The organism is Clostridium sp. AF32-12BH (genome assembly GCF_003477935.1).
Taxonomy (GTDB): Bacteria; Bacillota; Clostridia; order Lachnospirales; family Lachnospiraceae; genus Brotaphodocola.
In genome coordinates this window covers 115,343-225,562 of the sequence record NZ_QUEH01000006.1, presented here as the reverse complement: position 1 = coordinate 225,562, position 110,220 = coordinate 115,343, and the positions used below count along the sequence as shown (strand labels likewise).

The 110,220-nt window shown below is 44.6% G+C and carries 96 protein-coding genes; 19 read left to right on the top strand and 77 right to left on the bottom strand.

Translation table 11 applies throughout. The features are described from left to right. Nucleotides 1-88: 88 nt before the first annotated feature. Both DWZ40_RS07975 and DWZ40_RS07970 read right to left on the bottom strand, forming a co-directional pair. Entirely contained in the window at nt 89-1,012 is a 924-nt protein-coding gene (locus DWZ40_RS07975) for an alpha/beta hydrolase (protein ID WP_118531642.1), read from the bottom strand. 26 nt (nt 1,013-1,038) lie between these two features. Further along, nucleotides 1,039-2,382 carry an SLC13 family permease gene (locus DWZ40_RS07970; protein ID WP_118542437.1) on the bottom strand — a complete coding sequence of 448 codons (1,344 nt, stop codon included), beginning with the start codon at nt 2,380-2,382 and terminating at the stop codon, nt 1,039-1,041. Between the two features lie 195 nt (nt 2,383-2,577). On the opposite strand from DWZ40_RS07970, the gene DWZ40_RS07965 reads away from it, so the two are divergent. Together DWZ40_RS07965 and DWZ40_RS07960 are read left to right on the top strand one after the other, a co-directional pair. Then, a complete protein-coding gene (locus tag DWZ40_RS07965; RefSeq protein WP_118542435.1) occupies nt 2,578-3,561 on the top strand; it encodes a LysR family transcriptional regulator in 984 nt (327 codons plus the stop codon). Beyond that, nucleotides 3,558-4,457, top strand: coding sequence for a LysR family transcriptional regulator (locus tag DWZ40_RS07960; protein ID WP_118542433.1), 900 nt, complete (start codon nt 3,558-3,560; stop codon nt 4,455-4,457). Before DWZ40_RS07965 ends, DWZ40_RS07960 begins: the two co-directional genes overlap by 4 nt. 12 nt (nt 4,458-4,469) lie before the next feature. Here DWZ40_RS07960 and DWZ40_RS07955 read toward each other — a convergent pair whose 3' ends face one another. Further along, complete coding sequence (locus tag DWZ40_RS07955; RefSeq protein ID WP_118542431.1) at nt 4,470-5,771, bottom strand: hypothetical protein; 1,302 nt, start codon at nt 5,769-5,771, stop codon at nt 4,470-4,472. A gap of 168 nt (nt 5,772-5,939) precedes the next feature. Between DWZ40_RS07955 and DWZ40_RS07950 the strand changes: the two genes are divergently transcribed. Further along, on the top strand, nt 5,940-6,839 hold the full coding sequence (locus DWZ40_RS07950; protein WP_118542429.1) for a LysR family transcriptional regulator: 900 nt from the start codon (nt 5,940-5,942) through the stop codon (nt 6,837-6,839). Nucleotides 6,840-6,886: 47 nt separating this feature from the next. On the opposite strand, the gene DWZ40_RS07945 is transcribed toward DWZ40_RS07950, so the two are convergent. From DWZ40_RS07945 to DWZ40_RS19255, 7 genes are all read right to left on the bottom strand, one after another. Then, on the bottom strand, nt 6,887-8,182 hold the full coding sequence (locus DWZ40_RS07945; RefSeq protein WP_347560062.1) for a lactate racemase domain-containing protein: 1,296 nt from the start codon (nt 8,180-8,182) through the stop codon (nt 6,887-6,889). 62 nt (nt 8,183-8,244) lie between these two features. Continuing rightward, nucleotides 8,245-9,309 (bottom strand): tripartite tricarboxylate transporter substrate-binding protein, encoded by a 1,065-nt coding sequence (locus DWZ40_RS07940; RefSeq protein ID WP_118542425.1) that lies wholly within the window; start codon nt 9,307-9,309, stop codon nt 8,245-8,247. A gap of 125 nt (nt 9,310-9,434) precedes the next feature. After that, the gene (locus DWZ40_RS07935; RefSeq protein WP_118542423.1) at nt 9,435-10,940 is read right to left on the bottom strand and encodes a tripartite tricarboxylate transporter permease; all 1,506 of its coding nucleotides are present in this window, start codon (nt 10,938-10,940) and stop codon (nt 9,435-9,437) included. A 15-nt stretch (nt 10,941-10,955) separates the two neighbouring features. Further along, nucleotides 10,956-11,453, bottom strand: coding sequence for a tripartite tricarboxylate transporter TctB family protein (locus DWZ40_RS07930; protein ID WP_118542421.1), 498 nt, complete (start codon nt 11,451-11,453; stop codon nt 10,956-10,958). A 124-nt stretch (nt 11,454-11,577) separates the two neighbouring features. After that, entirely contained in the window at nt 11,578-12,924 is a 1,347-nt protein-coding gene (locus DWZ40_RS07925; protein WP_118542419.1) for an enolase C-terminal domain-like protein, read from the bottom strand. 526 nt (nt 12,925-13,450) lie between these two features. After that, nucleotides 13,451-14,767 (bottom strand): lactate racemase domain-containing protein, encoded by a 1,317-nt coding sequence (locus DWZ40_RS07920; protein ID WP_118542417.1) that lies wholly within the window; start codon nt 14,765-14,767, stop codon nt 13,451-13,453. Nucleotides 14,768-14,786: 19 nt separating this feature from the next. Next, on the bottom strand, nt 14,787-14,999 hold the full coding sequence (locus tag DWZ40_RS19255; protein WP_207664496.1) for a hypothetical protein: 213 nt from the start codon (nt 14,997-14,999) through the stop codon (nt 14,787-14,789). Between the two features lie 107 nt (nt 15,000-15,106). On the opposite strand from DWZ40_RS19255, the gene DWZ40_RS07915 reads away from it, so the two are divergent. Together DWZ40_RS07915 and DWZ40_RS07910 are read left to right on the top strand one after the other, a co-directional pair. Next, the gene (locus DWZ40_RS07915; protein ID WP_118542415.1) at nt 15,107-16,036 is read left to right on the top strand and encodes a LysR family transcriptional regulator; all 930 of its coding nucleotides are present in this window, start codon (nt 15,107-15,109) and stop codon (nt 16,034-16,036) included. A gap of 87 nt (nt 16,037-16,123) precedes the next feature. Next, nucleotides 16,124-17,065, top strand: a complete 942-nt coding sequence (locus DWZ40_RS07910) for a LysR family transcriptional regulator (RefSeq protein WP_118542413.1) — start codon at nt 16,124-16,126, stop codon at nt 17,063-17,065. A gap of 100 nt (nt 17,066-17,165) precedes the next feature. On the opposite strand, the gene DWZ40_RS07905 is transcribed toward DWZ40_RS07910, so the two are convergent. From DWZ40_RS07905 to DWZ40_RS07895, 3 genes are read right to left on the bottom strand one after another with little or no spacing between them, the layout of a single operon-like run. After that, the gene (locus DWZ40_RS07905; RefSeq protein ID WP_118542411.1) at nt 17,166-17,528 is read right to left on the bottom strand and encodes a DUF1667 domain-containing protein; all 363 of its coding nucleotides are present in this window, start codon (nt 17,526-17,528) and stop codon (nt 17,166-17,168) included. Continuing rightward, the gene (locus DWZ40_RS07900) at nt 17,522-18,757 is read right to left on the bottom strand and encodes an FAD-dependent oxidoreductase (RefSeq protein ID WP_118542409.1); all 1,236 of its coding nucleotides are present in this window, start codon (nt 18,755-18,757) and stop codon (nt 17,522-17,524) included. Before DWZ40_RS07900 ends, DWZ40_RS07905 begins: the two co-directional genes overlap by 7 nt. After that, nucleotides 18,754-20,217 (bottom strand): NAD(P)/FAD-dependent oxidoreductase, encoded by a 1,464-nt coding sequence (locus tag DWZ40_RS07895; RefSeq protein WP_118542407.1) that lies wholly within the window; start codon nt 20,215-20,217, stop codon nt 18,754-18,756. Before DWZ40_RS07895 ends, DWZ40_RS07900 begins: the two co-directional genes overlap by 4 nt. A gap of 286 nt (nt 20,218-20,503) precedes the next feature. On the opposite strand from DWZ40_RS07895, the gene DWZ40_RS07890 reads away from it, so the two are divergent. Then, nucleotides 20,504-21,409 (top strand): LysR family transcriptional regulator, encoded by a 906-nt coding sequence (locus DWZ40_RS07890; protein WP_118542405.1) that lies wholly within the window; start codon nt 20,504-20,506, stop codon nt 21,407-21,409. Nucleotides 21,410-21,527: 118 nt separating this feature from the next. On the opposite strand, the gene DWZ40_RS07885 is transcribed toward DWZ40_RS07890, so the two are convergent. After that, nucleotides 21,528-22,868, bottom strand: coding sequence for an enolase C-terminal domain-like protein (locus tag DWZ40_RS07885; protein ID WP_118542403.1), 1,341 nt, complete (start codon nt 22,866-22,868; stop codon nt 21,528-21,530). A gap of 268 nt (nt 22,869-23,136) precedes the next feature. Here DWZ40_RS07885 and DWZ40_RS07880 point away from each other — a divergent pair, with 268 nt between their 5' ends. Both DWZ40_RS07880 and DWZ40_RS07875 read left to right on the top strand, forming a co-directional pair. Further along, nucleotides 23,137-24,057, top strand: a complete 921-nt coding sequence (locus DWZ40_RS07880; RefSeq protein WP_118542461.1) for a LysR family transcriptional regulator — start codon at nt 23,137-23,139, stop codon at nt 24,055-24,057. 297 nt (nt 24,058-24,354) lie between these two features. Further along, nucleotides 24,355-25,737, top strand: coding sequence for a gluconate:H+ symporter (locus tag DWZ40_RS07875; protein ID WP_118542401.1), 1,383 nt, complete (start codon nt 24,355-24,357; stop codon nt 25,735-25,737). A gap of 85 nt (nt 25,738-25,822) precedes the next feature. Here the strand turns inward: DWZ40_RS07875 and DWZ40_RS07870 are convergent, their stop codons facing one another. From DWZ40_RS07870 to DWZ40_RS07850, 5 genes are all read right to left on the bottom strand, one after another. Further along, a complete protein-coding gene (locus DWZ40_RS07870) occupies nt 25,823-27,193 on the bottom strand; it encodes an SAF domain-containing protein (protein WP_118542399.1) in 1,371 nt (456 codons plus the stop codon). A gap of 107 nt (nt 27,194-27,300) precedes the next feature. After that, entirely contained in the window at nt 27,301-28,290 is a 990-nt protein-coding gene (locus DWZ40_RS07865; RefSeq protein WP_118542397.1) for a zinc-binding dehydrogenase, read from the bottom strand. A 144-nt stretch (nt 28,291-28,434) separates the two neighbouring features. After that, entirely contained in the window at nt 28,435-29,760 is a 1,326-nt protein-coding gene (locus tag DWZ40_RS07860; protein ID WP_118542395.1) for a GntP family permease, read from the bottom strand. Nucleotides 29,761-29,821: 61 nt separating this feature from the next. Beyond that, on the bottom strand, nt 29,822-30,049 hold the full coding sequence (locus DWZ40_RS19780; RefSeq protein WP_118542393.1) for a hypothetical protein: 228 nt from the start codon (nt 30,047-30,049) through the stop codon (nt 29,822-29,824). Continuing rightward, on the bottom strand, nt 30,039-31,994 hold the full coding sequence (locus DWZ40_RS07850; protein WP_118542391.1) for a sigma 54-interacting transcriptional regulator: 1,956 nt from the start codon (nt 31,992-31,994) through the stop codon (nt 30,039-30,041). The genes DWZ40_RS19780 and DWZ40_RS07850 overlap by 11 nt, the downstream gene beginning before the upstream one ends. 365 nt (nt 31,995-32,359) lie before the next feature. On the opposite strand from DWZ40_RS07850, the gene otnK reads away from it, so the two are divergent. Continuing rightward, nucleotides 32,360-33,601, top strand: coding sequence for a 3-oxo-tetronate kinase (otnK, locus tag DWZ40_RS07845; RefSeq protein ID WP_243035268.1), 1,242 nt, complete (start codon nt 32,360-32,362; stop codon nt 33,599-33,601). A gap of 18 nt (nt 33,602-33,619) precedes the next feature. After that, nucleotides 33,620-34,216, top strand: a complete 597-nt coding sequence (locus DWZ40_RS20020) for a class II aldolase/adducin family protein (RefSeq protein WP_243035266.1) — start codon at nt 33,620-33,622, stop codon at nt 34,214-34,216. Between the two features lie 164 nt (nt 34,217-34,380). Here the strand turns inward: DWZ40_RS20020 and nagA are convergent, their stop codons facing one another. Then, nucleotides 34,381-35,643 (bottom strand): N-acetylglucosamine-6-phosphate deacetylase, encoded by a 1,263-nt coding sequence (gene nagA / locus DWZ40_RS07840; RefSeq protein WP_118542389.1) that lies wholly within the window; start codon nt 35,641-35,643, stop codon nt 34,381-34,383. Nucleotides 35,644-35,865: 222 nt separating this feature from the next. Here nagA and nagB point away from each other — a divergent pair, with 222 nt between their 5' ends. Next, complete coding sequence (gene nagB, locus DWZ40_RS07835; RefSeq protein ID WP_118542387.1) at nt 35,866-36,591, top strand: glucosamine-6-phosphate deaminase; 726 nt, start codon at nt 35,866-35,868, stop codon at nt 36,589-36,591. 81 nt (nt 36,592-36,672) lie between these two features. On the opposite strand, the gene DWZ40_RS07830 is transcribed toward nagB, so the two are convergent. From DWZ40_RS07830 to DWZ40_RS07820, 3 genes are read right to left on the bottom strand one after another with little or no spacing between them, the layout of a single operon-like run. Next, on the bottom strand, nt 36,673-37,575 hold the full coding sequence (locus tag DWZ40_RS07830; RefSeq protein WP_118542385.1) for an alpha/beta hydrolase fold domain-containing protein: 903 nt from the start codon (nt 37,573-37,575) through the stop codon (nt 36,673-36,675). A gap of 1 nt (nt 37,576) precedes the next feature. Beyond that, nucleotides 37,577-38,476 carry an alpha/beta hydrolase gene (locus tag DWZ40_RS07825; protein WP_118531613.1) on the bottom strand — a complete coding sequence of 300 codons (900 nt, stop codon included), beginning with the start codon at nt 38,474-38,476 and terminating at the stop codon, nt 37,577-37,579. Between the two features lie 14 nt (nt 38,477-38,490). Next, nucleotides 38,491-39,786 carry an SLC13 family permease gene (locus tag DWZ40_RS07820; protein WP_182430536.1) on the bottom strand — a complete coding sequence of 432 codons (1,296 nt, stop codon included), beginning with the start codon at nt 39,784-39,786 and terminating at the stop codon, nt 38,491-38,493. A gap of 261 nt (nt 39,787-40,047) precedes the next feature. Here DWZ40_RS07820 and DWZ40_RS07815 point away from each other — a divergent pair, with 261 nt between their 5' ends. Together DWZ40_RS07815 and DWZ40_RS07810 are read left to right on the top strand one after the other, a co-directional pair. Then, the gene (locus DWZ40_RS07815; protein ID WP_182431664.1) at nt 40,048-41,037 is read left to right on the top strand and encodes a LysR family transcriptional regulator; all 990 of its coding nucleotides are present in this window, start codon (nt 40,048-40,050) and stop codon (nt 41,035-41,037) included. After that, on the top strand, nt 41,034-41,930 hold the full coding sequence (locus DWZ40_RS07810) for a LysR family transcriptional regulator (protein WP_118542379.1): 897 nt from the start codon (nt 41,034-41,036) through the stop codon (nt 41,928-41,930). Before DWZ40_RS07815 ends, DWZ40_RS07810 begins: the two co-directional genes overlap by 4 nt. Nucleotides 41,931-42,010: 80 nt before the next feature. Here DWZ40_RS07810 and pflA read toward each other — a convergent pair whose 3' ends face one another. From pflA to DWZ40_RS07780, 6 genes are all read right to left on the bottom strand, one after another. Continuing rightward, complete coding sequence (gene pflA, locus DWZ40_RS07805; RefSeq protein ID WP_118542377.1) at nt 42,011-42,757, bottom strand: pyruvate formate-lyase-activating protein; 747 nt, start codon at nt 42,755-42,757, stop codon at nt 42,011-42,013. A gap of 255 nt (nt 42,758-43,012) precedes the next feature. Next, nucleotides 43,013-45,265: a formate C-acetyltransferase gene (gene pflB / locus DWZ40_RS07800; protein WP_118542375.1), complete on the bottom strand. Its 2,253-nt coding sequence runs from the start codon at nt 45,263-45,265 to the stop codon at nt 43,013-43,015. Nucleotides 45,266-45,742: 477 nt separating this feature from the next. Next, nucleotides 45,743-48,430, bottom strand: a complete 2,688-nt coding sequence (locus DWZ40_RS07795) for a cation-translocating P-type ATPase (protein WP_118542373.1) — start codon at nt 48,428-48,430, stop codon at nt 45,743-45,745. A 101-nt stretch (nt 48,431-48,531) separates the two neighbouring features. Then, a complete protein-coding gene (locus DWZ40_RS07790) occupies nt 48,532-49,431 on the bottom strand; it encodes a hypothetical protein (protein WP_118542371.1) in 900 nt (299 codons plus the stop codon). Between the two features lie 11 nt (nt 49,432-49,442). After that, the gene (locus DWZ40_RS07785; protein ID WP_147354155.1) at nt 49,443-49,685 is read right to left on the bottom strand and encodes a hypothetical protein; all 243 of its coding nucleotides are present in this window, start codon (nt 49,683-49,685) and stop codon (nt 49,443-49,445) included. A gap of 357 nt (nt 49,686-50,042) precedes the next feature. Then, on the bottom strand, nt 50,043-50,594 hold the full coding sequence (locus tag DWZ40_RS07780; RefSeq protein WP_347560060.1) for an HD domain-containing protein: 552 nt from the start codon (nt 50,592-50,594) through the stop codon (nt 50,043-50,045). A 310-nt stretch (nt 50,595-50,904) separates the two neighbouring features. Between DWZ40_RS07780 and DWZ40_RS07775 the strand changes: the two genes are divergently transcribed. Then, nucleotides 50,905-51,660, top strand: a complete 756-nt coding sequence (locus tag DWZ40_RS07775) for a hypothetical protein (RefSeq protein WP_118542367.1) — start codon at nt 50,905-50,907, stop codon at nt 51,658-51,660. Nucleotides 51,661-51,743: 83 nt separating this feature from the next. Here DWZ40_RS07775 and malQ read toward each other — a convergent pair whose 3' ends face one another. Together malQ and DWZ40_RS07765 are read right to left on the bottom strand one after the other, a co-directional pair. After that, nucleotides 51,744-53,273, bottom strand: a complete 1,530-nt coding sequence (malQ, locus tag DWZ40_RS07770) for a 4-alpha-glucanotransferase (RefSeq protein WP_118542365.1) — start codon at nt 53,271-53,273, stop codon at nt 51,744-51,746. 24 nt (nt 53,274-53,297) lie between these two features. After that, nucleotides 53,298-54,623, bottom strand: a complete 1,326-nt coding sequence (locus DWZ40_RS07765) for an MATE family efflux transporter (RefSeq protein ID WP_347560059.1) — start codon at nt 54,621-54,623, stop codon at nt 53,298-53,300. A 270-nt stretch (nt 54,624-54,893) separates the two neighbouring features. Here DWZ40_RS07765 and DWZ40_RS07760 point away from each other — a divergent pair, with 270 nt between their 5' ends. Both DWZ40_RS07760 and DWZ40_RS07755 read left to right on the top strand, forming a co-directional pair. After that, nucleotides 54,894-55,112 (top strand): hypothetical protein, encoded by a 219-nt coding sequence (locus tag DWZ40_RS07760; RefSeq protein ID WP_243035265.1) that lies wholly within the window; start codon nt 54,894-54,896, stop codon nt 55,110-55,112. Between the two features lie 107 nt (nt 55,113-55,219). Beyond that, the gene (locus tag DWZ40_RS07755) at nt 55,220-55,735 is read left to right on the top strand and encodes a VanZ family protein (RefSeq protein WP_182431663.1); all 516 of its coding nucleotides are present in this window, start codon (nt 55,220-55,222) and stop codon (nt 55,733-55,735) included. On the opposite strand, the gene DWZ40_RS07750 is transcribed toward DWZ40_RS07755, so the two are convergent. From DWZ40_RS07750 to DWZ40_RS07725, 6 genes are all read right to left on the bottom strand, one after another. Continuing rightward, on the bottom strand, nt 55,698-56,501 hold the full coding sequence (locus DWZ40_RS07750) for an NUDIX hydrolase (RefSeq protein ID WP_182431662.1): 804 nt from the start codon (nt 56,499-56,501) through the stop codon (nt 55,698-55,700). The genes DWZ40_RS07755 and DWZ40_RS07750 overlap by 38 nt on opposite strands. Before the next feature lie 139 nt (nt 56,502-56,640). After that, the gene (locus DWZ40_RS07745) at nt 56,641-57,180 is read right to left on the bottom strand and encodes an NUDIX hydrolase (RefSeq protein ID WP_243035263.1); all 540 of its coding nucleotides are present in this window, start codon (nt 57,178-57,180) and stop codon (nt 56,641-56,643) included. A gap of 353 nt (nt 57,181-57,533) precedes the next feature. Beyond that, a complete protein-coding gene (locus DWZ40_RS07740) occupies nt 57,534-57,947 on the bottom strand; it encodes a TIR domain-containing protein (protein ID WP_118542357.1) in 414 nt (137 codons plus the stop codon). Between the two features lie 259 nt (nt 57,948-58,206). Continuing rightward, on the bottom strand, nt 58,207-58,896 hold the full coding sequence (locus DWZ40_RS07735; RefSeq protein ID WP_118542355.1) for a LytTR family DNA-binding domain-containing protein: 690 nt from the start codon (nt 58,894-58,896) through the stop codon (nt 58,207-58,209). Between the two features lie 328 nt (nt 58,897-59,224). Next, nucleotides 59,225-60,139, bottom strand: a complete 915-nt coding sequence (locus tag DWZ40_RS07730; protein ID WP_118542353.1) for a hypothetical protein — start codon at nt 60,137-60,139, stop codon at nt 59,225-59,227. A 101-nt stretch (nt 60,140-60,240) separates the two neighbouring features. After that, entirely contained in the window at nt 60,241-61,473 is a 1,233-nt protein-coding gene (locus DWZ40_RS07725; protein WP_118542351.1) for a serine/threonine-protein kinase, read from the bottom strand. 123 nt (nt 61,474-61,596) lie between these two features. Here DWZ40_RS07725 and DWZ40_RS07720 point away from each other — a divergent pair, with 123 nt between their 5' ends. Further along, nucleotides 61,597-62,046 carry a hypothetical protein gene (locus DWZ40_RS07720; RefSeq protein ID WP_118542349.1) on the top strand — a complete coding sequence of 150 codons (450 nt, stop codon included), beginning with the start codon at nt 61,597-61,599 and terminating at the stop codon, nt 62,044-62,046. 17 nt (nt 62,047-62,063) lie between these two features. Here the strand turns inward: DWZ40_RS07720 and DWZ40_RS07715 are convergent, their stop codons facing one another. Continuing rightward, nucleotides 62,064-62,771 carry a hypothetical protein gene (locus DWZ40_RS07715; RefSeq protein WP_147354154.1) on the bottom strand — a complete coding sequence of 236 codons (708 nt, stop codon included), beginning with the start codon at nt 62,769-62,771 and terminating at the stop codon, nt 62,064-62,066. Between the two features lie 81 nt (nt 62,772-62,852). Continuing rightward, nucleotides 62,853-65,051 carry a P-loop NTPase fold protein gene (locus tag DWZ40_RS07710; RefSeq protein WP_147354153.1) on the bottom strand — a complete coding sequence of 733 codons (2,199 nt, stop codon included), beginning with the start codon at nt 65,049-65,051 and terminating at the stop codon, nt 62,853-62,855. A 557-nt stretch (nt 65,052-65,608) separates the two neighbouring features. On the opposite strand from DWZ40_RS07710, the gene DWZ40_RS07705 reads away from it, so the two are divergent. Further along, nucleotides 65,609-66,202, top strand: coding sequence for a YHYH domain-containing protein (locus tag DWZ40_RS07705; RefSeq protein ID WP_118542343.1), 594 nt, complete (start codon nt 65,609-65,611; stop codon nt 66,200-66,202). Between the two features lie 344 nt (nt 66,203-66,546). On the opposite strand, the gene DWZ40_RS07700 is transcribed toward DWZ40_RS07705, so the two are convergent. From DWZ40_RS07700 to glmS, 3 genes are all read right to left on the bottom strand, one after another. Then, nucleotides 66,547-68,022, bottom strand: a complete 1,476-nt coding sequence (locus DWZ40_RS07700; RefSeq protein WP_118542341.1) for a restriction endonuclease — start codon at nt 68,020-68,022, stop codon at nt 66,547-66,549. A 356-nt stretch (nt 68,023-68,378) separates the two neighbouring features. Next, nucleotides 68,379-68,528: a hypothetical protein gene (locus tag DWZ40_RS19435; protein ID WP_182431660.1), complete on the bottom strand. Its 150-nt coding sequence runs from the start codon at nt 68,526-68,528 to the stop codon at nt 68,379-68,381. Between the two features lie 9 nt (nt 68,529-68,537). Next, nucleotides 68,538-70,376 carry a glutamine--fructose-6-phosphate transaminase (isomerizing) gene (gene glmS, locus DWZ40_RS07695; RefSeq protein ID WP_118542339.1) on the bottom strand — a complete coding sequence of 613 codons (1,839 nt, stop codon included), beginning with the start codon at nt 70,374-70,376 and terminating at the stop codon, nt 68,538-68,540. A 520-nt stretch (nt 70,377-70,896) separates the two neighbouring features. Here glmS and DWZ40_RS07690 point away from each other — a divergent pair. Beyond that, complete coding sequence (locus DWZ40_RS07690; RefSeq protein WP_118542337.1) at nt 70,897-72,114, top strand: glycosyltransferase family 4 protein; 1,218 nt, start codon at nt 70,897-70,899, stop codon at nt 72,112-72,114. 138 nt (nt 72,115-72,252) lie between these two features. Here the strand turns inward: DWZ40_RS07690 and DWZ40_RS07685 are convergent, their stop codons facing one another. The 35 genes from DWZ40_RS07685 to DWZ40_RS07505 form a co-directional block, all read right to left on the bottom strand. Then, the gene (locus tag DWZ40_RS07685) at nt 72,253-73,671 is read right to left on the bottom strand and encodes a hypothetical protein (RefSeq protein WP_118542335.1); all 1,419 of its coding nucleotides are present in this window, start codon (nt 73,669-73,671) and stop codon (nt 72,253-72,255) included. Nucleotides 73,672-73,682: 11 nt separating this feature from the next. Next, on the bottom strand, nt 73,683-75,101 hold the full coding sequence (locus DWZ40_RS07680) for a sugar transferase (protein WP_118542333.1): 1,419 nt from the start codon (nt 75,099-75,101) through the stop codon (nt 73,683-73,685). A 117-nt stretch (nt 75,102-75,218) separates the two neighbouring features. Further along, a complete protein-coding gene (locus DWZ40_RS07675) occupies nt 75,219-76,229 on the bottom strand; it encodes a glycosyltransferase family 2 protein (protein WP_118542331.1) in 1,011 nt (336 codons plus the stop codon). A 64-nt stretch (nt 76,230-76,293) separates the two neighbouring features. Further along, nucleotides 76,294-79,449, bottom strand: coding sequence for a metallophosphoesterase (locus DWZ40_RS07670; RefSeq protein ID WP_118542329.1), 3,156 nt, complete (start codon nt 79,447-79,449; stop codon nt 76,294-76,296). A 242-nt stretch (nt 79,450-79,691) separates the two neighbouring features. Next, nucleotides 79,692-81,146, bottom strand: a complete 1,455-nt coding sequence (locus DWZ40_RS07665) for a flippase (RefSeq protein ID WP_118542327.1) — start codon at nt 81,144-81,146, stop codon at nt 79,692-79,694. Further along, nucleotides 81,143-82,117, bottom strand: a complete 975-nt coding sequence (locus tag DWZ40_RS07660; RefSeq protein WP_118542325.1) for a hypothetical protein — start codon at nt 82,115-82,117, stop codon at nt 81,143-81,145. Before DWZ40_RS07660 ends, DWZ40_RS07665 begins: the two co-directional genes overlap by 4 nt. 4 nt (nt 82,118-82,121) lie before the next feature. Next, nucleotides 82,122-83,393 carry a hypothetical protein gene (locus tag DWZ40_RS07655; protein WP_118542323.1) on the bottom strand — a complete coding sequence of 424 codons (1,272 nt, stop codon included), beginning with the start codon at nt 83,391-83,393 and terminating at the stop codon, nt 82,122-82,124. 337 nt (nt 83,394-83,730) lie between these two features. Continuing rightward, a complete protein-coding gene (locus tag DWZ40_RS20445) occupies nt 83,731-84,009 on the bottom strand; it encodes a hypothetical protein (RefSeq protein WP_118542319.1) in 279 nt (92 codons plus the stop codon). A gap of 248 nt (nt 84,010-84,257) precedes the next feature. Then, a complete protein-coding gene (locus DWZ40_RS07640; protein WP_118542317.1) occupies nt 84,258-85,160 on the bottom strand; it encodes a sugar phosphate nucleotidyltransferase in 903 nt (300 codons plus the stop codon). A gap of 189 nt (nt 85,161-85,349) precedes the next feature. Beyond that, a complete protein-coding gene (locus DWZ40_RS07635; protein WP_118542315.1) occupies nt 85,350-86,432 on the bottom strand; it encodes an NAD(P)-dependent oxidoreductase in 1,083 nt (360 codons plus the stop codon). Continuing rightward, nucleotides 86,432-88,165, bottom strand: coding sequence for a thiamine pyrophosphate-binding protein (locus DWZ40_RS07630; RefSeq protein ID WP_118542313.1), 1,734 nt, complete (start codon nt 88,163-88,165; stop codon nt 86,432-86,434). The genes DWZ40_RS07635 and DWZ40_RS07630 overlap by 1 nt, the downstream gene beginning before the upstream one ends. Nucleotides 88,166-88,169: 4 nt before the next feature. Further along, nucleotides 88,170-88,667 carry an RpiB/LacA/LacB family sugar-phosphate isomerase gene (locus DWZ40_RS07625; protein WP_118542311.1) on the bottom strand — a complete coding sequence of 166 codons (498 nt, stop codon included), beginning with the start codon at nt 88,665-88,667 and terminating at the stop codon, nt 88,170-88,172. Between the two features lie 3 nt (nt 88,668-88,670). After that, nucleotides 88,671-89,390: an IspD/TarI family cytidylyltransferase gene (locus DWZ40_RS07620; RefSeq protein WP_118542309.1), complete on the bottom strand. Its 720-nt coding sequence runs from the start codon at nt 89,388-89,390 to the stop codon at nt 88,671-88,673. A gap of 54 nt (nt 89,391-89,444) precedes the next feature. Continuing rightward, nucleotides 89,445-90,299, bottom strand: a complete 855-nt coding sequence (locus DWZ40_RS07615; RefSeq protein ID WP_118542307.1) for a LicD family protein — start codon at nt 90,297-90,299, stop codon at nt 89,445-89,447. Between the two features lie 245 nt (nt 90,300-90,544). Next, nucleotides 90,545-91,945, bottom strand: a complete 1,401-nt coding sequence (locus tag DWZ40_RS07610) for an oligosaccharide flippase family protein (RefSeq protein WP_118542305.1) — start codon at nt 91,943-91,945, stop codon at nt 90,545-90,547. Beyond that, complete coding sequence (locus tag DWZ40_RS07605) at nt 91,932-93,155, bottom strand: hypothetical protein (RefSeq protein ID WP_118542303.1); 1,224 nt, start codon at nt 93,153-93,155, stop codon at nt 91,932-91,934. Before DWZ40_RS07605 ends, DWZ40_RS07610 begins: the two co-directional genes overlap by 14 nt. Next, nucleotides 93,152-94,075: a capsular polysaccharide synthesis protein gene (locus DWZ40_RS07600; protein WP_118542301.1), complete on the bottom strand. Its 924-nt coding sequence runs from the start codon at nt 94,073-94,075 to the stop codon at nt 93,152-93,154. The genes DWZ40_RS07605 and DWZ40_RS07600 overlap by 4 nt, the downstream gene beginning before the upstream one ends. Then, on the bottom strand, nt 94,068-94,199 hold the full coding sequence (locus DWZ40_RS07595) for a hypothetical protein (protein ID WP_207664494.1): 132 nt from the start codon (nt 94,197-94,199) through the stop codon (nt 94,068-94,070). Before DWZ40_RS07595 ends, DWZ40_RS07600 begins: the two co-directional genes overlap by 8 nt. Beyond that, nucleotides 94,177-94,488, bottom strand: a complete 312-nt coding sequence (locus DWZ40_RS07590; RefSeq protein ID WP_118542297.1) for a hypothetical protein — start codon at nt 94,486-94,488, stop codon at nt 94,177-94,179. The genes DWZ40_RS07595 and DWZ40_RS07590 overlap by 23 nt, the downstream gene beginning before the upstream one ends. Next, nucleotides 94,488-95,549: a glycosyltransferase family 4 protein gene (locus tag DWZ40_RS07585; protein WP_118542295.1), complete on the bottom strand. Its 1,062-nt coding sequence runs from the start codon at nt 95,547-95,549 to the stop codon at nt 94,488-94,490. Before DWZ40_RS07585 ends, DWZ40_RS07590 begins: the two co-directional genes overlap by 1 nt. 47 nt (nt 95,550-95,596) lie before the next feature. Next, a complete protein-coding gene (locus tag DWZ40_RS07580; RefSeq protein WP_243035261.1) occupies nt 95,597-96,775 on the bottom strand; it encodes a Na+/H+ antiporter NhaC family protein in 1,179 nt (392 codons plus the stop codon). Nucleotides 96,776-96,792: 17 nt separating this feature from the next. After that, nucleotides 96,793-97,074, bottom strand: coding sequence for a hypothetical protein (locus DWZ40_RS20010; protein ID WP_243035260.1), 282 nt, complete (start codon nt 97,072-97,074; stop codon nt 96,793-96,795). 63 nt (nt 97,075-97,137) lie between these two features. Continuing rightward, complete coding sequence (locus DWZ40_RS07575; RefSeq protein ID WP_118542293.1) at nt 97,138-98,037, bottom strand: ATP-grasp fold amidoligase family protein; 900 nt, start codon at nt 98,035-98,037, stop codon at nt 97,138-97,140. Between the two features lies 1 nt (nt 98,038). After that, on the bottom strand, nt 98,039-98,530 hold the full coding sequence (gene pssE, locus DWZ40_RS07570; protein WP_118542291.1) for a PssE/Cps14G family polysaccharide biosynthesis glycosyltransferase: 492 nt from the start codon (nt 98,528-98,530) through the stop codon (nt 98,039-98,041). After that, on the bottom strand, nt 98,531-99,004 hold the full coding sequence (gene pssD, locus DWZ40_RS07565) for a PssD/Cps14F family polysaccharide biosynthesis glycosyltransferase (RefSeq protein ID WP_118542453.1): 474 nt from the start codon (nt 99,002-99,004) through the stop codon (nt 98,531-98,533). Nucleotides 99,005-99,024: 20 nt separating this feature from the next. Further along, nucleotides 99,025-100,272: a nucleotide sugar dehydrogenase gene (locus DWZ40_RS07560; protein ID WP_118542289.1), complete on the bottom strand. Its 1,248-nt coding sequence runs from the start codon at nt 100,270-100,272 to the stop codon at nt 99,025-99,027. Between the two features lie 620 nt (nt 100,273-100,892). Next, on the bottom strand, nt 100,893-101,534 hold the full coding sequence (locus DWZ40_RS07550; RefSeq protein ID WP_147354152.1) for a hypothetical protein: 642 nt from the start codon (nt 101,532-101,534) through the stop codon (nt 100,893-100,895). Nucleotides 101,535-101,773: 239 nt separating this feature from the next. Continuing rightward, complete coding sequence (locus DWZ40_RS07540; RefSeq protein ID WP_118542283.1) at nt 101,774-102,865, bottom strand: glycosyltransferase family 4 protein; 1,092 nt, start codon at nt 102,863-102,865, stop codon at nt 101,774-101,776. After that, nucleotides 102,859-103,947 (bottom strand): glycosyltransferase, encoded by a 1,089-nt coding sequence (locus tag DWZ40_RS07535; protein WP_118542281.1) that lies wholly within the window; start codon nt 103,945-103,947, stop codon nt 102,859-102,861. Before DWZ40_RS07535 ends, DWZ40_RS07540 begins: the two co-directional genes overlap by 7 nt. Continuing rightward, nucleotides 103,913-105,280, bottom strand: coding sequence for an exopolysaccharide biosynthesis polyprenyl glycosylphosphotransferase (locus DWZ40_RS07530; protein WP_118542279.1), 1,368 nt, complete (start codon nt 105,278-105,280; stop codon nt 103,913-103,915). The genes DWZ40_RS07535 and DWZ40_RS07530 overlap by 35 nt, the downstream gene beginning before the upstream one ends. A gap of 176 nt (nt 105,281-105,456) precedes the next feature. After that, complete coding sequence (locus tag DWZ40_RS07525; protein WP_118542277.1) at nt 105,457-105,669, bottom strand: DUF3892 domain-containing protein; 213 nt, start codon at nt 105,667-105,669, stop codon at nt 105,457-105,459. A gap of 295 nt (nt 105,670-105,964) precedes the next feature. Continuing rightward, nucleotides 105,965-107,110 carry a hypothetical protein gene (locus DWZ40_RS07520; RefSeq protein WP_147354151.1) on the bottom strand — a complete coding sequence of 382 codons (1,146 nt, stop codon included), beginning with the start codon at nt 107,108-107,110 and terminating at the stop codon, nt 105,965-105,967. Nucleotides 107,111-107,418: 308 nt separating this feature from the next. Continuing rightward, entirely contained in the window at nt 107,419-107,958 is a 540-nt protein-coding gene (locus DWZ40_RS07515) for a hypothetical protein (RefSeq protein ID WP_147354150.1), read from the bottom strand. Then, nucleotides 107,948-108,937, bottom strand: a complete 990-nt coding sequence (locus DWZ40_RS07510) for a hypothetical protein (protein ID WP_118542271.1) — start codon at nt 108,935-108,937, stop codon at nt 107,948-107,950. Before DWZ40_RS07510 ends, DWZ40_RS07515 begins: the two co-directional genes overlap by 11 nt. Nucleotides 108,938-108,953: 16 nt before the next feature. Next, nucleotides 108,954-110,129: a hypothetical protein gene (locus DWZ40_RS07505; protein ID WP_118542269.1), complete on the bottom strand. Its 1,176-nt coding sequence runs from the start codon at nt 110,127-110,129 to the stop codon at nt 108,954-108,956. Nucleotides 110,130-110,220: the final 91 nt, after the last annotated feature.

The following is a 110,220-nucleotide window of genomic DNA, read 5'->3' as shown; positions in this document are numbered from 1 at the left end:
GCTGCCGCCCAGCAAAAAATATTTGCTAGTGCGACAGCCCCATTTTATAAGTTTCTGGTATAACGTGTGGGGTTGTTAATTAACGAACTTACTTTAAATACTTATCAAAGAATGCAATCTGCAATTCCTTCGTGGCATCCTGGAAAAACTCTCTCGTTCCATGACCTGCGCCCGGAATCACATAGTAATCCACTTTATCTTCCATACCGGCAGCCACAATCTTCTGATAAAGCGTCTCACTGCTGATCTCTACCGGAACAAGTGGGTCATTATCACCATGAAGGATCTGAATCGGGCACATATCCTGATTTACCATATTGACCGGACTTGCTTTCGCACCGCGCTCCTTCATCGTTGCCGGATCTCCTCCCAACAGACATCCTCCATGGGTTTCCTCAACACTGTGCCAGCGTGCAGACGGATTTGAAAACTGCTTTTCTTCATTTTCCATCAACGCCTTGATATCAACCGGTCCGAACATATCACAGCATGCCTGAACCTTAGAGGAATAGCCGCTCCATTCCTCACTGTCAAAACCATCCTGATTCATAGCTGCTGCTGCTGACAAATGTGCACCTGCCGAACGGCCAAAGATACCGATCTTCTCCGGATTGATCTCGAACTCCGCTGCATGAGCACGCAGAAAACGGATTGCCGTTTTCACATCGATCAGCTGATCCGGATAATGCCCCTGAGCACTGCTGCGGTAATAGATCGAAGCAACCACATATCCGGCATTTGCAAATTCTGTCATCTCCCCCAGCATCATATTCTTGTCTGTGCCTTTCCAGCCGCCGCCCGGTACCCATACCAGTGCCGGCTTCGGACTGTGATCCTCCTTCGGATCATCTTCCCCCATTGCAGCACGCATCTCACTGTTTCCATTCTGGAGCAGAACCGAAAGCTTCAGCTCCAGCGGATCCCCGTTTAAATCTTTTACCGTGGAATACACTACATTATCGACCAGAGTCAGTGTTTTTTTCTTTGTCCCCGGATTAAATATTGTTTTCATGACTTTTATCTCCTTATTTCCCTCTCTTAACCGTAAATCGGGAAGAAAATATTAATGCCGATGATCAGTGCGATCAAGGTAAGAATCAGAAGCGGTAAGGTAAACTTAAGCGTCTTCAGCGGATTCTGATTACCGATACCAAATGCCATCATCGTGCCGGAGCAGCCGGTCGGCATTACAAATGCCAGCCATGCAGATACACAGCAGCAAAGCACGACTGCTTTCACATTCATGCCGCCTGCCAGCGCGGTAGAAGCTGCGATCGGACTCATCAGCGCCATGGTACCCATGTTAGACATAAAGTTTGTCATCAGTGCACATGCCACACAGAAGACAATACTTACAAACAATCCGCTCGGATGTCCACCCAGGATATTTAAAACCGTCTGTCCGATCAGTTCACCGACACCGGTCTTGGAAAGTGCGGTTGAAACTACACTCATTCCTGCCACCATCCATACCATATCACAGGTAAGGGTCTTCATCACTTCCGGAATCTCCAGAACCTTAAACACGATCAGAACCAGAAGGCCTGCTGCCGGAATCACGTTGGTAATATCACTTCCAAGCTGCTTGGTAAACATAAAGCCCAGCATGATTGCTGCAAATACACCAAAAATAAAATATTCATCTTTTCTGGAGATCGGCGCTGCATCCTTAACATCCTTCACCTGGGACTTATCAATCGTTCCGTTCGGAATCAGCTTATAGAAGATCAGGCAATAAATGACGCCCACGATCAGCGGAAGGATTCCAGCCTTGCAGAAATCAGCAATTCCCAGATAATCCTCCGGACCAACAAGTCCCTGATAGTAAGAAGTGATCGTGCCTGGCATCGTAGCACCCATGCCGATCGGGAATTTGGAAGTTGCCAGACAGTTTACCGTTGCAACTAAAAACAGCAGTCTGGACGGGGAATACTCACTGTCATCATCAAAGGTCTGGATAAACAGAAGCATAACGGAAATACATGCGACCTGTCCCATCAGCTGAGACAAAAGAATTGTCATGCCACATAAACCAAGAACCAGCATAGCTCCGCTTTTTCCCTGAAGCTTGCCCATCACACCTCTGAGACGGTGGATCAGGCTTGTCTTGCCAAGGGCAGTCGCAACTACGATCATTGGTGCGATCATCAATGTAGTACTGCTGGAAAGGCCGGAAAAGGCCGTCTTTAAATCTAACACTCCGGTAAATACAAAAAGGACACAGCAGATCATTCCTGTGACACCATATGGAAGCACATGGGTCAGGAGCATTACTACCATAAATACCAGGATGCATAATGCCATTATCATCTGTACATTCATCTCAATTTCTCCCTCATTACATTTTTTGATAAAAAAGTCTGGACTTTCGGTACTGTTCATGATAATCGGCCTACCAGTACACACCTGAAGCTTTTCTATCTTTCTTGTTTATGGTGAAATTGTATCATTTTGCCATAGAATGTACAATCCATGTTTCGCTATATATACTATTACAAAAAACTATATATCATTGATATTCTTCAACAGATATATTATACTCATTCTATAGGATATCCATAAAAGGAGGATTCTCCAGTGCAGATCAAAAATATGTCTTACATCATAGCGCTAGCAGAAGCCGGCACCCTTTCCGCTGCCGGAAAACAGCTTGGCATCTCTCAGCCAACTCTAAGTGTTTTTCTGTCTAATCTTGAACAGGAACTGGGCATCGACCTTTTCCTTCGCGATAAAAAAAAGCTGATCCCGACTCCGGCAGGGCGGATTTATCTGGAAGCAGCCAGACGCATTCTTGCCACACAGGAGCAGACGCTTCAGTCCATCCGTCAGCTCACGACTGCTCCGCCCATAGAGATTCGTATCGGTGTCACCCCACTGCGAGGTTCTGAGGTGGCCTCCAAGATCTTCGCCCGTTTCTCTGCCAGGTACCCGAATATCCGTCTGCGGCTTCAGGAGGGCTACATGCAGGAACTGCGCAATATGGTACAAAATGGAATGGCTTCCTGCTCTCTCGGCACCTGCTTTGACACGGAATCGGCAGATTTTGACTATATCACCCTCTTTCGGGAAGAGGTCATTGTCGCTGTCCCGGCCTTCCATCCGCTGGCGCACCGCCCCAAAAACACCTCCATGGAATTTCCGCAGGTTTCACCAGAGGAGCTGTCCGACTCTCCCTTTATCCTTATGAGTCCGGGCAGTAGCATCCGGACCATCTCGGACTATATATTCCATCAGGCCGGTTTTTCTCCTACCGTGGTATTTGAAAGCGGTAACAACCTTGTCATACGCAACATGGTCCGAAATGGCTCCGGCATTGGTTTTCAACCACGTTCTACCGCACTCATGGATGATCCGGATATCGCCTACCTCTCCCTTGCCCCGCGTTACTATCTGAATCTGTGCGTAGTGACAAAAAAAGGAACAGTATTATCAGAAAGTGAACGGTATTTTATCTACCTGATGATACAAAATGACTTTCATGTTCCCTACTATACTCCGGATTTTAACGAAGCCGCACGGAATATCTGGGATGAATTTCACACAGAAGGAGGTTCCTTATGACCTTTCAGACACTGGATTATATCATTGCGATTGCCGAAGAGAAATCCATCTCAAAGGCTGCAGACCGTCTGCTCCTCTCTCAGCCTGCGCTGAGCCGACAGTTGAAACGGGTCGAAGAAAGCCTCGACACAAAGCTCTTTGCACGTGAACAAAACGAAATGCACCTGACTGATGCCGGAAAAATATATGTAAACGGTGCTCGCTCCATCCAGAACATTTATGAGCGCGCACTGAATGATATCCGAAAGCTCTCCCAGTCCGGCAGACATCAGATCACCTTTATCTACAATAACATTCTGCTGCCAGATTTTTCCACAAAGATTCTGCCGGATTTCCGCAAGCTGCACCCGGATATTGTACTCAGCACCATCAACGGAAACGCATCTGCTGCAAAGGATTATCTCTCCAACGGCATGGCCGATCTTGCTGTCGTTGCGACTGGGGAAGCCGGTCACAGTATGCTGGAATTTCTTCCTCTGCGCGAAGAAGAGCTGATGCTTGCCATTCCGGAAAACCATTCGGTTATTCCTGATTTTGAACAACATGGTGCTGATTTATCCATGCTTTCCGGAGAATCCTTTATCCTGAACCAGCACAACAGCTTCTTTCACAGCCTTGAACAAAACATTCTGGCCGGGCTTTCTTTTCTGCCGGACATTCTGTGCGAGATCAGTGATATCAACGCATCCGGAAACATGGTTGCAAACGGAAAAGGCATTGCCTTTCTCCCGCGTTCTGCGGGTGGGCAGCTCCATGGCTGCAGGCTCTTTTCTCTCAAGCCACAGGTTACCTTTCAAATTGCCATTGCTTATCCCAAAAGCAATGCTTTAACAAGGCCGGTACGTGATCTGATCCTGCTGCTTTTAAAAAGTGCAGAGACATCTCAGGCATTCTAATGCCCACTTCTTTTAAGCCCGGCGTGGAAGACGAACCAGAGTACCGTCTGCAGTAAACTCTATTGGATGGAATTCCCCCACCTGTTCCATATATGGATACTGTTCCCGGTTGTTCTTCCACTCCTCATAGAGAGACCGTGAAATCATGATACGACTGATATCCAGCGTATTCTGGATCCAGATCAGCTTTACACAGTTATAATCGATACCGGTACAGCAGTGAATTGCCGTCTGAATCGCCGTGTAGTCATTGTCTGTAACCAATGGCATTTTACAAGAGCCAAGAACCCGGGATGTCAGGTTATTCGGATAAGTTGCCATAAAATCAATATGCTCGGCATACCGCTTGGTGATGATATCCGCCAGGCCCATGCCGCATGCATTGCCATGGGTTTCTTCCGTGAGATCCAGGACACAGATCGTCTGCTGGTGCTTGTCATGGGGGATTCCATCATGTGTGTAGCGGGATATAATCATCGTATCCATTCCTGCTCCACTGATATTCTTGCCCATTTCTTCAACCAGAAGGACATCATACTTTGTAAAATAAATCTGTGGAAAATTCTCATAGGCAATCTTCAGAAGTTCCACCTCACGCTCCAGAATATGTTCCGTAGTCATGGCTTCGACCAGGGCCGTTTCGTCATATGCATTCTCCACCGTTCCAATACCGCCAATGATATTTCCATGTTCAAACAGATAGCACGCAACTTCCTGAACGGTCTTTGACATATTTTCAATGCCAAGCCTGTGATAAGCAGCGGCTCCTTTTTGCTTTCCAAGTCCTACAGCCGCCATTTTGCATACACCACTTTCCACCTTTCCGCTAAACGAAGGGTGCGGTTTAATTCGGTTGATCAGGATGACTCCATCGGCCTGATGCGCATAATGATCTTCGTAAACCGGAATCTGGGAGACCTCCGTAACACCAATCAGATCTGTCTCCATACTGGAACATATCGGACATCCACAGTAGCTTTCTGTAATGCCAAGAGAAGCCAGGATTTCCGTCTGCCCCTCTGCTACAGCTCCACCATGGCTTCCCATGGCCGGTATGATAAATGGGTTACCGCCTTTTGCCTTTACATAAGCAGCTGCCTCTTTTAGAATTAAAGCAATATTGGCAATGCCACGGCTTCCTCCCGTCAAAGCAATACTGTCTCCTGGCCTGATCTGCGCGCCTACTCCGGAGATGTCCAGCTGTTTATGAACTTCTCCAGCAATATCCTTTAATACCGGCCGTGGGTAACTCTGTTTCATTTCAATCATTTCCGGAAGACGAACATCTGCAACTAAATCTGCTAATTTACTCATAATAACCCTCCTGCTGATTCCAGATGAAATGTGAAAGATACTTGAATTTATAAAGATTCTCATCTATACTTTTAAAAGAAGTATATAAGATACACAGGAAAAAGTCTAATTGCCAAATTTGATGGAATTGATTACTTTTTCCTATTAACACCAAAGAAGGAGATTTTTTTGGACACCAAACAGATTGAGTATATTCTCGCAATTGCCAGGGAAAAAAATATGACCAGGGCTGCCCAGACACTCTATATTTCACAGCCGACCCTTAGCCAGGCACTGGCAAAACTGGAGCAGGAGATTGGACAGCCATTATTTCAGCGTGAACATTCAGAAATGCTACCAACCCAGGCCGGACTAGATTATATCTATACCGCAAAACAGGTGTTAGAATTAAAGCACAGGCTTTATCAAAAAATACAGATAAACTCCGGCCAGCGGCACTTGGAAATCGGTGTTTCCTCCCATTGGGCTGCTTCCATGATCACCCGCGTGATTGTAGATATGAAACATCAGAACATCCCTTATTTTTCTCTCCATATCATAGACGAAAGTCCGATCAATCTGTTAAAAAAGGTATGGGACAAACAGCTGGATATATCTATCATCACAACACAGCATCCAGGACAATATCCGAATTCAGAGATTCTATATCGAGAAGAGATTCTTCTGGCCGTTCCAGACTGCATACTACAGGAAACAGCTATAGGCCAGGAGATAAACTCAAAAAACGTCTGTGCCTTTCTGCAAAGCAAAGTTCTTCCGTTTGTCCTGGCCGATCACGGAACTGCATTGAGAACATCTGTGGATGAATTTCTTCTTTCCATAGAAGTTATCCCGGACATTGTATGCGAAATCCGGGATATGGCTGATGCCCTTCAGATGACAGCTGAAGGGCTTGGTCTCACCTTTACCCCAGAATCTCGAATGGATCTCATTCTTCCTGTGCAGTACATTTCTCTGATGCCAAAGCTGTACCGTTATCAGACCGCTGTAACACAGGGGAACACCGGATACCAAGATACGGTATGCCAGGAATTTCTCAGATATTTAAAAGATGCCATTCAGGCATAAGAAAAAGAGCTGCAGCAGCAGCTCTTTTTCTTATGCCTTATGATCACCTAAAAAATCTGTCCCAGATCTCTTAAATTTCCATCTTCGTCAAAATCCATTTCCTGCGGCTCACTCTCGATGGTGAAATCTGGATTGTTCTTCACTTCGTCGTAGTATGCCTCCGATAAGAGAATGTGCTCTACCTTCAGGCTGTTCGCGATCCGGACAATGCGGATCTTGTCGTGGTCGACATCGGTGCAGGTACGCACACAGACCTGAATGGCTTCCTTATCGTTTTTCATGACAAGCGGAATACGCGCATTCTCGATCACGGTGGAAGTGATCAGATTCGGATACGTCAGTTCAAAATCCATCTTGTCGAAGAAGCGGCGGGTTGTGGCATGCGCCATTCCAATGCCGACTCCGGAATGATGGCTCTCTTTGCTCAGATCCAGAACTGCAACGCGCTGGGACTTTAAGCCACCGGAAGCATACGGGGTAACAAAGGTTCCGGTGATGTTCGGATCCATGCCGCTGCCGCTGAAGTTTTTGCCGATCACGTCGCATACCAGGACATCACACTCCGGTACGCAGATCCTCGGCAGCAGGGATTTGGAAATTTCCTGCAGCTTCGGCTCTTCTTCCTCGATCTCGTCGTGGTTTAAGGCAACGATCCGCTCGGTTTCATCGTAAGCGTTTTCCAGAACTGCAACTGCAAATAAGATATTTGCATGTTTTAAGATTGCGCGGCCAAACATTGGCACATATTTTGCCATATATTTGAAGCCGGCTGCATGGCAGACCGATGCTCCTGCCTGTTTTCCAAGACCTATGGTCATCATCTTCATGATACCGCTCTCATAAGGTCCTCGAAAACACGTATGAGGTTTTATCCTGCAATTGATGATAATTCCGTCTGCTTCTGCGGAATCACGGCCAATGAGAACGTCCATCCCCTCTTCGTTGACACCAATCTTTACCACTTCCATGCTGGTCTTGATCGGACAGCCCATGGTTTCCTCGGTCACACCGAACTGACGAAGAACTTCTCTCTGACCTTCACTGGTGGCGCCGCCGTGGCTGCCCATTGCAGCCACGATAAACGGCTCGGCACCTTTGCTTTTTACAAAATCAACGATTGCTTTTGTGATCACCACGACATTCGCGATCTGGCGACTGCCAACAGTGATCGCAATACGCATTCCAGGCTGGATCTGAGAGGCAAACTTTTCCTCAGAAAGCATCGTCTCAATCCGATTTGGAATCGTCTCCGGTTCTACCCTGTGTGTCGAAAAATTCTGTTTCACACGGAACATACGCGGTAATTTAACATCCTTCATCAGATTCGAAACAACACTCTCCATTTTCATTTCCTCCATTTCCAGCCTGAATGCCTGATTTTGTATTAAATTTTACTTAAAATCAATTACTTTAAGGTATCTGCGATAGCCTTGATTGCGTTGTAGGTCTCGGTATCATTCTTAAACGCATCCTCATGATTTAAGTAGTACGGAATAACATCCATGTCAGTCAGAGCCTTACTTACAGTCTCATCATCCAGAAGATCTTTGCACAGATCATCAAAGTAGGTGATTACTTCGTCCGGAGTCTCCTTCGGGAAGTAGAAAGAGTAGTCAGTATCCGGGAATGCCAGGTCAATACCCTGATCAGCGAAGGTCTTAACGCCTGCATTCTCAAGCATATCGTATTTCTGATCGGTCGGAGCGCCTAAGCATACAAACTGACCAGCAGTTACATAGTCTTTATTCAACATCCAAGTACCCGGCATTAAGTCAACCTGACCAGACAGCATAGCTGCGATCTTATCGGAAGCAGAACCTGCATCTACCAGGTCAAGGTCAATGTCTGCTGCTTTCTCAAATGCAAGCAGCTCGTAGTAGGTGTAAGCACCAACCTCGGTACAAGCCTTTAACTGACCCGGGTTAGCTTTTGCTGCTGCGATGAACTCGTCCAGATCTTTGTATTTATCAGCATTTACATAGAACTGCTGTGCCGGGTTCTTAGCGAAGTTCGGTCCCAGCTTGAATGCCTCGAAATTGTAGTCGGTAATACCAGCGATGTTAGCAACGCTCAGCAGGCAGTGTCCGTATAATACGGTCTGACCATCTGCTGCAGAGTTCATAACCTGGTTAGCAGCTACAGAACCTGATGCACCACTTGCGTTTACAACAACGAAATCAACGCCGGTTTTCTCTTTTGCATACTGAGCGAAAATACGAGCGGTAAGATCGGTATCTCCGCCTGCACCAGCCGGGATCACGATGGATACAGTACCGTTCGGCTCCCAGGTAGAACCACTCTCTGCTGCTGCCTCAGTGCTCTCGCCCTCAGCTTTGCTCTCTGCTGCAGCCTCGGTCTTCTCCTCAGCTGCCGGAGCTGCAGTGGTCTCTGCCGGTTTGCTTCCGCCGCATGCTGCAAGGCTCATTGCCATGGTTCCAGCTACAACTGCTACAAAAATTTTTTTCTTCATACTTTCTCCTTCTTTCCGGGCATTTTGGCTGCCCTGTTTTTTCCCTTATATATATCCCCGCCCGCTGCGGACGGGGCATATATCATATTAATATAGAAGCAAAATATTGTAAAGTTCAGATCTCTTTATGCTGTCTGTTTCTTTTCTTTGTAAGCCTTTAACTCCTTGGTTACGGTCCATACCAGAACACCGATAGCGATGAAGAAGAATACATCGAAGATCGGTCTTGCGAAGAATGCACTGAAGGACTTGTACTGCATGATACCACGTCTTAAGTAGGTCTCCAGCATCTCACCGATCAGGAAGCACAGTACGAACGGAGTCGTCGGCAGGCTGAACTTGTGATAAATATAACCTACCAGACCAAAGATCAGGATAGACTGTACATCAAAGATACGGTTGTTGGTTGCATATGCACCGACACAACACAGAACCAGGATCAGCGGAAGCAGGATGTGCTTCGGAACCTTCAGTACCTGTACGAAGCCCTTGATACAGGTCCACTCAACAACGAGCATGATCAGGGTACAAACGATACATGCTGCGAAAATTCCGTATACAACGTCTGCGTTCTTCACGAACAGCAGCGGACCAGCAGACAGACCGTGGATCAGGAAGCCACCTAACATCATAGCGGTAACGCCATCACCCGGGATACCAAGTACCAGAAGCGGGATCATTGCACCACCGATGGTTGCGTTGTTTGCAGACTCAGTTGCTACGATACCTTCCGGATTACCTTTACCAAACTCCTCCGGATGCTTGGACATGTTCTTTGCAGTTACGTAAGAAAGCATACCGGAAGTAGAACCGCCGATACCTGGCAGGATACCGATACCGGTACCGATCAGTGCGGAACGAAGGAAGTTCGGCAGCCAGGAAACAAACTCTTTCATGGAGAAACCAAAGCCTTTTACTTTCTTGATCGGAATGGTGTCCATCTTGCCGCCCTTCATGCTCTCAGCGGTACACAGGATATCTGCGATCGCGAAGATACCGATCAGGGTAGGAAGGGTATCAAAACCTGCCATCAGGTTTGTGTTTCCAAAGGTGAAACGCGGAGTACCATCGATCGGAGCCATACCAACTAAGGTAAACATCAGACCGAACATACCTGCAAGCAGACCGCGGATCATGTTACCGGAAGAAAGGATTGCTACCATCGTCAGTGCGAAGAAGCAGATACCAAAGTTCTCAGCCGGAGTAAATTTCAGTGCAACGTCTGCAAGGAGCGGTGCACAGAAAGTCAGGATGAGGAAAGAGAAGATGGAACCCATTGCGGAGAATACGATACCAACTCCCAGAGCTTTCATTGCCTCACCATTTTTTGCCATCGGGTGTCCATCGAAACAGGTTGCGATGGAAGATGCGGTACCAGGCATGTTCAGCAGGATTGCGGAGATCAGACCACCGGAAATACCGCCGATATAAACTGCTACCAGGGTGTTCATACCCAGGGAAGGGGTCATGCTGAAAGTTAACGGCAGCATCAGTGCTACTGCCATGGAAGCAGACAGTCCCGGGATGGAACCAAATACAATACCAATTGCTACGCCAGCGATCATCAGAAGGATGGACGCCGGATTTAAAATACTAGCGAATGCACTACCTAAAAGTCCTAATGCCTGCATATTCTTACGTCCTCCTTATAAACTGATGGTAAAGATACCAGCCGGCAGTACGATCTTGAATCCGTAACGGAACAGGAAGAATACTACCAGAGTAAAGATTACATCGATCACAACCAGACGGATGATGTGCTTTGCATCACGCTCATCGTCCGGAGACAGTACCAACATCTGCAGAAGTAAGAACACCAGGGTGGAAAGAATAAATCCAACCGGCTGCAGAACCATGACATACACCAGAACCAGAATGATACTGGAAATTACGCGCTTGTAATCGCATTCCGGAATCTCTGCGTTTTCCAGCTCTTTTGCATGCATCTTGAAGTTTTTAATGTTTAAAAATGTGAGGATTGCTGCCAGGATAAATGTGATTGCTCCAATTACCATTGGCATAAAATCCGGTCCGATATCCATAACCTGGGATTTCGGAAGCATCTGTGCCATAATCATAAGTGCAGCGGATAATACCATGAAAAATACACCTACGACAATGTCCCCATACTTTTTGAAGAACATACCTTCATCTCCTTTTCTTTTTGTTTATAGCCTACCGCCAAACCCTTTCGGGATTGAGCCAAATCTGTGGTCGACACCGCCTTCATGAGACCGTGTCGGCAATTCAATCCCGAATTCGGGATTTTTACCGTACCAGTGCCGGTTTCTTGGAATCGAACTTCCAGTTCGGGATCAAATACTGCATAGCCATAGCGTCGTCACGGTCGTGAGTCGGCAGGGAATTGTACAGCTTGTTTGCTTCCATAACGCGATCCATATTGATGGTAACACCAAGACCCGGTTTCTTCGGAACCTGCAGATATCCGTCAACAATCTGCGGAGTATCGTTTAAGAGGTTCTGACCATCCTGCCAGATCCAGTGGGTATCCAGTGCAGTCGGGTTGCCCGGTGCTGCTGCTGCTACATGAGCAAATGCAGTCAGGGTGATATCGAAGTGGTTGTTGGAGTGGCTGCCCCAGGTTAAGCCCCAGTCATTTAAGATCTGAGCCATGCGGACGCTTCCTCCGAATCCCCAGAAGTGCGGATCTGCAAGAACGATATCAACGGATTTCAGTGCTGCTGCATGATAGAACTGTCTCCAGTCGGTTGCGATCATGTTGGTAGCTACCGGAAGGTTTACCTTGTTCTTGAACTCAGCCATGATCTCACGGCTGCTGAATCCGGACTCCGGACCACAAGGATCCTCGATGTATGTAAGAACACCTTCCATCGGTTTGCACAGTTCAATTGCCTCAGCAAGACTCCATGCGCCGTTCGGGTCGATGTTGATACGTCCGTTCGGGAATGCTTTCTTCAGTGCGCGGATTGCTTCCATCTCCTCAGAGCCCTTCAGTACGCCGCCCTTTAACTTGAAGTTGCGGAAACCATACTTCTCATGAAGAACCTGAGCCTGCTCTACGATACGGTCCGGTGTCAGCATTTCCTGACGGCGAAGCTTAAACCACGGATCGGAGCTGTCGCTCTCATCCAGGTAATTTAACTCTTTCGCCTTGTTCTTGTCGCTTACGTAGAACAGATAGCCAAGGGTTTCAACCTGATCTCTCTGCTTGCCGTCGCCTAACAGCTCGCACATCGGCAGGTCTAAGTACTGGCCAAGTAAATCAAGCAGTGCACACTCGATTGCCCACTCTGCTTTTACAACGAATTTCAGCTTGCTGATATCCAGGCTCTGGATACCTTCGCCGTCATCCTCTTTTGCTCTCTTGGAAGCTTTGTGGATGCTGTCGAGGATCGCGCGGTACTTGCCGACCGGCTGTCCAACGACTAACGGGATGCAGCTCTTTAACGCGTCACAGGTGTAGTCACCACCGTGGATCTCACCGATACCGGTGTGACCTGCGCTATCCTTTAAGATTACCAGGTTTCTGGTAAAGTACGGTGCGTGCGCGCCGCTTAAGGTCATGAGCATGCTGTCATATCCGGCTACCGGAATCACCTGCATCTCTGTTACTGTAGGGGTACCTTTATTCATATTTCTTCCTCCTCTTGCCGGTGCTTAACACTTTTGTATCGCTCGAATATCAGTTTCACGCAGTTTCTTAACATTCCAAACGTAAAAAAATGTGCATCCGGACAAATCATCTTTGTTCAATCGTTATACCATATATGATAAAATGTCTCGAGGATTCTGTCCAATATTTATAAATGATTGCTACAATTATTTTTCCTAATAGCAGCTCGTAAAATAACTTATAGAAACGCACAAATGAGATTGTATCTCATTTAGTACTGTAAGTAAAATTAATAATTCTTTGAATATCCTTACATATTTTAAGTATTGAGTACGAGGTTTGCTCATCAAGTCACGAACTTTTTGCCAGATTTTTCACAGGCTCATTGCCCTTATTATATTCGAATTTCGTTGGATTTTCAATAGAAATGACGCAAAAGGGCATATAAAAAAATGTAAAATCATTTTCTTACATGCCCTTTTGAATAAGAGATTTCCTTATTATTACCTTATATTTTTATTTTTCCATTCAAACGATTTCTGATTTTTACGCCTGTTTTTTAACCGGGGTGGTTACATTTCCTTTTTCATCGAATTCCAAGGTCATTGGCTCATCCAAAGCTTCCACACCCGGATATTTTCCGTTCTTTACATCTTCATAGTAGGATTCCGAAAGCATGATCTCGCCGATGTGGAGACTGTTCGGAATGCGGACCATTCTTACATGCTCCCGGTCGATCTTGTTACAGGTCCGGATGCAGATCTGCATAGCCTCTTTATCGTTTGCGACAATGCATGGGATTCGCGCCGATGCCAGAACTGTGCTGGTAATGCAGTTCGGGTACATTTTTTCCACATCCATCTCATCGAAGATCTTGCGGGTGATGGCGGAAGCCAGTCCGCAGCCCAGTGCATTTCCGTGGGATTCCTCACTCAGATTCAGGAAACAGGTCCGCTGCACCTTGATGCCGCCGGTTGCATACGGTGTGGAGAAGGTTCCCGTGATATTCGGGTCCACGCCCGTACCACTATAGTTCTTGCCGACCTCGTCTACAACCAGTACATCCGTCTCATTCACCAGAAGCTTCGGCATGTTGCCAAACGCAAATTTCAAAAGTTCCGGTTCCCGGGTCAGGATATCCTTTGCGAGGATTGCCTCGATCTTACAGGTTTCATCATAAGCATTCTCAATACACGGGATCGCAAACAGGATCTTCGCCTTTTCCAGAACCACTTTTGCCATAGTCGGAATGTTCTTCGCGATCACATCCATGCCGTCAGAGTGCACCAGGGACGCACCTTTCTGCTTGCCCAGACCAACTGTCATCATCTTGCATGGGCCGCTCTCGTAAGGACCGCGGAATGCATTGTGCGGTTTTAAACGGCAGGAAAGGATGATGCCGTCTGCCTCATAAGCATTCTTATCCAGATAAACGGTCTTTCCGCGCTCGGAAACGCCAAGCTCTACTACTTCCATGGAAGACTTGATCGGACATCCCATCGTCTCTGGCGTGATGTTATAACCGGCGAGAATCTCCAGCTGTCCTTCTGCGGTTGCACCACCGTGGCTGCCCATAGCCGGAACGATGAATGGGTGTGCACCTTTTGATTTAACAAAATCAACCACCGCTTTGGTGATGATATCCACATTGCGGATTCCACGGCTTCCTGCCGTGATCGCAATCTCCATTCCCGGTTTGATGAGTGATGCAAACTGCTCCTGTCCCATCTGCTCGTTGATCACCGCCGGGATATTCTCCGGACGGATCACCTCACGCGGGAATGTCTGCTTTGCGTGGAACATTTTCGGGATCGGAATGTCCCGCAGTAATTCTGATACTTTTCCGCCTTCTACAATATTCATGGCTGCCTCCTGAATGTTTTTATTGCTGTTGCCTGCCTTTGTTTCTGCTGTCTGCTTTTGTTTCTGTTACCTGCTTCTGTTTCCTGCTTCTGTTTCCTGCTTCTGTCTCTGTTTCCTGCTGTTTTGTTTTTTGCAATTTCTTCCTTAAAATAATAGTAGCAAGTTTCCATGCAAAAGTAAATTTAAACTTTTTTGTGTTTTCTTTAGTTTTTCTAAATGTTATACTAAACACAGGATACACAACGCAGAGCATGACAGACACACGGAAAATGTCCCGGTTCTGCACAGCACAAACCATACAATCCAACTATTTTCACGAACCAGGAGAACCTATTATTTATGAATTTAAAAGAAATCGAATACATCGTCACAATTGCAGACGAACAGAAACTGTCCCGCGCTGCACAGAAACTCTTCGTCACACCCTCGGCGCTCACCCAGCAGGTCAGCAATCTGGAACAGCAGATCGGACTTCCGCTCTTTTACCGTTCCCGAAGTGGCTGGACACCGACCGAAGCCGGGCTTGTCTATCTGCAGTCCGCACGCGAGATTCTGCAGATCCGGCGCGAGACTGACCGCAAACTCCAGGACCTCGCCGATGCACGCAAAGGTTCCCTCACTATCGGAGTCACCTCCGAGCACGGAACTTCCACCTTCACCCATATTTATCCGGACTTTCACAAGCGCTATCCGGAAGTGACCATCAATATCTACGAAAGTAATGTCCGAAGCCAGCAGCAAATGCTTGCTTCCGGCGAACTGGATCTTGGCATTTTAACGTTATCCGAACAGCAGCAGACTGAAGATATCTATATCCCGCTGGCAAAAGAAGAGCTTCTTTTCGCCATTCCGGACATCCACCCGGCATGCAGCACTGCCACGCATTCCGATCGCAGCCGCTATCCCGAGCTGGATCCGGTCCATGTCCGCCATGAACCGTTTGCCATGATGTACAAGCAATCCACCATGTACGAAGTCATCAGCCGGACGTTCCAGGAATATGACTTTCACCCGGATACCCTCTTTTATGCCCAGCGTTCTGCCACTGCCCTGGAAATGGTCTCCGCCGGCATCTGCTGCAGCGTTGTTCCCGCTTTTTTTGCGATCGGTGCCCACCCAACGCATTTCGAACATGTGGCATTTTTTTCCTTTCCTTCCCATCCTTCCCTGACCATCAATGCAAGCTATAAAAAAGGAAGCTACCTCACCGATGCAGCACAATATTTTATAAAACTTGCCCGGGAATACTGGGGGCGCCTGCCTCTGTAGAATTTACTTTTTTTCGCATTTTTGCTATAATGATACAATACTTACGATTACTGACCGATTTACTCACGCACTTACGGAGGTACTCTTTTGGACGTAAAATATCTTAACTATATTCTGGCGATCGCCAACCGGCACAACATGACCAAGGCAGCAGAGGACTTATTCGTCTCCCAGTCTTCCTTAAGCCAGTATCTTTCCAGACTGGAGCAGGAACTCGGCACACCTCTCTTTGTCCGCTCGAAGGGCGAACTAAGCCTGACCCCCGCTGGAGTCCTATATGTAGAAGCTGCAAAAAAAGTAGTCAAGATCCAGAAAGAACTCTACCAGAACATTGCCGCCTTAAATCACAAAGGCCGCATCCGGGTCGGCGTCACCTCGAACTGGGGACTGCGCATGCTGGCTGAGATCATCCCGCTGTTTAGGGAACAGTACCCGGGGATCATCATAGAGATCACGGAAACCAATCTGCCAAGCTTCAAAAAGTTCCTGGCAGAGGGCACTCTGGATGTCGGACTTGCCGCTGACGTAAGCACAGTCCCATTTGGCAGCCTGGTACAGATACTCCGGGAAGAAGAAGTTTTTCTTGCCGTCTCCATGTTCCACCCTTACGCACTGTCACATCCGTCCGGCTCTCCCATCACTGCAGAAGAAGTAAAGGCAAACTTTGCAAACGACAGTCTCTTGTTATCCAAAAAAGGCTCTTCCCTGCGGATGCTCGGAGAACAGTTCTTTGAATCCTGCGGTTTTGAGCCCGTTGCCGTGTGCGAGACCAACAATATTTCCGCCACCCGGAGCATGGTTGCCCAGAATGCCGGCATCGCATTCATCTCCGAGTCATGCTCTGTCAACCGCAACAACATCGCCTACTACCCGCTCTCACCGGCCATAAAACGCTTAAACCTTGTCGTGCGCCAGAAAGACTGGGTGCTCAACGAGCCGGAGCAAGCTTTTATGGATCTCATCCTCAACTATTTCAAAAATAATACGGAACAGCCGTATCTTGCGGAGAAATATTCGATTTCACTATAAACAATATTGCACGATAACGAACGAGGGGCGAAAGTTCCCGCAGCCGCCATGCATGGCGGCTGTGGAAACTTTCGCCCCTTTGACTTACTGTGCGATCTTGTTATTTCTCCGCTTCCACAGTCCTGGTCACGATCACATTGCTGCCCAGTCCCAGCACATTCTCGATGACAACCTCGCCCTCATGAACCGGCGCAGTGCGTTTTACCTTGCGGATCTCGTTCATGACATCGAAGATCTTTGCTTTCGGGATCGGTGCGCTTAATCGGACACTGGCAAGCGGCATCTCTCCGCCCTCTACCAGAATGGAGGTTGCGATGTTTCGCATCGGGTTTACCAGCTCCTGCTCGACATATTCATGACCGCGCTTGCACTTGTTTCCGGTAATGGTATAGGGTGCTTCATTTCCCTCCGCAGTGATCTCGCAGCCCTGCGGACACATAATACAGGTAAAGGTTCTTAACATACCACTCTCACCTCCAGGTTATCCTTTTCGTTCAGCTCTTCCGGTTTCAACGCGATCTGGATCATCTCAGCCGGAAGTGCCTTCGGGAACTTCTTCTGTTTGACCAGATGGTCACCCTGCCACAGCTCTACGGTACAGGTTCTCACCGGTTTTCTCATACGGAAGGACACGGTCACATTGCCGGTTCCGCTGAAACGGGCCGGGGTTAACTGACCTACCATGTTATCTCCGGTGATCGCAAGTCCGCACTCCGGAAGAGAACCCTCTTTGATGTAGCGGGCTGCTCCGTCTGCCAGCTCCTCTGCCTCCATGGAAACGAAATCTACCAGGTCATGCACATGGAGCACGTTTCCTGCTGCAAACACACCAGGAACGGTGGTCTGGAAGTTCTCGTCAACGGATGCGCCTTTGGTGCCCAGGTCTTCTTTCGCGCCAGCCATCCAGGTCAGCTCGTTCTCTGGGATCAGTCCGACAGAAAGGATCAGGGTATCGCACGGATACTCCTTATCGGTTCCCGGAATCGGCTGCAGCTTGTCATCTACTTCGGAGATCACAACGCTCTCCAGACGGTCCACACCGCGGATCTCGGTTACGGAGTGGCTTAAGTGCAGCGGAATGTTGTAGTCGTTTAAGCACTGCTCAATGTTTCTCGGAAGTCCGCTCGCATAAGGCTGGATCTCAAATACGCCAAGTACCTTCGCTCCCTCCAGGGTCATACGTCTCGCCATGATCATGCCGATATCGCCAGATCCGAGGATCACGACATTTTTACCCGGCATGCGGTTCTTTAAGTTGATGTAAGCCTGTGCCACACCTGCTGTATACACGCCAGCCGGACGGGTACCCGGTGTGCTGATGGCGCCGCGGGTGCGCTCTCTGCAGCCCATAGCCAGGATCACAGCTTTCGCCTGGATCTCCAAAAGTCCCTCCGGAGATGCCGCGAACACCTGCTTGTCCGGTGTCAGCTCCAGGACTGTGGTATCTGTCATGTACGGAATGCCCAGCTCTTTCACCTGCTTTGCAAAGCGGGAAGCATATTCCGGTCCGCTCAAGGTCTCGCCGAAACGGGTCAGACCAAAACCATCGTGGATACACTGGCGCAGGATTCCGCCCAGTCCCTTTTCCCGCTCTAAGATCAAAATATCATGAATACCCTTTTTCCAAAGCTCCAGGGCTGCCGCAAGGCCAGCCGGGCCGCCGCCGATAATTACTACATCTACATTTCTCATTTTACGTCCCTGACCTTTCCTGTGAAAATATAAGAATCACGTTTGGAATAGCGTACCTCTTCCGGCGCAAGATGCTTCTCCTGCTCGATCATCTCGGTAATGCGGGTCTCGCAGTAGCCGCCCTGGCAGCGTCCCATGGTGGCGCGGGTACGGTTCTTGATGCCGGTCACGGTGCAGACACCCAACGGATTGCGGATCGCATCCAGGATCTCGGCCTTGGTCACGGTCTCGCAGCGGCATACCACCTCGCCGTACAGCGGATTTTCTTTGATGGCCTGCTGCTGCTCTTCATGGCTCATCTCGTGGAAGCGCTTCTTCACCGGACGTACCGGGTTAAAGCTTTCGTTCTTCTGCGGCTGCTCCTTCTGAACTAACAGTGCTACTGCACGTCTTGCCAACGGCAATGCGCAGGTCACACCCGGAGACTCAATGCCGACCAGGTTTACGGTATGCGGATGCGCATCATCGGACTCTAACAGGAAATCCAGGATCTCGCCAGTCTCCGGATTGTAACGTTTCCAGCGGATACCGGCAAAATTGCGGATAAAGTATTCGCGCTTCATCTGCTTGAACATCTTGCTTCCGTCACGGAACAGTCCGTCCATATGCTCCTTGGTCACCACATAGTCCTCGCGGCCTTCTGTCACATAGGAGTCCGGTCCTACCAGCACGTTTCCGTCAACCGTTGGGGTTGCGTGGGTGGAGAAACCGCCCTTGTCATTCGGCGCCGGGTAAACCGGGATGGAAAGGAACTTTCCTGCCTTTTTATCCAGCACATAATACTCACCCTTAAAGCCCTTTACCGGGTAATTCGGGTAACCCAGCATCTCAGAGATCTCAGATGCGTACATACCGGCGCAGTTGATGACCCACTTCGTCTCAAAGGTGTCGGTCTCAGTCGTTACTACCCAGACATCCTTTGCCTCATCTCTCGTGATGCCGGTTACCTTCTGTCCAAAATGGAATTTCACACCGTTCTGGCATGCATTCTCAGCCAGACCGATGGTGTACTGCATCGGATCGAGGATACCGGAAGACGGCACATACATGGCAAACTCACCGCCTGCGTTCGGATCGATGCGGTTGATCTCGTCCTTGTCGATCATGCGCATGCCCTTGACCCCGTTCTGCTCGCCAATGGCTTTGTACTTTAAGATATTCTCGCGGTCATGGTCGGTAAAGCCGACAACCAGCTTTCCGGTCCGCTTGAATGGAACACCCAGCTCCTTAGCCACCTGGTCAAACTCCTGGTTTCCTTCCACCGCACACTCTGCCTTTAAGCTGCCTGGTTTGTAGGTAAATCCTGCGTGGAGCATACCGGTGTTGCGGCTGCTGTTTCCGCATGCCACATCCAGCTCCTTCTCCAGCACTGCCGCGTTTAACTGATAGCGTGATAACTCACGTGCCACAGCCGAACCGACAACTCCCGCGCCGATTACGATCACATCATAGGACATCATACTGATCCATCCTCACTTTCTCACTTCGTTCCTGCAAAAATCCACTGCGCTCACCGCTGCCCCGGATTTTCACTGTTCCAGCTGCGCTGCCTTTCCAGCACAGCTTGTCTTATTGATAATCACATTGTATAATAAGCACGTATGTCAGTCAAATTTATATAAATAATACTTATATTAGTTTTTCTAACATTTGAATTTTAGTAAAATCACGCGTAAAGTCCCGTACCGGATTTTGCACGCAATCTGCATCTATAAATCTGTATTTATATAGGAAGGAAGCGTTATCTTGGATACCAGACAATTAGAATACATCATTCAGATCAGTGAAGAACGCAGCATCACCAAAGCTGCCGAAAAGCTTTTTGTCACGCAGTCTGCCTTAAACCAGCAGCTGCAAAAGCTGGAAAATGAACTCGGCATCGCCCTGTTTGTCCGAAACCGCTCCGACTGGCAGCTGACTCCAGCCGGGGAAATCTATGTGCGGACCGCCAGGCAGATTTTGAATTTAAAGAAAGATGCCTACAGCCAGATCGAGGACTTAAAAGAAAGCGGCAGCCGCCGTATCAGCCTGGGCCTCATCCCGGAGCGCGGTGTCAATATGTTTACCGCCATCTATCCGGAATTTCACCGGACATTTCCGGATACCCGCATTGAACCGGTGGAGTGTAATGTCCGCACCATGCAAAATCTCATCACAAAAAACGAACTTGATTTAGGGCTCATTACCCTGATGCAATCCCAGAAAGATGAAAACACCTATCTTCATATGAAAGACGAAGAAATCTTTCTGGCAGTTCCGGTCAGCCATGCACTGGCGCACCTCGGAAGCTGTAAATCCGAAGATGCGCCTGAAATCAGCTTATCCCGCTTTTCCGCGGATCCTTTCATTCTGATCACGCGCCGTTCGACGATGTATCAGCTGGAGGAGGCGCTGTTTTCCCAGGCCGTTTTCCAGCCACAGGTGCTCTTTTCCACCAGCAGCAATGTCAGCAAATACCGCATGGTCCTCGCCGATGTAGGGTGCGCCCTGCTGCCGGAAATTTTCGCCCAGTCCGATCCCGGAATCCGGTATTTCCGTCTGGAAGGTCATCCAAGCTGGGAAGTCACCATGTGCTGCAGAAAAAATGCATATTTAAGTCATGCGGAAGAGTATTTTCTGGAATTGTGCAGAGCGTACTGGAAACATAATTGAATCAGCGGACGCGCCACCGGCGCCTCCTCAATATGCCATGTAAGCAAAAGAAAACAGCCAGATTCCGGCAATGCCGGAACCTGGCTGTTCTCTTATATGACACTTTCTTTTATTCGGATTAGCGAACCATGCACGGTTTCTTGTTATCGAAGGTCCAGCCCGGGATCAGGTACTGCATACCAACAGCGTCGTTACGAGCGCCCTTGCCGTAGCACTTGTCCATGTAAAGCTGATGAGCCTTCATAACCTGGTCACGGTCAACCTCTACACCAAGACCCGGCTTCTTCGGCAGGTCGATGCATCCGCCTACGATCTGCATCGGCTCTTTGGTCAGGCGCTCACGGCCCTCCTGCCAGATCCAGTGAGTATCGATACCGTTCATCTTGCCCGGGATTGCAGCTGCACACTGTACAACCATAGCCAGGGAGATATCGAAGTGGTTATTGGAATGGCAGCCCCACATCAGACCGAAGTCGTTGCACAGCTGGCCAACACGTACGGAACCTTCCATGGTCCAGAAGTGCGGATCTGCTAACGGGATATCTACGCTCTGCAGAGCGATTGCGTGGCACATCTGACGCCAGTCCGTGTTGATCATATTGGTTGCGGTCGGCATCATGGTTGCTTTTCTGAACTCAGCCATAACCTCACGGCCTGAGAAACCATCCTCAGCACCACACGGATCCTCACAGTAAGCCAGAACCTTCTTTAAGTCCGGAGCAACTTCCAGAGCCTCTTTTAAGCTCCAGCAGCCGTTCGGGTCAAGGTCTACACGTGCGTTCGGGAATGCTTCCTTGATAGCGGTAACAGCCTTAACCTCTTCCTGAGGAGCTAAAACGCCGCCCTTCAGCTTGAAGTCTTCGAAGCCGTATTTCTCGTTGGTAGCTTTTGCCAGTGCCACGATTGCTTCCGGAGTCATAGCCTCCTCGTGACGCAGACGGTACCAGTCGCACGCTGCATCCGGCTCTTCCTCATACTCAAGGTCGGTTTTCTTGCGATCGCCAACATAGAACAGGTAAGACAGGAAACGAACTTTCTCTCTCTGGATTCCGTCGCCCATTAATGCTGCAGCCGGAACGTTTAAGAACTTACCAAGTAAGTCAAGAAGCGGAGCCTCTACTGCGGTTACTACATGTACACCAACACGCAGGTCGAAGGTCTGCAGACCACGCTTGTCGTCTTTGATGTTAGCAGACAGCCATGCACGGATCTTGTTTAAGGTCTGCTTGTAGTCGCCGATGCTGGAACCGATTACGAGATCTTTGATCTGCTCTAATGCAGCAGTGATCTTCTCACCGCCCGGAACCTCACCGATACCCTCGTTACCGGTGCTGTCGGTCAGGATCACGATGTTACGGGTGAAGTACGGAGCATGTGCACCGCTTAAGTTCAGCTCCATGCAGTCGTGTCCTGCAACCGGGAAAACTTCCATCTTTGTGATTGTTGGAATCTGATTCATTGAAATACCCTCCTTATATATGATAAATATTATTGAGTTCTTGTATCTCTTACTGATGCTATCATAGCACGAACAGGCAAATAAGTAAAATTAATAGTATTTATATTTCTCTTAATATTTTTGCTTGTTTATCTTTCTCTGGAAACCTGTTATAATGATCCATATCAGTTTTATTGTACGGATATAGTTGGCTGGCTGACGACGGTTTCTACCTTTTTTGGAATTATATAAGGAAGAACTCATGTCGCAGCGATCCCGGGAGGTTTTCATGGATACAAAGCAAATTGAATACATATTAAAAATCGCGGAAGAAAATAATATTACCAAAGCAGCAGAAAAACTTTTCATCACCCAGTCTGCCTTAAACCAGCAGCTTTTAAAGCTGGAAAAAGAACTGGGTACCCCCTTGTTTCACCGTTCCCGCACCAACTGGCGCCTGACGGAAGCGGGGGAAATTTATATCGAAGGAGCCAAAGCCGCCCTTCAGATCAAAAATACCACTTATAACCGTATTTACGATGTCGTCAGTGCCCGCAAAGGACACCTGACACTGGGACTGACTCCCGGCCGGGGACTGCGCATGTTTACTGCAATCTACCCGGAACTGCACCGCAACTTTCCAAATCTGGATGTGCGCCCGATCGAGATGCGGGTGCGTGCCCAGCAGGAAGCGATCGCCAAAGGGGAGATCGATGTCGGTCTCATGACGCTCTCACCCAGGGACCAGACCAACGACACCTACTATTCCTTAAAAAAGGAAGAACTGGTACTCATTATCCCGGATGGACACCCGCTTGCCGAAAAGGCTGCGCCCGACGGGGAACCCCTGGCGGTCCTGGACTTAAATGAACTGTGCTACGAACCTTTTGTACTGATGGACAAATCGTCCACCCTGCGCTCCATGTGCGACACCCTCTTCGAGAAAGCCGGTTTCGCCCCAAACATTCTCTTTGAAACCAACAATACCAGCGGCATTGCCGCCATGGTACAGTCCACGCTCTGCTGCGGCATTATTCCGCGGTACTACACGCTTGGACTGGACAAAGGAGTGGCCTGCTTCTCGCTTCCGGACCGCCCGTCCTGGGAGATCACCATCTGCTGCCAGAAGCACGGATATTTAAACTCCGGTGCCAGGGAGTTTATCCGCCTGGCAAAGCAGTACTGGGAAAACTCAGAGCCGCTGTATTAAGAGTTATCATTAATTTTTTTAAGAGATAGCTAAGTACAGTTAATTTTACTTATGTACTAAATTTGGTTATAATGCCTCTTGTCATAATTTTATCACTTCCCGCAGCACCTTTCAAGAAAGATTGCGGACGCATCCCCCCATTTTTTACGATGCGTAGAAACTGCTGTAAAACATGCATCTGACACATCATGGAACATCCTTGGTTTTCGTCATGCAGCTGCCCCCACAGCTGTCCTGTATGTTTCCAAATGCATCATGCAGCAGCGAAGTGAACACACTACAGAAAGAGGTATCTATATGTCACATGAAACACAGATGCTGCTTGGCCTGTTCTTAGGCATCGCGATCATGATCTTCCTGGTTATGAAGACCAAGACCCACACCTTCATCGCGCTGCTGCTCGCTGCACTGATCACAGGTCTGATCGGCAAAATGTCCCCGTCTGAGGCAATCACTGCTATTCAGGACGGCTTCGGAAACACGTTAAAAAGTACCGGTATCATCATCGGCCTCGGCGTTATGATGGGCGGTATCCTCGAGAAAACCGGCGCTGCAGAGCGTATGGCCTATTCTTTCATCAAGAAGATCGGCAGCGGCAAAGAGGAGCTTGCCCTTGGTATCACCGGATGGCTGGTATCCATCCCGGTTTTCGCAGATTCCGCGATCGTAATCTTTGCCCCGTTATGTAAGGCAATGTCCCGCGTAACCGGTAAATCGGTTATCGCCCTGGCCCTGGCTCTTGCCTGTGGTCTGCAGTGTACCCACGTTATGGTTCCGCCGACTCCGGGTCCGTTAACCGCTGCCGGCATGATGGGCGTTGACGTTGGTCAGATGATCATCGCAGGTGCGCTGATGTCCGTTCCGATCCTCATCGCAGCCCTGCTTTACGCAAACTGGATCGGCAAAAAGATCTACCAGATCCCGCGTGAGGATGGTACTTACGACCGCAAAGAGTTCAAGAAAGAATACTTAAAGACCATGGATCAGTTAGATGAGATCATGGGCGGCAAAGAGCTTCCAGGTCTCGGCGAGTCCCTCGCTCCGATCCTGATTCCGCTGGTTCTCATCCTGAGCAAGACCGTATGCGATTTCATCGGTGTAGACAAAGAGAGCTTCCTTTACAGCATCATCACCCTCTTAGGTTCCCCGATCGTAGCACTTGGTCTTGGAACGACCCTGGCTGTTTACGGTCTTGGCAGAGACATCCCGAAGGATGAGCTCATGAACATCATGGGCGACAGCATCAAAGATACCGGTATGATCATGCTGATCACCGGTGCAGGCGGTTCCCTCGGAAACATCATCAAAGTCAGCGGTATCGGCGATGTACTCGGCGCAACCGTAGTTTCCTGGCCGATTCCGGCTATCCTGATCCCGGTTCTGATCGGTGCCCTGATGCGTCTTGCACTTGGTTCCGCAACCGTAGCGATCACCACCGCAGCATCCCTGACTGCTCCGCTCATCACCACCCTTGGCTTAAATCCGGTTCTGCTGGCACAGGCTTCCTGTATCGGCGCGATCGCATTCAGCTACTTCAACGACAGTGGTTTCTGGGTGTTCAACGGTATGTTCGGTCTGACCGAGATCAAAGACCAGCTGCGCTGTAAGACAGCCGTATCCTTCATCATGACAGGAGTTGGTATTGTCGAACTGCTGATCTTAAATATGATCTGGAAATAATATTTCTTCTATATTATATAGGAGTCTGTCAAAGAAAGAGACGGAAGAACTGCTGCGGCAGTTCTTCCGTCTCTTTCTTACTATGTTAATCCAGTTCCAATCCTTTTTTATAATGCTGATAGGTTTCCAGTGCGGAAAGATCCACATCATCCGTTGTTACCGGCTGTCCCTTCTTTACATCGTTCAGAAGTACAGAGCCATTTAACAGGTAGAACGGCGCTGCATTGCCGGTTGCTTTCCGTTCCAAAAGCTCCGGTGTCAGACCATCGATGGAATGATGGTGTCCCTCGACCTTCAGAACAGTACCTTTCGGCAGGTCGCGCTGTGCCACACCGGCCATAACCGAAACCTGACGGCACTCCTCATGCGTTCCGATTCCCATCAGATCACCGAGCAGAATGGATACCGGGGTTTCCAGTCCCATGTAATGATATGGATAATAAATGCAGCAATATTTGCCGTTCTTACTCATCACATGTCCTTTGCCTTTTAAGATATCCCACATCTTCTCGTTTTCACATTTCACAACAATAAACTCGCCGCCGCAGAAGCTGGCCTCGTCTTTTCCTCTCAGGTTGTAGAACACATCCACAACACCGGTTTTATCCAGGATACCGCCATCTTCCTTCGGGATAAAGATATTGGCAAGTTCACTGGCTTTCGCAATCGGGTAGCTTAAGAATGGGGAGGACGGTACCATTCCGGTCACATTGGATACCAGGTTCATCTCACACAGGTCTGCGGAAATGACTTCACGGTATTTCTCTAACAGGCGGCTTCTCTCTTCCAGCGTCTTGGTTCCTTCATAATACCAGCAGTTCTGCATTTCCGGAAGCTGCTCCGGAGCTGCATTGCCATCCAGATAAGTAAATTCACCGGTCTCACGGTCCCATACAAAATCATACTCACTGGATTTACCAGCTGCCACGATCTCAAGTCCAAGGAGCTTTGCCCAGGACCACAAATCCAGAAGGTTTCTCGGCTGGTCACCATTTACCAGTGCATAAACGGCATTGTGTTTTGCAGCAATCTGGTTTAACAACGGTCCGCAGACACTGTCGGTTTCCTTTGATACCATATAAACATTGATGCCTCTCTCCAGTGCTGAAATGGCTGCATCGGAGCTGACCTTAGTATTTCCGGTACATTCTACCAGGGCCGTGATGCCGCACTCCATAACCAGGCGGTAGTCGCTGACAATTAAAACCGCATCTTCCGGAGCCGCATGGATTTCCTCAATGTTCGCACAGGCAATGATCTGCTTGTCGCCAAATCCGGTCTCCTTTAATACCGCCTCGCACTCTTCCAGATGACGGGAGCAGATGACGCGCAGTTCCATGTGCGCCACCTTCGGCATCTGTGCCAGAAGTGTATAACCATATCCCTTTGTAGCTCCTACGATACCAACCTTTGATACTTTTCCACTGTTATCCTTTAATAAATTTGTGTAATCCACAACAACATCACTCCTTATCCTCTATTTTCCACATGCGTACAGTTTTGTTCTTTTCCAGTTACCCACACGCTTATTTGGGGGGAATCTTTACTTCCATGAATCCTGTATTATGGGCGGAACACGATCTTGATCGCTGCATCATCCTTATCGGCCAGATCAAATCCCGCCTTAATATCAGCCAGCTTAAACTCATTGGTAATGAGCGGTTTGATCTTTACGCTTCCCTGAATGATCGGGCGCATGGTTTCCGGTACCCACACATATCTCTGCTGCCAGGTATGATGAACCAGGCAGGTATTCACAAACTCCAGTCCGTCATCATGCCAGCGGCTGATGTTTAACGTGATCGGAGTCGTTACCCAGCTGTAAAATACAAATTTGCCATTATGTTTGATCATCGCGCTGGCTGCATTGAAAGATTCTGCGGTTCCGGCTGCCTCAACAACCACATCCGCACCTTTGCCGCCGGTCAGGGCTTTCACCTTTGCAACCGGATCTTCTTCTTTGGAGTTGATCACGATATCCGCACCGAGTGATTTTGCCAGATTCAGTTTGCCTTCCAGCACATCTACCACGATCACCTGGTAAGCTCCTTTTAATTTAGAACACTGGGCAATGATCTGTCCGGCGTAACCGCCGCCCATAACCACAACGGTATCACCCAGCTGGACACCGGTATTTAATCCGGAGTACATGGCACAGGCGGTCGGCTCTCCGAGTGCCGCAATATCCATATCCAGTCCTTCTGGAACTGGCTGCAGCTGAAACGCTTTGGACTTAAAGTAGTCTGCAAAGTTGTTGTTCCAGCCAAATGCCATAACCTGATCGCCAACCTTATAATCACTGACACGGCTTCCGACGGCAACAACCGTACCGCCGCTCTCATGTCCAAGCAGGAATGGAAATTCCGGCGGCTGGCGGAACTCTGCAGTCTGCGGCGGCATAAAGCCCCGGTAAAAACTCTTATCCGATCCGCAAATTCCCATCATATGGTTCTTTACGATGATGTCATCCTCGCCGCATTCCAGTTCACGCTCAATCAGCTCAATGTCATAGGCTTTATTCAGTCTTGCTGCTCTTGTCACAAATTTTTCCATAACTGCTTCTCCTTTTCGTCATTTTTTGTTTTCGACAGACTAATGAATCTCAAATGTGCCGCTGCGTCTCATCGCATCTTCCGTAAACAGCCGACAAGACACAGCATTGCTACCTTATGTAATACATTTTCCCATGTAATACCATTAGATCACATGCAGGGCAACTAAAATACAGGTGATGACTGCTCCGGTAAATCCTGCTACGGTAGATGCACCACCGACTGCACGGATACCCTGGTTCACATCCATGTTGGACATGGAAACGGTTACCCAGAAACCGGAAGAGTTTGCATGTTTGAACATCAGGGCGCCAGTACCACATGCCAGGAAAGCTGCAACCGGAGAGATTCCCAGCGTTGCAAGCATCGGCTCAACCAGTGCTGCTGCAGTCATAACACCCAGTGAGTTGGAACCGGTAACAACATGGATCAGTGCTGCGATGATGATCGGGATCAGGATTGCCGGGAATGAAGACTGCATAACGATCTCTGCGATCTTGTCTGCAACGCCTGCATTCTTTACAAATACAGCCAGTGCACCGCCCATACCGGTTACGATGATCGGCATTGCTGCTGCGGTGATACCTTCATTTACCCAGTCATTTAAGACTTTCTTGGTTTTCCACTCTTTACCGCACAGGAGCAGGGAACTGATACATCCGCTAAACAGTGCTGCTAACGGGCTTCCGATAAAGGCCAGGAAGTTTGCAACCGGAGTTTCCGGAATAAGAACCGATGCAACGGTATTTAACAGGATCAGAACCAGCGGAAGCACGATCGGCAACATGGATTTTGACAGGGACGGAAGCTCCTGTCCTTCGCTTTCTGCCGCTGCCTTCAGGAACTCTTCCTTCGGCGCAACCAGTGTCTTTAATGTCTTACAATAGAAAACAGCTGCAATAACGCTCGGGATTGCAACAATAATACCCCAGAGGATTGCCTGTCCTAACGGAACATTTAATAATGCTGCTGCAGAAACCGGACCAGGTGTCGGCGGTACCAGAGAAGCGGTTATCAGCGCTCCACTGTAAAGTACTGTACCAAAACTCATCATGGATTTTTTGGACTTTACTGCTAACAGGGATACAATCGGGATCAGCAGGATCACTACGGTATCTGCAAAAATCGGAATACCAAGGATTGCAGAACTCAGTGCGATGGCCCAGATGATGTTCTTGTCACCAAACAGGTCGATCGCCCATTTTGTAATGCGGACTGCTGCACCGGTCTTTTCCAACACGGTGCCCATAGCACATCCAAGGAAAATTACGATTGCTACACTCTTAATGGTTCCCGAAAAACCACCATTGATGGTGCTTTCAATATCCTGCCACGGTGTCTTTAACGCAATGGCGAGAACCAGTGCTGCAATCAGGATACCAAATGCTGCATTCACTCTGCATTTTGAGATCAAAAAGATCATCAACGCAATAGCGATTACAAAAACAATAAGCACATACGATGTTGACATAAATGTAACCCCCTTTGTTATTTTGTATGCCATAATGCTTTGACCATCTTTAAAGCACAAATCATGCCAACTTTTTCCTGAATATTTTATCAATTACGAAAAATAATTCCACAAACGTACTGTTTACACGCCTTTTCGATCTGCAATGAAAAGAAAAACGGGGATGAAAATTTTCTATTTCCTCCCCATTTTTTCTTTCCCATCGGTCGCATCCGTTCATTGCAAGTATTGCATTTTTATTGTTATTTGCAACATATGCGTTGTATTGCATCATTTTTCTATCGTTCATCCGCGATTCCGTATTTTTTCATTTTCCGCCACAACGTAGACCGGTCGATTTCCAGCATAGCTGCAGCTTTTCCCTTATTTCCGCCGCTAAGCCGCAAAGCCTGACGAATGCGTTCTTCCTCCCCAGGCAAAATCTGCGCAGAAGTCTTTTGCACTCCCGCTTCCACCAAAACGGAATTTCCGTTTTTTGCCCCATCCTGCTTCTGCGGTTCCGGCGCCAGATCTGCAGGATACAGCGCCTCCTGCATATCCTGCACATGGATCGTGCTGCCCTCATGAAGGACATAGACCCGCTCTGCAATGTTTCGCAGTTCGCGGATGTTTCCGCCAAACGGATACTGGTGCAGCAACGGAAATACCCCGTCTTCAATTTTTAATGGTTCCTGGTCAATGTTCTTTTCCATTCCCTGAAGCTGATTCACAAACAGCAGTTCCACATCATTTTCCCGCTCTCGAAGCGGCGGCAAAAACAGGCGGAGCACATCCAGACGGTAGACCAGATCTTTTCGAAACGTTCCTGCCTCTGCCATTTTCTGAATGCTTTTATTAGTAGCAGAAATGATGCGCACATCGATATCGATGACTTTGTCATCGCCGATCCTGCGCACCTGCCGTTCCTGCAGTACGCGAAGAAGCTTGGTCTGGATCGCCATCGAAACCTCTTCCACCTCATCCAGAAACAATGTTCCTCCGTGTGCCTGCTCAAACAGTCCCATTTTTCCGCCCTTGCTGCTTCCCGTAAACGCACCTTCCACATAACCAAACAGTTCACTTTCCAGCAGATTTTCCGTAAGTGCCGCACAGTTCACTGCCACAAACGGTCCATTTTTCCGGCTGCTGGCATTGTGAATGCTCTGCGCAAAAAGTTCTTTTCCGGTTCCGGTCTCTCCGACAATGATGATGTTCGAATCGGATGCCGCATACCGTTTGGCAATCTCAATCGTCCGGTCAATCACCTTGCTCTTGTGGAGGATATGTTCAAAGGTATAGCGCGCCTTCAGGCCCCGTTCACTGAGTTTTCGCCGGATCTGGCTTTCCAGTTCCTGGATCTTGGTCACGTCGGTCAAATTAAATACTGTACCGGAACATTCCTGATTTGCAATAACCGGAGAACATTTTACGGATACCGTCAGCTTCGTGTCCGGAATGGCAAGTAACCTGGTCTCTGCGTTTCCGGTCTTCATCACACTCTGGAATAAGGGATACAGCCACGGAATTCCTTCTTTGATCTTTCGTCCCTTGATGCTGACATTTCCATTCATCTGCCGCGCCACGCGATTTCGTACCTGAATTGTGCCACTGCGGTCCACGTAAAGAAGTCCGGCATCGGAAGTATAAATGACGGTCTTATACATCTGCGCGATCACCCGCTCCTGGCGGACACGTTCCACCGTATGGATCGCCTCATCCAATGCCTGCGCAAATGCCGCCGTACCCGTCTGGATCACAACGGAATTCAGCCCGCGCTCCTTTGCAAGCATATTGGCTGAGTAACCGCCGATCAGCGCATCGCAGCCTTCCCGCATCGCCCGGTCCAGCGCTTTTGGCAAATCCTGGTTTCGTATCGGAGCATAGATTTCCGCCTCAACTCCCAGGATCTGACAGATACTGGCCGCCTCATACAGATTTTCTTCAAATCCGCAGATCGCGATCTTCTTCGGATGATACGTTTCCCGGCACTCATAAATCGCCCGCGTAATATCGAAGCCGGAAATATGGACCCGGATCGTTGGGGTGGTATCCGAATATTTCGCAATCATTTTCTGCGCCGTGTAGCCTCTGGCAATGATCGCATCGTAAGCTCCGACCGGAATATCCGGCATTTCTTCCACGATAAGAGCCTGCACGTCCGCGTCAACTTTCTCATGTTCCGGATGCTTTGCCACCACTTTCTTGACCTGTTCCATCAGTTCCGGATACGGAACCACAAACAATAAACGTATCATATCGATAACCACCTTCCCGTATATTGCATATTGCATCATAATCGTTCAAATTGCATGAATTGTAATTCATGTTACAACACTGCAACAGGAACTGTCAAGGCTGCGTCCGACACCTTTCGCCCATTTTTTTATTCTGTTTTCATACACAAATCCTCACACAGCCGCGGTTTTGGTCAGACTCACTCGGTTTTCCTGCCGTTTTCATTCCACCTGGCATGATTTTTGCTATTTATCATAAGATAAGGCATCTTATTTCTGCCCGATTCTATTTGTTACTGTTCACGCGCTGCGCAGACAGCAACGGATTTTGTGGTGTTTTGCATCATCACAGTTACAAACCTTTACAGTAAGGAGGACGTTTCTATATGGCCATCTTAGGATGTATCGCAGACGATTTCACCGGAGCAAGCGATGCTGCTTCGTTTCTTGTAAAAGGCGGCATGAGCGTACAGCTCTACAACGGAATTCCAGAAGACACCGCCGACTTAAAACCGGTTCAGGCGATCGTGATCGCCTTAAAGTCCCGGACACAGGAAACTGCACAGGCAGTTTCGGACAGCTTAAAAGCCGCTGCATTTTTACAAGATCAGGGAATCTCCCACCTTTATTTTAAATACTGTTCCACCTTCGACTCCACACCGCACGGCAACATCGGACCGGTATGTGATGCACTCATGAAGCAGATGCACGCTTCCTATTCCCTTCTGTGCCCGTCCCTGCCTGTCAATGGACGGACCGTCCGTAACGGAAACCTTTTCGTAAACGGAGTCCCGCTGAATGAAAGCCCCATGAAAGATCACCCGCTTACGCCAATGTGGGACAGCCGGATTGCAGAACTGATGCGTCCGCAAAGCCAGTACCCCTGCCAGGTTCTTCCACGCGGCACCGCGTGGCATGAGCCGGAGCCGGAACATGCGGAACCATTTTACCTGATTCCTGATTACGAAACCGATGAGGACGGCACATTTATCGCCCGGCAGTTTGGTTATCTGCCGTTTTTGTCCGGAGGCAGCGGACTTTTAAAACCACTGGCAGAATGTTTAATCCCGGCTTCCGAGAAATCCGGACAAATTCCGCAGACAGCCGTTCCAGGCAAAGCCATCCTGATCGCAGGCAGCTGTTCCAAAATGACGCTTGCGCAGATTGCTGACTATCAGGCACAAAACATGCCATCCGTACGCATGGATCCGCTCGCCCTTTTAAACGGCACACAAACCCTGGATCAAATCTGGGAATTTATCGAGCAGCACACAACGAAGGATCAGGCTGTTCTTGTATACAGTTCTGATACCCCGGACAAAATCCGCAAATATCAGGAATTCGGGACCGAAAAGATTGCCGCATTGCTGGAACAGACTTCCGCCAATCTGGCACAAAAAGCAGTTGAACATGGTTATACCCGCATCATTTCTGCCGGCGGCGAAACCTCCGGTGCCATCACAAAAGGACTTCATTTCTCCTCTTACCAGATTGGAGAAAGCATTGCCCCGGGTGTCCCGGTCATGATTCCGGCAACACGTTCCGACATTCGCCTGGTATTGAAAAGCGGAAACTTTGGACAGGAGGATTTCTTCTCCCGTGCCCTTGCCATGACAAAAGAAAAATAATTTATGGAGGCATTGTTTATGAATACAGATCAGGAATTAGAACAGAAATTAGAAGACGCCGTGTGGGCAGCACACAGCCTTTTTGAGCGGGGAAAAACTTCCGGTTCTTCCGCCAATATGAGTTTCTATCATGATGGGAAAATTTATGTCAGCGCCAGCGGAACCTGCTTTGGCACGCTGACCAAAGACGATTTTTCCGTCCTGCTTCCGGATGGCACACACGTAGCAGGAAGAAAACCGAGTAAGGAATGGCCGCTGCATCTGGCTCTTTTTGCAAAATCACCAGATATCAAGGCAGTCATTCATACGCACAGTCCCTATTCCATTCTGTGGAGTTTCGTCCCGGATTTAAATGAAACCGACTGCATTCCGGATCACACACCTTATCTGAAAATGAAACTGGGCACAGTCGGCATGATTCCATACGAAAAACCAGGTTCCCAGGAACTCTTTGCCGCATTCCGCGAACGCGCTGCTGCCAGCGATGGCTATCTTCTGAAAGCACACGGTCCCGTTGTTCCGGGCAAATCCATTATGGATGCATTTTACTGTCTGGAAGAGCTGGAGGAAAGTGCGCATATTGCGTGGGAACTGTATCGCGCGAAACTGGGCTGATATCAGACCAGAATTGCAGACCACAAATCACTGAGCAAAAACCCGAAATATCCGGCAAGTTTCGTCGGATATTTCGGGTTTTCTTTGGGTTTTCTTTGAGTTTTCTTCGTATTTTCTGCGTGATTTCTTCGGCCCTCTTCGCATTTTCTACGTGTTCCTGCGAACTATTTACAAATCACAGATCCATCCTTAATAACCATGCTAAGGTCCAGATTTTCCTGAAGCAGCACAATATCTGCTTTTTTCCCTTCTGATATCGAACCATATGTATCATACACGCCCAGACACTTTGCCGGATTTGCCGTTGCACAGGCTACTGCCGTCTCAAACGGAATGCCCATCACCTTCACAACGGTGCGCATGCAGTCCATCAGATTTGTCACGGAGCCAGCCAGCGCACCGCCATCTACCAGAGTCGCATGGTTTCCATGCACCTGAACGTCCAGTCCGCCCAGCGTATAGGTACCGTCCGGCATGCCCGTAGCGCGCATGCTGTCACTAATCAGGATCATGCGGTCAGCTCCCATCATGGCGAACGTTGCACGCACCACAGACGGATGAATGTGGACATTATCACAGATGATTTCCACCATCACATGCTTACTGTCCGCCACGGCGCCCATCACGCCCGGCGCCCGGTGCGTAAACGGCGGCATGGCGTTATACAGATGCACTGCATGGTTCGCACCAGCCTGAAATGCTGCCATCGCCGTATCGTAATCGGCATTGGTGTGCGCCAGGGAAATATCCACAGAGTCTTTCATTTTTTCAATAAACTCCTCCGATTGTTCACTTTCTTCCGGTGCAATTCCGATAAACTTCACCAGTCCTTCGGATGCAGTAAGAAAACGTTTTGCGATCTCCACGTCGCACGGAATGATATTTTTCTCATCCTGTGCACCTTTTTTCACCGGACTGATGAAAGGACCTTCCATATTGATGCCAAGCAGATCTGCTTCCGTGATTTCTGCAGCTTCCGTGACTTCTGCAGTTTCCGTGACTTCTACACCTTCTCCATTTTCGCCCGTTTTGACACAAACTCTCTGCCGTTTTTGCACTTCCTGCTTCCGTTTATATGCTGCTGCGTTTCGAAGGATTTGCTCCAACTTCTCCACCGGAAGCGTCATGGTAGCCGGTGCGATCGCTGTCACGCCCACCGAAGCCTCATACCGGGCAATGGTTTGCAATGCTTCCTCAGTTCCGTCACAGACATCCGCTCCCATACAGCCATGAAAATGAAGGTCAATGAGTCCGGGAATCGCGTAGGCACCATGTCCGTCGATGATCGTATCGTCCATTTCTCCATCCTGTCTTGAAGCAGACTCTGCCTCGGGAATAATCTGTTTTATCCGGTCTCCTTCTATTACAATATCCCCCGGCATAAATGTTTGGTTTTCTGTGTAAATCTGTACATTCTTAATGATCATATGTACACCCCCTATGGGCGTAGTATAGTTGACTCCGGACAAAATTTCAACTGATTTCTGTGTAATTTGTGTGACAGAATTTTCAGTTTGTTCCTGTCCCCCAACACGTACCTCGTAACATTTTTTGTATTGTATTTCCCGTAAAATCCGATATACTTAAAGCAGACAGCTTATTAGCTTCTATATTTATCGGGGGAATTTTTATAAGGAAAGGGGTTCGTTATGAATATTTGCAAAGCAAAACACTATCAGGATATGAGCCGCAAGGCTGCCAACATCATTTCCGCCCAGATCATCATGAAACCAGACTGCGTCCTTGGTCTCGCCACCGGATCATCTCCGATCGGCACCTACAAACAGCTGATTGAATGGTATCAGAAAGGCGATCTGGATTTTTCCCAGGTTACTACCATCAATCTGGACGAATACAAAGGCTTAAGCCCGGAAAATCCTCAGAGCTACCGCTACTTTATGAACACCAACCTATTTGACCATGTCAACATCGACAAGAGCCGCACCTTTGTCCCAAATGGACTGGAACCAGATTCCGAAACCGCCTGCAAAGCATACGAAGAGATCATCCGTAAAACCGGCGGTGTCGACCTGCAGCTTCTGGGGCTCGGCCGCAACGGACACATCGGATTCAATGAACCAGCCGATGTTTTTGAGCGGGAAACCCACTGCGTCAACCTGACTGAAAGCACCATCGAAGCCAACAAACGCTTCTTTGAATCCGAAGCGGATGTGCCGCGTCAGGCTTACACTATGGGCATTGGAAGCATCATGCTTGCCAAAAAGATTCTGGTCGTAGTCAGCGGAGAAGATAAAGCCGATGCACTAAAAGCCATGATCAGCGGTCCGATCACACCGAAGGTACCGGCATCCATCCTGCAGCTGCACAGCGATGTCACCGTGGTGGCAGATGAAGCTGCGATGAGTAAATTATAGCAATATCCCTAACGTAACAGGACCGCGGAAATTACCAAAGGCAACTTCCACGGTCCATTGTTTTACGCTCAAATTATTCACTCATTTTTCCAGGATTTCCCGCACCATCAGGTCAGCTGCTTCCTTCCAGCCATCCATGAAATGCGGAATAAATCCGTGGGATGCTTCCGGGAAGCGTTTTAAGATGACTTCCGCGCCTGCGTCTGCCAGGCAGATCGCGTAATCTTCGTCTTCATAACGGAAATTGCAGAGACCTGCAGACAGAATCAGGGTTTTTGGCTGCTTTGCCAGAATCTCTCTCGGCGCATAAAGCGGAGAATTATGAATATCCTCAAAATTTTCTTTCTTATCATCGAAGTAGAGATCTGCAAATGCCTTGCACCGCTCCATTCCAATCTGGCGGTCGTAAGCATCGATCTTGTACTGATCCGGGATACGATATTCCAGCGGAGGATAACACAAAATCTGAAGTTTTGGCACAAAGCCGCCGCGCTCTGCACAGCAGATTCCCATTGCTGCTGTCAGGGCGCCGCCGGCACTGTAACCGCCAACGCTGATATCTTTCGCCGACGCGCCCCACGTGTTTGCATGCTCTGCCACATAATCCAGCGCATCCATGCACTGATGGAGTGCCACCGGATATGGTGCTGCATCAGAAAGGGTATAGTCCAGATCTACCGTAATTCCATGAATCTGATCTGCCATGTACGCACTGAAATAAGTATCGTTTTCCCGGTGCGGACCAATAAATCCGCCTCCATGGATATTGATAAACAGCGGGCAGTTTTCTCCCCGGTTCTTTGCCCGAAGAATATCCATGCGATAGGAAAAGCCATCCACGGTGCGGCTGATGCTTTCCATCTCTTCACAAAGATTGGGATATGCCATAATTTCTTCCGGGTACAGCGGTTTGCCGGTCTGTACCGGTCTCCGGTTTGTATTTCTTATGATTTCGAGAATTTCCTGTTTTCTCTCCTCTGTCATCTTACTTTACCTCCCTGTACTCTGCTTTTTTCAGATACCGTATGATGAGGTCCTGGGCTTCTAACCATGCTCCTGTCATGCGGATGGTAAATCCATGGGCACTTCCCGGGAAAAGCCGAAATGCCACTTCGTTTCCGGCCTGTGCCAGCCGCTGTCCATAACGCTCGGTAACCGTCCGAAACGGGCAATGCTCTGCGTTGATGATCAAGGTGCGCGGCTGATTTTTCAACATTTCACCGGACGCAAAAACCGGAGAACAGTATGGGCTCTTTAATACACGTACATTTCCATCGCAGTAAAGCATGGAGAACGCGCGGCTGCGTTCATTTCCGCCCGGCTCAAACGACATTGCATTATCCAGTGCCGCATAATCCAGGATCTGAAGCGCAAATTTCATGTTTCCTGTTTTTGCTGCACGCAAGCAGATGGCTGCAGTCAGCGCACCTCCAGCGCTGTGACCGCCGATGGAAATCCGGTTCGAGTCTGCGCCAAGCTCTTTTGCATGTGCAAAAGCCCATTCTGCCACATCCCAGACCTGCTCAAACGCCGTTGGAAATACATATTCCGGTGTTACCGCATAATCGACATCCACTACAATTCCACCGATTTCGGCTGCCACCCTGGCGCAGAACAGGTCGTCATCTCCATCCTGCGGATGGACAAATCCGCCCCCGTGCAGATTAATAAACAGCGGGGCATCTTTCTCAAGATTGTTTGCTTTTGTGATCACACACCGCACCGGCACACCGGTTGACGGGCTCTCAAGCATCGTCTCTTTCTGTTCCACCTGGTTTTTGTAAGCCAGATAGCTTTCCGGGATCACGCGTTCTTTTGCTGCGTTTTTATGCATATTGGTGCGATCCAGGATTTCAAGCTGTTCCTGAAGCAACTCTTTCGTCATATCACTTTACCTCCTTAACTGTAAACCGGGAAAAAAATACTTGCGGAAATGATCAGGGAAACAGATCCCAAGATCAAAAACGGCAGCGTAAACCGAAGCAGCTTCATCGGGTTATGATTTCCAATGGAGAATGCCATCATCGCTCCGGCGCATCCGGTTGGGAATGCAATCGCCAGGCAGGATGCACCGAATACAACCAAAACAATTGCCTTTGGATTCATGCCCCCGGCCAGTGCCGTCGAAACTGCGATCGGTGTCATGATCGCAATGGTTCCATTGTTGCTTAAGAACGTAGTCATAATCACGGTAACAACACAGAACACCGTAATAACCAGGGTGCTGGACGGATTGCTTCCCAAAAGCTTCAGCACAAAATCACCGATCAGCTGACCTGCACCGGAAGAGTTCAGCGCTGAAGAAACAACCAGAACACCCGCTACGCAGAATACCATGTCACCGGCAAGTGTGCAGGAAGCTTCCTGACTGGAAACAACACCGGTCAGCACCAGGATAATGCAGCCTGCGATCGGAAGCAGATAAACCAGATTTCCAAGCTGGGTAGAAAATACAAATGCCAGCATGATGACTCCAAATACGCCCCAGACAATCTGCTCCTGACGTTTTGTCAGCTGGGATGCCTTTGTATCTTTGTTGGTGTGCTGCATCGCATTCACGTCCATCTTTGTCTTTGGAATCAGCTTCCATGCAAACAAGCAGTAGATCGTCAACACGATGGACGGGATCAGTCCCACTTTCATATAGTCAAATACACCAAGCAGGAATTCCGGATGCTCTGCTACCAGCCCCTCATAGTAAGAGTTATGGATCATCGGCAGGGTTGCACCCATACCGATCGGAAAACGTCCGAACCAGGCTGCATTGACCGCTGCGATCAGGAAATAAATTCTGGACTGTGCCAGATCACTGTCATCATCCAGTGTAACGACTAACATCAGCATGACAGACATCAGGGCAGTCATACCGATCAGCTGGGTCAATAAAATGGTGAAACCAAGAATCGCCAAAAGCAGGAAAATTCCGCTTTTCTCCTGAATGGAAGACATCCGCTTGCGGATTACGCTTACCAGACTTGTCTTTCCGATACAACCAGCTACCAGCATCATAGTTGCAACCAGAATTGTGGTTTTATTGGAAAAACCGGAAAACGCCGTGTTTAAATCTATGACTCCGGTCACTGCCAGTGCGAGCATGCAGATCATGCCAGTCAGACCGAATGATATTTTTCTCACCATAAACGATACTGCCATGAATACCAGCACCGCCAGGGTAATGATCAGTTGTGTGTTCATTATTTGTTGCCTCCTCCTTTGTACCATAAGAAAACTGCATCGTAATGATTTTGAATCCAGGCCTGATTCCAACAGGTTACTGTTTACACATGCGTACCCAGCACCTCTTATAGTTCCATCATACGCTTGAATCTTCGGATTTTCTAATATATACTAAACATAATACTATAAGAAAAAAGCATAGCATCTCTGTCCATACGCGGAATTACTGTCTCCACCGTATTTCTGACAGCAACTCAGATGCTTTTCAGGAGGAGACTCGTGAACACACTCCACTACGATTACTTCATTGCCATCGCTGAAAATAAAACACTTTCCCAGGCTGCCCGGACGCTTCATGTTTCACAGTCCGTGCTGAGCCGCTACTTGAAAAATCTGGAGGAAGAAACCGGGATCCGCCTTTTTCTCACCTCTTCCGGCTGCTATACCCTGACCCAGGCCGGACAGATTTATCTGAAAAGCGCACGCAAGATCCAGCTGCTGCAATCCCAGCTTCATCAAAAGCTGGCTCTTCTGGAACAGGATTCTCCAAACGAAGTACGTTTCGGGATTCCGCCCATCCGTGGAGGCGCTGCGCTTGCCTATATTTATCCGTATCTTCTGGAGCAGTATCCATACATTCAGGTTTCGGTGACAAACGAGGGATCTGCCTCTCTGCATGAAAAGCTTCTCGCCCATCAGCTGGATTTTATTCTTCTGATGATCGATGACTGCGAACTTCAAAGAAAATACGACTACCTGTTTTTCTCTCTTGAACAGAAACAGATCCTGCTTGGCATTCCCAGTTTTCACCCGCTCTATGACAAAGGAGGTACTGCCACCGCGCCTGCTGCCTTATCCGTTTCAGAGCTTTCTGCCATGGAAGATGCCCCGTTTATTCTCCCAGATATCGGAACCGTAATCGGGGAACGCGTCAGCCGTTTTCTGGAACAGAATCATCTGAAGTTCAATATTCAGCTCAAAACTTCGAATCGCCTGACAAACGAACATCTGCTTGCAGAAGGAAGCTATGCCGGTTTTCTGGATGAAGCAAGCGCTTTTGGTCTTCCACAGCTCCATTATTTTTCACTTCCAGGTATGCCCACTCTTTTCGAAGGATTTGCCTTTCGCAAAGGGCATGTTCTGACCCCAATGGAAAAATTTTTTATTTATCTGGAATACCGACGCCTGCACCAGGCAAATTCTGCATTTTTGTGTCCGGACGAAAACACCAGACAAATTCTGAGAGAATATGGAGAAGACTGCTTATGAATTCCAGAATTTACGAATACCTTCTGGCCATTGAAGAAGAACAGAACATCAGCCGCGCGGCAGCGCGCTGCCTGCTTTCCCAGCCAGCACTTTCCCAACAGCTGAAAATCTTTGAAGAAAAACTTGGTTTTCCGGTCTTTGCGCGCTCCAAATCTGCTATTCTTCCAACTGAACGCGGAAAAATCGTGCTGGAGACCGCAAAGCAGATTGCAAAAACAGAGCAGGAGCTTCAGGATGCTTTAACCTCCCTGAAGCAGACTGCTCTGCAAAATGTCCGTATCTATATTGAATACACCATGCGAAACATGTTCCTGAAAGACATCTGGTCGAAAGTCCTAAAACTTTATCCGCAGGCGCGGCTTACACTCACAGCCGGAGACTGTGAAAATGCCTGGCAATTTCTGGAAAATGATGTCGTTGACCTGCTTATCGTAAATACCCGGACCATGTTTTCCAAGCCCTGCATTCAGCAGATCTTTCACCAGGATTCCTATCTTCTCGCCGCATCCCGCTCCCGGTATCAGCAAATGGATCTGATCGAAAGAATGAAATCCAAAGGCTCCTGGAAGTATGACCGCGTTTTTATGAAAGAAAATTTTTCCCTTTTCCCATCCCTACAGCAACAAGCCATGGAACAAACCGGGCTGGCTGACTGCCCAAACATCGTCAAAACCAGCACGTATCAGGAAGCCGCACGCCTCTGCTGCGAAAAAGAGGGACTTAGCATTCTTCCGGAAAGTCTGTTTCATATAATAGAAGCAGACCTGCTCCATATTCCTCTGCCGGAACCATTTTTTGTAAAAGGGCTGCTTGTCTGGAAAGAAGAGCAGGCGCTGAACCCACTCTACCCCTGCATACGGAAACTGTTGGAAGAACGATACCAGGAACTGTAGCAGATTACTCCTGCTGGCCAAACAGCGGATTATCCGCTTGACTGCTCTTCCGGTCAACAACCGGATGACCTGTCAGCCGGTTATCTGACAATCCCCAGAATCTTCTCGGCCCGCACCACTTCTTCCTTCGTCGGTGCCGGTACGCCTTCCAGCGTGTACGGAATTCCCAGGTTCTGCCATTTAAACAGCCCCAAGCTGTGATATGGCAGAATCTCTACCTTTTTCACAGTCTTTAATTCCTCTAACATCCCGCGCATCGCTTTCAGATCATCCTCCTGGTCCGTCAGTCCCGGCACCAGCACATGGCGGATCCACATATCCTTTCCAGTATCCGAAAGATACTTTGCCAGATCCAAAATGTTGTCATTGTCGCAGCCGGTCAGTTCTTTATGGCGGACGCTGTCCATCTCCTTAAAGTCCAGCATCACCAGGTCTGTCACCTTCATCAGCTCCTGGAATTTGCTGAAAAACGGCTCTTCTCTGGTAAATGGATTTCCAGCCGTGTCCAGTGTGGTGTGGATGCCTTTTGCCTTCGCCAGCTTAAAAAATTCCAGCAGAAAGTCAATCTGTAAAAGTGGTTCTCCGCCGCTGACGGTAATACCGCCGTTGTTCTTCCAGTAGGTGCGGTAACGGTACACCCGGTTAAACAGATCCTTCGCGGTCCATTCTTCGCCGCCGGACATGCTCCAGGTCTCCGGGTTATGGCAGTAACGGCAGCGCATGCGGCAGCCCTGCAAAAATACCACGGTGCGGACACCCGGTCCGTCTACCAGACCAAAGGTTTCCAGGGAATGCACGTGACCCACAAGTGCTTTGTTCTCTTCCATGAACTCTCCTCCTATTTTCATTTATTCAACCAACTCCACGCTTCTCACCACGGTTCACGCAGGCACACCTGGCAGCGTAATTGGTGGAATTGTTGTCTTATTTTTCTATATTATATAGTATCTCCTAAAAAGTGAAAACACTCCGATATGGGGAAATTTTCGTTCCCCACCGGAGTGTTTTTCTTTTACTGTTTTCAAATACGCCGGTGACGCATTTTTGACATGTTATTTTTTTATATGCTGTTACACAATTCCTTACATGCTTGCGTGGCAGGTTCTGGAGATTACATCCATCTGCTGCTCTCTGGTTAAGTCGATGAACTTAACAGCATAGCCGGATACACGGATGGTGAAGTTTGCATACTCCTCTTTCTCCGGATGCTCCATAGCATCAATCAGCTTCTCGGTACCGAATACGTTTACGTTTAAGTGATGAGCGCCCTGATCGAAGTAGCCGTCCATAACCTGTACCAGGTTGTCGATACGCTCCTCTGCGCTGTGTCCCAGTGCGTCCGGGTTGATGGTCTGGGTATTGGAGATACCATCCAGAGCCCACTCGTACGGAAGCTTTGCAACAGAGTTTAAGGAAGCAAGAAGTCCGCTCTTCTCTGCGCCGTAGGACGGGTTTGCACCAGGAGATAACGGCTCGCCTGCTCTTCTTCCGTCTGGCATGTTACCGGTTGCCTTACCATATACTACGTTGGATGTAATGGTCAGGATGGAGGTAGTAGCCTCGGAATTTCTGTAGGTGTGGCGTTTCTTTAACTTCTCAAGGAAGGTCTTTAACAGCCATACAGCGATGTCATCTGCACGGTCATCGTCGTTACCGTAACGCGGGAAGTCACCCTCGGTCTCGAAGTCCATGATCATGCCTTCCTCATCACGGATTGCTTTTACCTTAGCGTACTTGATCGCACTTAAGGAGTCAACAACGTGAGAGAATCCAGCGATACCGGTAGCGAAGGTACGGCGTACATCGGTATCGATGAGAGCCATCTCAGCTGCCTCATAGAAGTACTTGTCGTGCATGTACTGGATCAGGTTTAAGGTGTTGACATACAGACCTGCCAGCCAGTCCATCATAACATCATATTTCCTGATCACTTCATCATAATCAAGGTACTCAGAGGTGATCGGTCTTAACTCCGGACCAACCTGCTCTCTGCTCTTCATGTCGCGACCGCCGTTCATAGCATACAGCAGGCACTTAGCCAGGTTTGCACGTGCGCCGAAGAACTGCATCTCTTTACCGGTCTGGGTAGCAGATACGCAGCAGCAGATGGAGTAGTCATCGCCCCATACCGGCTTCATCACGTCATCGTTCTCGTACTGAACAGAGCTGGTGTTGATGGAAATGTGAGCTGCATACTTCTTGAAGTTCATCGGAAGAGCGGAGGAGTAAAGAACCGTCATGTTCGGCTCCGGGCTCGGTCCCATGTTCTCTAAGGTGTGCAGGAAACGGTAGTCGGTCTTGGTAACCATGGAACGACCGTCTACGCCGATGCCGCCGACTTCCAGGGTAGCCCATACCGGGTCACCGGAGAACAGCTGGTTGTAGGACGGGATTCTTGCGAATTTCACCATACGGAATTTCATTACCAGATGGTCGATCAGCTCCTGTGCCTCAGCCTCGGTGAGTACACCGTTTGCAAGGTCACGCTCAATATAAATATCAAGGAAGGTGGAGATACGGCCGACACTCATTGCGGCACCGTTCTGGGTCTTAACTGCGGACAGGTATCCGAAGTACAGCCACTGAACAGCCTCTTTTGCAGTCTTAGCCGGCTGGGAGATATCGTAGCCGTAGGACTGAGCCATAACCTTCATGTCTTTCAGAGCTTTGATCTGCATGGACAGCTCTTCTCTCTGACGGATTACTTCATCAACCATGGTTCCATCGCCGCAGTTTGCGAAGTCATTCTGCTTCTCCTGGATCAGGAAATCGATACCATACAGAGCCACACGGCGGTAGTCGCCTACGATACGTCCACGGCCGTAGGTATCCGGAAGTCCGGTGATGATCTTGTTGTGACGTGCTTTCTTCATCTCAGGGGTATAAGCGTCGAATACACCCTGGTTGTGCGTACGGCAGTACTCGGTGAAGATCTTGTGCAGCTCTGGATCCGGCTCGTAACCATAGTTCTGGCAAGCCTGCTCCGCCATCTTGATACCGCCGTAAGGCATGAATGCTCTCTTTAACGGCTTATCGGTCTGAAGACCAACGATCTGCTCTAAATCCTTATCAGCCTCGCTGATGTAGCCCGGGCCATGGGAAGTGATGCCGGAAACGATATGGGTATCCATATCCAGAACGCCGCCTTTTGCGCGCTCCTCTTTCTGCAGACCCTGCAGAATTCCCCACAGTTTGTCAGTAGCCTCAGTCGGGCCAGCCAGGAAAGACTCATCGCCATCATACGGCTTATAGTTCTTCTGAATAAAGTCACGGGTGTTTACTTCCTCTTTCCAGAGGCGGCCATCAAAACCATCCCACTGCTCAAAGTTCGTCATTTGGTGTTTTCCTCCTTAAAATTGTACGGTGTTCACACAGTCTGTGTGAAACGATTGTCTGTGTTTTTGCATACTGTATACATTTTTGCCAGAAAAAAATATAACTTCTCAAACCAGAATACTTCCTGATATATGATTAGTCATATCGTCTTTCCGTCATCCGCTGCTTTGCCAAAGCTTCCGCATTCTTACGGCTGCAAGTTCTATGGATTTTGTCCAAAACAACGTTCCTTATATACATTGCAGTTTCTTTAATACCGTCATGATTTGTTAAATTCATAACGATTCATTCTAGAGCAGGCCAGTCATCTGACCTGCATATAGAATATCATATTTTTTTTAAATTGCAAGCAGTATATATGCGTTTTTTTCTCAACTTCTGACAAGTATCTGTTTTTATACAATCATTCATTTTGTCAGGATAAATGACTTTTTTTCTGTGTTATTTCCCTCTTCTTTTTGAAAAAATCCTACAAACTACAACAGACTTTCCCGGATCAGCTTTGCTGCCTGGATCACGACCATCGGTACGGCTGCGCACACAATAACCGCGATGATCTGGCGCAAACTTAAATCTGCTGCAGCAAACATTACCTGCAGCCCAGGCAAAAACAATACCGCCGCCAGCAGCAATACACCGGTTTCAAATGCCATCACGCTCCACATATTGCTGCAAAGTCCAAGACGCAAAACGGAATGGCTGCTGCGACAGTTAAATCCGTGAAACAATCGCGCCAGTGTCAATGCAGAAAAAGCCATGGTACTCGCGGTCCCCGTTCCCCCGGTCTCCATTCCCATATGATATGCCGTCATGGTACTGGCTGCGATCAGCATACCCTGCACAAACAGACGGAGCAAAAAAGGCACTGTCAGAATTCCTTCTTCCGGATTTCTCGGCGGCTGTTCCAAAAGTCCCTCCTCCTGGGGTTCCATGCCGATTGCAATCGCCGGAAGCGAATCCGTCAGCAGATTGATAAACAACAGATGTACCGGTGCAAATGGCATCGGCAAAGCCAGAACCGATGTATACAGCACGCAGAGAATCCCCGCCATATTTCCAGAAAGCAGGAACTGGATCGCATTGCGGATATTGCGGTACACGTTTCGCCCATTTGCCACCGCTCGGATCATCGTTGCAAAATTATCGTCCGTCAGGATCATGGACGCTGCATCCTTCGATACCTCCGTCCCCATAATTCCCATTGCCACACCAATATCCGCTTTTTTCAGGGCAGGGGCATCGTTCACACCGTCCCCGGTCATTGCCACGATCCGTCCCTGCCTCTGCCACGCTTCCACAATGCGGATCTTGTGTTCCGGTGAAACCCGCGCATAAACGGAAATGGAAGCCAGTTTCCGGTCCAGTTGTGCATCATTCATCTGCTCCAGCTCCTGTCCTGTCACAGCCAGGTCCCCGGGTTCCAGAATTCCAATCTTTCCGGCCACAGCCAGCGCCGTAACCTGATAATCGCCTGTGATCATCACCGGACGGATGCCCGCCCTTTTTGCCATCAGCACAGCAGGTCTGGACTCTGGTCTTGGCGGATCTGCCATAGCTGCCATTCCCAGAAAAATACAGGAGTCCTCCAAATCCAGGCTGCAGACCTGCATCGGTTCCAGCAGGCGATATGCCATAGCCAGGACCCGCAGTCCCTGCGATGCCCAGGCTTCATTCTGCTGCCGGATCTGCTCTTTTTGTTCTAATGTCATCGCCCTTACCCCATTTTTCGTGAGGACCTGATCTGCCCGTTCCAGCAAAACCTCCGGTGCCCCTTTCGTAAACAGCACAGGGGAACCATCACAAAGATGCAGCGTGCTCATTCGTTTCCGCTTCGAATCAAATGGAAGTTCCCCAAGGCGCGGCATCTCACTGCGTACTGCATCCGGCGCGATCTCGGCCCGCATTGCCATGGAAAGAAGCGCCGCCTCCGTCGGATCCCCTTTAAACAGATCTCCGTGAATGACGGCATCGTTATCCAGGATGGCCGCGTACAAAAAATATCGGTGAACCGGATTATACACGTTCAATTCTCCCGGTACCAGAATCCTGCCATCCGAAAACACTTGCTCCACAGTCATACGGTTCTGTGTCAAAGTTCCAGTCTTATCCGAACAGATCACAGACACACACCCAAGACTCTCCACCGCTTTCAGATCTTTGATAATGGCATGTTCTTTCGCCATCTGCTGCGTCCCCATAGCCTGTACGATCGTCACAATGGAACCAAGCGCTTCCGGGATGGCCGCGACCGCGAGCGCCACGGCAAACATCAACGCCTCCAGGACATTCGTTCCGCGGTACAGACTCAGCCCAAACACCAGGACACAGATAGCAAAAATCAACGCCGCAAGATGCGTACTGAACGCATCCAGACTAACCTGCAGTGGTGTTTTCTTTTCTTTTGCCGTATTCATGAGGCGGGCGATTTTTCCAAGTTCCGTCTCCATGCCTGTGGCCGTCACCACAAAAATACCGCGGCCGCCCGTCACCAGCGAACCGGAAAAGACCATGTTGGTCTGATCGCCCAGGGCAACTCCAACCACATGTTTTGCCGGTTTTCTTTCTGTTTTCGCAAGTCCAGACGCACATTCTGCCGCCCTTTTGGAGGCTGTGCCCGGCCCGGTCGGAAGCGGTGCTGCCTGTTTTTCCACAGGCAGCGACTCCCCCGTCAGCGAACTTTCATTCACCTGCAGATGATAACATTCCAGCAGACGTCCATCTGCTGCTACCATGCTTCCGGCATCCAGCAGGACAATATCGCCCGGCACCACCTTCGAAGCCGGAATTTCCCTGGCACTTCCATCCCGCATCACCTGTGCCGTCGGCGCCGACAGCTTTTTCAGGCTTTCCAGTGACTTTTTTGCCTTTTCATGCTGAACCGTCCCTAACAAGGCATTCATGATGAGCACAACAAAAATAACCGCCGCACTTTCTCCACTGCCGGAAAGCACGGAAATGACTGCCGCTGCGATCAGGATCAGGACCAGAAGATCCTGAAACTGCTTCAAAAACACCTGCCAGACCTTTTCCCCGGAATCTTCCTGCAGCACATTTTCCCCAAACTGCCCACAGCGCACATCAGCCTGCTGCTGCGAAAGTCCGCTTTTTCTGCTCTCCATTTCCCGCAAGACTTCCTCTGCCGTCATCCGATACCATTCTTTCATGTTTTGCCCCGCGCATTTTTATTTTCCGGCCACGGTCATTTTGGCAATCTGCACCCGCAGCATCCTTACTTTCTATCCTATGCCCGGGTCCGGCATTCATGTCACTTTCCCCGCACTTTTCGTACCACCCACAGCAATGCCAGCACCAGAAGTCCCCCAAAAAAGAAGATTGCTCCGATTCCGACTGCAATCAGAAGAATTTTTGTCACCTTCTCCAGAAATTCCCGAAGCCTGGACTTTTCCGTTTTCGTTTCAGGTTCCGCTTCCACTTCTTTTTGCGTCTCTATGCGGATATCGTTTGGTTTTTCCAGCGTTTCCGTCTCCATCTCCATCTCGGATACTTCCGACTCCAGTTCTTCTCCCTGCACTGCAGCTTTCAGTTCTTTCCACCTTTGCGGATCTACATAACCTTCATACACCACCCGGTAATCCCTAAGGAGACGGCTGCCACGCCCCACTGCATCCCGGCACGTGATCCCATCCTCATTCACATACGGTTCACCGGCCCAGCTTAACTCTGTCACTTCATAGTCCTCTGGAGAAAGACCCATATCCTGCAAGAGTTCTTCGCCATACTGCCGGACCAGCTCCGACAAATTCTCCCCGTCCAGCACCACATCTCCCATCTGATACGCATCCGCCCCATACTCATAAAACATCAGCGGAAAAGAAAAATCATCCTGCCAGTAAAGCGATTCTTCCAGCTGTTCCACCGCCTGACATGGCACAACTTCTTCCTCATTGCCAGCCAGAATCGAGACATCGATCACCGAAGGCAACGCTGCTTCTCCCTCGATTGCTTCATACAGCACCTCACGGCGCACCTTTGTGTCATCGGATGGTTCGGAATCTGCTGTTCCTGCCTGCAGTGATCTTGCTTGTGCTGGTTCTTCCTGCACTGGTTTTGCATGCACTTCAAGACAGTCTACGACTGCCATCTGGACCAGGACCAGTGCAACCCAGAGTGCGGTCTGTATCGTCTTCGTATTTTCTTTTGTCATACATTATTCCCCTATTGTTGACTATCGTTCTCTGTTCTTCCCTGTTTTGTTTTTTCGTTTTTTGCTGTTTCCTCTCTCCCCGTTTCCGCTGTTCTTCTGTTTCCGCTATTCTCCTGTTTCCTCAGTTTTCCTTTTTTCGCTGTTTTTTGCTTTCGATTTTCTTCACGGTTTTCTATCAGTCCTGCCCCTGCATTCCCTCGTTTTCTGCCTGATTTATCGTCTTTCAATACTTTTTCTATGGAAATTCCCGCCAAGAACTGGACGGGTCTGTTTTGCGCATGCCGGAAACGACAGATTGCGCCGATGAAACATCTCATCATTTACGCACATTGTACTTCGGGCAGGAACACACGTCAAGCGTATTCCTGCCCGCAAGCAGTTTGGAATGCCGCAAAATTCGACATTCCTTCTTTCTTATGATTTATATCCTTTGATTTATATTCTTTGATTTGTATCGTTTGCTTTGTATCGTTTGCTTTGTATCCTTTGCTTTGTATCCTTCGTATTCCTTATCTGTTTTTTATTTCTTAATATGATTCTTATACATGGCATCCTATTTCCGCTCCGTATACACTTTATGCTCCGTATGCACGTTCCGCTCCGTATGCACGTTATGCTTCATATACCATATGATACAGACGCTTCAGTTCCTGAAACTGTGCAGAATCCTTCAGTTCCTGCAAACCATCCAAAATCCCGTCCAGATACCAGCGATGCGACTCCCGGTGCTTTTCATTGAAACGCTGCCAGATTTCATCCCCGATCACCATATAATCGCGGGCGGTGCTGCGCATATTGCTGAGTTTGTCACCCAGAGTCAGGATTTTAACTTCGTAAGATGCCTGCTTCAAATGCGCGATCGTACTGGCCTTGCGCTCTTTCCAGCTCAGCGATTTGTCCTCGCTCTCCGCCTGTACAAACGACAACACCCGGCTTCCAAATGCTGCGCCCAGTTCTTCCGGTGTCACACTGGTATCCTCCAGAACATCGTGAAGATACGCCGCCGCAATGACTTCCGGATCGTTTGTGAGCTGCGCCACAATGAGTGCCACCTCCATCGGATGATAGATATACGGAATCCGGCTTCCTTTCCGCATCATGCCCTCGTGGGCCTTTGCTGCAAATAACGCTGCTTTCTGAATCATCGTTTTATCCCCGTTCATATGTTGATCCCTCTGTCTGTGATAAATCTTATAAAAGAACCGACCACACGGACAGCATTGTCTCCTCTTTGGCATAAAGTGAACCTTATCGGCAAGGAATGATCGAAACTTCCGCATTGTCTTTCCCTTTGCATAACGACTCCGTGCCGCCACAGTCACCATTCTGCTTCTATTCTATCACACTCCCCCGCTTGCTGAAAAGGGAAACGAAAGGAATCGTAAGAAAAGTTATCTTGTAAATCCGCCATTTTTCTGCTATGCTATTGGACAGATCATCGGGCATTTTGCCTTGCGATAAAAGGAGTTTTTTATGGAACAAAATCAGACTTCTGCTTCCCGGCGTGACCGCCGCTACCGCAGGAAAAAACAAAGCGAATGGCCGCATATTCTCTTATTTTATGTGCTTCCGTTCCTTGTATTTAACAGCATTTTATTTTTCTGTCTCACAACCAAGCCAAAACTTGCAGTTGTCGTAGAAGACACCAACGACTATCTTTCCACCAACGTCGTTCTGACTGTAAAATCCTTTTTCCCAACCAAGTCCGTCAGCATGACACTGGACGGCGAACCGTTGGAGCTGGAAAAGGGCAAAGGCCGCACCTACACTGCAACGGTTTACAAAAACGGCTCCATCGAGTCCTCTGTCGTGAACTTAAACGGCATGCCGGCTACCGTCTTCGAACACGTCAACGTATTGGATGACAACCCGCCGGAATTTTCCAGTACCGATATCCAGGACGGCGTTGTAACCATCACCGTTGCAGACAGCCAGTCTGGCATCAACTTCGATTCCATCTATGCACTGGATTCCGCAGGCGAGCGGATAAATCCGCTCAGCGTAGACCGCGCCAGCAACACCCTCTCGTTCGAGATGGATCCTGCAGGACTGCATGTCTTCGCACGCGACAAAGCCGACAATGAAGTGCAGGGAACCTTCACTTCCCATAAGGAAGGCAGTGTCGAAACCCTGGAAGGCGGCGCAGTGGATCCGGAGGAGGAAGATACCGCACAGGCAGCCGAAACGAATATGGGGGCTGACACCGCAGCCACCGTATCCGTGCAATAACAAGATCGCACAGTAAGTCAAAGGGGCGAAAGTTCCCACAGCCGCCAGGCCTGGCGGCTGTGGGAGCTTTCGCCCCTCGTTCGCTACTGTGCAATATTGTTTATTTTCTTCACCCGTCCATACGTTTCCGCCATCTCCCGGCATTTTTCCAGAAGTTCCGGTGTCAGATCCTCTTTCTTCATGCGCCAGCGCCAGTTTTTCCCAAGCGTGGACGGTTCATTGGTGCGCGCCCAGTTTCCAAGTCCCAGGTAATCCTGTACCGGAATTACCGCCAATTTTGCCACACTTGCAAGCGCCAGGCGGATGTAATCCCAGTGAATCTCTCCCTCCGGTGTATTGGAATTTCCCAGGTAGCGCAATGCAAATGCCTTCGATTCCGGCGCCAGGCTGTGGTACCAGCCCTGCAGCGTCATATTGTCATGGGTACCCGTATAGACCACGCAGTTTTTCGGATAGCGGTGCGGCAGATAGCTGCTCTCCCCGTTATCATCAAACGCAAATTCCAGAACCTTCATGCCTGGGAACCCTGTTTTCTTTACCAGTTCCAGTACAGAAGGCGTCAAAAAGCCAAGATCCTCCGCGATGATGGGCAGCTTTCCAAACCGCTTTTTCATCGCTTTAAAGAGTCCATATCCCGGACCTTTTTCCCAATGTCCAAATTCCGCTGTCTTATCATTGGCCGGGATGGAATAGTAAGCATCAAATCCTCGGAAATGGTCTACCCGCACAACATCGTACAGGCGGAAACTGTACTCCATGCGTGCCAGCCACCAGGCATAATCCGTCTTTTTATGGTAAACCCAGCGATACAGCGGATTGCCCCACAGCTGCCCCGTCGCAGAAAATGCATCCGGCGGACATCCGGCAACAGCCTCCGGCTGTCCATCCGCATCGAACTGGAACAATTCCGGATGTGCCCAGCTGTCTGCGCTGTCCATGGCAACATAGATCGGAATATCACCAATGATCTTGATTCCCTGTTCATTGGCATAGCACTTTAGCTGCGCCCACTGCTCCTGAAACTCGTACTGCAAAAATTCATAAAAGAGGATTTCATCCTGACAGAGTTCCTGATATTTTTTCACGGCTTCCGGCTTTCTCGTCCGGATCTCTTCATCCCACAAGAGAAAACTTTTTCCCTCAAAATGATTTTTTACTGCCATGTAAAAGCAATATTCCCGGGTGTCTTTTGCAAGCGCATCCTCAAATAATTCCTGCAGTTTTTTATCACTGCGCCCTTTCTTTTTCTGCTGTTTTTTCCAGCGTTCGAACGCTTTTTTTAAGAGCGGGATTCGATGAAAATACTGCTTCTCATAGTCAATATCCTGAGGATTTGTGCCGAGATCCGCCGCATCACACTCGTCTTTGCGCAAAAGTCCTCTGGCAATCAGCACTTCCAGATCGATAAAATACGGATTGCCCGCAAACGCACTAAAGGACTGGTACGGAGAATCCCCGTATCCGGTCGGTCCCAGAGGCAAAATCTGCCAATACCGCTGCCCCGCCTTTGCAAGCTGATCTACAAAGTCATATGCCTCTTTTGAAAAAGCCCCGATTCCATACTCCGACGGCAGACTCGCCACCGGAAGCAGCATACCACATGCCCGTTTCATAACCCATCCTCCTGATTTTTGCTTTTATACCTGACGCACCCGCGAAGAAAATCCCTTAAACCTCCATACGAACACGATCAGACGGAACGTCCAGTCCACAAACATCGCATACCAGATTCCCAGTACGCCCATATGAAACCCTTTGACAAACACATAGCTGAATCCAATGCGGAACATCCACATGGAAAACACCGAAACCATCATCGTAAACTTCGCATCCAGTCCGGCACGCAGCGCATGGGGCACCGTAAATGCCAACGGCCAAAGCACCATGCCGCAGGAATGGATCAGCAAAAGATTCTGCGCCAGAGTAGATGCTTCCGGAGACAGATTATAAATTCCCACCACATTGCTCCGGAAAACTGCCATGACCGCACAAATGACAAACGCCAGTCCGTAATTGATCATAAGCACTTTCTTTGTATACATTTTTGCCTGCTCTGGCTTGCCCGCTCCTACGCACTGCCCCACAATGGTGATCAGCCCAAGTCCCAATGCCACACCCGGCAGATACTGAAACGTCACCAGGTTACATGCTACCGCATAGCCTGCAATCGATGCCGTACCAAGTGTAGAAACCAGGCTCTGCAGGGCAATCTTGCCAAACTGGAACATGCCATTTTCCAGACCGCTCGGGATGCCGACCGCCAGGATCTTTTTGATCATATCCGGCTTTGGAATCAGCTGCGAAAAACTGGTCACGCAAATGCTGTTCTCGGGATTTTGCACCAGAATCACCATCACCACTGCCGCAAACATGCGCGATACCAAGGTCGGAATCGCCACACCTTCGACGCCCATGTGAAGCCCAAACACGCACAATGCATTGCCCACGACATTGATCGCATTCATGGCCAGGGAAACTTTCATGGACACTCTGGAATTTCCCATAGACCGGAACAAAGCTGCCCCGGAATTATAAAGCGCCAGAAATGGATACGACATCGCCGTAAACCAGAAATAAATCTGTGCGTTATCCATAACAGACACTTCGACCGCCCCAAAGATGAGCTGCAGCAAATGCCGGTTTCCAATAAATGCCACCGCTGCGATCATGAGAGAAAGCGCTGCAGTGATCAGGACCAGCTGTCCGGCCGCCCGGCATGCCTGCTTTGGCGATTTCTTGCCAATATACTGGGAGCAGACAACCGCTCCGCCGGTCGCCATCGCCGATAAAACCTGAATGACCAGCAGGCTGATGGAATCCACCAGCGCAACGCCCGAAACTGCGGTTTCCCCGACAGCCGCCACCATGACAACATCCGCCATGCCCACCAAAACAGCCAAAAGCTGCTCTACCAAAAGCGGTGCAAACAGACGAAATAAATCCTTTCGCGAAAACATGTCCATGCCATTATCCCCTGTATTTTCTATCCAATTTTTTCTGCAAACAGATACTTCCATCATACCTATTTTGACGCAAATTTACAAGTAGCACTTTTCATGGAGACAATTCTGGGATATACTAGGAATGTTGCTGCTGCCCGGAAAATTCCTACCCGTGTACAGCAGCACAAACTGGTTCCTGTTCACGCGTAGCGCAAACAGTAGCGAACGATTCCATACCAAAAACCACACATGATATCAGAAAGTGAGACACAATAAACTATGATCAACCCAATGAAATTGATGAAAATGAAAAATGCCTGGTCCCGTTTTACGGCCAACCACCCAAAATTTCCACGTTTTTTAAATGCGGTCGTAAGAAGAGGAATCCAGGAAGGCACTGTTTTTGAATTCAAAGTCACCTCTCCGGACGGTCAGGAACTCGTCACCAACATGCGCCTCAGTGCAGAAGACATCGAGCTCTGGAAAGAACTTTCCGAAGCCATGCGCTAAGACTTTCTGGAGCCACACGCCAAGACTTTCCGAAGCCATGCGCTAAGAAAATGTTACTGTTCCCACGCAATGTCCGCAGCAAAAAACCATACAAAAATGAGGTTTCCATGAATCAATCCGAAAATAAATCACCCAGCTTCTCCAAGAATGCAATAAAAATAATGGCGATGGTCCCTTCCATCGCCATTGCCTTTGCTATTTTTTATTTTTCCAGTCAACCGGCTGCCGAATCTACCGTTATGAGTGACGGCGTCACCGAGATGCTCTTATCCATCGCAGACAAGCTCCATCTGTTAGAACTTCAAAACATCGATGTGCTCGCAATCTGCGAACTTCTGAGTACCCCCGTGCGCAAATGCGCCCACATCACAGAATACACCGTATTCTTCCTCTCCCTGCTTTTCGGTCTGCGCACCTTTGGACTGCACGGCAAACAGCTGCTCAATGCCGCACTCGCCATCACCTTTTTCTATGCCTGCACCGATGAAATCCACCAGCTGTTTGTGCCGGGACGGGCAGGCCGTTTTACCGATGTGCTCATCGACAGCATCGGAGCTGCTGCAATCCGGCTGTTAGCGCCTATGTTTACAGGACAAAGGAAAAATCGCGCTTTCCCTTCATAACTGCATAAGCCAGAATCAAGGCATGGTCAAACGCAAGACCATTCTCTGATTCTTTTAAAGACAATTCCGGTGTAAAACGCCCCGGGATCTGTTTTTCCAAAAATGGAATCTCGATCGTCTCATTCTCTCCCTGCAGTTCCAGATTCCAGAGATGCGCCTGACCGGAAAGTTCCGGTTTCGGATATTTCTGCTTTATGTCTTTTTGCTCCAGATTTTTCTGCTCCAGGCATTTCTGCTCTGTGTTCTTTTTCTCCAGATTTTTCTGCTCCAGGCATTTTTGCTCTGTGCTTTCTGTCTCACTTCCTTGCATTTCCAGATAATCCGGATTGCTTTGCGTGTTTTCCCCAGCAGTCAGCCGTACCCGAAACCACTCTGCCGCCTTTGCGTCATCTCCTGCCTTAACACAAACCTGGCTTTGCTCTACCAATGCCAGATACGCACAGGTGATCACCCAGCGTCTCGGATCACGCCCCGGTGTGCTGAAAGTACGAAGCTGTTCCAGACACCCACACGCTACGCCGGTCTCTTCCAACAACTCCCTCTGCGCGGCATCATCCACCGATTCATCCGGATTCACAAATCCGCCTGGAAGTGCATACTGATTTTGAAACGGAGGACGCCCACGCCGGATCAAGAGCACCTGCAGATCTTCCCGCTCCTCCCCGTCATAAGCAAAAATCACCATATCCGCCGTGACCGAAGGCTTTGCATACTTCGAATCATCGTAATGCTTCACAAACTCCTGATCTTCTTTTGATAATTTCATGCTGCGATTCCTCCTCCAGGTAGATCCCATGCGCAGCAAAGCACCAGACTCAACCACACTTTTCCTCTTACCCGCTCCTCTTCTCTACTACATCCAATGCTCATCCAAACGCACGTTCGAACCATTCTCTCACGATTTCTTACTTCTTCTCCAGCACATCCAATGCACAGTAAAGCGCCGCCACATGCACAGCCTGCTCAAATACACCATCCCGCAATGCACTTCGCGCCTCACGCAAATCCATATATTCCACGGCCACATCTTCCATCTCATCAAGATGCTGCGCTGCCACCAATTCTACATCTGTGGCAAGATAACAATACGCGTATGCCGTAGAATTTGATGCGTTCGGTGCTGTTTTCAGCAAAAACTGCAGGTTTCCTGCCTGGTATCCGGTCTCTTCCAACAACTCCCGCCCAGCAGCCACTTTGGGGTCTTCGCCTTTTTCGATGCAGCCCGCCGGAAGTTCCAACAGAACTTTCTCCGCACCAAGACGATATTGACGAACCAGCACCAGCCGTTTGTCCTTCGTGACAGCAACCACCACTGCAAAATCCGGATCTCTTCTTATATAAAATGGGGCAATAATCCGCCCATCTGGCAGCTCGCAGCGTGATGCCTCAAGCTGTACCCAGGTATCCTGGAAAACGATGTCGCGGTTTAGAAGCTTCCACGCCATATCGCGTTGTTTCTCTGTATCACACGTTGTTTCTGGGGTGCATGTTGTTTCTACATTGCATATTTTCTCTGTGTTGCGCATTTTTTCTGCGTTGCACATTTTCTCTGTGTTGCACGTTGTTTCTGCGTTGCACATTTTCTCTGTATCACGTGCGCTCTCCGCACTGCACATTCTTTCTCCATCATCAGATTTCTTCGTCACCGTGTACTTCCCCCTCTTCTGCCAAAATTTGCTGTTCACGCATACATCATGCATGCCAAACAGCGAAACACCACAGCATTTCTGACGACTCTGCTGCCTTCATTATACGAAGATGAGAAAGCAAACGCAATATAGAAAATTTCTGTTCACATCTACAGCGAATACTCCTGGATCGCCGCCACGATCGCACTGCGCTGCCACTTCACGGTCACACGGCAGTTGATCTGCATTCGTTTCGGTACCGGGCTCTGCTCATCCCGCGGCCGCACTCCGATCAATGGCTTATGATATTCGTTCGCAAGATCAATCGCAAGGTCGATCCACTCCCGATACGCATCATACATCTCCGCAAAAAGCACCACACAGCCACACTCCGAAATCCGATGACGCAAAAGAAGCCGGCGCTGTTTCCGCTCCGGATCCTCCAATTCATTATTATAACTCACCGAATCATCCGTCCATTTAAAATAATTTGTCGTATTCAGCCACTCACACACCGTATCGTAACATTCCCGGCAATTTCTGGAACGGCTGATCACAATATGTCTGTTTTTCAGTACTGGCATTCTCATCCCCCTCGTCTTCGCAAAAATAAAGATAACGAAAAAGACAGTTCCACTACGGACTGTCTTTTGTAATGTAATGCCTTTATTCTACTGTACTTTCGCAAAAAGAGACACCATACTGTCAACTTTCCCGGTTATTTGTCACCTTTTGGATTGCATATCGAGGAAACGCCAGTGGCACATCTGCTGATTCTGAAAATTCCTGCCCGAATCCAGTAAGCCTTTTCTTCCTACGACTCACTTGAAACTGGCAATCTTTCTACCATCCAGCTTCCATACGGGACGCAACCTTCTCCCGGTACTTCGGGCTGATGCGGAATACTTCTCCATTCTTTAATCGGATCGCCTGGCTCTTCACCGCATCAACATACTTCAGATTCACCAGATAACTCACCTGAACCCGCACAAAATTGTAATCCTGCAGGATCTTCTCCATATCATCCAGCTTGCCGCGTACCAACGGCTTGTTGCCATTAGCCATATAGACATCGATATAATGATTCCGGCTCACCAGATACATAATCTCGTTCACGTCCCACACATGGTACTTCGCACCCTCCGGCACGATTACCTGTGTTGCGGAAATTTTTCTTTTATAGGAAATAATTGCCTGCTCCAGATCCTCATCCAGATTATTTTTTCGAACAAAATAAAGCGGATTCGTGTCAAACGAAGCAAACACTTTGTCATCATATGCGGAAACAAAAACCACTTCCCCAAAACGGCCAGAATTTTTCCACTCCCTCGTAATATTAATTCCATCCTGTTCCGGCAGCACAATATCCATAAATACCAGCTGATACGTTTTTTCGCAAGCCTCCAGCTGTTTGATACTGTTCATCCGGTCCACTTCAAATTCCAAATCATATTTTCGGAACAAGGCTTCAACCTTGATCTGCACAAGCTCTGCCAAAATTTTATTATCATCAAAAATTAACGCATTTCTCATACCTATTCTTTATCTCCCCTAGGAAGTTCATCTACCTTGTTAGTGAAACGAATTAATTATACTAGAGGGAAATATTTTTGTAAAACGGATTTCACAGATTCAGAAGTTCGCACAAAGGAGCAAGAGGAAAATGCTGAGAAATGGGGGATTTTACCATATAAACCGACATAAAATGAGGGCAAAAATCACTTTCTCTGCAGTTCTGGAAACATGCTCTTCCAAAATTGTTTTATCGCATTTTCAGCAAAAAACTGATCCCAACGTGCAAGTAACGATTGATACTGGCTACAGCCTATCTTATATTCATCTTAAAATTTCTGCAAATCTCCTACGCATAAATCGCCACTGGAATCACAATCGCTGCTGGAGCCTTAATCTGAAACTCAACTTCCGGCAAGTGTAAATTTCTAAGTTCATCGCTTTCAAATATCTGAAGCAATCCATTCAAAGTATCTGCATCCAGAATATCCAGTGTTGTCTTCCTCAATAAACTAACGCCTTCCCCATCTTCTGCACAGACCTTGATCACCTTGCCCAGGACTTTGAAGCTGCCCCCAATCAATTCCGAGATATTGTCATTTTCCAGATATTTTTCCTGCGCAGATAATACCAAGGACGCACAATTGCTCTTCAGTACAAAATCCATGGTCTCCGTAACACGAAGCTCCTCCAGCAATGCTTCCATCTGCTGAACCTGAATATCTTCCTGGTTCTTTTTCTGCGCCATCTGCTTCTTCTGCCCAACTGCAGCCACAGTCGGTTCCGTGAAAATTTTACTCATCCGGTAAACCGAAATGAACTTTTCTAAAATATCGATCAATGGATTTTTCATCAAAGCGCCTTCCACCTCAATGAAATCTCCCGTATGAATTTCACGAATGTTTAGCGGATCTGATGCCATACAGGTAAGCATATCCTGCTCGATCAACTGTCTGCGAAATTCCGAGAACAGCGATGCACTCGTATGGAAACGCGCTTCCTTGCTCACCCACTGATCTTCCTGTTTTTTCTCTCCGGAGGCTTCTGCTCCGAGTTTGATTTTCAGCACACGGCTCAGCAAACTGCCCGTATTCATTTCTGCTTTCGTGGTTCCACTCACTGCATTGCTGTCCTGGGATGTCGTACTGATCTCGCTGACCATGGAAAATCCATTCTGCAGGATTGCAAGCATATCCAGCACGACTTTCTCATTTAAGTAAACCGGCAATACCAGATGCTCTCGTTCTGTCATATTCTCTCTCATATGGTAACCTCCTTTTTCCTAAGATTACCACAGACAGAGTCTTTTCTCGTCCGCTGCCAGCGGACAACCTGCCCTCCGGTACTGCTTTCTTAACCGCTTTCTCAGCCTCCGAGAATACTTATGATCAATACCGCTGCACATAAAAACAAGAACAAATACCCACATCCAAATAACGACTGTTTCCAGACACTGCCTTTCATTCCAGGAAATTTTTTCCGCATCTTCGCATAATTTCCCACAAAAAATACAGAAAACAGCATGTATATCCACACCATGATCCGGTTTACCCACAGAGCATATCCGCTATACAATGCTCCGTTTTTATCGTGAAACTCCATCCCCAGACAACAATACGTGATCATCCAATAGCCAAACACCGCTGTCAGAATCTTCCAGATACGCCCGGTCCGAAAACCAACAGGCAGATACCATTTTGGGGGATATAGTCCCTTATATTCTTTTCCGATATTTTTTCGTTTCCTTTTCCGTGAATCATTGTTCGGATCCATTTGTGGTTTTTCCTGTGTATGTCTCTTTGCACCTGCTTTTTTCTCTGCATCGTTTTTTCTCTTCACATTGGCATTTCTTTCTGTTGTCCCAGAATCCTTCTTTTCCGATAAACAACAGCGTTTCAGTGCCATTTTCAAATCTTCCACGCTCTGATAACGGGCCTCCGCATCCATCTGGATACAGGTCTGGATCACCGCTCCTAATGTTCCCTCATATCGTTTATTTTTAGGAAAGTCTCCTGTCAAAAGCTTATTTAATAGAATGCCAAGCGCATAGATATCCGTGCGGGCATCCGACTGCCCAAAACCATACTGCTCCGGCGCAGCATAGTCCCGGGTTCCCATCAGATAAGTGTCTTCCATCTGCCCCGCCTGGACTTCTTTCGCCGCATTAAAATCAACCAACTTGATCACCCCATCATTGCTGATCATAATGTTCGACAGTTTCAGATCCCGATGAATGACCGGTGGCTGAAGGCTATGCAGCTGCTTCAGAATCTCGCATAGCTGCAGCATGAACGAAACAGCGGTATCCTCCTGCACGCTTCCATGTTCCTCCAGATATTCCTCCAATGTTTTTCCGTGAATGTATTCCTCGATCACAACCAGTTTCTGATCCTGCTCCACGCTGCAATAAATCTTTGGAATCCCTGAAATCTCCAGCGTCCTCAGGCGTTCGTACACCTTACGGTTATACAGATCGATTTGTTTTTTTACACACAGCTGCCCCGTCTCCACATGACGCACCAGATAGACTTCTTTTTTCTCTTTCAGGCGATCCAGCACCCGGTAGCAAGACAATTCATACTCTTCCTGTAATGTCATATTACAAACTCTTTTCCCCTTATTTATCTTCTGATATAATGATGTTGGGAACAAAAGGTCTTTTGCCCCTGGGTATCATCTCATAACTATATTAGCCCTAAATCCACGAAAGAAGGAACACTCATGTCTCAGTCCGATACCACCGAACTTTTCCATCTTTTTTCCAAAGTCCGCACCGAAAAAGAGATGGAACAGTATCTAGCCCAACACACTGTCACCACCTCCATCCGCGATTACTTCAACGACTATATTGCCAGCCACTCTGTCACCACTGCAGAGATCGCCAGACGCTGCAGCGGACTGATCTCCAAATCGTATGTATATGATCTGTTAAATGGTCAGAAAGAACAACCTTCCCGGGATATCATCCTGATTCTCTGTCTCGCTGCCCACATGAACCGGAAAGAAATGCGCCGCACGCTGGAACTGTTCCAACTGCGCGATCTTTACGTCAAGGATTCCCGCGATATCATCATCGCCACTGCGATCAACCTGGAAAATTTTGATATCGATGCCATCAACGACAAGCTTGCAGCTCATGGATTGGAGATTCTGAATGGGAAAAAGGCATGATCGGAATCACATCCCAATCAAGGCTTGACTGCATCCGAAGCTGTTGCCAGCGAAGCACCGTTCCCTTCCGGGCTGATGCTGCTATTCCCAGTTCCATTTCTATTTCCATGCCATTCTATATCCCAGTTTCCATTTTGCATGTAAAACTGGTTTATTATAGTTACCGCATTCTGCTTCGGTTGGAAATACGTTTCCTGCACTGCATCATGTAAGAAATCTCCAGAAAAACCAATTGCCACTCCCAGCATAACTGCTGCAATTTTTTGAAGAACTGGTCGTCCATCTGCTATGTTCCGAATTTTTTCATATATCCAGTTTTCCCAGTGTTTTTCGCTTTCCGCCAATTCTTTCAGGGCACTCCATAGACGATTGATACACCGAACCGGCACTGTTTTTTTGTCACGTTCGATTGTCGAATACAATGTAATGCTATCCGATACCAATTGCTGTGTGTTCTGTTTTATCTGGATTTCCAAAAATATCTTGATTTTTTCATCATTTAATGATTTTTCCAGTTTCCGGCATATCTGCTCCGTATCATGCCCTTTATTACGCATAAATGCGAAATAATACATCCACAATCTTTCAACGCTGGAACTATTTCTAATATCTATAAAGGAAACACATATATCCGTTTTTTCCACAGCACCCTCTGCATTATGAAGATGTTGCTTATCAAAAGTTTTTTCACCCACTTTATTTCTATCCCTCCAACCTTCTTTCAAAATTTCCCTTTTGACGTCTGCCCAAAACGTACGTTCTTTCTTCTATGTTAATAAATCTTCTCCTTAAAATCAATATGAATGTTAACTAATATTATATAAATTTGATTTTTTGTGCCTTTCGTAACATCCATACAACCATTTTACTTCGCGAACAGATACACGCTCCTCCATATAAGCCTGATTCAGACACATCTCAAAATTACTCTTATCTGTACCTGACTCTGCCAGTTTCTCCAGTTGTTTATACGTTTCCTCATCCACATAAGCGTAATGTGATTTAGTATTTATGTTGAATTGAAAATCATTTTCCCATTTCGTATTCTTCTCTGATACCAAAAGCTCTGCATTCTTTCTAAAAAAATGCAGTACTTCTTCCACATCCTCCCTTACACTGCTACAATATTGCCTCGTCTCCAAGTCATTTTGAATCGTCTGAATAATGTATGCAAAATAATCCTGCATTAACTGCAATGCTTTTGTTTCCTTCTTTCCTGTAACATCCAGTCTCCAGTCATCATACTGCTCCAGAAAACCAGTTTTCCATGCATAATAGCTATATTTTCTTAAAAAGTCCAGATACACCTTTTGTTCTTCCGGTTTTCCCACGATTTCCATTGCATTAAAATTCCTTATCACTTCAAGAAAAACCTTATGGAATCTGGCATCTATGTAGTTGCACATTGCAAGATATTCCAAAGTGATCTGATTTTTCTGCCTGCGTTTTTTGATCGTATGATAAAAAATAACAAATTTGTACCATACTTCCTGCGCTCTTGGTTTCCATTCCGTGGTTTCCAGTAGAAGACGCAGTGATTTTGCCAATTCCACATACTCATTAATTCCCATATAAAATGATATTTTTTCGGACTGCAAAAGTGTGTTCCAGGCTGTAATCTGATCTTCTTTTTCCAGAACTTCTGAAACAAACAATTTCGCTTTCCGTTCGCTTTGTGTGTTCTTTTGGTTTCCATTTGCGTGAAGATTACGAATCAGTGTACTAATTTTATCGTTTTCCTCTGCATGCTTTAATGCTTCTGCCGAACGCATATAATAGAATTTACAGACCCGCTGCAGTCTCTCTCCAGTTCCTTCATCCAGTTGTTTTTTGTCCAGATACTGCTCATCCATATACTGAAAATTGTACCCTAACAACCTTAGCAAAATCAAACCACATCTGTTTTCATACGCCGCACCTTCAGAAAACAGCATTTTCACCTCATCGGCAGACAGCCCAATTTCCGAATGTTCTCCCGCCTCTTGATTCAGTCGCACCAGATTTAATAACTCCTGAAAACTATACCGCTCCTTGGTCTGCGGTACTTCAAATTTTATTTCATCCTTGCAATCACCATAGAATGTCAGACTTTCATAAAAATCTGGGAAAAAGTGTTTCATAAAGTAAAATGCAAGTACCGTTCTCTGCGCTGTCTTTTCCTTAAACTCCGGTTTTTGGAGTTGTGCATTGCTTTCCTGCAAAAAATGTTTTACTTTTCGAAGTGAAGGATTCTTTAAGTGAATGGCCATTTCTGCATCAAAACCAAACACCTTACTCACATATGCTCCGAGAGATACATTTCCGGTCAAAAACGTATACTTCGAATAGTCTTTATATTCTGGAAAATAATAACGGATTGCATCTTGAAACGTTATATTCGTCAAATTCACAACATATGGAATATATTTTTCCAGATACATCCAATCCACTCCGGCATTTTCCAGCATTTCACTGTCATATTCATACACAACCTTTATCTTTCCACCCGAAAGACGTTCTGTGAAATCCATCAGCTTTTTCATCTGTTCTACATTCTGAATGCGATCCAGATCCTCAACCGCAATCAAAATTGTCTTTTCTAATTTCTGAATATCTTTCCGATAGGCATCCAGCACCTCTGCCTTACTATTACCGATTTCTCCCCAAAACTGCTGCGCTTCTTTTAGCAAAGAATGCTCTGCCATAATACTACGCAGTTCTTTTGAAACCCGCGGATAAATTCTCTCCTTTCGAAGGATCCGTTCCATTTCCTGCAGTAGAAACATATCCACTTCGTTCAGATTACAAGTCAGCACATCTACCCGCAGCATATAAATTTCCTGCCTGTGTCTCCGTGCAAATTCTTCCAGTAAGCAGCTTTTCCCCGTTCCCCAGGCGCCATTGACACCGACTACAGGCGAAAATGATAAATACTCCTCCAGACGGAGAAGGTCCTCTCTTCTACTTGCGATAAACCATGGTGAAAACGATGCATCCACCTTCCTAAAATCCTGCCCTGCGCTCATTTCAGGATCTGTAAAATCAACATCTATATTTTCTTGTGTTTTCCCGAATATCAGAACAATATGAATACCCAATATCAGTCCTATATAACACAAAACCACCAGATAAACATACCAATTTCTTCCGTACAGACTCCACGAAACAACATCTTTCTGCATTGTCCGGATAGTCAAATAGGCTGCGGCATTGGCCCCAGCCATATATAAAATATCAGAAAATAAACATCTGTTTTTCCGTACAGAATACTTTATGACCAACCATAATAAACCACTGTCCACCATAAGGAAATACACAGCAGCAGGCACCGTTTTGATGGTAAAGAAGAAAAGTGTACTTATGAAAAACACACCGACCAGCCTCAAAAGAAGATTATTTCTTTTTTCTTTCATTCTTGCATCATCCTTTGCATTATATCTTTGCGTCTTACGACTTTTTCAATTTTATTCTCTTTTCACCAAAACCTTCCAACGTAAACTTCACGTGTCCATATTGAAACCATATGGAATCCCATTGTCTGTCATGGTATAATAACCATATCACATATTAAGGGGGCGTTTCCATGAAAAAATTATCGAAAAAAGTATCTGTTCTTTTGTCCTGCCTTGTTCTCTCCACTGCCATGCCGGTTATTCCGGGTACCAGCCCGATCATCGCAGAAGCACATCCGGGACGGACTGATTCCCAGGGCGGTCACCATGACTATAAAAATCGGAGTGGTCTTGGTAGTTATCATTATCACTGCGGTGGTTACCCGGCACATCTTCACGAAAACGGAGTATGTCCATACAAATCCGGCGGACAGAAAAATGCTTCTCAGAGTACTTCGAACAGCAACTCAACTGGAAGCAATACTGCCGCAAACCAGACCAACATCACCACAGACCTTATGAATTCTTATCAGGCTGTATTTGATGCTGATTATTACTACAGCCACAACAGCGATCTGCAGTCTGCTATCGGCAACAACAAATTAAAACTTTTCGAACACTTCTACACCACCGGTATGAAAGAGGGACGGCGCGGTAACGAAGACTTTGACGTAGCCTCTTACAAAGAAAATAACGATGATTTAAAGGCTGCTTTTGGTGATGACTGGAAAGCTTATTACGATCATTACGTTCAGAGTGGTTGCAAAGAAGGACGTGCGCATTAATTCAGATAGATGTGAAAATGCCAATTTTGGTAATGTAACGAATTTTGTGTAAACCTCATGAATTGATGAAAAAATCTTAAATTTATTGAATTGAATTTATAATGTGTGCGGGCTGGATAGCATTTTGAGCTATTCAGCTCTCACAATTATTGTAACAAAAATGTTCTTGTTTTTTCTTTTTATTTCATATCATTCTCGTTAATTGTCAGATTTTCGTTTTCTTTTTAAATATATCTTTGTCACAGCACTTGAGATTGATTCTATAATACAACAGCTCCGTTAGTCCCAGCGCAGTAAAATCCACCATGCCCAGACTAACGGAGCCACCTTTTTTCCTTAATTAATCACTCTTCCTTTCCCAAATCCACTCCATATCCCTTAAAATGCTTTTTTACCTGTTCACACAATGTGTTGTCATTTCGCTCTTTTGCGTACTGATATATTCCCTCCTTGTCGTAATACGATAACTGATATTTCTTTACATTTGCCTTATGTTCTTTCAATAAATCTTCTGCCTGCTTATCAAATCCACCTAATGCCCACAATGAAAATTCTAATTCTCTGCCAGGATAGATTCTTCCCAGAAAACTTCTAAAAGCCGGAATTCTGGAAGATAACCATCGTTCGACGTATTCTTTATCAATTGCTCCTCTGTAAGCTTTACACTCAATGGCAATCATCTTCCCATCTCGTTCAACTAAAACGTCTATTTCGTATTTCCCGCCTTTTCCATTCGGAACCAGTTTGTTCATCTCAATATATCTTGAACCAAGCCTGGAAAAGAAAAGTCCCACCATACATTCAAACAGATCACCCATGGCATTATTAAAGCGGCCTTCACTTTTTGCAATTTCTCTAATCAGTTCTTCCAGTTTTTCTGGTTCTTTCATAATTACGGCAGTGGCATTTCGGAGTACATTATAAATATTCATGATTGTTTGTGTGTATCGTTTATCAAATAAATTGGAAAGTATTCCCACAATGATTTTATTTTCTTTTAAATATTGTAAGGCTTCACTCGATACACTATTTAGAAGCAGCACTGGCACAAAAGCCGGAAGACGTTTAAAATTACGAATTATCCTGATTTTTTCAACAAAAAATTCAATATCCTGAACTGTAGCATCTGACTTGATCAATACATCAACAACCATAAATCCCGGTCTATTCTTTTTATAATCAAATAGTGGTGTTACATAAGTTGGTATTGTAGCAAACCATTGAAAATGAGCAAATATTGCCTCTTCTGGGAATAATCTAGATGAATTATAGGCTATCATATTTAATTTCGCGGCCCATGAAATAAAGTCTGTTGCAATGATGTTTGTAATTTGTTCTTCACTTCTTGAATATGTGAGATTATAATCTTTACCACTGTACATCGGAGAAACAACATAATATTCTTCCATTTCACCGATGATTCCTTGTTGAATTAAATCAGATATGATATTTTCAAATTTTCGATGTCCCTTTGTATTTTCTACCGGAGATTTCGAATACACGGGGAGCAGATCCTTCTTCATTATAAAGTTGCTATTTTCCAATGCATGTAAAATTACAGAAACAGCCAATGCCTCTTTTTTTAATGATTCATACAAATTTTTCCTATACTTTTGTGAACCATATTGTTTCTCTAAATAACAAAACACCTGATTTTTGCTGAATGGAAAAACTTTCAATTTTTGTACCGGTGTCCCTGCCCTGGAAATCGCTTGCCTGGCTGCTTCATTACTCATTGAATATTCCTGCTCCAATATGGAAGCCAATTTCCCTGAAAGCATTGGTCCTTTTACTTCTAATATTTCTTCTACTCGTCCCATACACCTTTCTCCTTCTGTCACACGGCACTATTTATAATATATAATATATAGCAGCTATTTCATTTTGTCAAAATGGCTTATTTTCACTGTTTTTCAAAAGCAATATGTCACACTACCATTTTTCTTCTATATTGCTACATTGTGTCCACAAAACCTGGTATTTTAAATAGCGGCATTACAGATTTTATCTGACCATCGATCATCAAACGCCCCTACAGAACCTGCCACGGAAAGCTCCCGTCAAATGCATGGCAATAAAAATGGGCTATCGTCCAATTAACGATAACCCACTCTCCCACATTCATTAATATTCAAACATAAACCCATTCAAATCTTTTAACGAAAATATCCTCCCTCTACCACTCTATCACATCCGGATACACCACCCCCGGATCCTCCAGTTCATGAATGCTGCAATGATAAACCTCTGCCGAATATTCCAGATCCTGCTTCCGCTTTTTATATGAGGTCGGCTGCTGAAGAAAACGTTTTGCAGTAGTGCGCATTAGCTTCCTTTACTCCACCGTCACCGACTTCGCCAAATTCCTCGGCTTATCCACATCCAGTCCCTTCGCCACAGACACATAATATCCCATCAGCTGCAGCGGAATCACTGCCAATGAAGTTGCAAAATGCGGGTCGGTCTTCGGGATATAGGTTACGAAGTCTGCCGTGTCTTCCATGTTGTAGTTGCCGTAGGTCGTGAGGCACATCAAATAGGCGCCGCGGCTCTTGCATTCGACCATGTTGCTGACGGTCTTTTCGTAGAGGTCTGGCTGGGTCAGGACGCCGATGACTAATGTGCCGTCTTCGATCAGCGAGATGGTGCCGTGCTTGAGTTCGCCTGCGGCGTAGGCCTCGGAGTGGATGTAGCTGATTTCTTTCATTTTGAGGCTGCCTTCCAGGCAGATGGCATAGTCGATGCCGCGGCCGATGAAGAAGATGTCTTTGGCGTTGGCCTGCTTGGCTGCGAACCACTGGATCCGCTCTTTGTCTTCGAGGATCTTCCGGATCTTGTCCGGGATGGTCTGGAGTTCTTTGATGTAGCAGGTGTACTGCTCTCCGGTGATCTCGCCGCGGACTTTTGCGAACTGGATTGCGAGCGTGTAGGTTGCGATGAGCTGCGTACTGTAGGCTTTCGTGGTGGCTACGGAGATTTCTGGACCTGCCAGGGTGTAAAAGACGTTATCGGCCTCTCTGGCAATGGAGGAGCCCACTACGTTGACAATTCCCAATGTCCGCACGCCGTGTTCTTTCGCCTCGCGTAGAGCCGCCAGGCTGTCCGCGGTTTCGCCAGACTGGCTGACGATGATGGCGAGGGCGTTTTTGTCGAGGATGGGGCGGCGGTAGCGGAATTCGGATGCCAGTTCCACGCGCACGGGGATGCGTGCGAGGTCTTCGAGCACATACTGAGCTGCCATGCCGACGTGATATGCGGAGCCGCAGGCTACGATGTAAATCTGGCTGATCTTCTCGATGTCTGCATCGGTGAGTCCTACCTCGCTTAAGTCGATGGAACCGTCTTTTAAGACGGAGTTTAAGGTGTCTGCCACAGCTTTTGGCTGCTCGTGGATCTCTTTCATCATGAAATGCTCGTAGCCGCCTTTCTCGGCTGCCTCTGCATCCCAGTCAATATGTTTTTTCTCTTTCTGGACTTCTTCGCCGTCCAGGTTATAGAAGGTGATTTCGCCTTTGCGGACGCGCGCCATTTCCATGTTGCCGATGTAGTAGACATTTCTTGTGTATTTTAAGATGGCCGGGACATCGGAAGCAATGAAGGAAGCCCCGTCTTCCACACCCAGGATCATCGGGCTGTCTTTGCGGGCTACGTAGATCTCGCCCGGATATGCCTGGAACATGACCGCAAGGGCATAGGAACCGCGGATGCGCACCATGGCATGGTTGATGGCATCGACCGGGGTTCCCTCGTATTTCTTATAATAGTAATCGATCAGCTTGATGGCTACCTCGGTGTCGGTGGAGGAATAGAAGGTGTAACCCTTGCGCACCAGCTTATCTTTCAGCTCCTGATAATTTTCGATGATACCGTTATGTACGCCAGTCACATTGCCATCATCGGAAATGTGGGGATGGGCATTGTTTTCCGATGGCTCGCCGTGAGTTGCCCAACGGGTATGCCCGATGCCGCAGGTTCCTCGCAGGGATGCGCCGCCATCGGTCTTCTCTGTCAGCACTTTCAGCCGCCCTTTTGCCTTTACCACCTGAGCCGGTGATTCGCCGTCACGGACGGCGAGACCAGCCGAGTCGTACCCGCGGTACTCCAGTTTTGCAAGTCCATCTAATAAAATCGGAGCTGCCTGCTCCGGTCCTGTGTATCCTACGATTCCGCACATAAATGATTCTCCTCTTATCTTTCTATTGTGAAGTAACTATAACATTAAATCGATATTGCGCTTTTCAAAACCTATCGTTAACATTCTATCTCTGATTCTCTACAATGAATCTTCTCCACCGTCTCTTGATTCTGTACACCGTTTAGCCCGGTGGTCTGCATACTGCCCCTTGCTACACAACTGCACGTATTTTATCATAACATACATTCTGAGACAATGCTACTTGCTCTCTCTGCCTCACGCGCACTCTTTAGCGCGCAACAGGCTCGTTCATTTTTACTTGTTTTCACTCATCTTCCCACTTTCTAGCACTGACAACGAATCGAATCCCGTACACACCCATCCAAAACCACACAATTCGTGGACAATAACAAAGATCCATTTCTGAAATTCCAGAGGGCGCTGGAATTTAGTTTTGAAAGTTTCAGAAATCCCTGAGGAAATTCAATTTACATATTTGCTTGCCCCAAATCCATGTTATACTAGAGATATCATAGATAAAAAAGGATGAAACACTACCATGCCTATTTTAAAAAAAGCGCTTTTGGTTACCACAGTAAGCGGCTTTGTCCCGCAGTTTGAAATGAACAATGTCCGTATACTTCAATCCATGGGGTATGAAGTCCACTACGCAGCCAATTATCACACACCATCCTATGGCAATGACAACCACCGGCTGGACGGAACCGGCATTATCCGTCATCAGGTTGATTTTGTCCGCAGTCCCTTTAAACTTTCCAACCTTACCGTGTACCGGCAGCTCTGTACTCTTATGAAATCTGAGCATTTCGACCTGGTTCACTGCCATACGCCCATGGGCGGTGTTATGGCACGCCTGGCGGCACATGCGACTGGGACCGGTCCCGTTATTTATACGGCACATGGATTTCACTTTTTTAAAGGTGCTGCGCCTGTCAACTGGCTCTGCTACTACCCGATGGAACGTTTTCTCTCCCATTTTACTGATCAGCAGATTTGTATCAACCAGGAGGATTATGAACGCGCCAGCAAGCAGTTCCATGCACGCTACACCGATTATATTCCCGGAGCAGGATTTGATTTAAACAGGATTCCTCCTATGACTTCGGAAGAGATTCAATTAAAAAAGCAGGCACTTGGCCTGCCGCTTCATTGCCGTATTCTATTATCATCCGGAGAATTTATCAAACGAAAAAACCATGAGACAACCATCCGCGCATTTGCCAAACTCATAAAGGAATTCCCGGATATCCACTATGTAATCTGCGGTCACGGACAGCTGCAGGATTATCTGCAGAATCTGGTTAAAGAACTGGGCGTAACGGATCATGTCAGCTTTCCAGGTTACCGGCAAGACATGCTGGAAATCTACCGATGCGCAGATATCTTTGCGTTCCCATCTTTCCAGGAGGGACTTCCCATGGCACTTCTGGAAGCCATGGCGAGCGGACTTCCGGTTGTATGTTCCGATATTCGCGGAAGCCGCGACCTGATGGAAGAAATTGCGCCAACAGCAGAACAACCACAAGCTCAGGACAAAACAGCTTCCACTTCGGATCTGCTGCAATGCAAGGGCGGTTACATGATCAAAAAAGCGGACAATGTCGATGCCTATGCACAGGCTCTGGCTCTGATTTTAAAAAATCCAGAGGACATGAACACCATGGGACAGACCAATGCTTTACGAGCGCAACAGTTTTCCATGCAGCAGGTTGCTGCACGTATGGAAGAGATTTACAAACGGATTAGCAGTCGCTAAATGATACGTCAAAACAGGGCAGCCGAAGCTGCCCTGTCATTTATCCGATGTTTGCCCTAATCGCATAATCATGTTCCTGTTTTTCTGCGCGCACCACATTATATCGTAATTTCATTTCCCGGCAATCGTATTATGCTACTACACCACAATCACGCCGAGCACTTCAATGCCCATATCCTTCGCCAGTTCCAGTTCCTGCTGCACAAGGCTGTAACGGGACACGCCCTTTTCTTCCACCAGTACAATGCCATCGCATTCTGCCAGCTGTCTGCGCACTGCAGCGCGGGAAATCATGTCACGACCAGTCTCCAGATTGAACTCAGAAAGATCTGCATTTAACTTGCCGCTGACACGCTCCATTGGTGCATCTGCCGCCATACCAGTGATCAGCAGATGTTTCTTCTCGCCTGCGTAGTTACGGATATTCGCCTCGATCATGTCATAGACCGCATCGTCTTCCACGTAAATGTCATCCCCGGCCAGCCTTCGAAGCCATGCATCAATAAAGTCAAATGCACGCTTTTTCGGCAGCCTGCTGAATGTGCCAAGTTCTTTTGTGGCGAAACGGTTCTTAATCTCCTTCTCAGAGGTTACCTTATCGTTCATGATATAGTATCCGCCAAGACATACCACAACCACAAATCCACCTGCGAGGAAGCCGAGAATCGCATATTTTACAACATCTTTCTTGTTCACACCAGAAGCCGGAACTATTACCTCGCTGCTGTCCGGTTTTTTCAGGTCTTTTAACGTTTTCTCAGTATCGGTCAGGTTCTTGTCCAGAGTTGTCACATAGTTACGGATTTTCTGCTGACGATCCAACGCATTGGTATCGACCTGGGTTACTACGCTGGTGCGTAATTGCTGAATGCTATGAGCCGCAATGGAGGTTCCAAGTTCATCCTGAAGAAGCAGAACCTCATCGTTCAGTCCATCAAGAATCGTATTCACAAGCTTCTCATCCGGTCCGATCACGGAAACCGTCAGAATTCCCTGATGGGATCTTTCATCCAGTGCATCCATCCACATGTAAGTACTTCCCATGGTTCCATCGGTCATATCATTTCCGGAAACGGAAAGCAGTTCCCTCACATAGCGGACTTCCAGATCCTGTGATTTCGCAAACTGGTTCAGATAAGCACCGTTCATAAGCGCATTCTTATACGCCTGAATCAGATTGCGCATCTCACCCTCTGCCGACTTGCCCTGGGTCTCAACCAGAAAATCTGCGGTTGCATAATATTCTTCATACGGATTGATCTGCATATACGGTGCTGTCAGAATGTACTGGTTCTGGGCATTGATGCTTGCCTGTATCTGTTCTACGCTCTGCTCCAGCATCTGCTTTTCTGTCTCATATTCGTCCAATAACTGCTGATAATCGGAAGCAATCTCAACCTCCGCATCTGCACCGGCACTTTTCTCTTTTACCACCTTCACGCCAGCCAGCGCAGCCGCACCAACCAGCGCAGCAAGAAGCAGCAGTCTCCAGCGATACAACAGATAGAAAAATAAATCCTTTAAATCAATTTCCTGCTCGTATGTCTCTGTATTCATACACCTCTCCTTTATCTGGACCCTTTTCCAAAGAATACCACAGCTACCGTCTTAAACAGTATCTTAATATCCTTTAAGATGGTCCAGTTGTCAATATATTCCATATCCAGCTGCACAACTTCATCGAAGTCCTTAATATCGCTCCGCCCACTAGTCTGCCACATTCCGGTCAGACCAGGCGTCATGCTGAGACGGCACTTGTGTTTTGCCTCATAGCGCTCAAATTCATCAACTGTCGGCGGACGGGTCCCAACCAGGCTCATATCGCCGCGAAGTACATTCCAGAACTGCGGCAATTCATCGATACTGGTCTTGCGGATAAAGCGCCCTACTTTTGTAATACGGGGATCGTTCTCCATCTTAAACATAAGACCCTTGACCTCATTCTGAGCCATCAGTTCTTTCTTACGCTGCTCCGCGTCCTGGTACATGGAGCGGAACTTGTAAAACGTAAACCGGCGTCCATTCTTTCCGATTCGTGTCTGACCGAAAAAGACCGGGCCCGGTGACTCCAGCTTAATGGCCGGTGCCACAAAAATAGTCGCCACACAGAGAATCAGCATTCCAACCAGACCGCCAACAATGTCCAATGCCCGCTTCATGATCAAGCCCCTGGTAGAAATGATATTTCTCGCAAAGGTAACCACTGCGTATTTGCCCACACGATTTAACGTCTTATTGCCGCTGTTCACCAGATCAAACGCATCAATATTAACATCCACGATGATGCCCATCAGTTCCATCTCGGATACCCATTCCTTCATCTCCGGATAATCTACAAAATCCGGACAGGCAATGAATACTTCATCGATGTCGTTATGTACGATATAATCCATGGCTGTGGTACGGTCTGCCACCACCGGATAACTGCCGATCTTCTCACCGGTTCCGGAATGATCCAGAAGCACAATTCCGGTTAATACCCGGTTCCACTCACTCTGCTCCTCCATGTTCTTTAAGATGGCATCCAGCCGCTTTGAAGTCGTGATCAGAAGCAGGCGGCTGCTGTAACGGCTGAACTTAAATACATGCGTCATATATTCCTTAAAGCAAATGTGCAGCACATAGGTAAGAACCGTGTTCGTAACAATAAAATATCCGAACACCAGACGCGAAAGCCGATCTGTAATATGCATGACATACAGAATCGCGATCCACGCCACCGAATAGATTACGGCCTGCCGGATTACCGAAAACAACTCTACCAGTTTTCCGCGCTCAAAGAAATGATGATTTAAATCCAGAAAAATATCTGTCAGGACAACCAGCAGACACAGATACACGATCTGCCACGCTTGATCTCCGTGTATGGCTATTCCCCACAACCGGTGAAACCGCAGCCAGAACGCACATAAACTGCTCACCAACACCGCGGCCACATCCAGCAGAAGAATCAGGGTGTTTTCCAGATTCTTTCTCTTTTGATACATAATACTATCTCTCTCCCTAAAATCTTGTTAATCTTTTGTATTATAGCACATCTAAGATCATAGCACTATAGCGTTTTTCTGGCATAATTGCTACGATTATTTTAATATTTTCAAAGCTTAATCGTGCGTATTCATCCTGCTTATCATCACGCTTCTGACAAATCGATATCCCACATAATGCGTCATACGAAGTATCCGAATAGCTTTTGACTCCTTCTTCACTTCCCGATACAGGTCCGTGTCTATTTTCTTCAGTTTTTTATCGTATCGCTTAATGTTCTCTTTGTTCTCCTGATTCGGTTCCAATAACAAATATGTAGTATATTGGAAAATCGCATTCATTTTGATGGTATCCCAAAGTATTTTCTTTTTTACTCCGGTTAATTCTCTTTTCTCTGCTTCATAAAGCGCAGTAATCTTGTCCAGAACCCGCTCTGCATCCTGACTGTGCTTTACTCTTCCCTCAATGCTCACACTCTGCCCGGCACGGCCGATCCGATACCGATAAATCGGTTTCTCATACTTCGCAATGGTTTCTGCATAAAAGAAATTTAAAAATGCATATTCGGTATCCGTATAAAAGCAATGCTCTGTAATCCGGATTCCATGTTCCTTCATCATCGATGTTTTTGATGCCAGTTCATGCATTTTCAGATCTTTGAGTTCTGAAAAATTCAGGTTTTCCAGCTCCTGCACCTTGAGCGGCTCTAATAAATGCCTGTCCCATAGTTTTTCCGTTTTGATGTCCTCATAAAATTCTACATATGGAGTTACTACAAGGTCTGCATCGGTACTTTCCAGAAAGGCAAGGTAGGACTGCAGTTGTTCTGTAAAATACCAGTCGTCCCCATCCAACAGTCGAAAATACTTACCTGTTGCAGCTTTCAGGGCCGCATTTATGGTGGAACCATAACCACCATTTTGTTTGTTAATCAAAAAGAAACTGTCCGGATATTTTGCGCAATATTCCATCGCAATTTCTGATGTTTTATCCTTGGAACCATCGTTCACAATGAATACTTCCAGTTTCTTTAACGTTTCCTGATCTATGATCAATGAATCTAACGTTTCTTTCAACGATGCCTCAACATTGTAAGAGGCAATAGAAATTGATAATATTTTATTCATGTTAATCCTTAACTATTATTCTGTACTCTTTTCCTTGTTACTTAATGTAAAATTATGATTCAAATCACTTTACACTTAACATCGCTGACTTTTGTTCTTGTATAAAAAGATCCTTACTCTTAAAACTCAGAGTTGAACATACTCTTTGCCTATCTCTTACATCATATTTAAAAGTTGAAAGATACTTATAAATATTATCTTTCATAATAATTTTAGATATTTGGCTCAAGCAATCCTTTCCCTTAAATAATTTATCTATTTCATCAACGGGTAACTTTTCTAATGAAATTCTTATCAAATATTCTAGCCTTGCCATCTTCACAAACTCTGAATTATGTAACTCACAATAGCTTGTTATATTTTCCTTGAGAATATCACACTCTAAACTTCCTGCAACTCCTGTTAAATAATCTTCTATAAATGTATATAATATATGTGCAAAAGAAGACTTGATTAGATCTGTGAATTCATGCTTTGCCTTAAGTGTTTCTTCATCACACTCTCTGCTCTTTTCTTCTAACATCTGAATAATTTTATCAACCATATACATGGAAAAGTTACATAATGAACCAATTATTTTTGAAACCGACTTAAAAATAAAATCAATTCCTTTCTCCCGAGGTTCGTTTGCCATCTTTCCAGAATAATTTTTTAAGATATTTCCCATGAAATCAATATATCTAGCCATTTTTAAGACATCACTATTTATCTGTCTCACTTCTTCGTCTATTTTTGAAAGTTCTGTGTCAGTTTCAATATCCGACTCTTGTTCCTCTGATTCTTCCATCGCTCTCTTTCTGATTTCAGGAATTTCTTCATTTTTGGGAATATTATAAATCTTTTCTACCTTCTTCTCTATATTTCCATCCCACTCCTCTATCAGCTTTCTTATATTATCATATTTGAAATCTTCAAATTGCTTTAATATCGGATTTCCAAATTCTTGGACAAGCGGAATAATTTGGTGCTCTATATTCAATCTATATGCCAAAAACAATGCAACATTATAATTTACATCATCATTGATATTTTCAAATACATTTCTGATAACTCGTTCTTTTTCCGTAGGCGACAGAACATCCTCTATATAACTGCCTACAAAATAATAATACATATAACTATGTCTAAATCTATAAAAATCATCTCTGATTTCTAAAAATTTAAAATCTGTCAAGCACTTCATCACATCTACGACTTTTAATTTTGTATTAGAGTGATGTTCCTTATAATCTAAAATTACGCTTATTATATACTCTTCATCAACATCCTTACATTTTTCATCACAATACATTTTGTAGGCTATTTTCTGAAGAATTGTTTTGTATATGCTAATATTATTTGTGAGACTTCCTGCCTGCTTTTCTGCCAATGCTTTCAATTTATTTAATATTAACCCTTCGTATACATAAGAATATCGACTATAATTCAGCTGGTTCGAAGAATCCTGTTCCAAATAAGAAAGTACTAAAAGTAAATCAATCGGTGTTTTATTGAAGTAATTTCCTTTCATTACTTCATGAATCTGGCCATATTTTTCTTTTTTTCGACCATCAAAAGCCACACTATTTTCATCATATTTACTATTCAGCTGCAACCATTTTGTAATAATACGATCTTTTGATGTCTTTTGGGTTGGCTGAAGTACTAATATGCTAAAATTCTCGTGAATATAATCATTCATTTCCACGTAATTAAGTGGATTCAAGATATCTAATGTATGATTTCTTGTTATTGCGACATAGCCAAATTTACCTGTCAAATATTGAAGAATTCTTTTTGCACTTTTATCAGATAGCTTAATTTCTTCGAAATTGTCGATAAGGCACACACGTTCATCGGGGCACTTCTGCATAATTACATTTATATCAATATTGTTATACGTGCTTTTATACCGTTCTTCAACTATCCGATTTAAAGCTTCACCATCTGAAGTATTAATCTTTGATATATCTAAAAACACAGGGAACCTTTTCATTTTAAAGAACTGTTCAAACAACTGTTTTAGTAATGCTGTTTTTCCATATTCCTTTTGTCCTCGAATCGAAATGAACCGATTCTTATCTAAATACTCGATCAAAGCAGGCATATCTCTTACAAATTTTGTAATATTGCCTCTATCCGCTTTCAATGTTGGGAATCCAAATATGTCCGACAATTTTATTTCAGTCCTATCTCCACAAGTTATGTCTATGTCCATTTCTTCTAAAAACTTCTGGACCTCTCCCTTTATTTCTATGCCAGACCCTAAATATCTATTCCGTTTAAACAAATGATATTCTGTTTCGATTACTCTTTTATATAAACCATCTTTCCATTCATATGTGAAAAAACATTCTTGTATGGAACCATGGCTAGTATTAATTTTTAAAATATTAAATCCACTTTGTTCTGGACTAAATTTGTCAAAAAGTTGATTTCCCTTTATATAATAATTCGAAGATTCATCATAATTTTGTTTTAAAACAAATTCGGTTGTATGATCATGCCCAACCAAAACAATGTCTGAAAATTTTTTTTGATACTCGTTCCATGCTTCTTTATCCGTCCAATCCATCCACTCTGCATCATGATGCATCATAGTAATTACAATATCATTTGGATTCTTGTCAGGTAATTGATTCGCTGGCATTTCCATTTTGCCATTTACAATTTTCATTTTTCCTTTTTCTTCTACTTTCTTTGAGCACCAACTTGTATTTATGCAATGGAACTTGATACTAATCTTTTCATCATTTAAATTTAATTCATTTATTGTAAGAATTTTATCTGGAACACACGACATTGCACTATATTTCTTGCCAAATTCACAAACAAAATTAAAATAATTCTTTTGAATACTTGTACATAACTCTAACTGTGATGCATCTGCCACATCCAATTTCGGAGATGTAAGAATTGCTTCTCGCAACGTAACTGCCTCGTTTTCAAAATCACAATCATGATTTCCTGGAACAAATACTGAATGAATAGAAACTTTTGCAAATCGTTTATTGATTATCGAGTAGATTTCTTCCAACAAAATTCCAACAGCTATATACTGACTTTCCTGTCCCGAAAACGCAAGGTCACCTGTCAAGCAAAATATTACAGCCGTGTTTTCTGGCTCTGTTATGTGATTGCAAATAGCCCCACCAAGAGAATTTATTCTTTCGGAGAGTATATAAAAATCCTGATCATCTTTAATATGTATATCCGTCAATTGAACTATCATAATATCCATACTGTTCCCTCCTATGTACGCTAGCTATTAAGAACTTTATGGGGAAGTAATTTCAATATTTTTTCTAACTTCACACATTCAAGTACATAGCTAAAATAGAATCACTTCTCCGCCAAAACCCAAAACACATTATAAAAAATATCCATCCAGTGATGTTCGATCACACACTGCAGCGCAATAATAAACAGCAAAAACGTAAAGTATCCATACCATTCTTTCTATTTCATTTTTCCCTTAGCGTCTTAATCACCTGCATTTTTATGTCCTTTCCATTTCAGCTTTACAGTTTGCAGCAATTCGCAAACCATCGAATCCCGCAAAATTAAAAGGATTCCTCCATAAACACAGCCACCTGCCAGAACCAGAATTGCAGTTTCCTGAATTGTTGCTCCTAAATGTGGCTTCAACCATAATAATACCAGGCTCATGCCAATTACTGCAACAAGATAATTTTTTGCCTGTTTCATGATCTTTCGAATCGAAAATTCATGCCGCACCATAATAAGTTGGGATACTGTAACAGTAAGTTCTCCAGCTACTGTAGCAATTGCAGCACCAACAGACAGTAAGTTCTGAATCAGGAATAAATTCATAACAAAATTCACGGCCATGCCAAGTATAACTGATAACGTGAACTGTTTCTGTTTTCCTGCCGGTATAAAATACTGCATTCCAGTCACACTGCTGACTCCGACAACACAAAGCAGAACACTAAAAATCTGAATCAGAATAATAGATTTTTCATATCCACTTCCGAAGAACCAGGGCACAAACTGATCTGCAATACAGATGATTCCAAACGTCATAGGAAGGGCTAACATCCAGATAAAACGGTATGCCCGATAAATGTAGTAATCCAACAGTTCTTTTTGTTTTTTTGCTACCACATACGAAATACGAGGAATCATAACCACACCCAAAGAAGAAACAATCGTCAGGCAGATTTTTTCAATCCGGTCTGCCTGTTCATAATATCCATTTTCAAAGTCAGATCCAGTAATCCAGCCAATCATGGTTTTGTCCATGACTGCAGATACCTGAATCGCAATCTGTGGCAGAAACAACTGCAAAACCTGACCAATATTTCGGAATGGGCGAATCGTACGCCATGGAATCCGACACAGGAATTCCGGCAAACTTTTCCAAAGTAACACATGACCAAGCAATGTAGAAATTCCAATACTCGCAATATACAACGGAAGATCTGATGCAGTCTTCACAAATCCAAAAATAAAAGCAATATTTAAGACCCGGACAAGAATATTGCGCATAACCGTTTTTCCAAATTCTTCCATCCCCTGAAAGAACCAGGTAATATCTGCAATTACACAGAAGATATTGATGGACTGCAGCAAATAAAGCATCCTGTATTCACTTTTTCCAGTAAACAGAAAAAATAGAAATAAACTAAATAAGCTTGTTATCGTCCTGAGCGAAAATACTTCCCAGAACATTCTGCTGCGCGCTTCCGGTTCGTCCTGCAGGTAAGCAATTTCACGCTGTCCATAATCGGTCGTTCCCAGCACAGCAACCAGTACAAAATAAGCAACCACAGAATACGTATAGCTATTTAAACCAACGCCACTTGCTCCAAGCACCCGTGAAATATACGGGGTTGTCACAAGCGGCGCAAATAATGTCAATAACTGATAGGTCAGATTATATAGATAATTTTTTTTGATACTTTTTTTCTTCATACCTTCTCCGGACACCGGAATCGATCCCGGTGTTCCTCATAATACTGTTTCATAGCCACATTTTGCTGTCCAAACGACAGATGACCTGCAACTGCGTTTTCTGCGACAATCATAGCCTTGGAGCGGATAATGCATTCGCTGCAGATCTGCTCTTCATCTACTCCCATACAGGGAGATTCCGCAAACACTTTCCACATTCCCATAGACTCCCAAAATTCCCTTCGCATCAAAATGAAACCAATGCTAAAACGAACCGGACAAGCAGAATAGGAAAAGGATTCTTTTCCAAAGCATCTGGCCAATTCATCAATGGAAGGAATATAGCCGCCTTCACCCCAAAAGAATTTTGCCACTTCCGGACTTTTCTCAATCATACGCGTTGAATAGCTTGCATAGATTGGACGTTCAAATTTCGTCGCGTACTCTTGTTTCAGATTCAGCTTGTCCAGAATACGCAGATGACAGTATCCATTAATTGGAAGCAGTGGTGCCACGAATCCTACATCATAAAGACCATCCCGCTCCACTTTGAGAAATGTTTCTTTCATCTGTTCAAAACAATGCTCTGTCACAAAAATATCTTCATCAATCTTATAAATGTATTCCGCTTCCGGATGCTTTAAAATTGCTACGTTCTGGAGAAGTGTGACACAATTGCGCTTTGTACTTAAGTAAGACCAGCCCTGCTTGCTGGCTATCCGTTCCAGTTCCGCAGAAAAAACTCCAGATGACGCAATGCAAACATCCATATCCTCCGGCATAAAACGAACTAACCGTTCAAATACATCCTGATAGAGATACGGTTTATAACCAGCAATAATGATGCATAAATCTTTTCGATGTTTGCTCCGATCAATAAATGTATGCTCTACCTGGGTTGCCAGTCGATAACGCTTTTCGTCACGTATCTGTTTCAGTTTCTGATACAGTTCTTTTGTTAAAAAAGACTCTCTCAAGCATGTTTTTATCATTTCATCACTCTTTCTGTACAGAGGAAGCTGACATAATATCATCTCGTGTCAGCCCGTTTATAAGTGCCAGGAAAAACGGAAATGAATAGGCCGAATATCCACAGAACTGATCCACGTTAATATTAAAAAGCCAAAATGCAATAATCAGCGGAACCAGCAGCATTCGCAGTTTTTCTTCTTTTTTTGTAAAAAGCAGCGCTATCAGCTGCTTCCCGGAATAAACTGCAATCACACCAATATAAAATATCCCGCTCACTCCCATAGTAAATACCGTCTGCAGCAAACCAATATCTGCAATGTGCCCGCCGCCAGGAGCTAATCCGCTGTCACCATCCAGATAGCCCAAACCCAGCATCGGTGATTTTAAATACTGGTCAATGAAATATCGAAGTGCATTCACACGATATACGGTTGTCCCCATCTCCCCCGTATTTTTTAGACTCAGACTAAATACAAACTCCTGGAACTTTTCTGTGCGCATAACCAGCACCGCCAACACCGCCAGTATCAAACATTCTTTCCAGGTAATTTTCTTTCTGCTGGACAGCCAGATTACTATCACTGTCAATCCCTGATAAAGCATAAAAGCTCGCGCCTGATGAATACGGAATGAAAAATAAAAAACAATAAATCCCGCGAACAAATAGAGTACCCTTTTCCAGTTTTCCTTACTTTCCGAAAACAGCCATGCAATGCACGGCAGCAAGATAGGTGCAAAAACCGGTGAATTTACGCGCAGTACCCCCTTTCTGATCCAATTCGGGACTGTACCTTCCAATGCAATGGATGAAAAAATCAGAGTTCCGGTTTTTCCAAAATACCAGCTAATCAGAATCCGGATTCCATAAGATATCATGGAACACAATACAATCCATTGAAGCAGTCGGTTTAATTTTAAATCTCCGTTCCGTAACAGCAATGCAACGGGAATTGACAGTAATGCATAAAAATATGGCACGGAATAAAATACAGTCATGCGCAGTGCCATGCCATTTAAAATCATGGATTTATATGCTCCGGTAACCATTGGGATACAGGCTATACCACATATAATCCAAAGCCATTTTATTTCTTTCCAATGGCGAAGAAGCGATTTGTTCAGTGCCAGAAGAATCAGTATCAACAGTTCTAGTCCAAGCAGCCACAGTTTTTCATTGATTTGTACATGCAGCAATGGATCCAGCAATTTCTGAATGCTGCATGCTGCTGCAATGAACAGCATAAGAAAAGCAATCATAAGCTTGCTGCGCATCGTATCCTTATTTTTCTCTTTCATAACAAACCTTTCCTATTTATCTTAAAAATCATTTTTTATGATTCTCATTGTTTCCATGTAAACGCCTCATAGGTAAAGGTCAAATTTGCCGTGGAGCGGAGAATTTGACCTTTACCTATGCACCATTATCTAATCTTTTGTAAAGAAGCAGAAAACCATCACCTTCCCATAAGAGACCTTTGATACGATCTGTTTTCTTACCGCAGAAAAGAAACAGGGTGTTTTTATCGTACGGATCAAGATGAAAACGAAATCTGATCATGGTAGCCAAACCATCAATCCCTCTGCGCAGATCTGTATAGCCAGCAGCAAGATATATTTTTTGAATCCTGTCACATCATACAACATGATTCAGTTCTCCCATGATGATTCGGATGATTTCTGCAGAAGCATAGTTGTAAATTTCGACTTTTATGCCATTGAAACTTCGAAGAGTAACCGCTGGCTTGAAGTTACCAGTTTCTGTTGGTGTCTTTGTTTCTGCTGGCTGCGGAAGTTCCACGAAAGACGGTTCCGGGTCGCAGACCACCAGGCAGGCTTTACAAACACGTTTTAAACGATAATAATAATTTGCTTTTGTAATAGCATGCTGACTGCACCAGGTTTCTACTTTCATATCTGCTGGACGATTTTTACATTCCTGAATCTGTTCCGCCCATTACTGCAGGCGAACCTGTTCGGCAACGAAACTTGTTTGACTGCTCATAGTCCGACCTCCATAGTCGGTCACAAAAGTTGCGTGCTTAACTTTTTTTGACTCTGTATAGTGTTAGACTATTATCGCAGAAATCAGAAGTGCGGAACAGGTACTTGCTTTGGAGCAGTTATTTCTGAATAGTAAAAATCCACATACCATTATCCTAGTTACAAATCTGAAAACAAATTAGCCTTGTACAGACCTTCTTGCATCATTTTCTTAAAACTACCCTTCACAACTGCAACATCTTCTTTGTAGGTCATGCCATACCATGTATCGTCCGTTTTTAACACCTTAACAGAAATCTTTCCTTGTTTCAGAAGTTCACCAATAACAACTGGTATTAAGTATTCTGCTTTCAGAGGATTCTCTGGCACTTTTTTCTCAAAGAATTCCTTAAATTTTGCTTCCAATACTTCTAAAAAATCAGGTGTCAGCCCCCACATATTCATAGAAACCAGAGAATTTATATCAATAATCATACCATTTGCTTCTGCACCATTTTTCGTCTTTACGATATTTCCAGTTTCCTCGATCTCTGTCAAATTGTTCTCCGCATCTATCTTACAAATACCACGGGTCACACCACCATTATCTGACAATGTATTCTTCAGAACAAAACCTGTCATACAAGCTCTACCCTCTTTTATAAGATACTCATGCACGGTTTTGAAAGCTTCTTTTCCGTAGTAATCATCTGCATTAATCACAATGAATGGTGTATCAATCACACTCTTTGCTGCAAGCACGGCCTGACCAGTTCCCCATGGTTTTCTCCGTCCCGCTGGCAGTTTACCTGGAATATCATTGATATCCTGAAATACATAATTCACAGTCACATTATAATTTTTGCAGATAAAGGCAATTCTATTACCAATTACTTGTTTAAATTCTTGTTCAATATCCTTTCGGATAATAAATACTATATGATTGAAACCAGCCTCAATCGCATCATGGATCGAGTAATCCATGATGATATGAGCAAAATCATCTACCAGTTCCAACTGTTTAATTCCTGTTCCAAATCGACTGCCAATTCCAGCCGCCATGATAAGTAGTGTTGTATTCATTTTTCTCCTTGTTGTCCAACTTTTAGCTGACTGAAAACCTGAATAATTTTTCTTCAATATTCCACCCATATTTCGTGAATACACTAATCCATATTCTTTGGTCCTTCTTGAAAAATTCTATTGTTTTTTCAAATATGCATCAAAAACGTCTTTAGTAAAAAGCGAGTGGTTTGACATTTAACAAATAGATTAATGACACCCTGAAATAGCAAGTCGGTGACAACGCGTGGAATCAGCAACACCAAACCGTTGCAAGTCTACTTCGTATATTTGTTCCATATCAGTTAACGCACGCCACCCCAGTTTGCTGATTTTTGAAATATCCTCAAGCAATGCTCGCTGTGGCAAATATCCTTCAGAAACAGATGTGTCCTCTTGGGCAAATTCTATTGTTACATTTGGATTAAACCGTTCAAATGCTCTATATGCCCTTTCTTTTACCGTACAATAAGTATCAGGATTGGTGGCATTATATGCTTCTCCAGGTTTACCATTGATCAGAACCGTTAAAATTGCAGTTACTGCATCGAGAGAATATATTACACATTTCTTTGTCAGTCCTGCTGATTTCATGTAAAGATTCTTATTTTCAATAATGCATCTTAAAATCTCGGCTTCAACTTTCACAGAATCATAGGGCTGCCATAGACCGAGAATTACCGTTGGACGAATAATCTTTATATTGACCGAATATTCCTCAAAATAGCTCCGACACATCAATTCAGCGACTTTCTTACCTAACGGGTAACAACTTCTGACATTTAAACTATCCACTCCTCCAATATATCTTTCTGTAATCGGTTCATCTAAACTAGGCGTTCCATATGCTTCTTCCGAAGAAAGATAAATCATAGAGCACCCTTTGTGCTCCTTAGCAATTTCTAACATTCTTCGCGTACCATCAATGATAACTGACAACGATTCGACAGGATTATTTTGAAATATTTTGTTTGACGTTGGAGCTGCCGAATGTATAATATAATCGATTCTTTTATCCAAACAGAATTCCCTCTCATTACCAAATTCACAAAATTCGATATTATCTTCTCGATCAATATATGAGGGGAGTACACTAGTATCTCTAGTCGATGCAATGATATGGACGTTAGTAGCTCGAATCTGATTTTCATGCATTAACCATTTGATTATACCTGAACCGACAATTCCTTTTGCCCCAGTAATCAAAAATGTCTTTCCCTCAATATCTGATGAAAAATCAAAAATATTAAAATATCTACTATATTCAACGCTTTCTAATTCTGTTAGTTTCATCACTTATTCTCCATCAATTCTTTAATCGTATTAATTATTCCCGCTTCAATCCCACTGTTTAATCTCAAGTATTCGCCACCTGCTACAATTCCAGGCAGTGCTGGACAATCCTCATATTCAATCTCAAATAGAACAGCTTCATCATTTAAAAGTTCGTGTGTATAATTAGCGATTTCTTTATAGTCTGACAGTTTTATCGCTCTAATCTTGTAGGCTTCTGCAATTGCAGTAAAATCACAAGAGTAATAATCTCCTTCCAGTTCAGAAGTTGCAACAAATCTAGAATCAAGATACTGTTCCTGGAAAATCCTAATATTTCCGAGAGCCTTATTATTAAATACAACTATTTTAATTGGCAAATTATTTTTTGCAATGGTATTAAGTTCCTGAATATTCATCTGTGCTCCACCGTCCCCTGTTAATGCATAAGTAGGACGTTTATTGCCATAATATGCACCGATAGCACCAGGCATCGCATACCCCATAGTCCCAAGCCCAGCAGACATAAAAAGAGTACTGGATTGCTTCATCACACTAGATTGTGTACCATAAGTTAAGTTCTTACCTACGTCCAAAACAATATTGGCATTTTCAGGGAATAAATTAGATATGAATTTGCACATTTCATTTCCAACAGTCATATCTACGTTTTCAAGCAATCTGTGCATCTTTGCACAATTATCCGTCCACTTTACATGTTTTTTTTCATAATTGGCATTCTCTAAATATTGAACAGCGTTATCAATAAAACTAGAAAGATTAGCGCGAACATCAATTTCGTTCGGCTTCAACTGTCGTTCAAATTCCGCCTCGTCAATATCAACACGAATAAATCCAGTGGCTTTTGGAGCAAATAAACTCATGTTATGCCCTATCTGTTTGGAACATAATCTCGTACCCATAGAAATGACAAAATCAGCATTTTGAAGAACAATTCCCGCTTCTCTTCTAGCAGTACCACCTATATATCCCATATGATATTTTGAATTTGATGGAAGTACATCAATTGCTGGCATTGTTGTTACAACTGGTATCCCTAAAAGTTCCGCCAGTCTTCCAAATTTTTCTTTTTTGCCTGCTTCCTTAATTCCAGCTCCTGCAACAATTACAGGTTTCTCCGCAGCAATTACCTGAGAAATATACTTACCTGCATCAACACTATCGTTTCTATCCACAACAACAGGAGTAATTGTTTCAAATTCAACCTGCTCTCTACACACGTTGATTGGAAGATCCAAATATACCGGACCACGACGATCAGTTAAAGCAGTTCGGATCGCCCCATCAAAGAGTTCAACATAATCCATATTTAACTCTACTTCAATAGACTTTTTGGTTACAGGAGCCGCCATTGTTGCAGCTTGAATTTCTTGAAAGCCATTCTGTCTAAATGAACTACTGCGTTTTTTATCCTTTGTATTAACGTTTCCAGACACATAAATAACTGGAATCGAGTCAAACCACGCGTCTGCAATACCAGTCAGAAGATTAGTAAATCCTGGACCACTTGTAGAAATAGCAACACCAAATTTGCCCGAGGCTTGAGCATAACTAGCCGCCGCTATCGCGGCACCTTGTTCAGTAGCGCAAGAGTGATAGTTGATTTTTTTTCTGTATCTTCCCAAAGAATCAAAAATGTATGCAATCATTCCACCTTGATATCCAAATACATCTGTAATTCCATTTGCTATCAATACTTCAACGAAATAGTCCGCCACACTAAGTTTTCTCATATTTTTATTGTCCCTTCGTATGCTTATTGTTTTTATTTATTATTGGGGTTTGCGAAATAGCTTTGTTGTTTTCAATGTCCTTTATCTGCTGAATTCTAGTACAGTGATAGCTTCCTGCAAATTCAGTTGTTAAAAAAATATCCACTCTCTTCTCTACATCTTCATAACTCATAAAATCTTGACCAAAAGCAATAACGTTTGCGTCATTATGTACTCTCATTAATCTAGCTACATCATCTGTGTAGCCCATCCCCGCTCTTACACCTTTAACTTTATTAGCAGAAATACAGATACCTACTCCAGTCGCACAAATTACTACTCCTCTATCGCACTCCCCACTTGCAACAAGTCTTCCTACTCTTTCGCCATGTACAGGATAATCAGCAGGAAAATCCTCATCAGTACCACAATTAAACACTTCATAACCAAGTGCAGATAAGTGTTCAATCAATTTATTTTTATAGACAATACCGTTACGGTCATTTCCAATTGCGATCTTCATAGCTTACCTCTTTAACCACTCTGGTCTTTTCGATTCAAGGAGAGACTGGAATATCTCAATATCTTCGGATGTTGTGATTTTAATATTCTTTTCTGAACCCATTGACAAATATACTTTTTTGCCCATCTCAATATACAAAGCACAGGAAGCGATAGAAGGAAGCAAATCCATAGTAATTGCTTTTTTGTGAACTTCTATAAGCTCATTCAAGAAGAAAGCTTGAGGGGTCTGTGTGATTTTTAAGTTATCACGTGGGATTTGTCCTTCGGAAACAACTGAATCATCTGTAGTCAACATAACTGATGTACATGGAACTACAGTTGTAGCGTTTCCGTATGTTCTACAGACTCTGATATTATCTGAAATCACCTCTGCGCTTACCATAGGCCGAATTGAATCATGTATTAATACAATATCGTCATCGTCATGATAACGCATTGCAATATCACGCAATCCATTTCTGATAGAATCTTGACCAGTTTCTCCACCATTAACAACATTTTCAAGTTTCGACAATCCAAACTGTTTTGCATAAGCCCATAAGACATCATGCCAACCCTCAAGGCAGACAACTTCGATTACATCAATTTGTGGATGATTCTGAAAGGCCTGTAATGTATAAACAATTACAGGCACATCCTTTACATTAATAAACTGTTTTGGTATATCTTGGTGAGTTCTTGCACCAACACCTCCGGCAATAACTAAAGCTATGTTTTTCATAATAATTTTTACTCCTTTATCTACCTAATTAAATATATTGCTTGAAATCAACAATCATTTTCTCCAATATTGTTCTAAATCTATTCCAACAACAAAATGATGAGGAATCTGCTTTTCTTTTGGTGGCAATTTCATATAATCACCATATGCATCTGTGAGAAACATATCGGCTTGTTTTATTGCCATATATTTTCTATCCTCAAAAGCTATATATTGATATTCATTAAAAATCGATGTATCATGAATTTCTTTCTCATAATTATAGGTGCCTGACAACGACAAAACCTTTGGATTAGGATCTCTGTTTTCTACTATTGCATCCATTTTTTCGAGGAAAAAACTTTTTGGTATTAAACGCAGTAAAACACCATTAATACGATATAAAAGCAAACGTATTCCTGACTGACCAAAATAATAATTTCCTCTACATAACAAATTTCGCGATATTCTTCTCATTTTTTTGAATGAATCAATATTTCGTTTTTCGGATGAATTGGCATAATCAATAGGAAAAATATCAACAAATACACCTTTTGGTGTTTGTGTTGATGACGTTACCATTTCTTCCATAAACGTATCTTTTGCCATCATTTTTGAAAATGTATGTCCAAAATACTTATCGTTATAAGCATTAACTAGGCAAAAATGTGATGAGTCGCTTTCGCTTGCAATCCTACAGAAGCGATCATAATCGTTGCGCATCATCATAATATCTATATCATCATCCCATGGAATAAATCCACCATGTCTAACTGCTCCCAAAAGAGTCCCACCAGATAATGAGTATTTAATATTGTTGTTTTTGCAGATTCTATCAATCTCGTCCATAATATCTAATTCGATAAGTCTAAGTTGTTTTAGTTGCTGTATTGTTAACTCTATTGTAGTTTTTTCTAAATTATTTTTCATATTAACTAGCCTCACTTTACCTAGATCAATTTCTTACATCCATACTAAAAATACTTGATATCTTTTGTAAATAAAGTGCATATATCAAAAACACAAAGACCAAACATTCCATTCTGCATCAAATATCTGACAACAAGGCTTATTGACTCTGTATAGTGTGAGACTATTATCGCAGAAAATAGTCTCTGGAAAAACGATACTCACTATAAGATGTTTGCTCTAAATCTGACAGCACTTTCATTATCTTAATTTTTTCTTACCAATCTCTGCACAATTTTTTTAATAAGCTTATTGTATATTAACAAAATCATTAAAAGTGGCATTAGAAGCCCCAAACCTTGCCATAGTAAATGTACATTAGCAAACAAAGCCATTACCTGAACTAAAAGCAGACAATAAGCAATTATATCGCACCTTAGATTTATGGAAAGTTTGACAATTTTATTTGCCTCATAAATTCTTGCAGCCCACACCAAGATATATGATATTAACGTTGCAATCGCAGCCCCCATTGGTCCCATAAAATACACTAGCACAATATTAAATGCTGTATTTACGCTTGCGCCAAAAATTGTAGTTTTTGCAAAAACATCTGATTTTTTTGCTGCCGAAAAAATTCCTCCAATCAAACCTGATAGCGAGCCAAATAAAACTGATATCATCAAAAATGGGGCATACATCCACGCTGTATAAAATTCTCGTGAAAATAAAATTTTCGCTATTAGCTTATCTACAACAATCAAGCAAGAGCATGTCAAAACCATCGCAAAATTATATATTTCATACACTGTGGTATAGAAATCAGAATTATTAACATCGTATTCTTTTACTGCAGACAAGGTCCATGCTTGGCTAAATATTTCTTGAAAAACATTCAAAAGCGACGGAATCTTATATGAAATCGAATAAATTCCATTTTCAGCTGCACCACACAGCCATGTAACAATATACCTATCTGATGCATTATTAACCCACCATGCCAGATTGTTAAATACCATAGGCTTACTATATGTATTCATTTCTTCAGACAGTGATTTCTTTGTATTTAAGCGAATATACGTCCACGCTTTAATTCTTATCAATATAAATATTGTCGGCACGATATATGCAACTATATTTGCATAAAAATATCCTTCCAGTCCCATTTTGAATTTTGCAAGAAACAAAATGTTCAGACAAAGCATAGTGGCAGAGTTCATAATACCTGCGATAGCCAAATCATTTATTCTTTCAATACCTCTACTGAATTGTGAAAATAATGAATATAAAATTTCCGAAGAGTACATCAAAATCAAGCACAACGGGTATTCTGCTAAAATCTCTATTATTCTTAAATTCGTATTAAATGCAACTATTATCGCAACTATACCACATGAAATCAAAACCCTTTTTAGACCTATAGAAAAAACAGCAGCTTTATCATTTGACTCATCTAGTGAAAATCTAACCACACCATCAACGATTTGAATCGTCAAAATCGGAATCATCAGAGATATTGTGGTCGAATAAATATCATATGTGCCATACTCCATCGTTGAAAGCAAATTTGTGTACAATGGAATCAATATAAAATTTAAAATCTTTGATCCAAATTTACTAATTGTCAAAAGTCCAATGTTTTTTATTAAATATTTATATTTCTGCATTGCCAATTTCACCATTTTTTATATTCAAGAACATACCAATATATACAAAATCTATTACACCTTCTACTGCAGTCAAATATGCAGAACCAAGACTTCCAAACATAAAGGTTATGAACATTGCTAAAAATATCTGTCTTTGCTTTATCGCTCGTTTCGTATGCTTGTTAATTTTTTTAAACAGATCAAAATAGTACATCAAAAAGAACAATGCAATAATAACCCCAAACTGCCCAATAATCATAGGCCAATAGTTATCTGTAACATAAGCTGTATATTCTTTATTAAGTCCTCTAATTAGACTTAATCCATATAATATATAAACTTGACTATAATTGTATGCTTTTGACATTTCACTTCCAAAGGTTGCAAACCCTGTTCCAATAGGGAAATAATCTCTTGCTATTTTTTGACTTCCAATTGCCAAAGCATATCTTGCCTCTGTCGGTTTTATATAATGTTGAATTTGATAACCGCTAAGCAAAACAGCGATTATCCCTACCACAGCAATATGATACCAACGAAGTTTTCCGAGCCTAAATAGATGAAAGAAAATATACAGTGCCACAAAAACCAGTTGTGGTCCTTTTGTTGTCAAGACTATCATTATTAATGATAAAATTTTGATTATATTATCTCCCTTTTTAGGATTCTTATTAAGTGTCAATACCGATAGCATACCCATTAAAACATATCCAAATATTCCTGCATTTTGAGAGACAAATTTATATGCGCTAATTCCAAATCGTTTACTTGCAAAGAAAATACTATCAGCACTAGCATAAGCATACACAGCTGTTATAGCAGCTATACATATATATATTCTAAAAATAGCACACAAATTCGACACTGTGTACTGTATTTCTCGCTGCTTCATTCCGTACATTATGGATAGCAGAACAATAGGCACTTTAATTACGCTTAATATATCTCCCGCAATTGCAATTGGAAGCCTCTGAAATGAAAACAACAAATTTCCAATTAATCCTACAAGTACTGTTCCGACTATAAGAGCGAGAACACGTAATTGATTTACATTTATTTGGGGTTTCCTAGTGACATAAATCAAAAAAACAATTATCGTAAATATTTCATCATAATAATTAACTACCGAAAATATCTGTGAAACATTATATTGAAATATCATTACAATGATTGATATTGTAATAAACATACCAATCGGTGATACTAAAAGACGTTTTTCTCTTTTCATACTTCCTCCAACAGAAGCTTTAATAGCCACCCATATAGGCTTTTTTTATTTGCCCTTTCAATTTTATATGTCAGTTTATGAATACTGCTTATTTTACAAATACTCTCAAACATCCTCTCATCGTATTCTATACTAAGATACTTTTGCATCATAATCGGAATAGCTGCTGGTACCTTATACATATCTTTCATGTCCAATGGATATTTTTCACTTGCCATCTTCATGAAAATGAACATAATGAAATAATCTCTGATTTTATCTTCTTTACGCCAGTATTCATTCATCAAATCCAATGTAGTTTGCAATATTCTATTGTGAGCATTTGCCTTTATAAACCAACTTTCGCCCACTTTTGTAACATCATATTCATTTGATTTGTACACGAAAAAGTTTGAATCAGAAATATACTGAGGCAACTCACCTGTCATAAAGACAGTTGCATCAAGCCATATACCACCAAATCTTGTCAGAACACTCAGTCTTACAAAGTCCGAAAAAAGTGTATTGCTGATTGTTCCACTTTTCCATTTGCTTATAACATAATCTGGCAATTGGACATACTCAAACAAAGTGTTTTGATTCAAAACACAAATTTCCTTATCCGGCATCCATTTTTTTATTGATTGATAGCACACCTTTACGATATCAGGTGCATTTTCAATTCCTTGTAACCAGCAAATCCACACCTTATTTGTTGTTTTGCCGCTATCCTTTTCTTCATAATTACTGTTAGCCAAAAAAATAGAGTAGTGTTTCTTTAAATAACAGTACACCCTGTTTCTAACTTCCAAATCCTGCAGTTCATGGTTTGAGTAACCCATTTTATCGAACAAAGCACACGGTATCTTATATTGCAAATTACCGTATTTCAATGCACGTTCTACTGCTCCTTTTATGCCTCCATCTAATTCATTAATCATGTTTATCCCCTGTTTTTATTATATGCGCCGGATTTCCAACAACCGTTGCATTTGCCGGAACAGATTTTGTTACAACAGCTCCTGCACCAATTACGACGTTTTCACCAATCTCGATATTTCCCAAAATTATGGCATAGGCTCCAATTCTGACCCCCCCCGATTTTAGGGACACCTTTTCCATTTGTACCAATTGTCACATGATGTTGTATAAGCACATTGTCACCAATAACAGCATCTTCATTAACAACTACGCCTAATCCATTATGTGCAAATTCGACCGTTGGTGAGATTTTGTCTGTTGGATGGATATCGCAACAAAAATAATGTTTACAAAACCAATAAATCAATTTCTTACATATTTTATGTTTGCTTTTTCTTCCCCAAAGCAACACTTTGTCAATATTCAAATCCATTATTTTTCTCCCATAGTATCCGCGTATATTTTTTCCAATTTCTGATGCATCGCGTCCATGCTGTATTTTGTATGAATAAGCGCAATATTATTTTTTCCTATTTTTTCTACTCTCTCTTGATTCATACAATATCTCCTTAAAGCTTCTGAAAGCTTTTCAACATCTCCTGGCTCTATTAAAATTCCATTTTCTTCTTTTACAACTTCTGGAATTGCGCCGACCGTTGTGCTTATAATAGCCTTCCCACAAGCCATACCTTCCAAAATTGCCATCGGAAGTCCTTCATTATAAGACGGGAGCACTAATACACTAGATTTTTTAAGTAGCTCTAATTTCCTATCAAAATCAGCCCATCCTACAATAATAATATTGCTCTTGAGATTTTTTTCCTCAACAATCTGCTTACATCTGCCAATATCCCCATCGCCAGCCAAATAACATTTAATATCCGGTATTTGAACCTTAGATCGTTCTATTGCTTTTATGAGGTCATACGTTCCTTTTCTTTCTCCAAGTCGCCCAAGCGATACAAAAGTATGTGGATGCTGTTTGACACTCGTTATAGCAGGTTTCAATCTCTCAGTATCTATACCATTTTCAAGAACAACACAGTTTTTAAGTCCAAATGTTTCGTCAAACTTCTTTTTCCAATCGGCAGACAACGCAATAACCTTATCCGCTTCTTTCAATATTGAAGCAATCTTATCTTTTTGATTGCTTTTTTCATAAAAGAGCATATATTCAGCACCGTGAATATGTAAAATTACTTTTTTTCCCCACTTCTTCGCGGCATGAACATACCATCCTTTTCTAAATGTGCTGCCATATGAAGCAGCGTGTATATGGTAAACATCATAATTTCTTTTCGTGAAGTAGAACTTGATAAAGGAAAGCACCGAAAAAAGCAAAACGCTCAATTTATTCCCATCAACATACGATTCGTATATATCTATGTCAAATTTAACATTTAACGTCTTATCTTTTGCGATTTCCTCAATAACAGTTGCCATTCCGCCCTTTGATCTTGTCGGACTCGGCCCAACCACTAAAACTTTCACCATTTTAATTCTCCATCTTTCTTCTTCAATCCCCTTAGATTTATCTAGTATTATTTATTCTTATAATATCGTTTCACACATCCAATAAAAGCAATCAGCAATAATACACCAACAATAAATCCCATAAGTACATTTTCCGTATAGCCGCTCACAATATAGCTAATCGTAGAAATGACTGCTGTAACAATACCATACTGCATCTGCGTGGATACATGATTGATATGACTGCATCCTGCACCAGTCGAACTCAAAATCGTAGTATCAGATATCGGACTGATATGGTCACCACATACAGAACCACCGAGAACTGCCGCCGTCGTGATAGCAGTTAATGGCAACAGTTGATTGCCGAATACGGATACTGTAATAGGAAGTAAAATGGCAAATGTTCCCCAAGATGTCCCCGTCGAGAACGCAAGCAAGAGTGCAACCACAAAGAAAATTGCTGGCATCAAATTCAGCGAAATGCTATATTTTTCAACTACTGATGCGACAAATCCTCCGGCATTCAAATAATCTGTTCCACAAATGCCACTCAATGTCCATGCAAACGTCAAAATCAATGTTGCAGGAACCATGTTGATAAAACCTTGAACAAGTCCGTCTAAAAATTCTTTCGGCGTTATAATCTTTCTTGACAGGTACAAAAGTGCAACAAAAATCACTGAATATGCAGCACCCATAGCCAATCCTAAAATCGCATCACAGTTTGCAAAGGCATCTCCTATGGAAGCTCCTTCAAATAATCCTCCTGTATACAGCATAGAAAGAATAGAGAATGCAATTAAAAACACTACCAGAAGTATCAAATCAAGAACCTTTCCACGTCTTTTGGTATTGGTTTCCTTATCAACCGCAATATTCAACTCTCCATTAACTGCTTTCTTCTCAAATTCTCTCATTTTTCCAAAATCAGCAGAAAAAAGAAGAGTCAGCAATATCATGCCCAATGAGAACCATGAATAATAATTGCAAAGAATGGTTTTCATAAATAATTGAAAGCCATCAATAGTTGATCCATCCGGCAATGACGAACTCACCGCAGCCGCCCAAGAAGAAATCGGAGCAATGATGCAAATAGGCGCAGCGGTCGAATCAATAATATATGCCAGCTTTTCTCCGGAAACCTTATTTTTATCAGTAATTGGGCGCATTACCGTTCCAACCGTAAGACAATTAAAGTAATCATCCACAAAAATAATGATTCCAAGTGCCATTGTCGCAAGCATTGACTGTTTTCTCGTTTTTAGCTAGCCCACTTTGCATACTCATGAGTTGCTCCCGACATATTCATTAAACGAACAATCATGCCCAATAAGACGATAAAAAACAAAACGCCCATATTGCTGTAGACTTTGCTGCTCATTATATCGAACATCGTCGTCACTGTGATAAATGGATTAAATCGGCAGTAAACACCACATCCGACAATAATTCCAATAACCAAAGATAAATTAACTTCTTTTGTTATCAGGCTAATGGTAATAGCCAGAATCGGCGGTATCAATGCCCAAAAACTTGCTTCCATACACTTTCCCTCTTGCCTTCCCTCAGATAAGCATTTATATCTTTTTCAAATTTTCACGCTAATTTATATTGCTCGATTTATGTCATTCCAATATGGAATTTCAAGTTTTTGACCAAACATTAGGTCTGTTTCATATTTGATATCCGGATCGAATCCCGAATTAGGGGACAGAGTGATCTCTCCAAAGTAAATCTTGCCTTTAATGTTATACAAATCAATTCTTGCAAACACAAAATCTTCCGATAACTTTTTGGCAATCTCAATCATTTCATCCAAGTTTTCTGGTTTTGGAATATTCACATCCTGCAAATTTTCATCGCCCTTATCTAATGGCTGAAAATTCCACTTCTGATCAAAAAACAGATATGAGGCTCGATGAGTATTCTTGCTAAATCTATCTCTGCAAACGAGTATGACATCCGGTTTTCCGTTGAAACAATAGATTTTATAATCCATTGGAACTTTTCCATTATCCGAAATAAATTTCTCGCAAATAATCATAGGCTTAATATTTCTATATTGATATTCACGACCAATATAAAAGAAATTGCTTCTTAATGATTTTTCGATTTTCTTTTTTGCTTCTTCATGATTCAACTTTTCTTTATCTGTACAAACAACCAATCCTCCTGAATCATGATTACACTTTAAGACAAATTGATTTGGAAGTGCAGAGAAATCAATGTCACTGTATTCTTTCCAGCTTCCCAACAACGAAATTAAATATTTCTCTCCTATTTTTTCTTTTACATAATCTCGAACTAATAATTTATCTGACACAATTGACTGCAATGGAAATCTGTAATTAAACTTTAACCACTGAAGTTTTTCATTCAAAGTTTCCGGATTGCCCATATTCAATTTTCTACCAACTCTTAGCCGATAGTATAATTTTATATACACCTTATCCGGCAAAAACCTTAGACTTTTTTTTACAAAAGTCATAATCTTTTCTTTATTCATATCAAAGTTCCTTTATGTATTTTTCTATGCTATTTACGATAGTGGTTGTATTGGATTCGTATGCCGCATATCTTGTATATTTTACTGTTTCTATTGCCTCTGCCAATTCATCTGTATCTCTGCACGGGCAAATCAAATTCAAATCATCAAATTGTTTAATCAACTGCAACTGGTGATCGTCAACGTGTTCTCCATATTTTGCAAGACGTGGAACAGCAATGACTTTCTTTCCTTTTTTTACTGCGCCAATAATAGCACCTGTTCCACCATGAGTAATCACTATATCTGCCTTACCCATTTCCACGCTAAATTCTTCTCTGTCCAGAAAATTATTGTAGCTATAATTCTTAGGAACATAGTCGCTGTACCCAATCTGTGCAAATACATCTTCTCCGCAAACAATCTTTTTTTCGCACAGTTTATCCACAGCTATAAGCAATCTATTGAATTGAAATTTCTGAGAGCCCAATGTTATAAAAATTTTCTCTGCCATTTAATAGATTCCTCCTAAATATATAGCTTTAGGATAGAACTTCAGCATCGGTTTCCACTGCACATAGAATTGATCGGCAAACTTATAAAGTAGCTTCCCTGTTTCAGTAGGAGAAGTCACCTTTGCAAATGATTCTATGTAAATGAGCTTTTTCCCCATAAGTTTCGCAATAAGGCAAATGGGAATCATCGCCAAAACACCCGTACAAATAACTACATCTGGCTTTTCTTTCCTATAAATGTCAATAGATTTCAATGTATTTATCACCATCTGCCAGATAAAATCTTTTTCTCGGCGATTTACTTGATTCATATAATATGTTTTCTCGCCTTTTTCCTTTGCGCTGTAATCCGTTTTTTCCGTTATAACAAAACTATCGTATTTTTCCATCAAAGGCTTTAACATCATCAACTGCTCATAATGTCCGCCCGATGAAGCCGCAAAACATATCTTGATTTTTCTCGTATCATTCATCTCTCTGCTAACCCACAATCTTAATCTCTCTGGAAAATGTCTCTTGTATAAACTTTCTCTTTCACATCATCAAGGCACTTGTCGTAACGGTTTGCAATGATGGCATGGCTCATTACCTTGAATTTTTCCAAATCATTCACTACAACACTGCTGAAGAAAGTCTCTCCATCTTTTAGGGTCGGCTCATAGATGATAACCGTTGCACCTTTTGCCTTCACACGCTTCATAACACCCTGAATAGAACTCTGACGGAAGTTGTCGCTATTGCTCTTCATGGTCAGACGATAAACACCGATTGTCACCGCCTTTTCCTTGTCCTCATCGAACTCATTCTCTGCATCATAGCCATAATAGCCAGCCAATTTTAGAACACGATCTGCGATAAAGTCCTTACGAGTACGGTTGGATTCCACAATTGCTTCAATCAGATTTTCCGGCACATCCGCATAGTTTGCTAGCAACTGTTTGGTGTCTTTCGGCAGGCAGTAGCCGCCATAACCAAAACTCGGATTGTTGTAGTGGCTACCAATACGAGGATCAAGGCAAACACCATCAATGATCTGCTGGGTGTTCAGACCCTTACTTTCTGCATAAGTGTCCAGCTCATTGAAGTAAGCAACGCGCAATGCCAAATAGGTGTTGGCGAACAGCTTGACTGCCTCGGCCTCAGTGAAGCCCATGAACAACGTGTCAATGTTCTCTTTGATTGCACCTTCCTGCAACAGACCGGCAAACTCATGAGCAGCTTCTACCAGACGTTCATCGTTCAAGTCAGTACCAACAATGATGCGGGAAGGATACAAGTTATCATAGAGAGCTTTGGATTCGCGCAGAAACTCCGGGCTGAAGATGATATTTTTGCTGTTGAACTTTTCTCTTACACTTGCCGTATAGCCCACAGGGATTGTGGACTTGATAACCATAATGGCATTAGGATTATATTCCATGACCAACTTGATTACAGTTTCAACCGCAGACGTATCAAAGTGCTGGGTCTTGCTGTCATAGTTAGTAGGAGCCGCAATCACAACAAAATCCGCATCACTATATGCTGCCTTTGCATCCAGCGTTGCAGTCAAATTCAAGTCCTTTTCTGCCAAGTATTCTTCGATATAATCATCCTGAATCGGAGATTTCTTATTGTTGATCATATCGACTTTAGCCTGCACAATATCGACTGCTACCACCTGATGGTGCTGCGCGAACAGCACTCCCAACGAGAGTCCGACGTATCCCGTGCCGGCCACAGCAATTTTATAGTTTTTCATAGTTTTGTTCTCCCTCACTCATTTTTTGATAAAACAGCAAACAAGCCACGGCGGATTACTCAATAGCAATCCACCGTAGGCTCGATTCGTTCTTCTTAATTTTTTACCTGCTGCTCATTTTGTGGGTCAAAACAGAGTTGCATCAAAATCTCCCACCTATAAACTCTGGATTTCAGCTTCTCCACAGCCTATCAGCAAATAAATACTTTTGTTGAACGAGTCGAGCCGTCGAAATCCTTTATTTATCGGTTTTTCTTGGTTGACCCTATTATATCTCCATCCCCTTTTTTCTCGATTGTCGGAACGAATTTCTGATGAATTCCATCATACTCAATTTTTTATCATACTCTGCGCCACTCACATGATGCCCCGATCTATTGTAACAAGTAACCTGATAACCATCTCGCGCCATTCTAGTACAAAGTTCTTTTACTACAATTTCTACTCCACCCTCGCGCGAAAGCCTTTTTTAGCCAAACATTGCTACTCTAATTTTATCTTCCATTTTCTTCTCCACCGATTATAATAAACTGTTCCGCCTTATTATCTCCAAGTTGATACAAATGATCCCTCAATTGACGTCTGTCATCTCCATACCAATTGCTTGAGTTTTTCTTTATCTAGCGCGTTTGAAAAAGCATTTCTATAGAATCTATTAGTTTATCTCGTTCCACGCAATACGCAATATCTCGAATATTTCCTATCTTTAAAGAACATGCACTTGTATCTTTTGTTCCACGACACAAAGCAACTCGCCATTCATTTTGATAGGAATATTTGCTCATTTTGATAAAAGCATCTCGTTTTAAATGCAAATCGCTTATATCGTGCAAAAGTCCTTCTTTTATAGTCACATGATGCCCCGTTTTAGCCGGTCCTCCATTTAATTTCAAATCTCTGTAAGAGACAGGTCCACACGTAGCTTGGTAACCTTGCTTTTTTACAGCCCGAGTAATTCGTTTTGTAAATTCATCTACATCTTTCAGAATAATCGCATATCGACCAAATTCTTCCAATTGAGGAGCAGAGTCTTTTATAAAACGCTCTAGATACATCTGATAGCTCATTTTATAAAAGCAAAGTACATTACAATATCCCATACCAACAGATCGATAAACAACATCCGCAATCGCATACTCTTTATAATCATCAGGAACAGATGCTCTGCAAACTTCTTCTGTCCCAGCTGTACCTTCGAATAAATCAATCTGTCCTGGTCCCGGTCCACCAAGAATAGGAACCATATAGGTATTCGGATCCAATTTAGGATTTTCTCCAAATCTTTTCTTCGTTTTTCAGCAGCCTGATCAAGTGCAAACTGATTCCGAAAATAATACAGTGAATTCATATACAGGTTGCCATCAAGAAAAGCTTTTCTGTATTTCTCTTCTCCAAAATATTTGATTAGAATATAATCCATAGACTTGTCTCCATTATCAATTGCCTTACTTATTCAGTATATACCTAATATTCACGCCACGCAACACCAGAACTTTCCACACTATACACCATACTGTTCCAAAACCCTCTTCAGATTCCGTCCCCAGTCATAATGTTCTCTATAATAGTTCCCAATCTCCTGCTGCATTTCTCGATACACCCCATCGTCATCCATCTGCTTCAACGCATCTTCCAATGCCTCAACATCATTCGCCACCAGTCCTGTGTGATGCTCCCACACATTCTCTGTCAACCCCTGCAGGTCACTGACAATCACCGGCTTCCCATATTTATACGCAATCGGCAGCACCCCACTCTGGGACGCTTCCAGATAAGGAAGCACGACAGCGCGGGAGTTCTGATACAATGGTGTGATTTCTTCATCATTCAGAAAACGGTTGATGCAGATGACTTCCGGCATGGAATCCAGCAATTGTTTTTCTTCTTCCGAGAAATTCCCGGATCCGGCGATCACCAGGCGGCGATGATCTGGCTTTCCTTCTTCATATTGCTGGTATGCTTTCAGCAGTCGGCTGATCCCCTTATACTGATCAATCCGGCCAAAAAACAGATAATAATCCTGCACGCCCTGGATTTCCTCTGGAACTGCAGTTCCTTCCACCGGAACATGCGCTCCCAGACGCATGACAGAAGTCTTTTCTTTTAACCTTGGATAACGCTTTCCATAAAGGCTGCGGCAGCTTTCCGACATCAGTAACACGCCTAAGCATCGTTTGCAGGCCTGATATGCAAGCCGGTCTGCTGCCAGGTTAACCAATCTGGTTTTCAGCCGCTCTCTGGTCAGGTGCGGATAAACATCATGCATGGTTACAATCGAGCGCTGCTCTAGTCCTGACTTCAGCAAGACCCGCATGCTCATGATACTGCTGTCTGCATACAAAACCAGTTCTGGTTCGTAAGACCGCAATCGCTCCACAGTCTGAAGGAAATCTGGATCGCTGTTGGAAAAGGTTTTCACCTTGCGATACGGAATCACCATCTGCTTTTGCAATATTTCTTCATAAGCACCGCATGCCGCATTGTCCGGCAGCATCACCTTGCACTCATAACCGATATCCACAAATGTCTGTGCCATCTGAAAGGAAAACTGGACAATGCCGCCCTTTGTGTTCGATGTAAAAATGATTACCATACTGCACTCTCCCGATAAACCTGCTCCAGTGTTTCTCTATATTGCTTCAGATCGCAGATCTGCTCAAATCTTCGTTTAGAAGCTTCGGACATCTGTTTCTGCTTTGCTGGATCCGTCAGCAATTCCTGCAGCCGCTCCGCCAACTTTTCATTCGTCTCCTCCAGATATCCGGTCACACCAGATTCTACTACATCTGCAATTCCGTCCACCGGTGTACTGACTACCGGAACACCAAGTGCCATAGCTTCCAGCACACTCATGGGTGTTCCTTCATAGCGTGACGCCATAAGACAGGCCTTGGCAGATGTCAGTGCCTTATATGGATTGGTCATATAACCTGGCAGCACAATAACCTGTTCCAGCTTCTTTTCTTTGATCAACTCCCGGATCGGTTCATAAAGTTCTCCGTCACCGATCATGGCCGCATGAAGCTGCTTTGACGATGGATGCAGCTGTTGTTCTAACTGCTCCAGAATCCCCACAATCCGCTGCGGATTTTTCTGCTCCGTAAACCGCCCCAGAAACACCACGTCATAATCATAAGATGTCGAATCTTCCTGCAAGCGCTGTTCCAGTTTTTCCCGGTCGATCACGTTATAAAGTACCTGGCTTTTTCCTTTTACCATCCCTGAAAATGCATAACGGTTCAACGATGATTCCGATACCCAGAAGATTCTGGAAAAGCAATGGGTGAATAAAAGATACGACACCGATTTTGCGGAAACTCTAGTCATGGAATCGAAACAGGCATGGATGTGAGAGATAAGCGGGAGTCTGTTTTTTTTCATGCTGTCTGCTGCCATGGCACAGACAATGCTGGCGCGCACATCGTGCGCATGGATCAGAGTTGGTGCCGTTTCTGAGATGACACGCTGCACCTCGCTCCGGCTCACCTTCTCAATCGGCATATAGGAGATTTTCCGCTCTTCCAGTGCTTTTCGGATTGAGCCATCCGGGCTGCAGTAGATCATTTCATAGTCTGGATCGTTCTGAAACAGGGAGATGATCTGGCATACCACATTTTCCGCGCCGGAATAAATATGAGAACTAAGAACATGCAGAATTCGGATCTTCTTTTTCATCAGCTACCCCTTCCGTACTTTCTTTCATAAGGAGGATCTTCGGTGTCATAAGGATCAGTTTCAGATCCAGCAGCAAAGAGTAATTTCGAATATACATGAGATCCATCTTTAATTTATCGTAAAACGTTGTATTGTATTTGCCGTAAATCTGGGCATAACCGGTCAGACCGGCCTTTACCTTCAGGCGGTAGGAAAACTCCGGGATCTCTTTTATGATTTCCGCAGCCAGCTCCGGGCGTTCCGGTCTTGGCCCTACCACAGACATCTCACCCTTTAAGATATTGTAGATCTGTGGAAGCTCGTCCAGTCTGGTAGCGCGAAGCAGACGTCCCACCGGTAAAATGCGCGGATCATGCTCCGAAGCCAGGCGGGCCCCGCTCAGCTTCTCGGCATTCTGAACCATGGTCCGAAACTTGTAAATCTCAAAGTTTCTGCCGCCCTGCGTCATTCTCGTCTGAGTATAAAACACCGGGCCGCCATCCGTCAATTTGATAGCAATGGCAATCAGGGCAAAGACTGGAAGTGTTACCACCGCAGCCAATCCGGAAATCACCACATCCACCAGACGCTTCACCCACTGCTGTTCCACCGTCAGACCTGCGTTTCTGGAAAGCAGAATCGGTGAATCAAACAGGTTCAGATCCACAGAACTGCGGATCAGGATATCTGAGATTTTCGGCACACTGTATGTGCGGATAGATCTTGCAAAGCATTCTTTGATGATGCGGTTGCGTGCTTCCGATGGAATGTCACCAATCATAACCGCATCGTATCCGTGCATTTCATCATAAAGCGCATCTGCAACCATGCGGTAATCCACCGCCCGCTCAATGATATACTTATCCTTGCGGGAATCAAATTTCTTTACCAGCTTCTGCTCCGACCGGTCACCGGAGATCAGCAGCAGACGCTTCGGCGGAAATATGGCCTCGTAAAATGCCTGAAACAGCAGTGTCCACACTACAACAAACGCAGCCTGGCCCACAGCCATCACCACTAGTGGTCTCGCGTCCAGGAAATGGCGGTCAATAATAGCAATCTCTCCATAAGTAAAGATATTCGTGAGCACCAGTGACAGAATCTGGGAATAGATCAGGTTTCCCCGTTTCAAAAAGCCCACCCGGAAGCCGCCATAGATGGTCATCAGGAAGATCAGTACTAAGCCATAAAGTGCAATAATCGCCCAGTTTCCTTTTCGGAAATACGGGCGCTGCAGAATATCGGCATTGTAATATTCGATCCAGATATATGCAAACGCAGCCACCAGCACCGCCGCCATGACGGCCGCAAAGGTACACTTGATGATGCGCTTGTACTTCTCATACGTTTTCAAAATGTTTCCTCCCTCGTTTAAAACCACATTCCAGATATACGAAAATACGCTGAAATGCTTTATAAGTATAGCATTTCAGCGTATTTGTTTCAACTTGTATTTCCTGCATAAAACCTTAATTAATGTTTAAAAATCAGGCTTTATAACCAAATGATGACAACACTGTCATGTTTTATCTATTCAATATTGTTCATCTTATTGCCGTCTGCTTTTGAACGTACATAAGTCGTCCCATTTGATAATTTTACCGTTTGATAGTTTTTATAATTGGGGTTGCCTTTCTCAATTTGACGGATTGCATGATCAAGAGATACACGCCTTCCTGAATCAGTATTAACAAATTCTGTATTAAGCCCTGTGTTTGATTGTTTTGTAACCTTTAAATTCATAATCAAAATCTCCTTGTTGTTTTCTTTTAATATCTATAATCGAACAAAGAATGACCCACTTTGGAATACTTCACAAATCCAAATTAATGTCGAACAACAGTTTCGGGATTGTTATATCAAATGATACGTGATAAATTAGATGAGTAAGGTTATCTAATGATCCGTATGGTCATTAACAACAAGCTGAAGTTCCCGCTTCAGCTTTTTTGTTGCTGCATTCTCTGTAAGTCCCGAATTTTGCCTCACCTCCTTTTCACTTTTGTTCTGATTTATTATCTAAAGAATGATTTACTTTTCATTCATATCTCGCTTTTTGCTTCAGATTGTTGCGTATCGTCTGCCGATATCCTTCCAGCTTTTTCCGCTTGGCCGCACCCAGGTTTTCATTACGCAATGCATACGTATAATATTTTTCTGCCTGTTCAAGAAAAAATCCATCCTGTGAATTTACTTTGGCATCCAGCTTTTCGAAGGTAATCGCCGCGTATTCTGCAGAATTATGCTGTTCTTCAGAAACTGCACCCTCCTCATAACAACGCTCATCATCTACCGCACATTCCGTGTAGAATACAGCTGCTATCCCAAGAGACAGTATCAAGTCTTCTTCTGAAAAAAACTCACTGATATCACCAAGCCGGTGGAACAACTGGGCTAAACCATATTCTGTTTTTCCCTTGCTGGTATAATTTTGAACCCGGACAGCTCTCATTCTTGCCTGAAGAAATCCCTCTGCCGCAATATCTCCGTAATTAGTTGCATTTTCCTTATTGAAAATGGAAATGTCTATTGTACTAGACTTTTTGCTATCCTCTCGAATCATTCCCATAAAGCACAGGCAGTCCAACGATGCATTTCCCATCAGCGTTGCTGTATTGAGCGATGGGAACAACTCGTAATTTTCTTTCCGCAGCTCACAAATTTTAACTGCAAATGTAAAACCTTCTTCCGGGTTATAATATACTTTCCGGGTTAACTGATCCGCCTCGTCAGCATTCTTTGTAATCCTGGCTCGCTTCTTTGAACTTTCCACCGCATAATTCGACTCTTGAGTGCATTCATTCGCAGTCTGCAGGATCTGAGTGCGAAAATTTTCAAAATTCTCTTTGCTTCCAGATATACCAACTGACCTTCCGGCATTCATCAATTGTTCTCGCTGGGAATCCTCGCTCAACTTCTCCGTTTTCTCAGCCATCTCATAGCCGGTATCCGGCGCTTCGGTGGAATGGATAGCGCGCTCATCTATGGAAGAGTATAAGGATTGCCCTGCGGATGAAGACAAACTCGTTTCCTTCTTTTCCCCGCTCAGTGCTTCCAGAATCGGTGGATGAAAAACCAGCCATCCACAATCAACAAATACTGTTCCCAGAGCACCTGCTGCTATCATTCCAGACACCACCAGTAATAAATTTTTCCATCTACCAGCCTTTGTAGCAATATTCATTAGCACCCAGCAAAAAGCTACTGCAAAAAAACGAAATGTCAACAGTTTATGCTCTGCGCAGAATGTATATATTGTATTGCTGGTAAAAATTATTCCTCCAATGATATTCAAGTCTTTATTAAAACCCTCTGCCTTGGATCTCATTGTATTTACAGCGCTCTGATCTTCTTGTTTTTGTTCCTTATCGCCCAGATCAGACTCAATATTTTTTCGTTCTTTTGTTTCCGGCGGCGTTTTTCGTCGATGCCCCATAGTTTCACTTCCTTTTCACGCCGCCCCCAGGTTACTACACTGCCAAAAGATCCGGCTTACTTCTGCCCAAATTGGTTGAGAATAATTGTCAGTTTTAACTGTTCAAAATTCTGGTCTATTTTCTCGGCCAGATATTCACAGGTTGTTTTACTCATATAAGTAATCTCCGCCAAAAACGCTCCAATTGCTTCCTTTGTATAATTATCTTTTACCACAAACGAGACCAAACTATCCAAAGTAATGGCTACACCATATAAATCCGTTAATTCTTTAAATCCCAGTTCTTCATAATATGTTCTGCAAAACCGGGGATCAAATCGAAATACAAAATTGTCCAAAATCTGTCCCAGAATATTTGTCACTGTATCCGGTGATGTTTTTTCCAATTCTCGAATTGGGGCCATGCGATAATAGCCCTTCATTTTTCCCTTTACATAATTCAACAACTCCTGAAAAACTGCTTCCTCTTTTCCGAAGTAAGACCTGACTTTCTCTACATCCTCCTTATTTTCCATCGGAAGTACTTCTCTCAAATAATCACAAACACTTGAAAAAGCCTCTGTGATTTCATATGGAATATCTCCATTATAATCCACTTCTCCGGCATCGTCCTGAATGCATTTGAGCATCGTAATCTTCCAATTTTTTCCTGACTTCTTGATAAAGTAATCCATCTCGTCCAATATTTTTTTCATTGTCACTACCCTGGCTCTGCAAGCCTTCCTTTCTTGTGTAATCTTTTATTGTACTATAAAAATATTGCTGGTATCGTTTCTTGCGCTGCTCTGTTCCATTTCTCATTTCAATATGTATATTGGGAAACTCTGCAAGTTCTCTGTAGCGATCATCTTTTTTGGCATGGTACTGAAACGTTACAAAAAATTCTTCCGTTCGTTTCTCCTGTTTTAACATCGAGAAAGCTTCTGCAAACTTTGTATATTCCTCATTTATCTGGAATTCTAATTTCACTTTTTCTTTATATTTCTTTTGAAAAGCATACTCCTCAAGCTCTTCAGTTCGATCTGACGAATCCATATTTTCCAGTACATAATGCCGCCCCTCACGATTTAACTGATAAAACTTGTTTTTTCCAACTGCATTTTCCTCAATCAACGGAATGGCTACATTTTTCATTCGCCTCATGACATTACTCAGATTGTTCGACGAAATCTGAAGTTCTTCTGCCAGTTCTTTATGCAAAACCGGCTCCTTTTCCCACAGAATTTTTAAAATCTGATCCTTGTACACAGTTTGCTCTTCGAAATGATCTGCATCCGACTTTTGCTGTTTTTGCAACTCTTCCTGCTCCTTTTCGCACTGTTCCAGTGCTTCCCAGAAGGCTCCTAGCTCAAAAATCTGATTAGCCAGTTCTTCTTTCACAATTACTCTCAGACTCTCCATGAATGTTTGAATCATCTGCGCAAATTCTTCTTTCTGCTCCAAACTCTTCTTCAGATTAGATAGATCAGGTTTCCTGATCTGTTCTATCAAAATGTTTTCAAGCTTTTCCCGTTCACTTACGAGCCATTCCACTTTCAGATGTTCTCTCGTTATTATTTCACTGTTCTTTTTCATTCCTTTTGTCCTCATGTTATGCAGTTCTATAGTTGCATTCATACTGAAAACCGCCCTCTGTCTTTGATATGGAAATTTCATAATAACAATAGTCCATATCGCACATTTCACACCAGTCTTTGTTTCCTCCCTGTTTTGACCATTTTTTACATTCTCCCGCTCCATCCAGGCGTTCTGTCAGAAATTTTCCTGCTCCTGTATTCAAACATGCACATCTGCTTTCCCGCGTTTGTAACGGTATGGTAAGCCCGCACACCTGATCAATAACCAGCAATCCCTTTTCTGGATTTTCATCACACTGACTAAATTCATAGAGAACTCGTCCATTTTTCCCAAAAACCTTCACATTTTTTCGATGCCCCTCATAATACATTGGTGAAATCAGCAATACTGGCTGCTCCGAGTAGGACTGTAACAAATTCTGAAGTCGTACAATAACATCCACATTCACTGTAGCTTTCGGAAATGCAATGATATCACACCCCTGCTTTAGTGCAGCTTCTGCAATCCGTACAATTCGCTCTTCTGTATTCATCGGTCTCCCGTTTTCCAGAATCACTTCAGAAAAAGCAATACATTTCTTAGAAATATCAACCGTGTTCACACCGGAAATGGGAGCTACAGCAATGTCCAGTCTCTGTTTATCTGCCAACACTTCCTGAAGATTTGTTCTTTTTACATAAACACACTGAATGCAGCCTTCCGCTTCCATCTCTGGCGTAACCGCCACATATCGGTTCAGAAAGAAATCCTGCCCAGTTGAATTCATCCACTCAGCGAACTCCGCCGGATATAACTTTACATGAACATTCTCATAATTCTTATTTAACGGTGGTATCGGGAGAATACTCTTCCAGCTACTTCCACTATATTTCATTCGATGATAATTTTCGTGAAAACCTCCGATTGTTGTTTCCAGAATCTTCAGCAGAATTTGTGTTCCTTGTATATCTCCCCGTTGAATGCACTGTTCTGCATCCGTCCGAACCATATGATACAAATGCGTCGGAATCTGGATTCCACTGCGAAGTGCCACCTCAAGCTTTCGCAGATAATTGCGAAACCGTTTCATATCTGCAGAAAGTGGATCAACGCCCAGGCACACCAGGCTCTGCCCTGCCTGGCTGCCCCGAGCTGCCAGCAACATTGAGATAATATCTGCCAGCAAATCAAATACCGTATATCCGTTCACATAATCACATCCGTTCTGTTCCTGTTAAATTCCAATATCAATATAACATACCAGATTCTGGATTGCAATATATTTGTAATTATTTGTAATT

Bases quoted from the DNA above. Each gene is read 5' to 3' on its own strand.
- DWZ40_RS07575 (WP_118542293.1), bottom strand. From the start codon at position 98,037: ATGAATAAAGAAAAGATTATGACTTTTGTAAAAAAAAGTCTAAGGTTT.
- DWZ40_RS07510 (WP_118542271.1), bottom strand. From the start codon at position 108,937: ATGAAAAAGAACAGTGAAATAATAACGAGAGAACATCTGAAAGTGGAA.
- DWZ40_RS07970 (WP_118542437.1), bottom strand. From the start codon at position 2,382: ATGAACAGTACCGAAAGTCCAGACTTTTTTATCAAAAAATGTAATGAG.
- DWZ40_RS19435 (WP_182431660.1), bottom strand. From the start codon at position 68,528: ATGCGCACTACTGCAAAACGTTTTCTTCAGCAGCCGACCTCATATAAA.
- DWZ40_RS07925 (WP_118542419.1), bottom strand. From the start codon at position 12,924: ATGAATAAAGGTACCCCTACAGTAACAGAGATGCAGGTGATTCCGGTA.
- DWZ40_RS07700 (WP_118542341.1), bottom strand. From the start codon at position 68,022: ATGGGACGAGTAGAAGAAATATTAGAAGTAAAAGGACCAATGCTTTCA.
- DWZ40_RS07665 (WP_118542327.1), bottom strand. From the start codon at position 81,146: ATGAAGAAAAAAAGTATCAAAAAAAATTATCTATATAATCTGACCTAT.
- DWZ40_RS07685 (WP_118542335.1), bottom strand. From the start codon at position 73,671: ATGAATACAGAGACATACGAGCAGGAAATTGATTTAAAGGATTTATTT.
- DWZ40_RS07875 (WP_118542401.1), top strand. From the start codon at position 24,355: ATGTCACATGAAACACAGATGCTGCTTGGCCTGTTCTTAGGCATCGCG.
- DWZ40_RS07930 (WP_118542421.1), bottom strand. From the start codon at position 11,453: ATGTTCTTCAAAAAGTATGGGGACATTGTCGTAGGTGTATTTTTCATG.
- DWZ40_RS07860 (WP_118542395.1), bottom strand. From the start codon at position 29,760: ATGTCAACATCGTATGTGCTTATTGTTTTTGTAATCGCTATTGCGTTG.
- DWZ40_RS07760 (WP_243035265.1), top strand. From the start codon at position 54,894: ATGAAATTGATGAAAATGAAAAATGCCTGGTCCCGTTTTACGGCCAAC.
- DWZ40_RS07960 (WP_118542433.1), top strand. From the start codon at position 3,558: ATGACCTTTCAGACACTGGATTATATCATTGCGATTGCCGAAGAGAAA.
- DWZ40_RS07735 (WP_118542355.1), bottom strand. From the start codon at position 58,896: ATGAGAAATGCGTTAATTTTTGATGATAATAAAATTTTGGCAGAGCTT.
- DWZ40_RS07640 (WP_118542317.1), bottom strand. From the start codon at position 85,160: ATGAATACAACACTACTTATCATGGCGGCTGGAATTGGCAGTCGATTT.
- DWZ40_RS07525 (WP_118542277.1), bottom strand. From the start codon at position 105,669: ATGAATTTAAAGGTTACAAAACAATCAAACACAGGGCTTAATACAGAA.
- DWZ40_RS07630 (WP_118542313.1), bottom strand. From the start codon at position 88,165: ATGAGAAAACTTAGTGTGGCGGACTATTTCGTTGAAGTATTGATAGCA.
- pflB (WP_118542375.1), bottom strand. From the start codon at position 45,265: ATGACGAACTTTGAGCAGTGGGATGGTTTTGATGGCCGCCTCTGGAAA.
- DWZ40_RS07975 (WP_118531642.1), bottom strand. From the start codon at position 1,012: ATGAAAACAATATTTAATCCGGGGACAAAGAAAAAAACACTGACTCTG.
- glmS (WP_118542339.1), bottom strand. From the start codon at position 70,376: ATGTGCGGAATCGTAGGATACACAGGACCGGAGCAGGCAGCTCCGATT.
- DWZ40_RS07725 (WP_118542351.1), bottom strand. From the start codon at position 61,473: ATGACATTACAGGAAGAGTATGAATTGTCTTGCTACCGGGTGCTGGAT.
- DWZ40_RS07795 (WP_118542373.1), bottom strand. From the start codon at position 48,430: ATGAAAGAATGGTATCGGATGACGGCAGAGGAAGTCTTGCGGGAAATG.
- DWZ40_RS07905 (WP_118542411.1), bottom strand. From the start codon at position 17,528: ATGTTAAGAACCTTTACCTGTATTATGTGTCCGCAGGGCTGCGAGATC.
- DWZ40_RS07945 (WP_347560062.1), bottom strand. From the start codon at position 8,182: ATGGAGAGTGTTGTTTCGAATCTGATGAAGGATGTTAAATTACCGCGT.
- DWZ40_RS07560 (WP_118542289.1), bottom strand. From the start codon at position 100,272: ATGAAAAACTATAAAATTGCTGTGGCCGGCACGGGATACGTCGGACTC.
- DWZ40_RS07670 (WP_118542329.1), bottom strand. From the start codon at position 79,449: ATGGATATTATGATAGTTCAATTGACGGATATACATATTAAAGATGAT.
- DWZ40_RS07790 (WP_118542371.1), bottom strand. From the start codon at position 49,431: ATGACAAAAGAAAATACGAAGACGATACAGACCGCACTCTGGGTTGCA.
- pssD (WP_118542453.1), bottom strand. From the start codon at position 99,004: ATGAATGATACGAGAAAAATCAAGATATGTTTTGCGGCTTCATCGGGC.
- DWZ40_RS07885 (WP_118542403.1), bottom strand. From the start codon at position 22,868: ATGAATCAGATTCCAACAATCACAAAGATGGAAGTTTTCCCGGTTGCA.
- DWZ40_RS07750 (WP_182431662.1), bottom strand. From the start codon at position 56,501: ATGAAATTATCAAAAGAAGATCAGGAGTTTGTGAAGCATTACGATGAT.
- DWZ40_RS07825 (WP_118531613.1), bottom strand. From the start codon at position 38,476: ATGACGAAAGAGTTGCTTCAGGAACAGCTTGAAATCCTGGATCGCACC.
- nagB (WP_118542387.1), top strand. From the start codon at position 35,866: ATGAATATTTGCAAAGCAAAACACTATCAGGATATGAGCCGCAAGGCT.
- DWZ40_RS07850 (WP_118542391.1), bottom strand. From the start codon at position 31,994: ATGATACGTTTATTGTTTGTGGTTCCGTATCCGGAACTGATGGAACAG.
- DWZ40_RS07810 (WP_118542379.1), top strand. From the start codon at position 41,034: ATGAATTCCAGAATTTACGAATACCTTCTGGCCATTGAAGAAGAACAG.
- DWZ40_RS07675 (WP_118542331.1), bottom strand. From the start codon at position 76,229: ATGAATAAAATATTATCAATTTCTATTGCCTCTTACAATGTTGAGGCA.
- DWZ40_RS07755 (WP_182431663.1), top strand. From the start codon at position 55,220: ATGAATCAATCCGAAAATAAATCACCCAGCTTCTCCAAGAATGCAATA.
- DWZ40_RS07880 (WP_118542461.1), top strand. From the start codon at position 23,137: ATGGATACAAAGCAAATTGAATACATATTAAAAATCGCGGAAGAAAAT.
- DWZ40_RS07935 (WP_118542423.1), bottom strand. From the start codon at position 10,940: ATGCAGGCATTAGGACTTTTAGGTAGTGCATTCGCTAGTATTTTAAAT.
- DWZ40_RS07710 (WP_147354153.1), bottom strand. From the start codon at position 65,051: ATGAGCGCAGGGCAGGATTTTAGGAAGGTGGATGCATCGTTTTCACCA.
- DWZ40_RS07540 (WP_118542283.1), bottom strand. From the start codon at position 102,865: ATGGTAATCATTTTTACATCGAACACAAAGGGCGGCATTGTCCAGTTT.
- DWZ40_RS07895 (WP_118542407.1), bottom strand. From the start codon at position 20,217: ATGATGTCCTATGATGTGATCGTAATCGGCGCGGGAGTTGTCGGTTCG.
- malQ (WP_118542365.1), bottom strand. From the start codon at position 53,273: ATGAAACGGGCATGTGGTATGCTGCTTCCGGTGGCGAGTCTGCCGTCG.
- DWZ40_RS07660 (WP_118542325.1), bottom strand. From the start codon at position 82,117: ATGATAAAAACATGCTTGAGAGAGTCTTTTTTAACAAAAGAACTGTAT.
- DWZ40_RS07940 (WP_118542425.1), bottom strand. From the start codon at position 9,309: ATGAAGAAAAAAATTTTTGTAGCAGTTGTAGCTGGAACCATGGCAATG.
- DWZ40_RS07580 (WP_243035261.1), bottom strand. From the start codon at position 96,775: ATGCTTGCGACAATGGCACTTGGAATCATTATTTTTGTGGATGATTAC.
- DWZ40_RS19780 (WP_118542393.1), bottom strand. From the start codon at position 30,049: ATGAACGATAGAAAAATGATGCAATACAACGCATATGTTGCAAATAAC.
- pssE (WP_118542291.1), bottom strand. From the start codon at position 98,530: ATGGCAGAGAAAATTTTTATAACATTGGGCTCTCAGAAATTTCAATTC.
- DWZ40_RS07600 (WP_118542301.1), bottom strand. From the start codon at position 94,075: ATGATTAATGAATTAGATGGAGGCATAAAAGGAGCAGTAGAACGTGCA.
- DWZ40_RS07680 (WP_118542333.1), bottom strand. From the start codon at position 75,101: ATGTATCAAAAGAGAAAGAATCTGGAAAACACCCTGATTCTTCTGCTG.
- DWZ40_RS07775 (WP_118542367.1), top strand. From the start codon at position 50,905: ATGGAACAAAATCAGACTTCTGCTTCCCGGCGTGACCGCCGCTACCGC.
- DWZ40_RS07520 (WP_147354151.1), bottom strand. From the start codon at position 107,110: ATGAATATTGCTACAAAGGCTGGTAGATGGAAAAATTTATTACTGGTG.
- DWZ40_RS07705 (WP_118542343.1), top strand. From the start codon at position 65,609: ATGAAAAAATTATCGAAAAAAGTATCTGTTCTTTTGTCCTGCCTTGTT.
- DWZ40_RS20020 (WP_243035266.1), top strand. From the start codon at position 33,620: ATGAATACAGATCAGGAATTAGAACAGAAATTAGAAGACGCCGTGTGG.
- DWZ40_RS07605 (WP_118542303.1), bottom strand. From the start codon at position 93,155: ATGAAAAGAGAAAAACGTCTTTTAGTATCACCGATTGGTATGTTTATT.
- DWZ40_RS07720 (WP_118542349.1), top strand. From the start codon at position 61,597: ATGTCTCAGTCCGATACCACCGAACTTTTCCATCTTTTTTCCAAAGTC.
- nagA (WP_118542389.1), bottom strand. From the start codon at position 35,643: ATGATCATTAAGAATGTACAGATTTACACAGAAAACCAAACATTTATG.
- DWZ40_RS07625 (WP_118542311.1), bottom strand. From the start codon at position 88,667: ATGAAGATCGCAATTGGAAATGACCGTAACGGTATTGTCTATAAAAAT.
- DWZ40_RS07780 (WP_347560060.1), bottom strand. From the start codon at position 50,594: ATGAACGGGGATAAAACGATGATTCAGAAAGCAGCGTTATTTGCAGCA.
- DWZ40_RS07900 (WP_118542409.1), bottom strand. From the start codon at position 18,757: ATGAGAAATGTAGATGTAGTAATTATCGGCGGCGGCCCGGCTGGCCTT.
- DWZ40_RS07830 (WP_118542385.1), bottom strand. From the start codon at position 37,575: ATGACAGAGGAGAGAAAACAGGAAATTCTCGAAATCATAAGAAATACA.
- DWZ40_RS07765 (WP_347560059.1), bottom strand. From the start codon at position 54,623: ATGGACATGTTTTCGCGAAAGGATTTATTTCGTCTGTTTGCACCGCTT.
- DWZ40_RS07610 (WP_118542305.1), bottom strand. From the start codon at position 91,945: ATGCAGAAATATAAATATTTAATAAAAAACATTGGACTTTTGACAATT.
- DWZ40_RS07590 (WP_118542297.1), bottom strand. From the start codon at position 94,488: ATGGATTTGAATATTGACAAAGTGTTGCTTTGGGGAAGAAAAAGCAAA.
- DWZ40_RS07955 (WP_118542431.1), bottom strand. From the start codon at position 5,771: ATGAGTAAATTAGCAGATTTAGTTGCAGATGTTCGTCTTCCGGAAATG.
- DWZ40_RS07585 (WP_118542295.1), bottom strand. From the start codon at position 95,549: ATGGTGAAAGTTTTAGTGGTTGGGCCGAGTCCGACAAGATCAAAGGGC.
- DWZ40_RS07690 (WP_118542337.1), top strand. From the start codon at position 70,897: ATGCCTATTTTAAAAAAAGCGCTTTTGGTTACCACAGTAAGCGGCTTT.
- DWZ40_RS07740 (WP_118542357.1), bottom strand. From the start codon at position 57,947: ATGCCAGTACTGAAAAACAGACATATTGTGATCAGCCGTTCCAGAAAT.
- DWZ40_RS20010 (WP_243035260.1), bottom strand. From the start codon at position 97,074: ATGGAAGCAAGTTTTTGGGCATTGATACCGCCGATTCTGGCTATTACC.
- DWZ40_RS07615 (WP_118542307.1), bottom strand. From the start codon at position 90,299: ATGAAAAATAATTTAGAAAAAACTACAATAGAGTTAACAATACAGCAA.
- DWZ40_RS07745 (WP_243035263.1), bottom strand. From the start codon at position 57,180: ATGGCGTGGAAGCTTCTAAACCGCGACATCGTTTTCCAGGATACCTGG.
- DWZ40_RS07655 (WP_118542323.1), bottom strand. From the start codon at position 83,393: ATGAAAGAGAAAAATAAGGATACGATGCGCAGCAAGCTTATGATTGCT.
- DWZ40_RS07820 (WP_182430536.1), bottom strand. From the start codon at position 39,786: ATGAACACACAACTGATCATTACCCTGGCGGTGCTGGTATTCATGGCA.
- otnK (WP_243035268.1), top strand. From the start codon at position 32,360: ATGGCCATCTTAGGATGTATCGCAGACGATTTCACCGGAGCAAGCGAT.
- DWZ40_RS07535 (WP_118542281.1), bottom strand. From the start codon at position 103,947: ATGAAAAAGAAGATCCGAATTCTGCATGTTCTTAGTTCTCATATTTAT.
- DWZ40_RS07635 (WP_118542315.1), bottom strand. From the start codon at position 86,432: ATGAAACTAACAGAATTAGAAAGCGTTGAATATAGTAGATATTTTAAT.
- DWZ40_RS20445 (WP_118542319.1), bottom strand. From the start codon at position 84,009: ATGAAAGTAGAAACCTGGTGCAGTCAGCATGCTATTACAAAAGCAAAT.
- DWZ40_RS07920 (WP_118542417.1), bottom strand. From the start codon at position 14,767: ATGAATATTGTAGAAGGCGGAAAAGTATCAGAATTACTGCGGGACATT.
- DWZ40_RS07620 (WP_118542309.1), bottom strand. From the start codon at position 89,390: ATGAAAAACATAGCTTTAGTTATTGCCGGAGGTGTTGGTGCAAGAACT.
- DWZ40_RS07915 (WP_118542415.1), top strand. From the start codon at position 15,107: ATGAATTTAAAAGAAATCGAATACATCGTCACAATTGCAGACGAACAG.
- DWZ40_RS07730 (WP_118542353.1), bottom strand. From the start codon at position 60,139: ATGAGAGAGAATATGACAGAACGAGAGCATCTGGTATTGCCGGTTTAC.
- DWZ40_RS07865 (WP_118542397.1), bottom strand. From the start codon at position 28,290: ATGGAAAAATTTGTGACAAGAGCAGCAAGACTGAATAAAGCCTATGAC.
- pflA (WP_118542377.1), bottom strand. From the start codon at position 42,757: ATGGAAGAGAACAAAGCACTTGTGGGTCACGTGCATTCCCTGGAAACC.